The following is a 115343-nucleotide window of genomic DNA, read 5'->3' as shown; positions in this document are numbered from 1 at the left end:
GTCTGAAAATGACTGCCCTAACCAAAATAGAGTAATTGATTTTAATAGAAATCATCTCATGTTTGATGATTTACCCGATGATTATTCCAAATAAAAATAAAATGGGATGCCTTCACTTATAAGGCATCCTTAAAATATTACGGATAAACTGGCCAAACAATATCCGGTGCAGTTGAAGTGTCTACTCGATTTAATATTACCCGATATTTTTTCCAAGCGCTTAATTGTAATTTCTCACTTTCTAAAGCAATCCCTAAATCTAATGCATCTTGTAATGGTGCTATGATTTTATCTGCATGATTGATCAGTTTAGCTTTACATTTATTAGCTATGTAAACTTCTTTTTCTTTCAATTCAGCCGCTCCAAGTTCTTTCCATTCTGGGAGTCCGTTAAAGTTTTGTATAACTTTGAAACCTAACTTCTCGGTTTTTGTAAACTCATCATAAGTAGACTGGGGCACCCAAACGCCTTTTAAGTCACTTTCAATCTCAGCACTGAAAGTTTCAGATTCGCTAATAAAACCTGTACCATCAAAAAAATACTGATTCATTTTATTACTCCCATACATAGATACGGGTAGGATCGAAATAAACTCGCCCGTAAAATTTCAATTTTGTTCCGCTGGCAGATGCTTGTATCATTGTGGAGTTACCATCAACACTACTCACTACAAATTCAACACCATCAGCGGGAACAAGGGTTGGTAAACTCATTGAGTTTTTATGAACGTTATTAGTTATCGCAATAATTCGCCCAGTTAGAGATTCAGGTAGCGTTACGGTGAAATCACCACTCCAGTTTGTAATTGTATAAATGAGTCTTTGCTTATATTTATAAGTACCAATTCCCCCATTACCATTACCCGTTTTTTGCACATAACGACTATCACCCTGAGTCTGTGTTAATGCCCCAACATCCCCCGCTGTTAGCGAAATATCCGTGCTTAGAGGTTTATTGTTGACCTTTCGCCCACTAGGAACCCGCCCATTGGCATTGGTGTTAGCATCCGTACCTGCTTTTTTCGCATCGGCGACTTTGGTGTCGGTTTCGGTTTTCGTGTATGCACTGACATCGCCAGCTACTAAATTGATGTCTGTTGTTAATGGCTTTCCATTGACTTTGCGTGATGTGGGCACGCGCCCATTGGCATTATTGTTAGCATCCGTACCCGCTTTTTTCGCATCGGCGACTTTGGTATCGGCTTCAGTTTTTGTGTATGCCCCCACATCACCGGCTGTTAAACGAATTAGCTTGCCTGTTGGTTTGCTCATTTAGTTACCTCCACAGAAATAAAGTCTGTTGCCTTTAATGCTTCCGCTAGAAATAGGGTTGTTCCCTCAATGGTATAAGCGTGGCCTTGTGGCTGTGATAGGCCGTTTAATGTCACTGACAATACTTTGACATTACCAATGGGAAAATCAGTATTGGAGAGAGATTGCTTTTGATCCGTGAAAGCGAAAGGCTCTCAAGTAGACCGGAAGTTACTGAAATGCTTGGTATTCCTACTAATGCTTTGTGGTTTATTACAGGTAAGACCGCTCCAGAATCAGGACAAATAGCACCTGCACTTTATGACCCTAAAAATTATGAAACAGACGAGGAAAAACAAGCATGACCTTAAATGAAAAGCTTAACGAAATGCTAGATGTAGAAAAGATTAGAATGGCGGTACCGCAAAATATCAACTGGCTTTTTGTTGAACGTATTTTGAAGCACCGAAAACTAGAAAAGTATAGCTTATGGATTACGACCGGGAAGATACTTCCTGAAGCTGGTCAAATTTCACCGGCTATCGCGCACAGTGGGCATACTCTAATAATTTAGTTGTTTATACGTACAAAAATTGGTTGGAAATATACCAACATTATATTTGTAATGAAAATCTAGAATTACCCCGTTTAACCGGAGGGCGCAACAATGACTATTAAGGCGCTTGAAGGTGGACGTTACAAAGTGGATATCAGACCGCAGGGCAGATCAGGAAAGAGAGTTCAGCGGATATTTAAAAAGAAAGCCGATGCAATAGCTTATGAAAGAAGCGTCATGCTAACTGCAAATAATGACGAGTGGAACAGCGAATCAAGAGACTACAGATCATTACATGATATATGTGATATTTGGTGGAATTTTATTGGTCGTAACCTAAAGTATTCAAAAAAATACAAGGCTATTTTAACAAGAATAACTAAGGACATGGGTAACCCCTCTGTATACCAGATTACACCTAAGTTATTAGCTAGATACTGCTCTGATAGATTACAAAGTGGCGTGAAAGCATCAACTATCAATAGAGAGTTTAACTTGCTAATGAGCATTTTTACTTCATTGGCCGAAATTGGCGAGTGCTCTAAAAACAACCCGATTAAGTCTCTTGGTAAGTTGAAAGAAGAAAAACCAGAAATGGCCTATTTGACAAAAAGTGATATTGAAAAATTACTTAATGTCATGACCGATGATTACTTACGCATAACTATTTTATGTCTAAGTACGGGGGCAAGATGGGGAGAAGCCATTAGTTTAAAGGCTGAAAACTTATTACATGGGCGAGTTACATTTATGAAAACGAAAAATGGTAGACATAGAACTGTTCCCATTTCTGATGATGTAATGAGAACTGTAAAAGTAAAAGATTCTGGATTACTTTTCGATGTTGATTATGTGACCTACAGATCAATACTGAAAGAAGTTAAACCAGATTTGCCGCATGGTCAGGCCGTGCATGTTTTACGGCATTCTTTTGCAGCTCACTTTATGATGAACGGTGGCAATATTCTCACTCTTCAAAAAATCATGGGTCATGCGAGTATTCAGCAAACAATGACGTACGCACACTTTGCCCCTGACTATTTAAATGAGGCCATTTCATGCAACCCTTTAAGGGGAGGCATCCACATTCCATCCACCGATATGGGGTGTAATGATGCGAATTAACGTATCATAAAATTCGTAAGCTATTGAAAAATATTGCTAGCCCCGATGTTCTGGGGCTGGCAATGACCGCCTAGGCGGTCTTTTGTTTTTGGAAACTGTGATAGTAGTTGAGAGTTGATTAGACATCATAGGATTGCAATTTTAAATCGTGATTAATTAGAGCTTCTATGTAAATTTGTGCGTCACTATTTAATTTAAACTGAGAATCAGAAGGTAGATCTGATCTAGTGACCAAACTAGGTGCAAAACAAGTTGCTAAGTTATAAGCACCCATTTTATTTATTTCCTTATTTTTTGTGATTTCAGCGAATAGAGGAATGACTAATTGTAGTGTTAACGGTGTTTTTTCAAGAGATAAAAATGCATGTTGAGCATTTTTATCTAGTTCTTTCTGTTGCTCTCTTTTGTCCTGATTGGTTGAGTTTTGAGTGGAAATTTCCTTTAATAACGCAGATTTTTGTTGTATTGCATCGGCTAATTTATGAATGGATTCTGGAGGGGTTTCTAATGAATGAATATTTTTTTCTATTAGATTAGCAGCAATCCTTTTGTAAGCTGAAGTATAAATTTTAATATCAACAATATCTTTGTTTAAAAGATATTCTTTAAGTGGTTTGCCTGCGAGCAGGTGTGAGACTAACTTATCACGTTCAAGCGCATTTGCTGATGTGCGAAAAATACCAATTGTTTCATTGTAGTTTGGGTGAGTTAAAATGGCGCTACCCAGTTTATTAAGCTGAAGATAATTCATTTTTTCATCGCTAGTGAGCTCTTTACAGTAACCGATAGCCTTTATGTTTTCTTGCTCTATCTTTTTCGCAGCTAATTTGTTTTTTTCACAAATTGGTGAGGTTGGGGGCATTTCAGTAGAGAAGGTGGGATAGTGTTTGACCGTATTTGATTGAAACTTGTGTAAGATATAGTTTTTTATACTAGACAGAATATTGATTTTTCTGATTGAATTTATAAACCCTTTCTTCTTCTCACTAGAGGGACGCATATTTTCGTGAGGATTTGTTATCAGTGATGATTTGAGTGCATTGTTTCTAACTTTCATAGGTTTCCATAGAGATTATGTTAAAATTAAAAATTAATTTAAATCTATGGTGATAATATATCTTGCATAAAAAACGGTAATTTTCTAACTCAATAATAAATAAGTAAATATATATATGACTTATTCTTTGCTTGGATTACAAAAACAACAAAATAAATCAGACATACGTTTAATCGTGTTTTTGTTTTTCTCCCTTTTTATCATTGCAATATTATCGCTTAGTGCAGGGGAGATTTGGTATTGGCCTAGCCAATGGATGAATGACACAGCACAACTTTTTGTTTGGCAAATTCGTTTTCCTCGCACACTTACGGTCATTGTGATTGGTGCAGCTCTTGCTGTCACAGGGGCAATAATGCAAGCCTTATTTGAAAACCCATTAGCAGAACCTGGCTTATTAGGTGTGAGTAATGGCGCAGGTGTTGCTGTAGTATTGACTGTATTACTATCGTCAGGCATGACATATTACTGGCTATTAAGTGTTAGCGCGATTATAGGTGCTTTACTGTTTACCTCTATATTGCTTTACTTTGCTCGTCGTAAGGACATGAATAATTCCAGTTTATTGCTTGTTGGGGTTGCACTTGGTGTGATTAGTGGGGCTTGTATGACATGGATGGTGTATATGAGCAGTAATTTGGATTTACGCCAATTACTCTATTGGATGATGGGGAGTTTTAGTGGGGTTGATTGGCGCCAAATGGGCTTAGTGGCTGCATGTTTGCCCTTTTTATTTTGGGCTCTTTTTCAAGGGAATGTGTTGAATTATATTTCATTGGGGGCCGTTCAAGCTTATCAGTTAGGTATCTCAATACATAAATGGCGAATTATTTTAATTGTTATTAGCGGAGTCTTGATTGGGCTTAGTGTTGCCATTGCCGGTGCTATTAGTTTCATTGGTTTAGTTGTTCCACATATATTGCGGTTAAGTGGTATCACGGATAATCGTTTATTATTACTGGGTTGTGCGGTTGCCGGCGGGTTGGGCTTATTGGTTGCAGACTTACTTTCTCGCTTATTAATCGCGAATGCAGAAATACCAATTGGTGTGGTCACTGCCACATTGGGTGCACCAATATTTATCGTATTATTAATTCGTCATCAACAATGGCGGTAAATACGATGAATGATCAACCAATAATTGATATTAAAAATATTAACGTTAATAAACGGTTAATTAATATTTCAGCTCAGGCTTTTCCCGGTGAGCAAATTCATTTATTAGGCGCAAATGGCTCAGGGAAAAGTTCGTTATTAGGTGCGATAAGTGGTTATTTGCCTGTAGCGGGGGATATCCACATTAATGGTATTAATCTACAACAGTATCGTGTTTCTCAATTAGCTACCCAACGTGCGTATTTTCCTCAGTTCGTCAATACCATGCCTATCTTGAAAGTTTTTCAATATCTTGAGTTATTTTCACCTAAAAACTCGCGACTAATAGGTATTTTTGAACGTTTATGTACTGATTTTCAATTAATGCCCTTACTTCGAAAACGGATTACACAACTTTCTGGAGGTGAGTGGCAACGAGTTAGACTTACTGCAGCATTTTTACAGGTTTGGGATGAACAGTCATTGGCGGGAAAATTCATATTATTTGATGAACCAATGAGCAATTTAGACATTATCCAACAGGCAACGTTAGATAAATGGATTAAATATTTTTGTGATTGCCTAGGAACCGTTATAATGAGTGGACACGACCTCAACCATTCTTATAAAAATGCGTCTGGTATTTGGCTGATGAAACAAGGAAGGCTAATGGCGATAGGAAAACCTGATGAGGTGATGACCGAAAAAAATTTATCTGACATTTTTATGTCTGAAATTAAGCTAAGTCAAAACACATCGAATAGAATGTGGCAAATTATAAAATTAGCGGATTAATCGAAAAGTTGATTTAATCACTTATTTTTATGCGGGATAATACAGCAAGATTCGCAAGTGTTGAGGTTCGGTTAAAGTATAATTAACTAGAATATTCTATTCACAATGAAAACTAGGCTATAAACAATATGAGCAATTTCTTACCATTTTCAAAACCAGCAATTGGTGATGAAGAGGTCAAGGCAGTTGAAAAAGTTCTGCGTTCAGGCTGGATTACAACAGGCCCACAGAATCACCAGTTAGAAGAGGATTTCTGTAAACGCTATGGTTGTAAGCATGCGATAGCACTTTCATCTGCTACTGCGGGTATGCATGTTGTCTTAATGGCATTAGGTATCGGCCCAGGTGATGAGGTGATTACACCATCACAAACATGGGTTTCAACCATTAATATGATTGAATTACTGGGTGCTACACCTGTAATGATTGATGTTGACCGCGATACATTGATGATCCAACCCGAAGCGGTAGAAAAAGCGCTAACAACAAAAACTAAAGCAATTATTCCTGTACATTACGCAGGAGCTCCTTGTGATTTAGACGCGTTGCGTTTAATTGCGCAAAAAGCGGGCGTTGTATTGATTGAAGATGCTGCACATGCTGTTGGTACGCGTTATAAAAATGAGTGGATTGGCGAGAAAGGCACGTCTATTTTCTCATTCCATGCTATTAAAAATGTTACTTGTGCAGAAGGGGGGTTAGTCGCAACAGATGACGACGAACTTGCTCAGCGCGTACGCACACTTAAATTTCATGGTTTAGGGGTTGATGCGTTTGATAGGCAAATGCAAGGCCGCAAGCCACAAGCTGAAGTTGTAGAACCCGGTTTTAAATACAATTTATCGGATATCCATGCCGCAATAGCGGTAGTGCAGTTATCTCGTGTTGAGCAATTAAATCAACGTCGAGCTGAACTGACAGCACAGTATCGTGAATTGCTAAAAGACTCTCCATTACAGATGCTTAGTGTTCCTAATTATCCTCATTTGCATGCTAATCATTTATTTATGGTTCGTGTTGATAAAAACGAATGTGGTATTGACCGTGACACTTTCATGGAAAAATTGAAAGAGCACGATATTGGAACGGGGCTACATTTTCGCGCAGCCCATACACAAAAATATTACCGTGAAAAATATCCTGAATTAACGTTACCTGAATCGACATGGAATAGTGCAACATTATGTTCGTTACCGCTGTTTCCAGATATGACGGATGATGATGTTAAACGGGTTGTAAAAGCAGTAGAAGCAGTTCTTTTGGAGTCTAAATAGTGTCATACGCAGATGAATTTGATGAGATAAAAAAAGTCTCAGTGGTAATCCCTGTCTATAATGAAGAACAGAGCTTGCCACAATTATTAGAACGTACTATCAAATCATGTAAACAACTGACTCAATCTTATGAGTTAATTTTGGTCGATGATGGTAGTAGTGACCGCTCAGCACAAATGTTAACGGATGCAGCAGAAAACCCTGATAACCATGTGATTGCTATTATCCTTAATCGTAACTATGGTCAGCACTCTGCTATTATGGCGGGCTTTAATCAAGCAGATGGGGATTTAGTTATTACCTTGGATGCGGATTTACAAAATCCACCTGAGGAAATCCCACGTTTAGTGCAAACAGCGTCGCAAGGTTATGATGTAGTAGGCACGCGTCGTGCTAATCGCCAAGATTCTTGGTTCCGTAAAACGGCATCTAAGATGATTAATGCGATGATCACTCAAGCAACAGGGCGTTCAATGGGGGATTACGGTTGCATGTTACGTGCTTACCGCCGCCATATCATTCAAGCTATGTTGCAATGTCATGAAAGAAGTACATTTATTCCTATTCTTGCGAATACGTTTGCGCGTAGAACGATTGAAATTGATGTTGCGCATGCGGAACGTGAGTTTGGTGATTCTAAATACAGCTTTATGAAGCTGATTAACTTAATGTATGACTTGTTGACTTGCCTAACTACTGCGCCACTGCGTTTATTAAGCGTTGTGGGTAGTGTTATTGCTGTCGGTGGTTTCCTGCTGGCGGTTTTATTGATTGCACTACGTTTAATTTTTGGCGCAGAGTGGGCAGCAGATGGCGTATTTACCCTGTTTGCAGTACTCTTTATGTTTATTGGTGCGCAGTTTGTTGCTATGGGTTTATTAGGTGAATACATCGGTAGAATTTACAATGATGTGCGCGCGAGACCTCGTTATTTTATTCAAAAAGTCGTCGGAGCAGACCTTAAATCCGACAAAAATCAGGAAGAAGACTAATGAAAGCTATTGTTTTTGCCTATCATGATATTGGCTGCGTAGGGCTAAAAGCGCTTGAAAAAGCGGGTTTTGATATTCAAGCAGTGTTTACTCACACTGATGACCCAAATGAAAACCACTTTTACTCTTCAGTTGCACGCTTAAGCGCTGACATGGAGCTTCCTGTTTTCGCACCTGAAAACGTTAATCACCCACTGTGGATTGAGCGTATTCGCGAAATGAAACCTGATGTGATTTTCTCTTTTTATTACCGTGATATGCTAAGTGAAGAACTGCTGTCAATTGCACCTAAAGGGGCTTTTAACTTGCATGGTTCATTACTGCCTAAATATCGTGGTCGTGCGCCTATCAATTGGGCACTATTAAAAGGTGAAAATGAAACGGGTGTAACCTTGCACAAGATGGTGGCTAAAGCTGATGCTGGCGATATCATTGCGCAAGAAAAAGTGGTAATCACTGAAACTGATACGGGCTTAACCTTACATGCAAAAGTTCGTGAGGCGGCAGAAGTTTTATTAGATAAAACACTACCACTAATCGAAGCGGGTACCTATAAAGCGGTTGCTCAAGACGAAAGTCAAGCAACGTATTTTGGGCGTCGTACAGCGGAAGATGGTCAAATTGACTGGAACCGTAGCGCAAAAGAAATTGATTGTCTTATCCGTGCGGTGACTGAGCCATATCCAGGCGCGTTTACTTATTTAGGCGCACGCAAAATGGTTATTTGGCGTGCACGTGTTCTAGATGACAATCAAGGTAAAGCTGCGGGGACTGTACTTTCTAATGACCCTCTGCGTATTGCTTGTGGTCAAGGTGCGATTGAAGTTGTTAGTGGGCAAAGTGAAGCAGGTTTATATATGCAAGGTAACCGCCTTGCTACCGAAATGGGTATCGTGACTGATGTTCGTGTAGGTGCGAAACCAACTGCACAAGTTAAACGTCGTACTCGTGTTCTTATTTTGGGTGTAAATGGCTTTATTGGTAACCATTTAACTGAACGTTTATTAAAAGATGGAAATTACGATATCTATGGTATGGATATCGGTTCATCAGCAATTGAGCGTTTTATTGGTAACCCTCGTTTCCACTTTATTGAAGGTGATGTAAGCATCCATACTGAGTGGATTGAATATCACATTAAAAAATGTGACGTTATTCTGCCATTGGTTGCGATTGCAACACCAATCGAATACACCCGTAATCCGCTGCGTGTTTTCGAATTAGACTTTGAAGAAAACTTAAAAGTTGTTCGCTATTGCGTGAAATACAACAAGCGCATCATCTTCCCATCAACTTCTGAAGTTTATGGTATGTGTGATGATAAAGAGTTTGATGAAGACGAATCACGCTTGATCGTCGGTCCTATCAATAAGCAGCGTTGGATTTACTCTGTCTCTAAACAGTTACTTGACCGAGTAATTTGGGCATATGGTGCAAAAGAAGGTCTGAAATTTACCTTATTCCGTCCATTTAACTGGATGGGACCTCGTTTAGATAGCCTAAACTCTGCACGTATTGGTAGTTCACGCGCGATTACTCAGCTAATTTTAAACTTAGTTGAAGGTTCGCCAATCAAACTTGTTGATGGTGGTGCGCAGAAACGTTGCTTTACTGATATAAAAGATGGTATCGAAGCGTTATTCCGCATTATTGAAAACAAAGACGGTAAATGTGATGGCCAAATCATCAACATTGGTAACCCTACGAACGAAGCAAGTATTCGTGAACTGGCTGAAATGTTGTTAGAAAGCTTTGAAAATCACCCACAACGCGATAAGTTCCCTCCGTTTGCTGGCTTCCGTGAAATTGAAAGCAGTAGCTACTATGGTCAAGGCTATCAAGATGTCGAGCATCGTAAGCCAAGTGTTGAAAACGCACGCCGCTTATTAGATTGGGTTCCAACTATCGACATGAAAGATACTATTGAAGAAACATTAGATTTCTTCTTGCAAGGTGCAGTTGAAGAACTAGGTAATAAAGACTAATGAAAAAAGTTGGCTTGAGAATTGATGTGGATACCTACCAAGGTACATTAAAAGGGGTTCCACAATTACTCAAAGTGCTTAAACAGCACAACATTCAGGCCAGCTTTTTCTTCAGTGTAGGACCAGATAACATGGGGCGCCATTTATGGCGCCTTTTGCGTCCTAAATTTCTGTGGAAAATGCTCAGGTCGAATGCAGCGTCTCTTTATGGGTTAGATATTTTACTCGCAGGCACCGCTTGGCCGGGTAAAAAGATTGCTAAAGATTTAGGCTACTTGATGAAACAAACGTTGGATGAAGGCCATGAAGTTGGTCTACATGCATGGGATCATCAAGGTTGGCAAGCTAAAGTTGCAAAATGGAGTAAGTCACAACTTACCGAACAAGTGAAGTTAGGTGTTGATGCATTAGAATGTGCCATTGGTCAACGTGTAACATGCTCGGCTGTTGCTGGCTGGCGAGGTGATGAGCGAGTATTAGAAGTTAAACAAACGTTTAATTTTGACTACAATAGTGATTGTCGTGGCAAATATCCATTTCGACCGATTATGGCGGATGGTTCTCTTGGGACAGTTCAAATTCCTGTAACATTACCAACTTACGATGAAGTCGTAGGGACTGTCGTGAGTGATGAAGCATTTAATGATTTTATTCTTCAAGCAATTAAAGAAGATCAAGGCGTTCCAGTTTATACTATCCACACAGAAGTGGAAGGAATGTCAAAATCGGAACAATTTTTACAATTATTGGAACGAATCACACAAGAAGAAATCCAATTCTGTACATTGAGTGAATTACTGCCAGAGGATTTAAATTCATTGCCAAAAGGGCGTGTGGTCAGAGCACCATTCCCTGGGCGTGAAGGCTGGCTAGGCTGCCAAGAAGAGGTATAAGCAATCTATGTTGAATAACCGAGCGAGCAAAGTAGGAGCCTCTCTGCTGGCTCTTTTTTTTATCCTGACCTATTTATTGCCGTTGAACAGCCGTTTACTTTGGCAACCCGATGAAACACGCTATGCAGAAATCAGCCGCGAGATGCTACAGCGGGGGGACTGGATTGTCCCTTATATGTTGGATGTGCGTTATTTTGAAAAACCAGTTGCAGGTTATTGGATAAACAATATCAGCCAAATGATCTTTGGTGATACTAACTTTGCAGTTCGTTTCGGTTCTGTTTTTTGTATTCTTCTTAGTGCATTACTGGTTTATCGCATGGCAAAAATGATGTGGCGTAATAGCCACGTTGCTTATGTTGCAAGCCTGATTTACATCTCGATGTTTTTAGTTTTTTCCATCGGGACATACAGTGTACTTGACCCAATGTTATCTTTATGGATAGCGGCGAGTATGTTTTGTTGTTTATGGGCGATGAAAGCCAGAGAAGTCAAATCTAAACTTGGGGCATGGGTTTGCCTTGGGTTAGCTTGTGGTATGGCATTTATGACTAAGGGTTTTTTAGCCCTTGCTATACCCGTGATCGTCATGCTTCCAGTCACACTGTATCAAAGGCGTTTTCTTGAATTAGTAAAGTATGGGCCACTTGCGATAATTTCAGCGGTCATTATTAGCCTTCCATGGGCATTGGCGATTGCTAAACAAGAACCTGATTATTGGAATTATTTTTTCTGGATAGAGCATATTAAACGTTTTACTGCGGATGATGCTCAGCATATTGCACCTTTTTGGTATTATATCCCCATTATATTGCTCGGTGCCATCCCTTGGGCGGGTTTACTACCCGGCGCAATAATCAAAGGGTGGAAAGAACGTAAATCTAGCCCTGATATGTTCTTTTTACTGTGTTGGTTTATAGTGCCAGTTATCTTTTTTAGTATTTCTCGCGGTAAGTTACCAACCTATATGTTGCCGTTTATGGCGCCTTTAGCTCTCTTAATGGCAAAGTATGGGGTTGATTGCGTGCGTAATGGCACGATGAGAGCGCTAAAAGTTAATGGTATTATTAATATTGTATTGGGCATTGCTGCAGTGATTGCTGTGATTGTGATAAGCACAGTGATAAAGAAACCGTTATATGAGCCTGATGAATGGTCAAAAATGGTTTTAGGTGTCGTTGCTTTCTCTATCTGGGCGATCATCGGTTACCTTTGCACCGTGCTTAATGCCAAATATTGGCTTTGGGCTGCGTCATGTTCATTGGCGGTTAGCTTATGTATTGGTAGTGCCTTACCAAACAACACCATTGATTCGAAATTGCCGCAAAACTTTATTCATCAAAACCATGACTTGTTGATGAATAGCCGTTATTTAATGGCGAGTAATGTTGGTGTTGCGGCTGGTCTTGCTTGGGAAACTAAAAACTCAAATATTTATTTATATAATAGTAGTGGTGAGTTGACCTACGGTTTGAAATACCCTGACAGCCAACATCGGTTAGTTAAACCAGACCAATTTGCACAATGGTTAGCAAAATCACGTCAAGAAGGGCAGGTAACGGTGGTCTTTTTATTAGGTCGTAAAGAAGGGTTACCGGATATACCTAAACCAGATGAAGTCATTAAAAATTCGCGTATGGCGATTGTGGTTTATCATCAACAATGATAGCTCAACTATTACTATTATTACTTGTTAGCGTATTAACTTGCATGGGGCAAGTGGCTCAAAAACAAGCAGTGGTAAATTGGCAGAGTGAAAAAACCAATAAAACAGCATCAGCACTTCGGTGGCTGGTGCTGGCGGTTTTCATGTTGGGTCTTGGCATGTTGTTTTGGCTGAAGTTATTGGAAACCATGCCTCTCAGTATTGCTTACCCAATGCTAAGTATTAACTTTGTATTAATTACTTTGATTGGCCAGTTTATCTATAAAGAACAAACAGGGCTTAGTCATTGGCTAGGGGTCGCAGCGATCATGTTGGGTATTTTGCTAATGAGTATCAGTGTATGAATAAAGGATATTTATGGGTACTTGGCAGTGCACTACTAGTGACTGTGGCCCAACTGAGCTTGAAAGCCGGTGTGGTTGAGTTACCCTCATTTACACTTGGCTGGCACTGGTTACAAGCAGATTGGTTATTGGCAAATTTTGTTAGCCTAAGTATTATTTTTATAGGGTTAGTTTGCTACGCATTATCGATGCTATGTTGGTTATTTGCATTAAAATATATCGCATTAAATAAAGCCTACCCCCTTATCAGCCTTAGTTACGTATTCGTCTATATTCTCGCTGTTTTGTTACCTTGGTTTAATGAACCTGCGACATGGTTAAAAGCAGCGGGAATTGCCTTTATTTTATTAGGCGTTTGGTTGATTAGCCGACCAACAAAACAAATGAAAAGTAATAATAAGGGGGGTAAAATCTAAGTTGCTTATTTTTTATTCTTCACGCACTATAATCTCAGTTAAATATTGTAATAAGAACGATGAATAAGGTGCTTTATGCTTATAAAAATACAACACCTACCATTACTTTTGTGTCTAGTTTTAATCGGCTGTTCATCAACGACAGTTAAAAGGACACCGCCGCCGCCGCTAAAAACACAGTTGTCCGACCCAATAATGACAATAGCACAGTTAAAAGACCAATTAGAACAATGGTATGGGACGCCTTATCACTATGGTGGAATGAACCAAAGTGGTGTGGATTGTTCAGGTTTTGTTTATCGCACCTTTAACGATCGTTTTGCTATCCAGCTGCCCCGAACGACGGTGGACCAAACTCAGTTAGGGACGCGAATTGATAAATCGGATTTGATGCCAGGGGATTTGGTTTTCTTTAAGACTGGTTCAGGGGAAAATGGGTTACATGTGGGTATTTATGATACCGATAATACTTTTATTCATGCTTCAACCAGTAAAGGGGTGATCCGTTCCTCAATGGATAACGTTTATTGGCGAAAAGTGTTCTGGCAAGCAAGGCGCATCTAAACTCGCTATTTTTTTCAGTGATTATGCTATCTTAGAAGCAATTTTTGTTTTAAGGGTAGTTTTTAATGTCTAGGTTACGTTTACTTATCTCCGAATCTTTTGATCCTTGGTTTAACCTTGCGGTTGAAGAAACTATTTTTCGACAAATGTCAGCAGATCAACGTGTTATGTTTTTATGGCGTAATGCGGACACGGTGGTTATTGGTCGAGCTCAAAATCCTTGGAAAGAATGTAATACCAGAAGGATGGATGAGGACAATGTTCGCTTAGCACGTCGTAGTAGTGGCGGTGGCGCAGTATTCCATGATCTGGGAAATACATGTTTTACGTTTATGGCGGGGAAACCTGAATACGATAAAACAGTTTCTACACAAATTATCGTTGATGGTTTAGCTCAAGTGGGTATCGCTGCACAAATTTCTGGGCGTAATGATTTGGTTTTAGACACTGAAAATGGCCTAAGAAAAATCTCTGGCTCTGCATATCGTGAAACAAAAGACAGGGGTTTTCATCATGGAACCTTGTTAATAAATGCAGATTTAAGTCGTCTAGCAAACTATTTGAACCCAGACCCTAAAAAGTTGCAAGCAAAGGGGATCACCTCGGTACGCTCTCGGGTCGCAAATTTATCTGAATTAGTCCCTAATATTTCCCACGAAAAAGTATGCGAAGGCATTATTAAAAGCTTTTTCGAGCATTTCGGTGAGACGGTTGACCCCGAATATATTTCCCCTGAGAAGTTACCTGATCTACCCAATTTCAAGGAAACTTTTGCTAAACAAAGTAGCTGGGAATGGAATTTTGGGCAGGCGCCTGCCTTTTCACATTACTCTGATACTCGATTCCCGTGGGGGGGAATTGAATTTCATTTTGATATTGAAAAAGGTGTGATTAACCGCTGTCAATTTTTTACTGATAGCTTAGACCCTTCGCCATTAGAGTGGCTCAGTGAACAGCTAGTTGGTAAGGTCTATCAAACAGAGACTATTCGTTTATTAAGTAAACAAATGATGCAGAAATGGCCTCAATTACAGGAACAATTGGCTGATTTAGAAAACTGGTTGGTTTTAGAGTTAAGTTAAAAAAAGAGCCGACAGTTGTCGGCTCAGACATAGACATTAAAATAACGAATAGGAAAAGGGACTTATTGAATAAAATAATTAACTATGACAGTTACAAGTCATAAAGCTTTTACATTCCGGCATTTCACCAGTTTGGCGGAATTTTGCCGGCGTTGTATCAAAATGTTTTTTAAATATACGAGTAAATGTAGCTTGTGAGCTGAAGCCATATTGCAACGCAATATCAAGAATAGGTAAGTTGCCTTCACGTAATGATTTAGCGGCTTCTAACAAGCGGCGTTTACGCACATACTCGCCAAGCGTGCATCCTTTCATTTCTTTGAAAACACGCTGTAAATGCCATTTCGAATAACCACTTTTATCGGCTATTGTGTCGATTTTGATGCCTTCATTGCGTTGCAACTGGCTTTCTAGCCACTTAACAATATCATTGACTACACTTTCTGACATATTTACCTCCTACTCAAGTAGGCTATTGTTCATTAATAACTAATAATAACTCACGAAATTAGGATCTATTCTTCCTGTTTTTCCGATATATCGATAGGCTAAACGTGCGGTTTTTTAATGAGAATACCTATCACTACGATAGATGTTGATAAATTTAACATTTTAAACATACATCATTGTATGTTTAAATATATAAAAAATCAATGGGTTGTGTTTTAACTTTGATTTTTATGATAGGTTATTCTGGTGGATTTACTATATATTCAAATTAATTGTTCAAGCTGTTCGATTTTATTAACCAAGTAAATAATTGAAAAATTATCGCACTACATTTAAAGACAGTTCTATAACGATAAACAGGAAATTCCGAGTTGATTTTTTTAGAGAAAAACACTAAATGATTGGCAGTTATAGGGAGAATTATGGTGATTGGTTTTATTATCAACATAATACTCCGTTAATGAATTTTACCTCTTTTTTGCCAAAACGCTGTAGATGCTGGGTCTGTGACATAGCTTTTGGCGTATTTAACTAAACCTACTCCCACTGAGTTTTATGTTTTCATGAGGCTGTCACATCAAGGAAAATGGCGATTAGAAGCCAATGTTTCATGTTATTTACCCCTATTAAATATGAGGTAAAGCTAAAACTTGCTTACACCATTCATCTTGCTCAGGTGTGCCTTCAGTACGCTGACCATACATTTGTATAATCTGATTGCCTTGGGTATCAAAAACCTCCAAGCTTGTTACAAAGCCATCTTTAGTCGGTTTTCTTGTCACCCAACATTCAGCGATACCATTTTCAATAATGTGCAGTTTGCAATTAGGACCAATAATGTTTAACCAGTGAGTTTGGGTATTTTCTACGGTTAATGATGTTATTTCACTGATTTTACCAGTGAAAATTTGTACACAGCCACGATTACCAACGAAAAGCATAATTTCATTTTGTGCTTGGTGGGCGAGTGACAGTAAACCTGATAATGCACTGCGAGGGACTTGCCATGCTAGTTTACGGCTAACAACGCGGAAGACTTGCTGTCTGCTTAGATTATTATTTTTTAAGATGGTGAAAAATTGGTGGACATCTGTCATATTGCGCCATTCTTGTTCTAGTTTTTGTGCAAGTTCACGATCAATCGACCGTTCAGAAAACGGTTTGACTTCATGGATGGTGAGAGGGCGGTTTTCTGATGTAACATATTGTTTAATCAATGTTTGCCATGCATCGAGATTCGTCGACTTTGTGGTAAAAACTTTGTGTAAGGCATCACCATGTTTGTCAAAAAACTGAATGCTATGACGTAGGCCTTCAGTTGTTTCTTCTACTAATGAGAATGCTGAACGCCATTGAGCAAAGAACATTCTAAGGTCAAGAGCTCGAGGATTGAGAAATAAACCCGCATGTGAGCTGAGCCTTGCATTATCATATTGACCAATTTGAATATTAACGGCGTACTCATTACGGGTAACCCCTTTTGCCACCCCGATGGATGCTAAACTTTGCAAGATATCAGGCATTTTTCCAGATAACCTTTGCACGTTATCTTGACCAACGCGGCAATGAAGAAGCTGTGCTTCTGAAATATTTAGTTGTGCTGCTATTTCGCGCGCATATATACCCTTATGCTCTTTTCGTATTTTTTGGTAATCACTATAGCTATTTGAATTCAAAATAATTTCCTTAAGGTTAAGTAGAGTAAAGTGTTATCAACTAATTTCGTATAAGGACATAGTAATTTGCGCTATGAAATTAGCTGATAACATAACTTATTGGTTGTTAACTATTATTTGTTACTAAATTACCAGTTATAATTTACGTTAAAGTAAAAATTCCTACCTTCCTGTGGGACCCCCATGGAAGAGATATACTGTTTATCAAAGGCATTTTTCATAGTAAGCGTGGAACTTAGCCCTTTAATGAATTCATCAGCTTGATAATTCACATAAAAATCATGAACTCCATATCCTGCGTATTGAATGACTTCTTTATGATAGCGATCTAAGCCTTTATCAGATTTGTGATGGGGACGTTGATATTTAGCGTTGCCTTGGAACTTGGTTTTGGCTGAAAACTCACCAATCCAGCCAATTTGAATTCCTGTTGTTGCAACTGGAGCATTAATTCTGGCTGTCAACGTTTGGGGGCGAATAGATGATAAAGAATAATTTGTACCATCTTCTCTTCCCATCGTGTGATTATGGTTAACAGCGATATCAAACCAATGTGTTTTATAGTGAACAAAACTGTCAAATCCATGAATAGTTGCGGATGGAATATTTATAAAAAATATTTTCTTCGGGAAGTGTTCCATTCGACCAACTTTATTACCATCTCGAGCTCTTGGATTGAAGGATAAGGGGTACTCGCCATCGACAGTTATGTAATTTTTTGCTTTAGTGTGAAAATAAGTCGAACCAAATTGAAGGGAGTCATTTTTAAAATAAAGCTCGTCAAAACTGAGTTTCAAACCTGTCTCCCATGTTTTATTGGTTTCAGGCTGTAAATCTGGTGATGGACGGAAATCAGATTTAATAGAGGCGCCAAAAAAAAGTGGAATAGTGAAATGGTTTGAATTGTTATAAAGCTCCGACATTCTTGGAGTACGGTATGCTTCAGCGTATGATGAATGAAGATTTAACCAGCTAGTAGGGGTTGCACTTACAGCAAAGCGAGATGACCAGTTAGTATGCTTGTTTTCAGGGAAATTCTCTCTAGAAGCTTGGTACTGGGTGAAACGTGTCCCTGCGGAGAAAGTGATGGGTAAATGATGCAAAGTCATATCATTTACCAGCCAGCCAGACATGTTAGACAATTCTGATGGCGGATAGCTGATTGCATATTGATTTGATGTTTGTTTCTGTTGGTAATATTCAAAACCACTTTGAATATAGTGGTTTACCCAGTTATACATCGGTAAAGAGACGCTATTAGAAAATTTAGTCCCATAGGTGTATTGGTTGCGTTCCTCAGGGCCATATTCATCAGGCTTTTTGATAATTTTGATGGTATCAGTTTGGTCTAAATACAAGTCGGTATAATAAACGCTCCATTCAGCTTGCCAATTTAAGCTGTTTTGCGGCTTAAAATACTGATTAATTGCAATATCCCGCTGGTGGCTTTGCCTTTCATGGGGGGCGTTCGGATACTTAGTTTTTTCCGTGGGTTTTGCCGGTTGTTTTAAGCTCAGGCTATCGTTTCGATATTCTTTTAACTGTAATGTTAGGTTGTAAGATGGGTGTGGTAGCCAAGTAGTTTTGAGCATCCAGTTATGGATTTTTTCAACATTATGTGCCAGCTCAAATTCGGGAGAACCCATAATATGCTTTTTACGCTGACTGTAACTGAGCAATGTGTCAAATGACTCAGAACGACCTAATAAAGTTGCGCCTGCATAGTAACTATGGTCATTACGGTTAATGCCGCTAAACGCTCGCCCACCTAATTTTTGCCCCGGTTTTAAAATATCGGCGGCATTTAATGTTTTGAATGCGACCACCCCAGCGAGAGCACCTCCACCATGATGAACTGATGCGGAGCCTTTGTGGATATACACTTTGTTAATCAAAGTCGGGTCGATAAAAGTGGCATCATATAACCCTGAGTTAAAATCTTGAGTGATGTTATCTATTGTGACTTTTACCCCCCGAGAGTCATACCCTCGCATTTGAATGCCTTGGCCATAAGTGCTATTAGACCCAGAGACAAATACGCCGGGTTGGCCTTTTAGTAAATCCAAGGCAGAAGTTGCAGATTGTTGTTCAGGCGCTTGGGCGTCAATCACATCAACTTGCTCAGCCACGGCAATTTCTTCAAAACCGAAGGGGGAGGCTGAAACTTGGATAACATCTTGAGCTAATACGGAATGGCTCAACCCGGCTAAAGTAATAGCGATGGTGAGTGTTGAAATAGGGAATTTTTTTTCTTGAAATATAGATGCAGGCATCGGTTTAAACTGCATAGGAAGTCCTTTCCTTATATTTTAGGTTACGCTGGCTGCCTAGATAGATTATCTGGGTGGCATGCTAAAAGTATTTTATATAACGTTTTTATTTATTAGCGTTTATTATCAACCCCGCCTTTTGGTTGATAAATTTGATAGCGATATAAAACAATCCATTGTTATATTTGCTATTTATTGCCAATAAGCAAAGAGCTCCATTTCAATTTAGTAAGCACCTTAGATGAATACATACCCGAATTTTTATGGGGACTTAACCTATTGTTTATCGTCTTTTATAGTCATTAATAGGAATAATGGCGTTGTTTTACAGTGAGCTAATAGATAAAACGAGCTGTAGTGAGAATTATTATCGTTAAGGTTTGGGTGGTCAAGAGTTTTTTTTGATTTAATCTGTGTTTTTAATTTAAATAAACAGTTATTAATACAAATAAATTATATTTAATTGAGTATTATTGTTATTTTATATTAAAAAGCCCTTTAATTAGAATATAACTAAAGGGCGTGATGGAAATGTTTGATACTAAGCTAGGCTATTTGAAGCGAGAATCAACCGCTTGAGAAAGGATTTCAATGAGTTGTTCAGTATCTTCCCAGCCAAGGCATGGGTCAGTAATCGATTGACCATAAACTAAAGCTTGGTCAGCGATGACTTTCTGTGTGCCTTCAATTAAAAAGCTTTCAGCCATTACACCGCTTATCGCGGTAGAGCCATCCTTTATTTGCTCTGCAATATCCCGAGCGACTTCTAATTGACGGCGGTGAATTTTTTGGCAATTACCATGACTAAAGTCGACGACTAAATGCTCTGGCAGTTCAAATTTGCGAAGCTTATCGCAGGCTGCGGCTAAGTCCCCAGCAGAATAATTCGGTTGTTTCCCCCCGCGCATAATAATATGGCCATGTGGGTTACCGCTGGTTTGGTAGATGGTCATTTGACCGTTTTTATCTGGGGACAAAAACATATGTTGTGCTTTTGCGGCTCTAATTGCATCAATAGCAATATTAATATTGCCATCTGTACCATTTTTAAAACCAACAGGGCAGGAGAGCGCAGAAGCCATTTCGCGGTGAATTTGGCTTTCTGTCGTTCGCGCACCAATAGCCCCCCAACTAATAAGGTCAGCAATATATTGGCCCGTAACCATGTCGAGAAACTCAGTTGCTGTTGCTAAACCAAGCTGGTTAACTTCTATTAGTAATTTTCGCGCGAGGCGTATTCCTGTATTGACTTGGCAGGAGTTATCTAAATTTGGGTCAGAAATTAGTCCTTTCCAGCCAACAACGGTGCGCGGTTTTTCAAAATAAGTCCGCATAACAATTTCTAAGCGGTTTTGATGACGTTCCCTTAATACATTCAGCTTTGTCGCGTATTCAATTGCCGCGTCAATATCATGAATTGAGCAAGGACCGACGATAACAAGTAAACGCGGGTCTTCCCCCGATAAGATCTGTTCTATGCGCTTACGTGACGCTGTCACGTTATTGGCAACCTTTTGGGAAATAGGAAATTCATCAGCGAGAGTTTGTGGTGTAATTAAACTGTCCACTCTTGCAGTGCGTAATTCATCAGTTTTTTGCATTTTGGTTCTCAAAACTTTAATAGGCAGATGCCGTATCAGTGATAAAGATCACAATAAACGAAAATGGCTTAATTTCAACCTACAAAGTAATTTGTATCAATTATATTTTATATTTTTTATCAAAATATACGTCTCTGTAAACCCATTGTATCAATCACTTTTGCTGAAATTTCTTCCACTGAGTAGTTAGTTGTATTTAAGTAGTTGATTTTATTCTGCCTAAATAATGCTTCGACTTCAGCAATTTCAATACGGCACTGCCTTATCGATGCATAACGGCTATTTTCACGGCGTTCTTCACGGATAGCGGCTAAACGTTCAGGGCTAATCGTTAAGCCAAATAATTTGTGGGTATAAGGGCGAAGAGCCACGGGGAGCTTTAGATTGTCCATATCATCAGCAGTAAATGGATAATTGGCGGCTTGAATGCCAAATTGCATAGCTAAATATAAGCTGGTAGGGGTTTTGCCACAGCGAGAAACACCGATAAGAATGACTTGAGCTTGGTCTAAATTACGCAGAGAAATACCATCATCATGTGCGAGTGTATATTCAATGGCTGCAATACGAGCATCGTATTGGATCATATTTTGCATTGACAAGCCGTGCGTACGATTGAGCTTAGGTTCTGGTTCAAGGCCAACTTCTTTTTGGATTGGAGCAACTAAACTTTGGACAATATCTTGGCAAAAACCAGAACTTTGCGTGATGATTTGCCTAACTTCAGGGGAAATAATCGAATAGAACACTAATGGGCGAAGTTGTGTTTCTTCAAATATGGTATCAATTTTTTGTTTTATTTCTTGTGCGCGGGCCGGCGTGGTAACGAAAGGCAGGGTATAAGAAATAAAAGCTAGTGGAAATTGTGAAAGGACAGCATGCCCCAGAGTTTCAGCTGTGATAGCTGTACCATCTGAAATAAAGAAAACAGTTCTTTGTATTGGGTTGTTCATCGAATCTAATTTATTCATTGTTATTTATCTTTTATTGTATTTATCACTAGTTTTATAGAGATATTATCTTTGTTTAAAGTTTAAAAATTAGTTTATAAGGGAAAGTATAGCCATTATTTGAGCGATTTTTAGAACAAAACATTTTTCTTATTTGATGGAACGATTCACCAGTCCATCTTCTATTAATGTCTGTGCTAGTCTATTTCACGAGGCGAATTTTCGCCAATGAGATTTTTTACGATTTGTACTCTGTCACTAAATTGCTATAAAAGGATCACTTTCAATGTCCACAAATGGCCTTACTCCGTGTAATGTACTTTGGTATAACCAATTAGGGATGAATGATGTTGACCGGGTTGGCGGTAAAAATGCCTCCTTAGGTGAAATGATCACAAACTTATCTGATCTGGGTGTATCCGTACCTAACGGTTTCGCGACAACCGCACAGGCGTTTAATGATTTTCTGGAGCAGAGCGGTGTAAATCAACGCATTTATAACCTGCTAGATGAAACGGATATTGATGATGTGAACCAACTGGCTGTTGCAGGTGCTCAGATCCGTCAATGGGTGATTGATACGCCATTGACGAAGGAGTTGGAACAAGATATTCGTGACGCGTTCGCTCAACTTTCAGAAGGGGAAGCAGAAGCATCATTTGCTGTTCGCTCATCAGCAACCGCAGAGGATATGCCTGATGCTTCATTTGCGGGGCAACAGGAGACATTCCTTAATGTTCAAGGGATTGATGCTGTATTAGTGGCGATTAAACATGTTTTTGCTTCGTTGTTTAATGACCGCGCTATTTCGTATCGTGTTCACCAAGGTTACGATCACCGTGGAGTAGCTCTGTCGGCGGGTGTGCAAAGAATGGTACGCTCTGATTTAGCATCTTCGGGCGTGATGTTTACTATTGATACCGAATCTGGTTTTGATCAGGTAGTTTTCATTACCTCAGCTTATGGCCTAGGTGAAATGGTGGTACAAGGGGCGGTAAATCCGGATGAGTTTTATGTCCATAAACCAACCTTGAAAAATAACCGCCCTGCGATTGTACGCCGTACTCTAGGCTCTAAAAAACTACAAATGGTGTATGCCGATAGTAAAGAGCACGGTAAACAAGTTCAGATTGAAGATGTGCCAGAAACCCTACGCAATCGTTTCTCTCTGGCTGACCATGAAGTTGAAGAGCTCGCTCGTCAAGCTTTACAGATTGAAAAGCATTATGGTCGTCCAATGGATATTGAGTGGGCTAAAGATGGCCACAATGGGCGTTTATATATTGTCCAAGCAAGACCAGAAACAGTGCGTTCAAATCAACAAGTCATGGAACGCTATCAGCTCAAAGAGCAAGGACAGGTTTTAGTTGAAGGGCGTGCTATTGGTCACCGCATTGGTTCCGGTGTAGTAAAAGTGATTCATAATTTAAGTGAGATGGATCGCATTCAGGCTGGTGATGTCTTAGTTACAGACATGACAGACCTTGACTGGGAGCCAATCATGAAAAAAGCTGCTGCGATTGTCACTAATCGTGGTGGGCGTACTTGCCATGCCGCTATCATCGCTCGTGAGCTAGGGATACCTGCTGTCGTTGGTTGTGGTGATGCAACTGACCGTTTACAAGAAGGTCAAGAAGTCACTGTTTCCTGCTCGGAAGGTGATACTGGCTTTGTTTACCAAGGCAAGTTGGAATTTGAAATTCACAGTTCTGAAGTGAGTGAAATGCCAAGCCTTGGTGTCAAAATCATGATGAATGTGGGTAATCCTGACCGTGCATTTGATTTTGCTTGTTTGCCAAATGAAGGTGTTGGTTTAGCGAGACTGGAGTTTATCATCAATCGCATGATTGGTGTTCACCCAAGAGCATTGTTAGAATTTGATGAACAGTCTCCTGAATTACAAACTGAAATCCGCGAAATGATGGCCGGTTATGACGACCCAATCGAGTTCTATGTGGGCAAATTAACCGAGGGTATTTCAACGTTAGCAGCAGCCTTCTGGCCAAAACGCGTTATTGTGCGTTTCTCAGACTTCAAATCAAATGAATATGCCAATTTAGTCGGTGGGGATATTTATGAGCCTGAAGAAGAAAACCCTATGCTTGGTTTCCGTGGTGCAGGGCGTTATGTTTCTGATAGCTTCCGTGCATGTTTTGCGTTGGAATGCGAAGCCGTTAAGCGCGTGCGTAATACTATGGGGCTCACGAACGTTGAGGTAATGATCCCGTTTGTGCGTACTGTCGCACAAGCTGAGGCTGTCATTGCGGAGATGGCAAAACATGACCTTAAGCGCGGAGAGAACGGCTTAAAAGTGATTATGATGTGTGAAATACCATCGAATGCTTTGCTGGCTGACCAATTCCTTGAGCACTTTGATGGGTTCTCTATTGGTTCAAACGATATGACTCAATTAACATTAGGCCTTGATAGGGATTCTGGTGTTGTTTCTGAGCTATTCGATGAGCGAAACGACGCGGTTAAGGCAATGCTATCGATGGCAATACAAGCAGCTAAACGCCAAAATAAATATGTTGGTATTTGTGGGCAAGGTCCTTCAGATCACCAAGACTTCGCTCAGTGGTTAGTTGATGAAGGTATTGATAGTTTATCTTTAAACCCAGACACTGTCGTGCAAACTTGGTTAACGATCGCTGAAAATCAGTAATCATTACTAAGCTAATAATGAAAGTCGAGAGGTGAAAACCTTTCGGCTTTTTTTATTAATTTAAATTATCTATTATTACAATAGTTAATAGCTATTATTGAGTTATTTCATACTAAATAACTCGATTGAATGATTATGCAATTCTTTTTGCGTACATAAACATAATTATTCCAAATCAATTACACGTATGATGAGTAATTAAATGTACTTTAATTATAAAGCTCATGAAAGTAATAATAGTGCGGGTTATATATAACGCTAAAGGAGTATGTTTACTTATGTTTGGTACCAGAAGTTGATTCTTATCAATACTTATAAAACAGATGATTTAATTTTGATGTGAATAATTTTCATATTGAGGAACTAGATAAAAAAAAAGCCTATCATGGGCTGACAGGCAAAGACTACACACAGCAATTTGGTTAATAAAACCGTGCTTTAAGGGGTTAGCATGGCTTTTCATGTTTGTTTGATTCAATGGCTAGATAATAAAGTATTCATATTATACAAGCATTAAGAACACTCTCAATAATAAACTTACTTGTTGTTACTTAAGAGAATTATTCCAATAGAATTATGTTAACATAAATTAGGCTAAATACTAACATTAGAATGTTAAATATTGTTTCTAAATATTAATGAGAAATGAAATCATTAATGAAACAGACATGTATATCGACAACATGCCTGTTTCAATTAATTGCAACTATTTCTTAATCATGAACACATCTTCAAGAAATTTCTCTGTTTCAGCTAAGTTCTCATTAGGCATAGCTACCTCATTCATCCATGCTTTTAATAAACTATATGAAACAGCTAATACAACGGGACCGATAAATAGGCCTATCATCCCGAATGATAAGATACCCCCGATAACCCCAACTAAGATTAGTACCATCGGCAAATCGGCACCCATTTTAATCAGCCAAGGACGAAGAACACCGTCCATTGTTGCCACAACCGCAGCCCAAATGGCGAGAATAATTCCCCAAGTGGTATCACCAGTCCAAAATAACCATATAACAGATGGCACCATAATCAACAGCGGCCCTATTTGAGCAACACAGCAGATAAACAGTAAAACAGTGAGAATTGCAGCATAACCAATGCCAGAAAGTGCAAGGCCAATCCCACCGACAATAGCTTGGATTAACGCTGTCACGACGACGCCCAATGCTACCGCTCTTATTGATTGAGCTGCTAATAAAACAGCTGCATCACCACGCATGCCTGCAAGGCGCACAGCAAAGTGACGTATGCCTAACATGACAGATTCACCTTTAAGGTAAAGTAAGCCGCTAAACAGTAACATTAAGATTAAATGAAACACAAAGCGCCCTGCGCTGATCGCTTGTGTGGCGAACCACCCCGCGGCTTGACCAAAGTAAGGTTGGATTTTTGCGAGTAGGGCGTTACCACCACTCGCTACAAGGCTATGCCATGCGTAATAAATTTTTTCGCCTACCATCGGTATAGTATTTAGCCATTCTAGCTCTGGTAATGTCAGGCTTGAAGGGGACTTGGCTAAATCAATCAATGGAGTGCTATTATCAATAATACTTCCAATCAAAACCCCTAATGGGATAACAAACAACAGTAATATAAGAAGAACCATCACTAATGCAGCTAGCCAACGCTTACGCCATAAGCGCGCTTCTAGCCGTAATAATAGTGGCCATGTTGCAATAACCATCATCCCTGCCCATACAAAGCCAAGAATAAAGGGATTAAGTACCCAAAAACAGGCGGCTATCATTAAGATGATGGACAATAGGCCGAAAATAAGTTTGGGGAGATCCAAACGTTTTTGCGATTTTTCCATTAATGATTGATCCTTAATAAATGAAAATTCTGCTTATACGGCAAATTTTTAGGTGAAAATAACGAAATTATTTTTCACGATTAAAAAAAACAATATTGTGATATGGTTCATTATGACAATGTCATCAGCGGCTGTACCGTTTTTACTAGCTGTGAAGGTTATAAGTCATAAACCTGAGACGCTATTGTGCAACTTAAAGTAAAGATAGTACATAACGAGTAATGCGAACACTAAACAACAAGAGTCATCGTTAATAATGATCCCGCGTATATCAGAAGCTCCTCATCTTAGTCAATTAGTCATTGAGTTCTTGCATGAGCTACAAGAACAAGGTTTTACTGGTGATAACGGTACCAGCTACGCTGAACGGTTATCCATGGCGACAGACAACAGTATTTATCAACTATTGCCTCAAGCGGTTGTTTTCCCGCGTTCTAGTGCAGATGTACAAATTATTACACGCGTAGCCGGGCAATCCAAATATCGTGAACTTAGCTTTACGCCAAGAGGTGGTGGTACAGGGACTAACGGGCAATCCTTAACAGAAGGGATTGTCGTGGATATGTCCCGCTATATGAATCGTATTTTAGAAATAAACCCCGAGCAAGGTTGGGTCAAAGTTGAAGCTGGCGTAATCAAAGATCAGTTAAACCAATTTTTAAAACCTTATGGTTATTTCTTCTCTCCTGAGCTATCGACCAGTAACCGTGCAACCTTGGGGGGAATGATCAACACCGATGCATCAGGGCAAGGTTCATTAGTCTACGGTAAAACATCCGACCACGTTTTAGGTGTTAAAGCCATGGTATTAGGGGGGGAGTGCATTGATACTCGTGCTATGCCTATCGAACTCGCCCAATCGATTGCGTCCGAGGATTCTATTGTCGGGCGTATTTATAAAACGGTACTAGAACGCTGCTTAGAACAGCGGCCATTAATTGAAGAAAAATTCCCAAAGTTAAATCGTTTTCTGACAGGCTACGACTTACGTCATGTTTTTAATGATGAATTAACTGAATTTGACCTTACCCGCATTTTGACGGGTTCAGAGGGGTCTTTAGCGTTTATTACTGAAGCCACCCTTGATATCACGCCATTGCCAAAAGTACGCAGGCTGGTTAACGTAAAATATGACTCTTTTGAGTCAGCACTGCGTAATGCCCCTTTTATGGTTGATGCTAAAGCATTATCTGTTGAAACCGTCGATTCTAAAGTGCTGAATCTAGCCCGTGAAGATATCGTTTGGCACTCTGTAAAAGCATTAATTACTGATATTCCTAATAAAGAAATGTTAGGTCTTAATATCGTTGAATTTAGTGGCGATGATGAAAGTGAAATTAACCAGCTGACAGACAGTTTGTGCCAACGACTTGATGAGTTAATGGCAAATAATCAAGCGGGTGTGATTGGCTATCAAACTTGTCATGACCTTGATGATATAACTCGCATTTATAATATGCGTAAAAAGGCAGTTGGCTTGTTAGGTAATAGTAAAGGTGCGGCAAAACCAATTCCATTTGTAGAAGATACTTGTGTACCACCAGAGCATCTAGCTGATTATATTGTTGAGTTCCGAGCGCTACTCGATGGCCATAATCTGAATTATGGCATGTTTGGTCATGTCGATGCGGGGGTATTACATGTTCGGCCAGCTCTAGATATGTGTGATCCACAACAAGAAATATTGATGAAACAAATTTCTGATGAAATTGTTGCATTAACAGCTAAATATGGTGGGTTGCTGTGGGGAGAGCATGGTAAAGGTTTTCGCGCACAATATAGCCCTGAGTTTTTTGGGGACGTACTGTATAGCGAATTACGTAACATCAAAGCGGCATTTGACCCAGACAACCGTTTGAACCCTGGGAAGATTTGCCCTCCAGCAGGGCTTGATGCTCCAATGAAACAGGTCGATGATATCAAACGAGGCACTTATGATAGGCAAATCCCTGTTCAGGTTCGCGAGCAATTTCGGGGAGCCATGGAGTGTAATGGGAATGGGCTATGTTTTAATTTTGATGTTAAAAGCCCTATGTGCCCGTCGATGAAAGTGAGTGGTCAGCGCATTCATTCACCTAAAGGTCGTGCAACACTTGTTCGAGAATGGTTAAGGCTATTAGCAGATCAAGGAGTGACTCCGGACTACCTCGAAAAGGGCATTAAGCAAGACTCACCTTCCTTACGCGGTTTAATTGAGAAAACGCGTAATACTTGGCGGGCAAAGCAAGGAGATTACGATTTTTCTCACGAAGTAAAAGCATCAATGGCCGGGTGCCTTGCTTGCAAAGCCTGCTCAACACAGTGCCCAATCAAAATTGATGTACCTTCATTTAGAGCGAAATTTTTAGCCTTATATCACGGTCGCTACTTACGCCCTGTGCGTGATCATATTGTTGCTAACGTAGAGAGCAGTGCACCATTATTCTCTAAGGTACCAGGTGTATTTAATTTCTTTTTACGTCAGCCAATAGTGCAAAAGCTTAGCCAACACACGATAGGTATGGTTGATTTACCCTTATTTTCTCAGCCTACATTGAAACAAGAGCTTTTGGGGCATACTGCGGTGTCAGTAACACTCGAGCAACTAGAAGGTATGGGGGCTGCTCAGCGCGAAAAATACGTGTTGGTAGTACAAGACCCTTTCACCAGCTATTACGATGCGAAAGTGGTCGCAGATTTTGTGCGATTAATTGAAAAATTGGGCTATAAACCTGTTTTATTACCATTTTCACCGAATGGTAAGGCGCAGCATATTAAGGGTTTTTTGGCAAAATTTGCGAAAACAGCACGTAGAACCGCAGACTTTTTAAATCGCGTAGCAAAATTAAAGTTACCCATGGTTGGCGTCGACCCTGCATTAGTTTTATGTTATCGCGATGAATACCATGAAATTTTAGGAAAAGAACAGTGCCAGTTTACTGTAATGTTGGCTCATGAATGGTTAGTGAGTTTACCTGCACCACAAAATGCCAAAGTAAATGCAGCTGAGCCTTGGTACTTTTTTGGGCATTGTACGGAATCAACGGCTTTACCAAATAGTGCGAGCCAATGGGCAAGCTTATTTGCACGTTTTGGCCACAAACTGAATAATGTCAGTGTGGGTTGCTGTGGAATGGCGGGAACTTACGGTCATGAAGTGGCAAACCTTGAAAATTCCAAAGGAATTTATAACTTATCTTGGAAAGGAGCGATGGCCTCTTTACCAAAAGAGCGTTGCTTAAGCCCCGGTTATTCTTGCCGTAGCCAAGTGAAGCGTATGGAAAATACAGTTATAAAACACCCGATTCAAGCACTGTTGGAGATAGTTTAATGATTTGGAAACGTCAATTTAATTTGCAACAATTAGCTGAAATGTCAAAAACGTGCATGTTAGGGCATATTGGTATTGAGATCACAGCATTTGGTGATGATTATTTAGAGGGAACAATGCCTGTTGATGAGCGAACTAAACAACCGTTTGGTTTACTTCATGGTGGCGCTTCCGTGGTGCTTGCTGAGTCTTTAGGGTCAATAGCGGGTTATTTATGTACGGAAGGTGAGCAAAGAGTGGTTGGTCTAGAAATTAATGCAAACCATGTCCGTGCAGCGCGTTCGGGGGTTGTTAAAGGCATTTGCAAACCTATTCACTTAGGGCGTCGCCAGCAAGTTTGGAATATTGAAATATTCAATGAACAAGGAAAACTGTGTTGTACTTCCCGTCTAACGACTGCGGTATTATTTGAATAATCACAGCTATGTTTAGGTGGCTTGTAGGCTTTGAGTAGCTAAAAGCCACCAATAACCTTCCTATTAGTAGTGTTTTTATCTGCTGTTTTATCCGTAAATTCGTTTTTTATCGCATTAATAAAGTTGTATAATAAATATATCTTTATTAATTTGTGTCATTTAATTGTATTATTCAGTACAAAATCAAATAAAAAAATAGTTCTATTTTATTTTTCTTATTTCAATAAGTTAAGTGATAAGAAAGACATTATTGGTGATTCGATAAGCTCATAATGAATAAAAAAAGAACTAAAATAGCTATAACCTCTTAAAACAAATGGTTGAAGTAGAATAGCTAATCATTACCATAGGGTAGACAGAGTTAATCTCCTGATAACAGGCTGAAAAGCCATAAGAAATGTGGGGTCAATATGACTGACGGTGTAGAGACATTTTCATTTGATGAAAACAGTTGGCAGGGAGTTAGCCTGACACAAAGCGCTGCAAAACAAATCAAAAAATTGATGGTGCAAAACCCAAATACGAAAGGGCTTTCACTGGGCGTAAAACAGTCTGGCTGCGCAGGTTTCGGTTATGTATTTGAAATGATCGAAAACCCAACAGACCAACACCTGTTATTTGAACTCGATGGCGCACGTCTTTATGTGCCAAAAGAAGCAATGCCATTTATTGATGGTACAGTCGTTGATTTTGTCCAAGAAGGGCTGAATCAAATTTTCAAATTCAATAACCCGAAAGCACAACATGCCTGTGGGTGTGGTGAAAGCTTCGGCGTTTAACATGTGAAGTCAGATTATGTCACAGAGCAATGTAGAAGTTGGCGATGATGTTCAAAGCTGGCTTGATGACCAGCGTTATAAAGAAGGCTTCTTTACTGAAGTCGCAACGGATGAAATGGAAAAAGGGATCAACGAAGATGTGATCCGCGCCATTTCAGCAAAACGTAATGAACCAGAGTGGATGCTACAATTCCGCCTCGATGCTTTTAATCATTGGAAAGGCATGGAGGAGCCACATTGGCTTAAGGCGAATTATCCAAGCTTAGATTATCAAGATTATAGCTATTACTCTGCACCATCATGTGGTGCGTGTGATGATACGTGCGGTTCTCAATCAGGTGCAACTCAAGGTACTGGTGTTGCTGAAACCAATAGTTATTTAACGGCAGAAGTTGAAGAAGCGTTTAATCAACTAGGTGTTCCGGTTCGTGAAGGGAAAGCCGTCGCGGTTGATGCTATTTTTGACTCGGTTTCCGTTTCGACGACATATCGTGATGACCTTGCCAAACATGGCGTTATTTTTTGTTCGTTTAGTGAAGCGATCCAAGAATATCCAGAACTGGTACAAAAATACCTAGGTACTGTTGTATCAAGTCATGACAACTTTTTTGCGGCACTCAATGCTGCGGTTGCATCAGATGGTACGTTTGTTTATGTCCCGAAAGGGGTGCATTGTCCTATGGAGCTTTCAACCTATTTTAGGATTAATGCGGCGAAAACAGGCCAATTTGAACGTACTATCCTCATCGCTGATGAAGGGAGCTACGTGAGTTATATCGAAGGGTGTTCAGCGCCTGTCCGTGATAGCTACCAGCTCCATGCTGCTGTGGTTGAAGTGATTATTCACAAAGATGCAGAAGTGAAGTATTCAACGGTGCAAAATTGGTTTTCTGGTGGTGATAGCGAAACGGGTGGGATTTTAAACTTCGTGACTAAACGTGCATTATGCGAAGGTGAAAATTCTAAAATGTCATGGACACAGTCTGAGACCGGTTCTGCTATTACATGGAAATACCCAAGTGTTATTCTCAAAGGTGATAACTCAGTAGGTGAATTTTTCTCCGTTGCATTAACCAATGGTAATCAACAAGCTGATACTGGAACGAAAATGATCCATATTGGGAAAAATACGCGTTCTACAATTATTTCCAAGGGGATTTCAGCAGGTAAAAGTCAGAACAGTTATCGCGGATTAGTGAAAATTTTACCGAGTGCTCATAACGCGCGTAACTTTACCCAGTGTGACTCTATGTTAATAGGGACACAATGCGGAGCACATACTTTTCCCTATGTGGAAGTAAAAAATAATACGGCACAATTAGAACATGAAGCAACAACCTCACGTATAGGGGAAGACCAGCTGTTTTACTGTTTACAACGTGGCATTAGCGAAGATGATGCCATTTCAATGATTGTAAATGGTTTCTGTAAGGATGTGTTCTCGGAGCTTCCGTTGGAATTTGCCGTAGAAGCACAAAAATTGCTGGCGATCAGCTTAGAACACAGCGTTGGCTGATCCTAATATGAGTTTATTTGCGCTTAAGCGCTAAAGGCATGTGAATATGTTAAGTGTTAAAAACTTACACGTGAGTGTAGAAGGGAATGAGATTTTAAAAGGGTTATCTCTGGAAGTAAAACCAGGGGAAGTCCACGCCATCATGGGGCCGAATGGTTCTGGTAAAAGTACATTGTCAGCCACTCTCGCAGGCCGTGAAGAATATGAAGTTGATAGTGGTGAAGTGACATTTAAAGGTAAAGACCTGTTTGAGCTAGACCCTGAAGAGCGTGCAGGTGAGGGCGTCTTTTTAGCCTTTCAATATCCCGTTGAAATTCCTGGTGTAAGTAATCAGTTTTTCCTACAAACGGCGGTGAATGCGGTAAGAGAATATCGTCAGCAAGAAGCTTTAGATCGCTTTGATTTCCAAGACTTTATCGAAGATAAAATCAAACTATTGGAAATGCCCGAAGACTTACTGGCGCGTTCAGTGAATGTAGGCTTCTCTGGTGGTGAGAAAAAACGTAATGATATCTTGCAAATGGCAGCACTTGAGCCGCAACTGTGTATCCTAGATGAAACGGATTCAGGCTTGGATATCGATGCGTTGAAAATTGTGGCAAATGGGGTTAACTCTCTGCGTTCGCCTGATCGCTCATTCATAATTGTGACTCACTATCAGCGTATTTTGGATTATGTGAAGCCAGATTTTGTCCATGTGCTTTATCAAGGGAAAATCATCAAATCGGGTGATTTCAGTTTAGCGAAAAAACTTGAGGAGCAAGGTTATGGCTGGCTTATTGACCAACAGTGAGAAAGCAGAGAAACGTGCTCAAGTTGCTGCGCTCAATGAGCGCGCAATGTCACGTTTTGCGACATTATATGAACAGCGTCATGGGGCGAACTCACAACATGCTAAAACCCATTGGGAAATGGCAAAGCATGTCGGTTTACCTACATTTCGTCATGAAGACTGGCATTACACGCCATTAAATAGTGTATTAGAAACGGAGTATCGTTTTAGTGAAGCAGATGTTGCTGCAGCGGAATGCGAAGCCTTAGCTCTACACATTGATGCATACCGCATTGTGTTAGTTGATGGTCGTTATAGTTCTGCGTTAAGTTCTATCGATATGGGGCCATTCCAAGTCGCTTTACTCGATAACCAAGATTTGCTGCCATCTCCAGTTAATAGTGAAATTTTTTTACATTTAACAGAAAGTTTAGCGGTGCAACCGTTGGTAATTTCTTTATCGGCGAATAAAATTGCTGAAAAACCACTTTATTTATTGAATATCTCTAGTGGTAATCAGGGTACACAAGCAACAAATCTTAGCCAATATCGTTACCACTTAAGTTTAGAAGCCAATAGTAAAGCACAGGTAATTGAACATTTTGTAAGCTTAAATGGTCAAGCTCACATGACGGGAAGTCGTTTAACCGTTGAAGTGGGTGATAATGCTGATTTTAGCCATTTCAAATTGAATGTAGAAAATGAACAAGCCCAGCATTTTGCGCACAATGATATTATTGTTGGGCGCGATAGCAGAGTAAAAAGCAGTAGTTTTTTACTCGGTGCCTCATTAACCCGTAACCATACTAGCGCACGTCTTGATGGGGAAAATAGCGATTTCGAACTTAATAGTTTGCTATTGCCGAAGGGCAGTGAAATTGCAGATACTCGAACCTATCTTGAGCATAACAAAGGCTACTGTAACAGCCAGCAGTGGCATAAAGTCATTGCTATGGACAATAGCAAGGCCGTGTTTAATGGTATGATTAAAGTTGCGCCAAATGCGTTGAAAACAGACGGTCAAATGACTAACAATACATTATTGTTAGGGGAAAAAGCAGAAATTGATACTAAGCCACAACTTGAAATTTATGCTGATGATGTAAAATGCGGTCACGGTGCAACAGTTGGTCGAATCGATGATGAGCAATTATTTTATCTGCGTTCAAGGGGAATCGATGGCAAAGCAGCAAAACATATGATTATTATCGCATTTGCTGCTGAATTAACAGAATCTATTGAATCGGAAGAATTAAAACACGCTGTGATGGCAAACATCCGCCAGCGCTTAGCGGAGGTTTAATACCTATGCTGTTCAATGTAGCTTCAGTAAGGCAGGACTTTCCTGCCTTATCTCAACTAATCAATAATCATCCTTTGGTGTATTTAGATACTGCCGCTAGTGCACAGAAACCGCTGCAAGTTATTGAGAAAGAAAGTGAGTTCACGTTGCATCACTATGCTGCGGTACACCGTGGAATTCATACTCTCAGTGCTAATGCAACCACGATGATGGAAGAAGTGCGCCAAAAAGCGGCTAATTTTATCCATGCTGCATCAAATGAAGAAATTGTCTTTGTAAAAGGCACCACGGAAGGCATTAATCTTGTTGCAAATAGCTTTGGCCGCAAGTATTTCCATGAAGGGGATAATATAGTTATCACGGAAATGGAACATCATGCGAATATTGTTCCTTGGTATATGTTGGCTGAAGAAATCGGTTTCGAGATCCGTGTTATTCCGATTTCTGATGATGGAAGGTTGCAGCTAGATTCACTCAATGAATTTATTGATGCTCGCACTCGTTTATTGAGTTTTGCGCATATTTCCAATGTATTAGGAACGGTTAACCCTGTACAAGATATCATCAAACAAGCAAGGGCTATTGCGGCTTCGAAAGGGAGTGAGATTGCCATTCTTGTTGATGGTGCGCAGGGTGCTATGCATCAGCAAGTTGATGTACAAGCCTTAGACTGTGATTTTTACGTTTTTTCCGGCCATAAATTATATGGGCCGACAGGGATTGGGGTACTTTACGGTAAAAAAGCGGTCCTTGATAATATGCCACCATGGGAAGGCGGTGGGGCGATGATCCGCCAAGTCAGCTTGACCAAAGGTATCACATTTGCTGATGCCCCATGGCGTTTTGAAGCAGGTACCCCGAATGTTAGTGCCATTATAGGTTTAGGGGCGGCATTTGATTATTTGAATGCACTAAATTTGGCGGATGTATTTGCTCATGAAGCTCAAGTGATGGCATACGCATCGGAAAAACTGCAAGAAATACCGTCAGTCACATTATATGGTAATGATAAACGGGAAGGGGTACTGGCATTTAATTTAGGGCAACACCATGCTTATGATGTCGGGTCTTTTCTTGATAGATATGGAATAGCGATACGTACAGGGCACCATTGTGCTTTACCATTAATGGAACACTATCATGTTCCTGCTATGTGCCGAGCTTCTGTGGGGATTTACACGACCAAAGAAGAAATCGATTCTTTATTCAGTGCGTTACAGCGAATTAAAAAATTGTTAGGCTAGCACATAAAACAGATTGTTTTGGTAAAGGAAATCAGTATGCCCGCATTACCCGATGAACATAAGTTATTACGTAACTTTTCCCGTTGTCAGGATTGGGAAGAACGCTATTTATATATGATTGAACTTGGTGGACGTTTACCTGACTTAACTGAAGCACAAAGAAGTGATAATAATTTGATTGCAGGTTGCCAAAGTCAGGTTTGGATTGACATGCAAAAGCAATCGGACGGGGCTATTATGTTTGCTGGTGACAGCGATGCAGCAATAGTTAAAGGGCTAGTGGCAATTGTCATTATTCTTTTTCAAGGCAAAACCGCGCAACAAATATTAGGGCTCGATGTTAAGTCTTTTTTTGAGCAATTAGCATTGGAGCAGCATTTAACCCCTTCACGTACACAAGGCTTAAATGCCATGATCCGCTCAATTTTAGCTCGTGCAGGTCAATTAGCATAATAATATCAGGGGAGTACAGTTTGCTCCCTTTCTCCTCGCCAATCTTTTTTCTTTTCTATGCTACTCTAAACTCATGTATTTAATTAAGTTATTATTATTAGACTAATTATTATGGATTAGCTCAGTGCTAATTATTAACTAAAATATTTATTTAGTATTAAAGATATGCAAGATAGTTGCTATTATGAGCAATAATCATTGCATTATTGTAAGAACACCATTTTCCTTGGAGTAGGTATGAAAAGAGTTTTGACGGCGGCAAGTTTGTTTGTCATGAGTGCCTTGTTGGCTCCGGCTCAGGCAAAAGAGTATCCATTACCTGACAGTAATACACGCCTAATCGGGGAAAACCTGACGTATGTTGTACCAAATGATGGGCGCCCGTTAGAAGCTATCGCCAGTGATTACCAAATAGGCTTATTGGGTATGTTAGAAGCAAACCCTGGGACAGACCCTTACCTTCCTGAAGCGGGCAAGGAACTGATCATCCCCGCACAAATGCTATTACCCGCTACACCAAGAACGGGGATTGTCATTAACCTCGCTGAGCTTCGTTTATATTATTACCCTGCGAATAGTGAAAATGTTATTGTTTACCCAATAGGTATTGGTCAATTGGGGCGTGACACGCCTGAAATGGTGACATCTGTCAGCCAATCAATTAAAGACCCTACATGGACACCAACAGCAAACATTCGTAAAAATTATGCCAAAGAGGGGATAACTTTGCCTGCGGTAGTTCCTGCGGGACCAGAAAATCCGATGGGGCTATATGCGTTACGGTTATCTTATGGTCGAGGTGAATATTTAATTCATGGTACTAATGCAGACTTTGGTATTGGCATGAGAGTTAGTTCGGGATGCATTCGCTTACGGCCTGATGATATTGAAGCATTATTCAAAACGGTACCAAAAGGAACACGGGTCCAAGTTATTAACCAACCGGTGAAATATTCTAAAGAAGCGGATGGAAGCTATTATATTGAAGTACATCAACCGTTATCTCGGACAAGCAGTGATGACCCACAAACGATGCCAATCAAATTGTCTGACGATTTCAAGCGTTTTTTAGAAAATGAAGGGGTTGACAAGGGCTTAGTAGAAAAAGAACTGGCAAGGCGTTCTGGTATGCCTGTGAGGGTCAATAATGATCAAGGTAATAGTATTCCTGATACTGAAAGCCAAACACAGCAAGGTTTAGTTCCTATTGAACCCTTTAGTATCTCACAACCTGAACCTATCTATGATGGTAAAGTTGGTGCATTGCTACCGGCTAAGTACCGCTCTTCTGCAATAACGCAATAATTTCAATAAAATAAGGGCCTATTTTCATAGGCCCTCATAAATGCTACTAGCTTCAAAGAAGCGTCTTTTCGACTAAATAACGACCAAATCGAACTTATTTTTTGTAAGTGCGAACTTGGTTGTCCAAGCGCTGGTTAGCGCGAGCTGCTTCTTCTTGAGCTGTCTGTACGTCAGAACGCAGAGACTGAACGTCGTTGCTCAGTTGATCAACTTTACCATTCAGAGTTTGTACGTCTGAAGAGAGTTTTTGCACTTCAGTGCTGTTAGAACAACCCGCTAGTAATGCTGAAGCTAATACGATAGAGCCCAGTACAATTTTAGTACGAATCATTATTTTACCCTCTAGATTGATTTATCTTGAAAATATAAAAAAGCAAGTCACCAAACAATAGAGCCAAGACTGTTATCTTAAAGCTTGCTATATCCCTTTAAAACAACCTAATGAAAATTAGGGTATGGCACTTACTTAGTCTTATGCTAGTACTAAATATAAAGTTTTGCTAGAAATACTTTAATATTAGTACTAGGAAAAAGAAGAAAAATTTAAATCAAGAACAATGATGGCGGTTATTTGACCAATTTAAGGGCTTTTTTTGATTTTACACTAATAATGATAAGAGAATATTTACTTGGGGGTACAAAATAAGTAAATAGTTACTTCAGGACAGCACAAAATGTTAACTTTAAATAAGAAGGCCGATGGTTAAATTAATTACCATCGGCCTTTTTGCATACAACTTATGAGAGTTTATTTAGAGCACATGAACAGATGAAGTATTGGTCGTACCGCTTTGTACTAATGCGCCGGATACCATAACAACAGCATCACCTGAAACCGCTAAACCACTTTCTAACGCTGCACGTTTACCTTCACGATAGAAGTCGTCAGTAGAAGTAAACCCACCAACAATCATCGGGATCACGCCTTTGACTAATAATAACTGACGAGCAGTTTCTTCGTTAGTTGTTAATGCAAGAATAGGTGCGGTTGGGAAATATTTACGAACCGATTTTGCTGATTTACCGCCGTATGTTGCAACAACAATTAGAGGAACATCTAATTTTTCAGACATTTCTACTGCGCCACGGCATACCGCTTCAGTAACACGTAAACGCTGGCTTGGTTTTTGGTTATCGATGCGAGTTTGCATCACACTATCAGTGCGTTCACAAATCGTTGCCATAATAGTGACAGCTTCTACAGGATATTTACCTTTTGCACTTTCACCTGATAGCATCACTGCATCGGTACCATCTAAAATCGCGTTTGCAACATCCCCAGCTTCTGCACGAGTCGGGCGCGGGTTTTTGATCATTGAGTCTAACATTTGGGTCGCAGTAATAACCACTTTACGTGCTGCAACACATTTCTCAATCATCATTTTTTGCGCGAAAATAACTTCTTCAACAGGGATCTCTACCCCTAAATCACCACGTGCAACCATGATGCCATCAGATGCTTCTAAAATTTCATCAAAATTATTTAGACCTTCTTGATTTTCAATTTTAGAGATAATTTGAATGTTTTCGCCGCCGTGTTTTTTCAGGTGAGCACGAATTTCTTCTACATCAGAACGTTTACGGATAAAAGAGGCAGCTACAAAATCCACACCTTGTTGGCAACCAAAAACTAAGTCTTCTTTATCTTTTTCGGCTAATGCGGGTAAGCCAATTGAAACGCCGGGTAGATTAACCCCTTTTTTCTCACCGAGGTCACCGTTATTTAAGACTTCGCAAATAACTTCAGTAGCAGTGATGCTAGTGACTTTCATGCCAATTAAGCCATCATCGACTAATACAGTATTGCCTACTTCTAAATCAGAAGTTAACCCTGCATAAGTGACAGCAACTTTATCTTTATTGCCGATAACGGAAGTATCTGTCGTAAAAGTAAAGGTTTGACCGGCAACAAGAGAGACGTCGTTACCACCTTCTAATTTCATGGTACGAATTTCAGGACCTTTTGTGTCCAGCAGGATAGCTGCTTGTTTACCAGTTTTTGCGCACACAGAGCGAAGATTGTTGATACGTTGACCATGTTCTTCATAGTCACCGTGAGAGAAGTTGAGGCGCATAACGTTCATGCCAGCATCAAGGAGTTGGGTCAGTTTTTCTTCTGATTCGGTTTTTGGACCGATAGTACAAACAATTTTGGTTTTTTTCATGGCAGTCTATCTAAGGTTATAAAGGAAATCGGTATTGTCGCCGATGCTTAGTGCGCATGATAAAATGTGTTGCGCAACTCATTTATAAGAATAGGCGACAGTCTGGTGGTTAATTCATTTTACGCTAAAATTTATCTCATTTTGATTCTTATTATAGTGTAGATGACAAATTCAATTAAAGCTAACACACTGATTTATTGCTGTTGAAACCTTTCAGCCAGCATGAGTATTATAGACAACAAAAAACTGTGAGACAAATCAAATTTTCTTAAATTGAAAGAAGTCGTCACTCAGATCAAATACTCAGTAAATAGTTTGCGATTTATTTTGTTGCGCAACAAAGTAAGGGAAGATCGACAGACAATCAAGGAAAATATTAGAATCAATAGGAGGAGGTTAGCAAAATGGTGCGTCCGAGTAGACTCGAACTACCGACCCCCACCATGTCAAGGTGGTGCTCTAACCAACTGAGCTACGGACGCACTGAAAGAGTATGCTTTGAGTTAACTTGAAATGGTGCGTCCGAGTAGACTCGAACTACCGACCCCCACCATGTCAAGGTGGTGCTCTAACCAACTGAGCTACGGACGCATTGAAAATTAACAAGCTTTGATCACTAGAAATGGTGCGTCCGAGTAGACTCGAACTACCGACCCCCACCATGTCAAGGTGGTGCTCTAACCAACTGAGCTACGGACGCATTAAAAAATTATCTAGCTGACAACGGGAACGAATATTAACGTTATGATGCGCATCTGGCAAGGGGAAAATGTATTTTTGCGATAGTTTGCTCGTATTTAAAACTATCTGATGCGAAATACATCTTCCCGTACAGTTAAAAGCTTAAAAAACCGTCAATTAGCGAGTCGAACGAACTAAAATAAACTCTTCAGATTGTTTATGAAGCCACATAATCCGTGTTGCCATACCAATGGCTGCTGCGCTTAAGCCAATTATAAAACCAATCCAAAACCCTTTAGGCCCCATGGCTGGAGCAACAATATCGGTTAAGGCTAAGATATAGCCTGCAGGTAATCCTAGTAGCCAGTAAGCTGTAAAAGTAATAAAGAAAATAGAACGTGTATCTTTATAACCCCGTAGGATACCAGCACCAATAACTTGTACGGAATCTGATAATTGATAAATTGCGGCATATAGCATCAAACTAGACGCTAAAGCCACAACTTCCGGGTTTTTGTTATACATCATCGCAATTGGCTCACGGAATACGATAGTTAAAATAGCAGTAATACAAGCCACCATTAAGCCAACCGCTAAGCTAGTGTAAGATGAAACTTTAGCGGCCTCGGTAGATTTTTGCCCTAAATTATAACCAACCCGGATTGTTGCAGCGATCCCTAATGATAATGGGAACATAAACATCACTGAGCTGAAATTAAGAGCAACTTGGTGACCGGCAACGGCTATGACACCTAACGGTGCAACTAATAGTGCAACAACAGCAAATAATGTGACTTCAAAGAACAGAGCTAAACCAATAGGAGTACCCAATACAATGATGCGCTTTAAAATTAATGGATTTGGCGATGTAAAAACTAGAGTAGGGCGAATATCACGCTGAGAATGCGCTCGTTTCACATACCATCTCATCATTATGCACATAGCCCAATACACTGTAGCTGTCGCAACACCACAACCGACACCACCTAGTGCAGGTGCTCCAAAGTGCCCATAAATAAAGATATAATTGATAGGAATATTCACCATCAAACCAAGAAAACCAATAACCATCCCCGGTTTCGTTTTCGATAAACCTTCACATTGGCTACGATAGACTTGATAAAATAGGTATCCTGGCGCTCCCCACATGATTGCATGTAAGAATCGCACTGATTTATCGGCTAATTCAGCATCAATGTGCGGCATGTTATGAATGATTAACTGGCTATTATAGAGCAAACACATAATGCCCAACGCTAAGAACAATGCAAGCCATAGACCTTGCTGAACCTGATCGCCAATTAAATTTCGGCGACCTGACCCATTCATTTGAGCGACAATAGGCGTCAATGCCATCAATAGCCCTTGCCCAAAAAGAATAGCGGGCAGCCAGATTGAAACCCCAACTGCAACTGCGGACATCTCTATTTCACTAACGCTTCCAGCCATAATAGTATCCACAAACCCCATTGCAGTTTGTGAAAATTGAGCTAAAACAATAGGAATACCGAGTGCCAGCAAGCTACGCGCTTCTGTAAAATATTTCTGCACGCATACACCTTCATAATAAAACGAGTAATAGGAAAAAAACTAGAAAAATAAATGATTTACTTAAAGTATAAGCTTTAATAAAAACCGCTCATTCTATCCCTTTTCTAGAGAGAATCCAATAATGATATAATTGAATGTAATAAAAAAGCATTTTTAAACCTAGGTGCTGGTTATATCGCTAGTTTGCCAGTGAATTGGTCTGTCGCTTATCACTCAAATAAGATAGATCTCTAAGAATTCTTATGTAAACTGAAGTCATTAATTCACTACACTGAGATTTATTATGTTTACAGGCATTGTCCAAGCTACAGCTCCTATTATAGAAATCACTGAAAGAGCTAATTTTCGTACTCATGTAATGAAATTTACCCCTGAATTATTAGTCGGCTTAGAAACAGGGGCATCTGTTGCACATAACGGCTGTTGCCTTACAGTGACAAAAATTGATGGTGAAAAGGTTAGCTTTGATCTCATTAAAGAAACATTACGTTTAACCAACCTTGGCGCACTAAAAGAAGGGGATGTGGTTAATATTGAACGTGCTGCTAAATACGGTGATGAAATTGGGGGGCATGTTGTTTCTGGTCATATTATGACAACTGCAGAAATCAGTAAAATTTTCACCTCAGAAGATAACCATCAAATTTGGTTGGCGATTCACGATAAATCATTGATGAAATATATTTTACATAAAGGGTTTGTTGCCATAGATGGTATCAGCTTAACTGTAGGTGATGTCATCAATAATCGTTTTTGTGTGCATTTGATCCCAGAGACTTTGGAGCGAACTACATTAGGTCAAAAACGTTTAGGGGACAAAGTGAATATTGAAATCGATCCTCAGACTCAGGCAATCGTTGATACGGTTGAACGTGTTTTGAACCAAAAAGAACAAGAAAAGTTTTTACAACAAACTAATGAAACAATAGAAGCTAATGAGCCTTAGTAAATATTACCTTTAAGGGGTCTTAAGCTGTTAGTTAGGTTTGATTACTTTATCTAATTAGGCTATAGCAGCGGTTTATGGTGCTATAGCCAAGGTCAATTACGAAGGGGGAATTAATTTATCGGGCGTGTTTAATAATCTAATTCTACAATTCCGCTAATTACAATAAGTTAAAATTAATAAAAGAGGGTGAAATTTTTATTAATGGCTAACCTTAAACGTCAACTAGTTATTTTTCACTGAAGTTGACTGAAAAACTAGCGTTATCACGCTCAATTGCATCGACTAGACGTTTGAAATGTGGACTATTTTTATGCATCTCTAGCGCTTGAGTATTTTCCCACTCTTCGAAAACAATGTAACCATTTTCTTTAGCCATAAGATCATATTGAATGCATCCTTTCTCTCGGCGACTTAATTTTGCTAAGTCACGAACGATTTCTCGCGTCAAATACCCATCTGATTTTTCCGTCGTAATTTGGGCATACACAACAATACTCATTCCTTTCTCCTTATGTATTAAGAACTATCTTAATGGGTACTTAGTTTTTGTATTGTAAAAAAGCGAATACTCTGATTTTAAAAATGCCGACGGGGTCATAGTAAAGTATCTTTTAAAATCGCGATAAAAGTGGGACTGATCATAATAGCCTGTTTCAAACCATCGGTATGTATCTTGTTCTACTACCATACTCTTCAAAACATGCTCTAAGCGGCAATTGATCTGATAACGTTTTGGGGTAATGCCATACTCTTTTAAAAACTCTTTTTGAATAACCCGTACATGTAATCCTGTTTCTTCAGCAAGTTCTGTTATTTTTTTTGTAGGGTTGCGATACAGCAATTCTAAAATGTCATCGATAAAATGAGGCTTTTTATTGGCTTTAGTTCGATTGAAGCAATCTAAAAGTTCTTTAAATGATGAGTTGGCTAAGGACTCAAACCAGCGATCTTGCCATATTTCACTCAGAGCCATAGGCCTATCAGTGTAATTAAACGTACTAAGGGGAAGTAAAAAGCGCAGTGCATCATGGCGTATACGCAACACCATTACTTTTGAATGGTTAGGATTAGCCGTGAATGTATTGACTCTAGGAATAATTAATTGGAAAGAGTCTGTTGTTGAATGTTTTTCTGTTGACATGCAAAAAGAATCTGATGAAACCCAAATTTCAGCACCAGTTCCTGGAAAAATTTTAATTGTTCCTGAAAATTCTTTAATGATCAAAATTGAACTAACAAAGGATTTTAATTCATCTGGTGGATAATACTGTTTCAACATCATTCTTGAGCACTCATTATTTGATATGGCAATGATAACGCTTTCTAACAAGAAAATTAACTATAGAAAATCTATATCTTAGTAGATAAAAAAATAAAATCCCTCTATTTTAGTGAAATACGCTTTAAATATTAGAAATATATGAAGTAGATACAGTTTTTAGTCTTTGAGTATCTAAATAACAGATAAGATTATTTGTCATGAATAACTGAATATTCGCGGTGAGAAGTTGGGAGTATTTTTATTGGTTAATAAACGAAAACCATGCCGCTAAGCTTGCGGCATGGTTTAAAGTGAATCATATGTTGTTATCAATCGGCTTGGCAATCGGCATGTTTTAGCGCTTTTTCACTATTGCTGGAACAACGTTGCATAAAATAACCAATCGTCATTGGAATGATGGTTGCAGCCATTACCCCCGTTGTTGCCAGAAGTGGGTCGAAAGTAAGAGCAGAAACGAGCAAGCTGGCTAAAAAACATAACCCTAATTGCAAGGCATTTTGTAATGCCGCCGCTTTACCACTTGCACTCGGGAATGCATTTAATGCTTTCGAAACAGCGATTGGATAGGAGGCCCCATTCATCGCCGCCATAAAGCAAAATGGGATCAAAATCATAGTTAGTGACGGAGTACTGTAGATAGCTATAATGAATAAGATTGCCATGCTTACTGCATAACCCGTCAATAATAGAGGGAATAAAGTTTCAGCGCGAACTTTTGCTAATACAATACGACAGCCATAGCCACCAACAATGAAAGCTAAGGTTTGAGGGATATAACTTAAGCCTATATCTGCTGGGTTAAACCCCATATTCCGCAAAATAAATGGCGAGCCCGTTAACCAAGCGAAAAAGCCAGCACTACAAGAGGCATAAACAAGTACATTACCACTAAAAATAGGTGAACTTAACAAGTTAGCAAAAGAGACTTTAGTTTTGGGTTGTTTTTCATCCGTGATGTTTTTGACAGAAACATTCTTCAAAAATAACGTTGGTAATAAAAGTAATATACCTACGGCCATGAGGATCAGAAAAATGGCTTCCCAAGTTTGGTGTTCTAAAACCCAAGCACCTAATAAAGGCGCCAAAGCAGGGGATAAAGCGACTAATGGCATAATAGAAGCAAAAACTTTTTGCGTGCTTGCTTCATCATAGCGGTCAATAACGAGAGCTTGCCATAAAACGGCCGCAGAACAGACACCGACAGCTTGTAGAAAACGCAAAGTTAAGAGTTGTGTCGCAGTTTCAACCCAAAAAATAGCTAGGCTGCTTAAAATGAAAATAGCCAACCCAACGATAAGCACAGGTTTACGACCAAGTTTGTCTGATAATGGTCCCCATAGAAGCTGAGCAAAAGCAAAACCAGCTAAAAATATACTGAGAGAAGCGCTGATAGCCCCTTCTGTGGTATGCAGTGAGTTTTGCATTGCCCCAAAAGCAGGTAGATACATATCAATCGCTAAAAACCCCAGCATGCTTAACCCTGCAAGGTAAATCATAAACCCAGGGGAATTTTTTTTCACAGTATTCGTCATAATTATTACTTATTTGATATTTAAAAAAATGTTAACAGTAGTTCTATTGTATAGGCTATTTTTTTATGTTGTGAAACGGTAATATTTGGATCTTGCTATCAAAATTTTTGAAAGGAGATGTTATGTGGTCAGCTCATGCGCTCGAAGTCATTGATGCAGTGGCTCGTACGGGAAGTTTTAGTGGTGCTGCCGATGAGTTGCACCGTGTTCCATCTGCGATTAGCTATACGGTAAAACAAATTGAGGAATGGCTTGCTGTCCCTTTATTTGAACGTCGCCATCGTGATGTAGTTCTTACCGAGGCTGGGGCAATATTTATTAAACAAAGTCGTTCTGTTATCAAAAAAATGACAGATACCAGACATCAATGCCAACAAGTCGCAAATGGTTGGCGTGGTCAATTTAGTATCGCAGTTGACTGCATTGTCAAACCGCAGCGCACAGAACAACTCATTCTAGATTTCTATCGTCATTTTCCTGATATTGAACTGTATATTCACCCTGAAGTGTTTAATGGTGTTTGGGATGCTTTAGCTGATGGTCGTGTTGATGTGGCGATTGGCGCAACACGTGCTTCCCCCATTGGTGAAAGATATAGTTTTCGTGATATGGGTTTCATGTCTTGGATGTGTGTTGCGAGCCCTGAGCACCCATTAGCCAAAATAGAAGGTAAGTTGGTGGATGAACAAATGCGTGAATACCCCAGTTTATGCTTAGAAGATACCTCCCGTAATTTACCCAAAAGAGACACATGGGCCCTTGATAACCAGCGGCGTCTTGTTGTGCCTTATTGGGAAAATGGTTTGGCATGTTTAGTCAATGGGCTATGTGTGGGCATGGTGCCCGAACACCGTGCAACCCCTTTATGCGAGGAAGGGAAGTTAGTGGAATTGGCATTAGTACAACCATTTCCACCAAGCCCTTGCTGCCTAACTTGGGTTGAAAAAAACACATCTCCAGCGTTAAGTTGGTTATTAGATTACCTCGGTGATACTGAAACACTTAACGCGGAATGGCTTTCAACTTAGGTTGCTAAGTTATCGGCGGTAATCAATAAATGGCCCATCAGCAACAGAGCGGCGTTCAACCAGCCGTGGATGTACCTCGATAGTTTGCGCATCTTCGCGCTTATTCACAATTCTATCGAGTAACATTGTAAAGGCCATTTGCCCTAAACGCTCTTTTGGCTGGTGGATAGTCGTTAGAGCAGGGGTAAAATAGCGCGCATTACGCACATTATCATAGCCAATCACTGAAATATCTTGTGGTACACGCAGGCCCATCTCATCTGCGGCGCAAATCGCTCCCATTGCCATAATATCGCCACCACAGAAGACCGCGGTAGGGCGCTGTTTATGGCTAAGGATTTGCATCATTGCTTTGTAGCCTGATTCAGGCTCAAAATCCCCTTGGACGATCCACTCATCTTTTAACGTAATTTTGGCCTCTTCCATCGCTTTTTGGAAACCAGTTAAACGACCAATGCCTGTATTTCTTTCGAGTGAACCAGGAATGACACCGATATCACGGTGGCCACGGTCAATCAAATAACGCCCTGCAAGGTAGCCGCCATGGAATGAGTTGTCGATAATACTGTCAGTAAAATCACCTCGTGACGTACCCCAATCCATAACGACCATTGGAATATTACGATAATCTTCTAACATACTGATTAAAGTATCTGGGTATTCAGAGCACATAACGAGTAAACCATCCACGCGTTTTTGCGCAAGCATTTGTAGATAGGCTTTTTGTTTACCCAAATTATTATGGGAATTACAGAGGATTAGTGTATAGCCTTTTTCATAGCAGCTATTTTCAACTGATTCTATTACCTCAGCAAAATAGGGTGCTTCACTGGAGGTTGCCAGCAAACCAATCGACTTAGTGTGATTAACTTTTAGACTACGGGCAACCGCACTTGGTGAATAATTGAGCTCTTTAATTGCAGCCCAGACCGCAGCCTTAGTATCATCAGCCACAAAGCGCGTTTTATTAATAACATGGGATACGGTTGTGGTAGATACGCCAGCGCGTTTCGCCACATCTTTAATCGTTGCCATGGGGGAAAAAAACTCCTGACCAACAATAGGTCTCTATAAGCATTCTTGTTAAAAAATTACCAGCATATTGATGCATTGATCCTTTGCTGGCAATAATTTAGCGATTTGTTGTCGATTTTGTCTGATCTAGCGCAAAAACGAAAGAAATAATTGATGTTATAACATGTGATATAGGCACGAGTTTTGTTTTTTTGGATATATATACTTAATAACCTTTGTGTTAATATGGTTATTCGCTAATTCAATTACGTTTAGATGAGAGGAACTCATGGATACAGATGTTAAATATGGATTACTGGCTGCGTTGGGTTCATTAGCAATGATTATTTTTATTGCTGCACATATTTTTTGATTTTATTTTTACTCATAGCAATGTGCGTAAAAAATAAGGGCGAGATATCTCGCCCTTAGCTATTTAGAAATCAACAGATATCACTACGCTAAATTTTCTTCAACAAACTTCCAATTGACTAGCGCCCAGAAGTTTTCTAAGTATTTAGGACGCGCGTTACGATAATCGATATAGTAAGCATGCTCCCAAATATCAACTGTTAATACAGGCTTATCTTCACCAGAAATTGGCGTTGCAGCATTAGATGTATTAACGATAGCTAAGCTACCATCGGTTTTTTTCACTAGCCATGTCCAACCTGCGCCAAAGTTTTTGGTCGCAGCGTCAGTAAATTGCGCTTTAAACTCAGCGAAAGAACCGAATGCTTTATTAATCGCATCAGCAACTTTGCCTGTTGGTTCTCCACCTGCATTTGGCGCTAAACAATGCCAATAGAATGTGTGGTTCCAAACTTGAGCAGCATTGTTAAAAACCCCAGCGTCAGAAGTTTTGATGATCTCTTCTAGAGATTTACCTTCGAAGTTAGTGCCTTTGATGAGGTTGTTTAAGTTAACAACATAAGTGTTGTGGTGCTTGCCATAGTGATATTCTAAGGTTTCAGCAGAGATATATGGTTCTAAAGCATCTTTAGCATACGGTAGAGCGGGTAGTTCAAAAGACATTGCGTACTCCTTGATTGCTTTTGTATAAAATACTTCGGGTGTTTGCTCTTAAAATGAGCTAATTAAAAGATGGCAATTTGTTATCAACATTTCGCTCATTGGCGAGATGGTATTTAATATATTAATGATAACACGATAAACCTTACAAAGGGTAACGGTAATCATGTTACTTATATGTTAGCAAAAAACAAAATCATTAACTATTTATATTGTATGGGTATTTGTGAGGAAGAACGCCAGTTTTTCGAATTTAAACAATAGCGAGTTATTTGTTTGACTTAGGTGAGCAGAAGATAGAAAAGGTGCCTTTTTGGTTTTTTGGATGTTATAGTAATGCCCCTGTAAAACTGGCATATTGTATGAAACAATTAAGTTTCACATTATAATGGTCAATGCATTCTATTAAGTCGCAGTAAATCATGCTTGTCGGCTGACTGCAAAACCAGCATCTTTGTTCTAAGGAAGTAAAAATGACGACAATTGAAAGAATCGAGCGCCAAATCAAAGAAAACCCAATTTTATTATACATGAAAGGCTCTCCAAAACTTCCGAGCTGTGGTTTTTCTGCTCAAGCAGTCCAAGCTCTGTCTTCTTGTGGTGAACGCTTTGCTTATGTTGATATCCTACAAAACCCAGATATTCGTGCAGAACTGCCAAAATATGCAAATTGGCCAACTTTTCCTCAACTGTGGGTTGATGGGGAGCTGGTTGGGGGCTGTGATATTATCATGGAAATGTTCCAGCGCGGTGAACTTCAATCATTGATTAAAGAAACTGCGGATAAATATCGCCCAACAGACGAAACTAGCGCAGAATAATATTGCGATAGATAACAAAAAACCGTATTTAGCTAACGTAGTGGTATTTTAGCAAATACGGTTTTTTTATATGTAATTCAATTACTCTTCGTTCTCAACGATAGGCCAGCCACCAAGCTTTTTCCATTTGTTGACAATCTCACAAAACAATAGGGCAGTACGGTTAGTATCATACAGAGCACCGTGGGCTTGTTTCCCATCAAATGGAATACCTGCAGCGACACATGCTTTTGCTAAAATAGTTTGGCCATACACTAAACCACTTAATGCTGCAGTATCGAAGGTTGCAAATGGGTGGAATGGGTTACGTTTTAAACTCGCGCGTTCTGCGGCATTCATAACAAAGCTGTGATCAAAATTTGCATTATGAGCAACAATAATTGCGCGGTTACAATCCGTGTTCTTCATTCCTTTGCGGATCACTTTAAATATTGCGTGTAATGCTTCGTATTCACTTACGGCCCCACGTAATGGATTAGTAGGGTCAATGCCAGTAAAGGCGAGCGCAGATGGCTCAAGGTTTGCACCCTCAAATGGCTCTATATGAAAATGCAATGTTTCATCCATAGACAGCCAGCCGTCTTTATCCATTTTTAAGGTAATCGCGGCGATTTCTAACAGCCCGTCAGTTTTGGCATTAAACCCACCAGTTTCAACATCAATAACAACAGGGTAATAACCCCTGAAACGGTTAACCAGGGCATTAGGATTATTTTTTTCAGACATTAGGACTTTCGATTATAAGTTTCTGATTGGCTCGTATTATGCCAAAACCAGTAAAAATTTGTAGGTAAACATAGAAGAAAATTAAGGCAGCCAATTGGCAGCCTTAATTTTGTAATTGAAAGGTCAATTAGTGACCTAAGCCTTTACTTGCACTTTTGTTTTCAATTAATTCAATTTTATAGCCATCAGGGTCTTCAACAAATGCGATAACAGTTGTTCCCCCTTTTACAGGGCCGGCTTCACGAGTAACATTACCACCTGCATTGCGGATATCATCACAAGTTTTTGCAACGTCATCGACACCTAGTGCAATATGACCATAAGCATTCCCCATATCGTAGTGATCAACACCCCAATTATAGGTTAGCTCAATGACTGCGCCTTCGCTTTCATCACTATAACCAACAAAAGCAAGAGAATATTTATACTCAGTATTTTCACTGGTTCTTAACAGGCGCATGCCCAGTACTTTGGTGTAAAAATCGATTGAACGCTGCATATCTGTAACACGCAACATAGTATGAAGTAAGCGCATATTATAAACCTCTTAAAATTTCCAGAAAAAACCTGAATCGTTGTATTTATTAATATAACGTGTCTATATTGATAAATACAATGGTTGTAGTATATTTTTTAATCGAACGGCAGTGATGCTTATTTTCATAGTATATCATACATTTATTGTGTTTTTTCTTTTAAGGGGATACCTATATGGCTGAGCAACTCGAGTTCTTTGATATTCCAAGCCCTTGCCGTGGTATTTGCCAAGTAAATGAACAAGGTTACTGCCGAGGTTGTTATCGTACACGAGATGAGCGTTTTAACTGGTTAAAATTTTCTGATCCTGAAAAACGAAATATTATTCGATTATGCCGTCAACGGTACTTAAGGTCACTGAGTAAACAGGCGACTGCAAAAGATTTACCCGATCCCCAACAACAGCTTTTTTAAAGTGTTATACAAATGAATCTATTTTTATAATTCAATCAATTGTTTTGTTAATTAAAGTAACTAGTTCTTTTTTAATTATTTTATTTTAATTAATTTCGTTGTTTATCTTTCAATAAAATTTTATTTATTCAAAATAGCTATAGATTCTATAAAAACAACCATAAATAACATATTTTTAAGATTAACTATATACTTTTGTTTTTAAACCATTTATTTGGTATTGCTTTTTTTATTGTTAGTTGTAATTACTATAAGGGTTAAAATAGATAGATCCGAAAGGAGAGTAAGGCTATTCTTATTAATAAGATAATTGATAGGTTGCTTTATTAAGCCTACTAATTTGAAAAGGCATGAGTCGCAAGGTATTAGTTAGAGGTACATCGTCTCATGAAGAGTTTGTCATCACTATAAATAGGTATTTGTTGTCCTATGCATCAATAAAAAGTTGTAAATATAAAAGGAAATTAATATATAATTTAAAAAATAATATGAGTCTGGTATATTTTTTAGACATTATAATTATATAAAGGAGGGTAAATTGGAATCACAAATTGGAACAGAATTATCACGTGTAGTCCGTATGTGGAGAGCATTAATCGATCATCGTTTAAAACCCCTTAAACTTACGCAAACACATTGGGTTACATTACATAATATTAGCCAGTTACCACCGGAACAATCGCAAATACAACTGGCAAAGGCAATAGGAATAGAACAACCATCACTAGTGAGAACCCTTGACCAATTAGAGGAAAAAAAACTCATTTCTAGGCATATATGTGCAAATGATAGGAGGGCTAAAAGAATAAAATTGACAGAAGAGTCTGAACCATTTATTAAGACAGTAGACCAAGTAATTAATAATACACGGCTAGAAATATTGAATAATATTAGTGAAGAAGAGCTTGAGCAACTGTCTCAGTTACTTCTTAAACTTGAAAGAAACATTATACAGTTACAGAATGACTCTTGAATTTGGTATAATTTAGCATGTGAATAAATATAACACCAACTATTATTATGGTGATTATTATAAAGACAATAATTATTCAAATTGATTTTAAATAAAATGATCTTTATAGATGGCAAATTATTTCTGTGAAATATATATTGTATTGCAGTTATTTTTGTAGTGTATGGTTTGAGTTAAAATAATTTCTTTAACATTATTCTGCAATCATTAGTTAGTGATGATACACGGCTTGTAGAATACTCAGCAATAAAACCTTCACTAAAAAATGATAACTTAAATAACTATTTCACATTGAATAATGAAATATCTATATGTATAACTAGAGGGATGACTAACTAGAATACTACACATGATATTAAAGATAAAAATATAGGAAAATAATTAATTAATAGAGGTTATTAATAACTAAATATTAGTTAATTAACACTAAGTATGTTCACCGACCATGAGCCGGTGAACATATTTTAATTTAGAATAGTAAAGTTAGCGAGGAGATACAGTGACTGTATTGCCGCTATTTGCAATCATAACGCGTTGACCGTTACGGAAAGTGCTTGGGTCTTGTTTTTGAACAACCACGATATTTTTGCCGCTATCTAAGCGAATTTCTAACTGAACCCCTTGGCTTTTATTCAATGCGCCTTGTGCTTGCTGACCTGCTAAGCCACCTGCTATTGCGCCTGCTGCAGTTGCTAGTGTATTACCAGTACCACCACCAATAGTGTTACCTAATAAACCACCGAGCACAGCACCACCAATTGCGCCAATAACGTTACCATCTTCACCAGCTTGAATTGTCACAGGGCGGGCATTCAAAACGGTACCATAGGTTACAGTCTGTACCTGTTTCGCATCCTTGGCTGAAATAGTATCACCAGAAAGCGTACTGGTATTGACACAGCCTGATAACGCTGCAACTGCAACAACACCTACAAAAACTTTCTTAAGCATAATAACTCCTATGAGATTTGCTGTCTGTGGCACTAACATAGCATCGTATATTTGTTTTCACCATAAACACAACAATTATCAAAATAATGGTATTAAAAAGCGAAGGTTAGATTACTTATTTTGGTTTAAATAGAGTGTAAACACTAGGTAAAATATCTCAAATTCAGGATTATTTCACTGACAAAGGCACTGTTTGTTAAAGGGATGTCAAGTTATGAGTATGATTTCGCATCTATAGCTAAATAGGACGCCTTATCATCTTAGTCAAGACCCTGTAACTAGTGCTTGGTTTATAATTTTATTATGAACCATTGTAAACAAAAAGAGAAATCGTGATATTAAAAAGTGTCTTTTTTATTTAGTTTGTCTAGTTATTTTTAACTTAAAGGTGATTATTTATTATTCCTGCGAAGCTGCCCGAGAAATTGCATCGAATTGTTGACAAAAATCTTCATCAAAGCACAATCTTTTATAGTGATATTTAGTCAAGTTAATGTGCACACTGAAGGAACAAGCATAATGATTAAGTCCGGTCGTTACATAGGTGTCATGTCGGGAACGAGTTTAGACGGTGTTGATGTGGTGCTTGCAGCAATCAGTGATAAGTTTGTTGCTGAACAATCTAGTTTGAGTGTCACATTCCCAATTGAATTAAAGAAAAAAATTTTAAATATTTGCCAAGGGCAAACAACAACATTGTCAGAGGTTGGCAAAATTGATCGGCAGTTAGGGTCATTGTATGCAGATGCTATTAATCAGCTGTTGGTACAAACCAGTTTGACGTCTGAAGATATCATCGCTATTGGCTGCCATGGTCAAACTGTTTGGCATGAACCTGATGGCGAACAGCCTTTTACCATGCAATTAGGTGATAACAACAGAGTTGCCGCTTTAACGGGGATTACCACTGTTGGGGATTTTCGTCGTAGGGACATGGCATATGGCGGGCAAGGTGCACCATTGGTGCCTGCATTTCACCTTGCTGTATTAGGGCATCCTACTGAGAAACGCATTGTATTAAATATTGGTGGAATTGCGAATGTGACAGCTTTATTACCTGGTGCTTATGTTAAAGGCTACGATACAGGTCCTGGGAATATGTTAATGGATACATGGACTTGGCGTAATAAACAGAAAGCATATGATAAAGACGGTCAATGGGCGAGTAGTGGCAAGGTCGATAACACATTATTAAAATCCATGCTAAGCGACCCATATTTTAGACGCTCATCCCCTAAAAGCACAGGGCGTGAATATTTTAATATGCAATGGTTAGAGAAACACTTAGATAAGTTTCCATTAATTTCTGCTGAGGATGTTCAAGCAACGCTTTGTGAGCTGACGGCAACATCGATTACTGACCAAGTTTTATTATGTGGCGGCTGTGAGCGCTTAATTGTTTGTGGTGGTGGCGCAAAGAATCACTTTCTAATGCAGCGTTTAGCGGCTTTGTTACCGGGGATTGAGGTCGCTCCCAGTGATAAATTTGGGTTAAGTGGTGACGATATGGAAGCGTTAGCTTTTGCGTGGTTAGCGGCTCGAACTGTAGCCGGTTTATCAGGAAATCTTGCTTCTGTAACAGGGGCAAGTGAAGAAACTGTTCTCGGTGCGATATACCCTAAAAATATCGCTAAAAAATAACCGTATTAAGGATATAAAAATGAACGAGCTAGATGAAATAGACCTCGCATCGGTACGTCGTGAATACACAAAAGGTGGTTTAAGACGTAATGATTTAACACCAAACCCATTAACACTGTTTGAATTGTGGATGAAGCAAGCGTGCGAGGCTCGTTTAAGTGACCCAACAGCAATGTCGGTTGCTACAGTTGATGAAACAGGGCAGCCTTATCAACGTATTGTATTGTTAAAGCATTTTGATGATAACGGTTTAATTTTTTATACCAATTTAGGTAGTAGAAAGGCGCAACATTTAGAAAAAAATAACAAAATAAGTTTGCACTTTCCATGGTACCCGCTAGAGCGCCAAGTCAATTTTACGGGTGTCGCTGAGCGATTAAATCCAATTGAAGTTGTTAAGTATTTTCATAGTAGGCCTAAAGACAGCCAAATTGCTGCGTGGGCCTCTGCGCAATCATCTAAAATCTCTGCTCGAGGGATTTTAGAAGGCAAGTTTTTAGAGCTAAAACAAAAATTCAAAAATGGCGAGGTTCCATTACCCAGTTTTTGGGGTGGGTTCCGAGTGGTTTTTAATAGCGTTGAGTTTTGGCAAGGGGGCGCTCACCGCCTTCATGACCGCTTTTTATATCAACGCGAAGGGGATGGCTGGAAAATTGACAGATTAGCCCCTTAATTATAGTTTTTTAACTGGCACTTAATTGATATGCGCTTTATGCTATAGACTCATTTAATAAAATTGACAAATTAAACTGACGAGCTTTTGATATGAGTCTCAAAATCGTTGGTTTTTTAACCCTAAATAGATAGACAAAATTCAACCGATGGAGTCATTGATGTCTAGCAATAACCTGATTAAACAATTGCAAGAGCGGGGCCTCGTTGCCCAGGTAACGGATGAGGATGCGTTAGCAGAGAGACTGGCGCAAGGGCCTATCTCCCTCTATTGCGGCTTCGACCCTACCGCTGACAGCTTGCACTTGGGACATCTGGTTCCTTTGCTGTGTTTAAAACGATTCCAACTAGCCGGGCACAAGCCTGTGGCGTTGGTGGGTGGCGCAACGGGCCTAATTGGCGATCCGAGCTTTAAAGCTACTGAACGTAAATTAAACACCACAGAAACCGTTCAAGAGTGGGTAGAAAAAATACGCAACCAAGTATCACCATTTTTAAGTTTTGATTGTGGTGATAACAGCGCACGCCTTGCTAACAATTATGATTGGTTTGGTAAAATGGATGTGCTGACATTCTTACGTGATATTGGTAAACATTTCTCTGTTAACCAAATGATCAACCGTGAATCTGTTAAGCAACGTTTAAACCGTGATGATGTAGGGATCTCGTTCACCGAGTTTGCTTATAACCTGCTACAGGGTTATGACTTTGCCAATATGAATAAAGAGATGGGTGTTGAACTGCAAATTGGGGGTTCAGACCAATGGGGTAACATTACCTCCGGTATCGACTTAACTCGTCGCTTACATCAAAATCAAGTGTTTGGTATGACAGTTCCTCTAATTACAAAAGCGGACGGTACTAAGTTTGGTAAAACCGAGGGTGGTGCAGTATGGTTAGATTCTAAGAAAACTAGCCAATATAAATTCTATCAATTCTGGATTAACACCGCTGATGCTGACGTTTATCGTTTCTTAAAATTCTTCACTTTTATGGAATTAGAAGAAATTCAAGCATTGGAAGAAGAAGATAAAAATAGCGGTAAAGCACCTCGTGCTCAATATGTTTTAGCTGAGTTAGTGACTAAACTGGTGCATGGTGAAAGCGGGTTAGCCGCAGCAAAACGTATTACTGATAGTTTGTTCTCAGGTGCGGTATCTGATTTAACAGAAGCTGATTTTGAGCAATTAGCACAAGACGGCATGCCTTGTATTACACTAGATGCGGGAGCTGACTTACAACAAGCTCTAGTTGATTCAGAATTAACGCCATCTCGTGGACAAGCAAGAACTGCAATCAGTTCTAATGCAGTATCCATTAACGGTCAAAAACAAACAGACCCTATGTATGTATTTAGTGATGCAGACCGTTTATTTGGTCGTTATACTTTAATCCGTCGTGGTAAGAAAAACGACTGTTTAATTAATTGGAAATAGCTCTGACTAACCTTTGTAATATTAGCCTGGGGTTCCCCAGGCTATACTCGTCATATTTCAATTTGCATAGGTGTTGATTGTGTCCAGTTAGCCGAGTATAGAGTCAAGTATACTCATAGGACTCTCTTCTCTTGTCGCCTCCATGCAACTCGAATTATTTGGAGTATATTCATATTAGCAATGGCGAATCACTGATTTCTCTTCATTCGACATAACAATTCTTTGGGTTCTTAATGAAAAGCGTATTATCAATTCAATCCCATGTTGTTTTCGGCCATGCAGGAAACAGTGCCGCTGCATTTCCTATGTGCCGAATGGGCGTAGATGTGTGGCCACTTAATACCGTACAATTTTCGAATCACACGCAATATCCACAGTGGACAGGGAATGTTTTTTCAGCTCAGCACTTAACCGATATCGTTGAAGGCTTAGCAAAAATCCATAAATTAGAAGTTTGTGATGCGGTTTTAAGTGGTTATATCGGTTCCGCAGAGCAAGGGGATGATATCCTTGCGATTGTACAAAAAGTTAAAGCGGCAAATCCACAAGCACTTTATTTTTGTGACCCTGTCATGGGGCATCCTGAAAAAGGCTGTATCGTTGCACCAGGTGTTGCGGAGTTTCTTTGTCACCGTGCATTAGCAGTAAGCGATGTCATCGCCCCAAATCTACTTGAGTTAGAAACTTTAGTTGGTAGAAGTATTAAAACAGTAGATAAAGCAGCACAAGCCGCTCGTGAATTATGTCACAAAGGGCCGAAAATTGTGCTGGTGAAGCATTTAAGCCGAGCAGGCTATCGGGCTGATCGTTTTGAAATGATCTTAGTGACGGCAGAGCATAGCTGGCATGTGAGTCGTCCACTTGTAGATTTTGGTGAAAAACAACCAGTAGGCGTCGGTGACTTAACGAGTGGTTTAATGTTAGTCAATTTATTGAAAGGGGAGCCTCTTGATAAAGGGCTTGAGCATGTTGCAGCCGCAGTATACGAAGTGATGATTAAAACCAAAGAAATGGGTGAATACGAATTACAACTGGTTGCAGCCCAAGACAAAATGGTCAATCCTGAACATAAATTCTGTGCGACGCAGTTAGATTAAATTTAATGAGTTAATAAAATAGATAGCGCCCGTTGGTTGAGCGCTATCTTACGGATTAAATCAGTCCTTCAGCTTTTAATGCATCTTGGACATTAGGGCGTTTGGCAATTTTAGCCATGTAATCTTGTAGGTGGGTTAGGCTAGCTAAATCCAGCCCGACATGTTTTGCCCAACCACTAACGGTAAATAAATAAGCATCGGCAACACTAAAGCTATCACCAGCAAAGAAAGCCTGTTTTGATAGTACGTTGTCGACATATTTAAACTTATTAAATAATATGCCACGAGCGGTGTCTTTATATTCTTCTGGTGTACCGGGGGTAAATAACGGCGAGAAATTTTTATGTAATTCTGTCGAAATAAAATTAAGGGCTTCGAGTTGGTGATAACGTTTCATCGACCCTGGTAGTGCGATTAGGTTACGATCAGGTTTTTGATCAGCAATATATTGAACAATAACAGCACCTTCTGTTAACTGCTCACCATTATCTAGCACTAAAGTTGGAACTTGTCCTTTAGGGTTTATTGCTAAATAATCCTCGCCTTTCTCTGTTTTTTTCTCTTTGATATTAACTCGTTCAATACTGAAGTCTAATCCAGTCTCACGCAGAATAATATGAGGGGACAGCGAGCAAGCACCGGGAGCGTAATACAATTTCATGATAAAACTCCTAAGTTATTAAGTGGGCATTCATATAGCAAATAAACACATATCACTTAAGTATATCATTACTTTCTGTTAACGAATTGCCATCAGGTGCGAGATACATACAAAAATTAAAATTTAAACAAAAATAGGGCCCAAGAGTAAAAATGAGAATGTTAAGGTAAAAGAAAAAAGCCATAAAATTAAGATAGTTGCCTTAGGTGTATTCGCTATGCTTTGCTAAAATCTACAGCTTACTTTGTATATAAAAATACAGTCGCACAATTGAAATTAGCGAGTAAATAAATGACCAACGGGTGTCAAAAATTAAATATCTTAGGGAAGCTAGATAAAATTTTGATGGCGCACACGCCAAATAATAGCCAAGGGATTAAACGTTTTATTTTAGAGTTCTGGTTCTTTGGTATCATCAATGCACGTTCTTGTTTATTTGCTGGTTTTTTCTTTTTGGCCTTATTTTTAGTGCCAGCGAAAGGGGTAATGGGGCTTCCTCGCTATGATGCCCTATTAATTTTTGCCGTCACATTTCAAGCTTTATTGGTATGGTCAAAACTAGAAACATGGGATGAATTAAAAGCAATCTGTGTTTTTCATTTAGTCGGTTTTATGATGGAGTTATTTAAAACCTCTGCAACTATTGGTTCATGGCAATACCCCGATGAGGCTTATTCCAAGCTTTGGGGCGTTCCTTTGTTTACTGGTTTTATGTATGCGGCGGTAGGGAGCTATATCATTCAGTCTTGGCGATTTTTTAACGTTAGAATTGAACATTACCCACCTTATTGGATGGCGACACTTGTTGCTCTTGCCATTTATGTGAATTTTTTTAGCCACCATTATATTGATGATTACCGTTGGTATTTGACAGCTTTTATTTTTGGCTTGTATGCACGTAGTGTCGTTTTTTATACCCCATTAGATAAAGAACGCAGAATGCCTTTATTACTAGCTTTTATGTTGATTGGTTTTTTTATTTGGTTAGCTGAAAACTTTGGGACATTTTTTGGTGTTTGGCAATACCCAAACCAAATTGGTGCTTGGTCAATGGTGCATGCGGGCAAATGGGGAGCATGGTCACTGTTAGTGATTGTTACCTTCACAATTGTTGTACATCTCAAACATATTAAGGCAAATGTGACAATCTCACGCTAATAGCACAAATAGCGGCATTAATTATGATAAATCTTGCCGCCATGCATCGATAGATAAAGGCTCACCAAAATGGCTTTCAATTAGGCGGCGAGTGACATCATGCAGAGGGGCGGCTAAAACTTCAGCAGTATTGCCTCGCTCGACAACTTCTCCTTTATCCATCACTAGCATTTTATCGCTAATATGTTTCATCATGCCTAAATGTTGGGTGACATAAATAAAAGCAATATCTTGCTTTGCTTGTAAATCCAACATTAGATTAATGATTTGCGAACGCATCGACATATCTAAAGAAGCCAATGCTTCATCCGCAACAATAATTTCCGGCTGTAGGATAAGTGCTCTAGCCAATGCGATGCGTTGTTTCTGCCCTGATGCTAACATATGAGGGTAATATTCTGCATGGTCAGCAAGTAAACCTACTTGGCGAAGTGTTTGAATTATACGCCTTTCACGCTCAATTCCTGTTAAATCAGTGTTTAGCTTTAAAGGAAGCTCAAGGGTCTGGCCAATACGCTGCCTTGGGTTTAATGAGGTGCTGGGGTCTTGGAATATCATGCGAACCCGTTGACAACGGTAACTGTAATCACCAAATTTGAGGTGCTGCCCACGGATAAAAATATCGCCACTAGTGGGCTCGATAACACCTGATAACATACGTGCAAGTGTCGACTTCCCTGAACCGTTGGCGCCAATAATGGCTAAGGTTTGGCCCGCTTGTAAGTTAAAACTGACAGGTTTTACGGCTTGTAACTCATGGCGATGAAATAGCCCTTCACGGAAACGGAAAGTCTTAGTGAGGTTACGTACTTCAAGTAAGGTTTCCATTATGGCTGTTCCTCGGTGTTTAACGGATAGTGACAAGCAACGAGATGGCCTTTAATACTGCGTAATTGAGGCGCAATGATACAAGTACGCTGCGCATAAGGGCAACGTGGACCAAGGCGGCAACCAATAGGCAAATGTTCCAGTGAAGGAATTGCACCGGGTAAGGTATTCAACCGCCCTTTGTGAGGAATTGGGCTTTCAAAATCAGGAATTGAACGAATTAGGGCTTGTGTATATGGGTGCCGTGGGCGCTGTAACATATCTTCAGGAGTCGCACTTTCAACGGTTTGACCACAATAAAGTACATTAATACGGTCAACTAATTTTGACATCATTTCCAAATCATGGCTAATCAGTAGAATACCCATGTTATTGTTTTGATTTAACTTATCAAGTAAACGAAATATTTGAGCTTGCGTGGTGGACTCCATTGCGTTGGTCGGCTCATCCGCAATCAATAAACGGGGTTGGTTAGCAATGGCGATAGCTATCATCACTTTTTGGCATTCACCGTCAGTGAGTTCATAGGGATAGCTACGCATAATATCTTTATGGTCTTTAATACCAACCCGGTGTAATAACTCTATCGCTCGGCGTTTTCGCCAATTAAAGCGTTGCCACCAACGGCCCTTATAGGTCCAACTGGGAATAGATTGAATTAGCTGTTTACCAATATCTGCCGCAGGGTCGAGACAAGACTGGGGCTCTTGAAATATCATTGAAATATTATGGCCAATTAACCGGCGGCGTTTACGAGGACTGAGTTTTAATAAGTCGATATCTTGAAAACGAAAGCGGTCGGCTGTTACCCTAATATTATCTTTAGTTACCCCACAAATTGCTTTGGCGATTAGGCTCTTACCTGAACCTGATTCGCCGACTAAACCGCGTATTTCACCTTCAGATAGAGTCATGGATACACGGTCAACCGCTTTAACAGGGCCATTCGCCGTCATAAATTCGATGGTTAAATTGCGGATGTCTAATAGTGGCATTATTCAACTCCCGCATTAATCGCTCGGTGTAACCCATCGCCTAAAAGGTTAACAAAGAGCACGCTTATCATGATAGCAATACCAGGAAGGATCACGGTCCAAGGTGCGACATAGATAAGTTCTAAAGTATCACCAAGCATTGCCCCCCATTCAGAGGAAGGGAGTTGTGCACCTAAATCAAGAAAGCCTAAAGCGGCAATGTCTAATATGGCAATTGATAGCGCGCGAGTCAGCTCAGTAACCAAAATTGGTGTGATGTTAGGAAGTACGGTATACCATAAAATAAAAATATTTGACGCCCCATCAAGGCGTGCGGCGACAATATATTCTTTATCTAATTCATCATGCACTGCAACATAAATAGTTCTCACCATTCGAGGAATCAATGCAAGACAAATAGCTAGCATAGCATTTTGCAAACTAGCCCCCATAAATGCCACAACAATAATGGCTAATAATAATGAGGGAATAGACAATAGGGTATCAAGTATATGGTTAAACACTGCGGATTTTAACCCACGAGTCATTCCGGCTAAACAACCTAAAACCAACCCGATAATTGTCGCAATGAAGGTCACTAAAATAGCAGAGCCAAAAGTTGATTTAGTACCGATTAATAGCCGGCTAAGAATATCGCGACCAAGATCGTCAGTCCCGAAGAAGAATGCGACCTCACCGTAGTGCGACCAAGAGGGTGGTGTTAATTGATAACCTAAAAACTGTTGATCTAATGCGTAAGGAGCAAGATAAGAACCTGTAAAGCATAGAGCCAACAAAATTAGGACGCCAATAAACCCCACCATTGAAATAACATCTGATGAAAATAAATTCCATACCACACGTGTTGGGGATGGCATTTTTTGTTCACGATAAAAATTATCTGAGGACATACCAATCCTTATGCTTTAATGGGTCCATCATAGCGCCTAAAATATCAGAAAGTACATTTACTGTAATGACTAATGCACCGATTAGCATTACCCCGGCTGAAATCGCCGAATAGTCTTCTTGACGGATCGCAGTGACTAACCAACGGCCAAGCCCCGGCCAGTTAAAGACTAGCTCGGTTACCATTGTGAGAGTTAGCATTGTTGAGAACTGTAACCCAAGTTTAGGGATGATAGGTGGAATAGCATTGTGAAAAATATGGCGCTGAATAATTTTAATCCTTGAGAGGCCGCGGATAGCTGCGGCTTTTATATAGTTTTCACTAGCAATTTCTTCGGTACTGTTCCTCACCAAACGTATAACTTCTGTCGTGGGAGCGAGTGCTAGGGTTAGCACTGGCAGCATCATATGCTCAAGTACGTTAATTATCATATCCTTACGATAGGGCGAATCTGAAAGCCATGCATCAATTAAAGCAAACCCTGTCACCGGTTTAAGATTATATAAAAGGTCAATACGACCAGAGACGGGGAGCCACCCAAGATGTAATGAGAAGAATAAAGTTAAAACAAGCGCTAGTACAAAGACAGGCACAGAAAAGCCCAATAAAGCAAAAATACTGATAACAATATCGGCAGGTTTGTTACGCCAAAAAGCCGCTATAATTCCAAGCGGGATCCCTGTGGTTAATGCAAAGATAAAGGCTAAAATACACAGCTCCATTGTTGCAGGGAAGGTATCTTTTAGCTGTTCGGTTATGGGCTCACCATTGATACTAGAAACACCAAAATCAAAATGAAGTAAACCATCGAAATAGAAAATATAAGCATCAATGAGTGACGCACCACTTAACGGCGCGTTAGGTGTAAAATAACTTAAGCTAAAGCTCACTAATGATAAAAAGAATACGGTAACTAGTAGCAATAAAAAACGACGCAGAGAATAAATTATCATGGTTGCGAACTCGGCTTTTTAGGTGCAACTTTAATTTTTTGCTCCATTTCACGATACACCCCAGCAAAGGATGTGTTACCAAAGGCACTGATCATTAAGCCCTTAATATCATAACGATATGCTTGTAAACGTAAAGAATAGGCTAGGGGTAAAACGGGAAGTTCTTCCCCTAAAATTTGCTGCGCTTGATGGTAATAATCGATACGAGCAGCGAGTTGTTGTGTCAGCAATGCTTTATGCAAAATCTCATCAAATGAAGGGTTGCACCAGTGGCTCAAGTTGGTCTGTGAACCTATTGCTGCACAGCTAAGCAAAGGACGAAAGAAACTGTCAGGGTCATTACTGTCTGTTGTCCATCCTGCGAGTGTCATATCATGAGACCTATCCATTAATTGGTTTTCTTGAAAGCGGCCTTCAACAGAACGGATATTCATAATAACTCCGACTTGTGCTAAATCAGCTTGGATAAGCTCAGCCATTTTCAATGGGCTGGGGTTGTATGATTGTGAAGCAATTGGCACCCATAAGTCTAACTTGAGGTTTTCTAACCCCATTTCTTGTAGCATTTGCTTTGAGAGTTCTGGATTGTAATCTGTTATTTTGGCTTGGTTATCATATGCCCACGAAGCCCTAGGTAGGATTGATGCCGCTGTTTCAGCGGTACCATAATAAATAGACTGCATTAGCCTTTCATTATTGATCGCATAAGCAATAGCTTGGCGTACTTTTAGCTTATCTAATGGCGGTTTACTGGTATTAAATGATAAATAAGCGATATTCATACCCGAGCGCATGGAAATCCGTAAGCGTGGGTCATCACGTAACACTTTTAGTTGGCTTGCCGCGGGGTAAGCTAAAACGTCGCATTCCCCTGTGAGTAATTTTGAAATACGCCCAGTTCCACCGGCACCCATATCGACGACGACTTCTTCCATACGAGGTTGACCTTTCCAATATTGGTCATTTCTAAGTAAACGAACAAATTGCCCAGCTTGGTAGTCATCTAAATTAAATGGCCCTGTGCCAACAGGACGCCAGTCAATCAACTCTTGGCGGTTAATACTCGAAAGGTAGTCTGCATATTCAGCCGACAGGATAGGGGCATAGTGAGTCGCTAAGTGCCATAAGAAGGAGGCATCCGGTGAGTTCAAACGGAACTCAACCGTATAGTTATTAATTTTTTGTATACTTTGTACGCTACTCGCAAATTGCAAACTATCAAAATAAGGGTAACGGCCACCATTAATATAATGGTAAGGATGATTTACCTCAAACATACGGGCGAAGCTAAACACAACGTCATTTGCATTCATGTTGCGGGTCGGTGAAAACCAAGGCGTATTTTGGAATTTTACGTCTTTACGTAGGTGTAAACGGTAAGTTGCGCCGTTATCAAGAACCTCCCAACGTGATGCAAGTTCGGGAATTAAACGATAGGTAAAAGGGTCGACATCTAATAGGCGGTCATAAATTTGTGCGCCAAGAGGGTCGACAATGAGCCCACTGCTGACCAACTGAGGGTTAAATGTTGTGACGATGCCATTTACACAATAAATAAAACCTTTTTGGCGTATATCAGCTGGGACCTCGTTTGCCACGATGTCTGGGTAATGCCCTTGGTTAGCAAGTGCACGGGCAGATAAAGAAATGATAAGTAAAAACCAAAAAGTTAGTTGGCGCATAACACTGATATCGTTAACCTGAATGAGCCTATTGTAGCGTAAAAATAGGGGCTCTGGGTATAAGCAAAATTTTAATCAAAAAAATAGGAATGAATAGGCGTAATTAATGGAGTAAACCTAATAATCTAACTTTAAATTATTAGGTTTATCATTGAACTATGTCTTAATGAGAAAAAATCTCATTAAAAAGCTTTACAAACGATATTGATAACGATTATCATTCGTTTTGTCGATTAAGCAAACGCTTATGTAGACAAGGCATGACATTGCTCACATTGCTTCCAGTGTTTTATTTGATAGCCAGCATGGGTGCTGGCTTTTTTTTATCCAAACATAAGCAGTCAATTGGCACAGACGGCAGTAATAAAAAGCGAATTTATTCTAAACCAACATATTTTAAATCATCTTTTGTCACTTTGCCTTGAAGGGTACACAAAAAGCGAACGACACCTCTTTGCTCATCCTTTTCAATAATCAGCATTTTTTCAGCGGCATTCTTGTCAAGGTTGTAACGTTGAGCTGCATTTTCGTTAAATACCCAGTGATCTTGTAAATTATGCCTAATCATGGGGGAATATATATAACTATTACCAATCTTGATAATGCTAATCCTTGATGTAGTATGGCGGATCACTTCTTCAAGGCTTTGTGTTGTTTCGAATCCCCAAAAATAATACTGTCCACGCATTCCCATATAAGAAAAGTCATCATATTTGTCAAAATCACTATGACTAGCAATAAAACGGTTAAAAGTGACTTTATTTGTCGGGGAAAAATTGATATTGACAGAAATTTGCTTACCATCACTAAGCTGTGATTTATTTAAAATGTCAGAGACATCTTGTAAGGCAGGGCTTTCTTTAATTTTCTCAAAAAAGGATGAGTCACAATAAGAAAAAGTTCTCATTAATGACTCAGCATTGGTGATAGGAGATAAAGCTAGAATAAAAAATGTTACAGCTAAAATGTTTATATTTTTCATAATAGTCTCCTTTTAGTAAATAAAGTTATGGTCTAGAGATATCACATAAATACATTTCGCACAGTAGATAAATATGACAATTTGTAAAATAAAGAAATAATTTAATTTATTAAAGAGTGTTCTGAGAATAGTAAAAAATTATAATGATAAGAATGCAGGGTATAACATTGGCATAATCATTATGTTAATAATTAACTTATTGTGCGAGAAGATTTACCCAATAAAATTGTATAAAATACTTAGTTAAGATAACCTTAATTTTTTATCTCATTGAAAATAATTGCAGATTAATTAATTTAAGGCAAGTTGATAAAAATTGAACCTTATCTAATTGATATGCGTGAATTTAAACTCGGGGTTTGGTTTTTTGCTTTTATTTAGAAAAAATAATATATATGTATTTAAAATTTAAATATTATTAGGTGTTATCGCGTATTAGGTAATAAAGGTTGAGGCCAATTTTTTGAAATATTTGGCAATAAAAATACAGTTAATAAGGAAGATAATAATGTCTAAATTTAAAGCCGTGTTCAAATAACCATAATGTCACTTGAACACTATTTATTATTAGGGCTCTAATTTAATCTGATGTTTTTTAATCAAACCACGTAGTTGGTCATAACTTAATGAAAGTAATTTTGCAGCTTTACGTTGGTTAAAATGGCTTATTTCAAGTGCTTGCTCTAACAACCTTTTCTCAGATGTTTGTTGCCATTGGCGCAAGTCACAAGGTAACGAGGGCAATGTTGAGGAAGAAGGAGACACAGATTGTTGAGCAGGTAATGACTCATGTAATTCTGTGAGTCGCTCTCCAAAGGGGTTAAAAATAATATTGTTGACAGGCTCTGCACGGTCACCATGACGGTATACGGAGCGCTCTATGACATTTTTCAATTCACGTACATTACCAGGCCAAGGGTATTGTTGTAGTGTTTGTTGGGCATCATGAGTAAAACCAGTAAAATGTGAACGTTTTAGTTCTCCACACATTAAAATGGCGAAATGCTCTGCTAGTAGTAAAATATCTGGTTGGCGTTCACGCAAAGGTGGTATGCGGATTACATCAAAAGCAAGTCTGTCTAAGAGGTCTGCTCGAAATCTACCTTGTTTCGCCAGTTCTGGCAAATTCGCATTAGTAGCACAAATTAAACGAACATCAACATGTAATGATTGGCTTCCTCCCACTCGTTCTAATTCACCATATTCAATTACTCGTAATAATTTTTCTTGTACTGACATTGGGGCTGTGGCTAATTCGTCCAGAAAAAGTGACCCTTTATCAGCGCGTTCAAAGCGGCCTTGATGGCGTTTTTGTGCGCCTGTAAAAGACCCTGCCTCATGTCCGAATAATTCAGAATCCAGTAAATTCTCATTGAGTCCACTGCAATTGAGAGAGATAAAAGCTTCTTGCCATCGAGGGGATAAGTAATGAAGCCTATCGGCGATAAGCTCTTTACCTGTACCTCGTTCACCAATAACCAGTATAGGTTTACTCAGTTGAGCGAGCTCGGAAGTTTGTTCTAGTACGTCTAAAAAATTACTTGAAATACCAAGGATCGGGTCATTAGTCTCTTTCATGGTTATTTTTACCAATAGTTGGTTTAAAATGCCTATTTTTTACTATAGGCTAAAATGAAATAAAAGGGAAAGCATATAATTATTTACTTAAAAATCATTTGGATATAAATAAATTTTAAAGTTGGCACGCTAGTTGCAATATTTTCTTCGCAAATAGTTTGGTATAACGAATTAATTGTATGACTTACGGAGCGTCAGGTATTGGTTGGAAGCCAAATCAGGTCGAGGCGCTACAGAATGATAAAATCCATCAAGAGGAAATAAATAATGGGTATTTTTTCACGTTTTGCCGATATCATTAATGCAAACATCGCTTCTTTGTTAGACAAAGCTGAAGATCCGCAAAAAATGATCCGCCTGATGATTCAGGAAATGGAAGATATGTTGGTTGAAATTCGCTCAACATCTGCACGTACTCTAGCAGAAAAAAAAGGGCTAGAACGCCGTATTGAAATGGGTGAAAAGCAAGTTGCTGATTGGCAAGAAAAAGCAGAATTAGCACTCGTTAAAGATAAAGAAGATTTAGCGCGTGCTGCATTGATTGAAAAACAAAAAGTTAGTGACATGGTAGATACATTAAAACATGAGCTAATTATTGTTGGTGAAACATTAGCCCGTTTGAAAGGCGAAATTACTGAATTGGAAAATAAACTGCAGGAAACACGTGCTAAGCAGCAGTCCATGGTAGTTCGTATGGAAGCTGCGCAATCAAGCCGTAATGTTCGCCGTCAGTTGGATAGCGGCAAGCTTGATGAAGCTATGGCGCGTTTCGAACAGTTTGAACGTCGTATCGACCATATGGAAGGCGAAGCCCAAAGTTATGGTATTGGCAAACAAAAATCACTGGACCAACAGTTTGCTGAATTGAAAGCAGACGATGAAATTAGTGCGCAATTAGCTGCACTTAAAGCTAAAATAAACAAAGAGCAATAACAGTATTTTTGATGCACTGATGCGTTGGTAACATCGTATCAGTGCTGTAGACAAGCAAACCATATGTATAAGGAAATGTGATGGGCTACGTTTTTCTGTCTCTCGGATTAATAATTTTTCTCATTTTTATTTTGCCTATTTGGCTGTGGTTACACTACAGCAAAAAGAATAATGGGCAAGGGAGTCAGCTAACCGAAAATGAAATACAGCGTTTAATGCAATTGGCTGAACAGGCATCACACATGCAGCAACGTATTAAAACGCTTGAAGACATTTTGGATGCAGAGCACCCAAATTGGAGGCAAAAATAATGACTCAATTTCGCGGCCGTAAGCTGTACCGTTTAACGGATAGACGAGTGTTCGGTGGTGTATGTTCGGGTATTGCAGAATACTTGGAACTTCCGGTTGCTTTGGTTAGGGCATTGGCTGTACTGGCTTTATTTGTCAGTTTCGGAATTACATTAATTTTGTATATTGTTATGTGCTTTGTTGTTGAAACCGCGCCAAGTGGTTATCGCTCAGAGCAAGATATTGGGCCTGAAGTGAGTAGCCTAATAAACCAAATAGATACACAGTTAAAATCAGGTGAAATGAAGCTACGCCAGATTGAAAGATATGTAACTTCAGATACTTATACTGTTAATAGTAAATTTCGTGATCTATAACATTTCGCATTGTCATCACACGATAAGGGGTTAGGTATTGATGCCGAATCCCTTTTGTTTTCAACGTGTCAGTGAGCGCAGTATGTCAAATCAAACCAATCCTCGATTAAAAAAATTCGCTAAACAACTAATATTGAAGAGAGGAGTTAAATTTATTTTATTGTTACTGATGACTTATGGCCCTGCGGGTGTCATCGGGAAAATAATTAAGCTGTTGAGCAGTAAGTGGCTAATAAATGCGTTAATTAAGCGGTTAACCTAATTCAATTTGTTGTTTTATGCTAAATTAATAAGGGTATTATCTATCTAACCACCAGTGTTGTTGGTGAAATTGATTTATATTTAAAGGATAAGTCTTCGGAGGAGCATGAAACGGCTGCAAAATGAATTAACTGATTTGATGAACCGGAGTGTTGACCGTCATGTCAGGCTAGCAGTAACCGGGCTTAGCCGTAGTGGTAAGACGGCATTTATCACCTCGTTAGTTAATCAATTATTGAATGTTAATACTGGTGCCCGGTTACCATTATTTTCCGCTGCAAGGGACAAACGATTATTGGGTGTTAAACGCGTTCCTCACCGTGATTTATCGGTACCACGTTTTGCGTACGATGAAGGGATCGCTTCACTCTATGGTCAACCTCCACAATGGCCAACGCCGACTCGAGGCGTGAGTGAAATCCGCTTAAAATTACATTATCGTTCAGAAGATTCTTTCCTTCGCCATTTTGTTGATAATTCTTCGCTATATTTGGAAATAGTTGATTACCCAGGTGAATGGCTATTGGATCTTCCTATGCTGGATTTGCATTATTTGGCTTGGTCAGAGCAAATGCATACTTTAGTCAAAGGGGAACGAGCTCATTTAGCGCAATCATGGCTGACTTTGTGTGAGAAATGTGACCCATTAGCGCCTGTCGATGAGAATTTATTGGCTGAAATTTCAGAAGCGTATACACAATATTTATTAGAATGTAAGGCCCAAGGGCAACATTTTATTCAGCCTGGTCGTTTTGTATTACCTGCGGAATTGGCTGGGGCTCCAGCGTTGCAATTTTTCCCTTGGTCAAATGTTGCAAAATATGGGGAGAAAAAGCTCGCCCAAGCAGGTAAGAATACGAATATTGGCGCGTTACAACAGCGTTATCAATATTATTGTGAGCACGTAGTAAAAGGGTTTTATCGGGAGCATTTTCAACGCTTTGATCGGCAAATTGTTTTAGTTGATTGCTTGCAACCGTTAAACAGTGGGGCTGATGCATTTAATGATATGAGAATGGCGCTGACCCAATTGATGCGCAGCTTTCAATATGGGAAACGGACATTATTAAGACGCTTATTTTCTCCTTGTATTGATAAATTACTGTTTGCTGCCAGTAAGTCCGATCATGTTACCCCTGATCAACATGCAAATTTAGTGGCGCTTTTACAACAATTGGTTCAAGAAGCTTGGCAACACGCCGCATTTGAAGGGATAAGCATGGATTGTGTTGGGTTAGCGTCGATACAGGCCACAGAAAGCGGTCTTGTGGATTATAAAGGCGAGAAACTACCCGCTTTAAAAGGCGAGCGCTTAAGTGATGGTTTGCCGTTGACTTTTTATCCAGGGGAAGTGCCAAAACGGCTGCCAAATGAGCAATTCTGGCAACGGCAAGGTTTCCAGTTTGAAAACTTTAGGCCACGATTTACACCTATTGACCAACCATTGCCCCATATCCGTATGGATAGCGCGCTAGAATTTCTGTTGGGAGATAAACTAAAATGAATGAACCTCTAAAACAACGTCTTGATTTTGCTGATAGCCTTGAAAAAGAAAATGAAGAAAAGCTGAAAAAGGCACATTTTTTTGATGAGCAAGAGCTTGAAAAATTTACGCCTATCTCTTTGGAATTAGAACAAGATAACCAAGAAGGTGAGGTAGAAAGCCTAATTAACGAAGCATTAAAACCTAAAAGAAGTTTTTGGCGTAAGTTAGTCGGAACCGCAGTGGGGGTTTTTGCTGTCAGTGTGGTCGCTCAATTAGGTATTTGGATACACCAGTCATGGGTTACTCAGGATTGGACGGCCCTAGGTACTGCGGCAGCAGGGGGCTTGATTATTATTGCCGGTGTAGGGTCAATTGCGGGAGAATGGCGGCGCTTGTACCGCTTAAGAGAGCGGGCGCAAGAACGGGATTTTGCGCGAGAACTTTTACACAGCCATGGCATGGGGCAAGGGAAGCCTTTTTGTGAAAAACTGGCCAAACAATCGGCATTATCGGCACAACACCCCGCACTGCAACGTTGGCAGGCAACTATCCATGATTCTCATAATGACCGAGAAATCGTAGAATTATACAGCAGAATGGTTCAACCTATTTTGGATGAACAAGCACGCAAAGAAATTAGTCGTTGCTCGGCAGAGTCGGCAATCATGATCGCGGTTAGCCCATTAGCGATTGTCGATATGGCTTTCATTGCATGGCGTAACATTCGTTTAATCAACCGAATCGCTGCAATTTATGGCATAGAATTGGGCTATTATAGCCGTATTAGGTTGTTTCGTATGGTGTTAATCAATATTGCATTCGCTGGAGCATCTGAATTGATCCGTGAGGTCGGTATGGATTGGCTGTCACAGGATATCACCGCGCGTTTATCGACACGTGCCGCACAAGGTATCGGTGCAGGCTTGCTAACCGCTCGCCTTGGTATCAAAGCGATGGAGCTATGCCGGCCATTGCCTTGGATTGAAGACAAACCAAGGTTAGCTGATTTTCGTCATCAACTTATTGGTCAATTAAAGAATGTTATTCCCAGTAAGAAAAATAAATCATAAATAGAGAATAATTGGCAGGGGGAGTTGACAGTTTTGACTCACCCTGCAGCATTATTTGTCAATTAATAGTTTTATTGCTATTCCAACACACAAAAAAAAGCCTAAAATAGTGATATTGTCTGAGTATTCACGTTAACATTACAGACTGTCAACAATATGTGACACAAACACTGTATTCCCCTAGTATTTAACGCTAAAATACCTTTATTCAATCGACTTTTCTGATAAAGGTTTCTATCCATGCGCCTCGAAGTGACCTGCCAAGACCGAATCGGTTTAACACGTGAATTACTTGATCTTTTAGTCCTGCAAAATATTGACTTGAAAGGGATTGAGATTTCACCACAACGTAAAATTTACCTTAACTTCACACCTGTAGATTTTCAGGTATTTAGTACATTGATGGCAGAGATTCGCCGTATTAATGGTGTCATTGATGTACGTCGAATTTACTTTATGCCTTCAGAACGAGAGCATAAAGCTGTTTGGGCGTTATTAAATTCATTTCCAGAGCCCGTTTTGTCTATTGATAATAAATTAAATATCGAATTGGTTAACCCAATGACATTACAGTTATTTGGCTACGATGAAACCAAGATTCGTGAGAAAACATTTTCTCAACTCGTTGGTAGCCAAGGTTTATTGCGTTGGTTTGAACGTGAATCACCAGAGCCTTATACAGAAAAAGTCGTTATTAAAGGCCGAGACTATTTAATGCAAGTCACGCCAATTATCTTGGCTGATGAAAATGGTAAATCCCATTGTACAGGTGCAGTGTTATTGCTGAAATCGGCTGAAATTTTAGACCAACAGCGTAAACAAGTGGTTGAAATTGATAAAAGCGGCTTTGAACAAATTATTGCTGTTAGCCCTGTGATGGTAAATGTGGTTGAACGGGCAAAACGTATAGCGATGCTTGATGAACCCTTGTTACTTGTGGGTGAAACAGGAACAGGGAAAGATATTTTAGCGAAAGCTTGCCATTTACATAGCGCGAGGGGGAAAGAACCTTTCTTAGGGTTAAATTGTGCTTCGATGCCTGATGATGTGGTGGAAAGTGAATTATTTGGTTATGCCGCAGGGGCGTATCCAAATGCAGTTGAAGGTAAAAAAGGTTTTTTTGAACAAGCAAATGGTGGCACTGTTTTACTTGATGAAATTGCAGAAATGTCGCCTCAAATGCAAATTAAATTATTACGTTTTCTAAATGATGGGACATTCAGGCGTGTTGGCGAAGAGCGGGAAGTGAAAGTGAATGTTCGCGTGATTTGCGCTACGCAGAAAAATTTACCTCAGCTAGTCGCAGAGAAGAAATTTAGGGAAGACCTTTACTACCGTTTAAATGTGTTAACACTAGCTATACCGCCATTACGTGAACGCAAAGAAGATATTTTACCGTTGACTAAAGCATTTGTTGCGAGTTTCTCGAAAGAATTACATATGGCTGAACCTAAATTAACGCCTTCATTAATTGAGTATTTGGGAAGTTATGACTGGCCGGGCAATGTAAGGCAGTTAAGAAATGCACTTTATCAAAGTTTAACGCAATTAGATGGCCATATTTTAGATGCAGATAACGTCCAACTGCCAACTGTTGCGAACACACCTGCTCTGGCGTTAGATTCACTTAATGGTTCTCTAGATGAAATAACGAAGCGTTATGAAGCTTCTGTGTTGTCACGTTTATACCGTGATTATCCAAGTACGCGCAAATTAGCAAAACGTTTGGATATTTCTCATACAGCAATTGCCAATAAGCTGAGAGAATATGGCCTCAATACCAAAAAAGAGCAAGATTAAATACAATGAGTAAAAGATTAACATTCATATTAGCTGCAATATTGGTTGGAGTGAGTACACCAATGATGGCGGAAACATCGATACCAAATAATGAGCTAAACCAATATTGCCAAGATACTGTGCAAACTATGGATGAAATCTATGAAAATGGTGCGTTGACTAAATGCTATTTTACGGGTGATTCAATCCTAGAAGCCTATCAACACTACCGAGTAGGGTTGGTTGATGGGCAACAATTCTTAACTAAAAAGCTAATGATAAAAACAGATATGGATATGCCATGTCCATCTGAAGGGTGTGTTGCTATTCGCTACCGTTGGAATGGTGGTCAGAACTTAAAAATTGAACAGGAATTCGAAGGTGGGGAAACTCACTTACAATTTAGGCAAAATAGTGATGGGACATCGCTAGAAATTACTAAACACCTTGATTAATTCATTTCTTTATTAACCATTCGGCGGGGAGGCGATAAAACGCGCTTGTCTTGCTGAATGCTTATTTTTCTGTTTAACCACTCATATTTAGATTTCAAACGGGCAAAACCCGACTAATACTATTGCTAATTGGTGATTTTTCCTGCTATATAATAAATATAGCAGCTGTTTATGGGTACCTAATCTCATTCAATAGGTTAAAGCCTACAAGGAGTCGCCATGGATCAATTCACCATTAATTTTGTTGTAAACCTTAAGTTGCGTGAATACATGAGTCAGTCTCATTATAAAAATGATATGTTTGAGTCTGCGGCATCGGCTGCTGAATTGTATTTAATGAATAAAGCGGCTGTGAAATATTTAACCAAAAAAAACCGTTTTACGTGGGAAGCCTTAGTAAAAAATGGTTATAAACCCCGCGATTTAATTATCGATATTTTGACATCGTGTTGCCCTGTGACACAGGAGCAAGCATTAAAAGTATTAAGCACGTTATCGCACACATTGATTTCACTCATGAGCGGTAATAAATTGTTTGCGAATGTCGTTAATGCGAAGAACCATCACCCACTCTATTGGGCACATGTTGATTGACTTGATATTTTGTTGCAGCAAGGTGAAAGCGGGAAATAAACCTTCCCGCTTGGTGGTGACCTAAATAATATTAAATCACTTATTTTAAACTGTTTAAAGCATCGTCATAGTCAGGTTCTTCAGTGATTTCTGGTACTAGTTGACTATAAATAACATTGTCATTTTCATCTAAAACGACAACAGAGCGAGCGGTGAGGCCTTTTAAAGGGCCACTTGCGAGAGCAACACCATAATCATCAGCGAAAGAATCACTACGAAAAGCGGATAGCATAACAACATTGTCTATACCTTCTGCACCACAAAAACGAGCTTGTGCAAATGGTAAATCGGCTGAAATGCATAGAACCACTGTGTTATCTAAAGCACTAGCCAGTTGATTGAACTTGCGAACTGATGCCGCACAAACACCGGTATCAACACTTGGAAAAATATTTAAGATTTTACGTTTGCCTGCATACGTTTCTAAAGTTGCTTCACTGAGATCTTTCGTAACAAGGGTAAAAGGCTTTGCTTTTGTTCCTGCTTGTAAAAATACGCCATTAACTGCAACATCATTGCCTTTTAGTTTAACTGTTTGCGACATGAATATTCTCCCGTTTATAAATTGAGTCACTGGTTACTTAATCTGTTTTTTAAAGAAAAGTCTTCGCGATTAAAGGCTTTCATAGATAAAGTGACACAGTGTTGAGTTTTATACTCTATTAATGACCAAAATTTATACTGCTGCCTACATTGACTTACTGTATACCTTAAGTTGTGTGTGGGGCAAGTGACTCATTAACACGGCGACATAACGATAAATTAAGTTTCTTATTAAGGTATCACGTCGGATGATTATATAACTGTTAAGCCTTGTTAATGCCCACATTTTTTATCATACCTTTTTCAAAGTACTCTGTTGAGTGTAACAAAAGCTCGTTAGCCTGTATCCATTTCTTTAGCAACCTATAATTTATAGGATAAAATATCATGATCTTTAATGTTATTTTATTGGACGCAGCGACTCATAAAATTTTGGGATAGCGACGCGCTCCAAGGCTCAGATCTATTTAAGCTTACAATACGCTAAAGAAAACCTAGGATATGGATTTTTTAAAGCTCAAAGCATATGCTGCATAAAGGAAAAATTGTGAATAAAGAGGGGGCTCAACAGATTAATATTGTTCATACTCTGTCTCTATTCAAATCACTTAGCTAAATCTGATTTTTAGTTAAATTTACATATTAACCAGATAGAAAATAAAATGCATAAACGTCCATTCACACCTTTAACTATTTTATTTGCTTCAGTTTTTTTTACTACACCTGCTATTAGTGCAGTTATTCCTGCGGGGACTGTTTTAGCTGAAAATCAGGAAGTGACTCGCCACCTTAAAGATGAACCAGCTTCTTTGGACCCAGTGAAATCCGTAGGGTTAACAGAAGCACAAGTCATGCGAGATCTTTTTGAAGGTCTAGTTAACCAAGATAAGCATGGCAAACCTATTCCTGGAACTGCGCTTAATTGGAGTACATCGGATAACCGAGTTTGGATATTTAATCTTCGTCCTGATGCACGCTGGTCTAATGGTGAACCGGTGACAGCACAAGATTTTGTTTATAGCTGGCAACGGCTTGTTTCGCCTAATACGACGTCCCCTTTTGCTTGGTTTGCTGCATTAGCTGGTATCAACAATGCACAAGATATTATTGATGGGAAATTGCCTGTCGAGCAACTTGGTGTGGAGGCAGTTGATCAACACACGTTAAAAATTGTGTTAAATAAACCAGTCCCGTATTTTCCATCTCTTACTGCTAATTTTAGTTTATTTCCAGTACATCGCGAAACCGTTGAGAAATTTGGTGCTAATTGGATAAAAGTAGGAAATCTCGTTGGTAATGGTGCATTTGTATTATCTGACCGTGTTGTAAATGAAAAAATTGTTTTAACGCCAAATACAAATTATTGGGATCATAAAAATACGGTGGTTACTAAGGTGACTTTTGTACCTATTAATCAAGAATCTCATGCAACAAACCGTTATCTAGCTGGGGATTTAGACATTACAGAATCATTCCCCAAGCAACGCTATCAAAAATTGTTAAGGGATATTCCTAATGAGGTTTTTACACCAGATCAATTAGGGACTTATTATTACGCTTTTAATACACAACGTGCGCCAACGAGTGATGTTAGGGTCAGAAAAGCGTTGTCTATGGCGATTGACCGCCAATTAATTGCGAGCAAGGTATTAGGGACAGGAGAAAAGCCGGCTTATTATTTTACTCCAGATGTTACTGACGGGTTTAAACCAGAGAAAGGCTTATATAACAGCTACTCGCAAAAAGAATTAGACCAGCAAGCGAAAGTTTTGTTGCAAGAAGCTGGGTTTGGTACAAATCGCCCGTTGAAATTAACATTATTGTATAATAGTTCAGAAAACCATCAAAAAATAGCCATTGCTATTGCTTCTATGTGGAAGAAAAAATTAGGTGCTGAAGTTAAGTTAGTTAATCAGGAGTGGAAAACATATATTGATAGCCGTAATACTGGGAACTTTGATGTTATCAGGGCATCATGGATTGGGGATTTTAATGAGCCGTCGACATTTTTGTCTTTATTAACATCACAACATAGTGGCAATATTCCAAAGTTTAATAGCCAGCAATATGATGACGTTATGGGGTCCGCCAGTATTGAGACCAATGAGCGATTACGTAACCAATATTATAATAACGCGGAAAAAATTATTGCTAAAGAGGCACCTATTGCTCCTATCTATCAATATACTAATGCACGTTTAATTAAGCCTTGGTTAAAGGGGTATCCGATTGAAAACCCAGAGGATGTGGCCTATAGCCATAGTTTTTATATCATAAAACACTAACGTAACATATTAAATATTTACTTAGCCTGTACTAGGTATAGGCTAATTTTTTAAGTTAGTATCTAAAAAAACTCCTTCCTCTGGAGAAAGGGAAGGAGGACCAAAAAGGAATAAACACTACCTTTTTATAATAAAAAATTTATAAGTTATTTTATTGCTCGTTTGTGTCAACGATGTGTCTTTTTTTAGCAAAAATGGCGATATTTTACTATTTATCATGGTCTATTTGTCTTCTATGGGTTTTTATTGTTCTGCGCTTTTGATTTCAAACATCGCCTTGAAATAATTGCAATACTTCATTTATTCGATTAAAAATAACATATTGTTAATAAAAGGGAGAAATTGCATGGGGCTGATTTATGGTTCATTATTTCAAAACTCAAATCCTGTACATGCGTTTCAGTTAAATGGGGACGGTGGGCTGCTGCCACTTGATGTTAATGCGAGTGCCAGTCAGCAATCGCCATTTTGGCTTCATTACGATTATAAAGACCCACAAAGTTTTAATTGGATCCAACAATCGGGTTTATTTAATGACCAAGTAAAATCAGCGCTATCAGGTCATTCTGGTCGTTGGCGGTTGATCCGGGTTGGTGATGGTATTTTATTAACACTGCAAACCTTAAATACTAATGTCGGTCAGCGCCCTGAGCAGTTAATTGCTTTTCGTGTATTCATTAACAACCGGATGATAATTTCAAGCCGCCACCGAAAAGTTAATTCACTTGATCCTGTTATCGATGATTTAAAACAAAGCGTGGGCGCACAAAGTACGGGGGATTGGTTAGTTGAGGTTGCTGATTCGATTACGGATGAAATAAGTGATTTTACTGATTCTCTGCATGAACGCCTAATTGATATGGAAGATTTTATATTAAATGGCCAAATTCCGGAAAGAGGGGAGCTTGCTTTACTTCGCAAGCAGATCATTGTAGTTCGCCGTTACATGGCTCCTCAGCGGGATATGTTTTCACGTTTAACGACTGAAAAATTACTGTGGTTAGATGATACCGACCGTCGTCGAATTCAAGAAATATCAGATAGATTAGGGCGCTGTATTGAAGATCTCGATGGTTTTATTGCTCGTACCGCGATTATTTCTGATGAGATAACTAATATGATGACAGAGATGATGAATCGTCGTATCTATACAATGTCATTAATGGCGATGATATTTTTACCCACTACTTTTTTGACAGGGTTGTTTGGTGTTAATTTAGGCGGGATACCAGGAAATGAGTTCCGTTTTGCTTTTAGCGCCTTTTGTGTTTTATTGGCGATCTTAATTGGAACGGTCTTATGGTGGTTGAGAAAAAGCCGTTGGCTCTAAAATTGATGACTTATTATTTATAACCCAACCTAGTTTGAGATAAATCAATAAAACCAATGGGGTTTTAGGGCAGTATAAGTCCTGCAGGTGAATGCAACGTTGAGCGATGAACGTTGTGCTCCATAATTGTAGTTTTTCTCATATTGAGTTCTTATACAGAATAATTGACCACTGTAATGCCGATGTTGATTACATCGGCTTTTTTTTGCTTAAAATCCGACAAAAAATAACCTCCGTTATGGAGGCTATAGGTTAATTATTTCACTTCTACGATATCAAGACGTTGTGTAATAAAATCTGGGGTATCATCTTCATCAGTAAAAGCTTGCAGTGGGATTTCTTCTCGATCAAATGCTAAATCTCCACCATCGATGATGTCATCGCCGTGAGAAATATTTTTGAAATCAAAAAGCTCGGTATCACATAAATGAGATGGAACAACATTTTGGGTGGCACGGAACATGGTTTCAATTCTACCAGGGTAGCGTTTATCCCAATCACGTAACATTTCTTTGATCACTTGCCGTTGCAGGTTTGGCTGTGAACCGCAAAGGTTACAAGGAATGATGGGAAATTGTTTAGCTTGTGCGAAACGCTCAATGTCTTTTTCACGGCAATAAGCCAGAGGGCGAATAACGATATGTTTTCCGTCATCGCTCATTAGTTTAGGTGGCATACCCTTTAATTTACCACCGTAAAACATATTTAAGAACATGGTTTGCAAAATATCATCACGATGATGACCAAGCGCTATTTTTGTCGCGCCTAATTCTGTGGCTGTGCGGTATAAGATCCCACGACGTAAACGGGAGCATAGGGAGCAGGTTGTTTTGCCTTCCGGAATTTTTTCTTTAACAATGCCATAGGTATTTTCTTCAACAATTTTGTATTCAACGCCAAGGTTGTCAAGATAGGCGGGTAAAATATGTTCAGGAAAACCCGGTTGCTTTTGGTCTAAGTTTACAGCCACCAATGAAAATTGGATTGGTGCACTTTTTTGCAAGCTTTGTAGAATGGAAAGTAAGGTATAACTGTCCTTGCCACCGGATAAACAAACCATTATCCGGTCACCATCTTCAATCATATTGAAATCAGCGATCGCTTGGCCGACATCACGGCGGATCCTTTTTTGCAGCTTGTTTAAGTTGTATTGTTCTTTATTGTTTGTCATTCTAAATTGTTCTTCATTGTTGCTGGTTGTTACGCAATTAGCTGTAAATTAATTGTTTTTTAGCTTTGTGATGTTCATGGTTGGGTGTCACTTTTCGGTTATTTTTGCCTGAAAAAATCAAAAAAACCAAGTCCCAAGATTAGAAATAAATAGCTAACAGACACAAAACTAAAAAACATTCCTAGCATAGAAATTTCTTAGCCTGTAATGATAGCAGATGGTTGGGGGCTTTCGATACTAATTAGTAAAAAAGCTTTATTATGTGTCTTGCTTCTTGACTAGTGTGATAGTTTGGCAAGCAACTTGAGAAGGTACATTAACTTGAAAAATAATGGGTAAGCTCTAATTGATGAGTCGAAGTCCAATCTAAAATGGTAGAGCTAAAAATGTAGGGTTAATACTATCGTACAGCTAGTTAACTTTGTTTAATTTTTTGAGTTCATTATATTAAATGAGCGATTTTTTCTAAAAATATTTGAGTTATGTAAACAGAGTCCAAATTAGCTTATATTAGATTTGAGTTATTAAATATACCGCTATTAATATTTCTATTTTTATAGAGAGGTGACAAAAAATGCCCTGTAGTTTTAATTAATAACGCGTGATTAATATTATGATTTTAATTTGGTGATTAATTTTGTTTTTTATAAAGTTACCGTTATATTTGTAAATATAATGAGTAATAGTGTAAGTTTATGATTGTTTTTGATTTTGTTTTTTTGTTATTTATCAATTAGTTGCGGTATTTTTTCTGGTAAATAAAAAGTTGATAAACCTAATTTTAATATTGATACTTTAATCTATTTACTTGAAAGTTTCGACTTATATATTATATTTAATATATGTAGGTGTTGTTATTAACTGAATTAGGAGATAGATATGAAAATTAAAAAGTTATTTACCATTTTTATATTCGCCTCTATATCAGTGATGGGTATCGCAGGGTGTTCATCAAATCAAAAAATAGAGACTGTTGACGGCCGAGCTATTATTTCAGATGGAAAACCTGAAGTGGATAGCGAAACAGGACTGGTTTCCTATAAAAATGCTGAAACGGGTGAGATTGAGCAGATAAACAGAGACCAAATAAAAAATATGAATGAGTTACAAAATTAATTAAGTTCATATATTGTTTTGGTGTTAATTTAATCGCATTCATCGATGTACTTTAGCTAGGTCATTGATGTGATAAAAAACCTCTTTATGTAGAGGTTTTTTATTTGTTCGGATAGGTAATTGAAACCTCCAAAGTACAATAATGTCGCTAGAAGGGATATGATGGTACAACTAAGATAGAAGTTGGTGTGGTTAAGTAAAAATGGAATAGAAAAATTTATAGTTTTTATCTGATTGAATACTAATAAACAAGTGATTAACCTAGATAAAAATGGAGGAAACATGCCTACAATAAACCCGATGGAGTTGATTTCATATACTATAGCAAATACCATAAAAATGGTGGTCACCCCAGTAGAATATATCGTTCAAAGTGGGGCTATAGGTGATGTGGTATTTATCAGTTGGCTATTTATAGGGTAAAAATTCTGCACTATATTAATAGTTATCGCCTGTGTTTATCTGGAAAGAAGGAAGGTTTAACTTCCTTCTGACTGGTTAAATAGAACTAAATAGTGAATTCATCACACAGTTTTTGTAATCTCATGAGAAACCTACCAACATGAAAACCATCACAGACAGCATGATGTACTTGTACTGCTAGTGGAAGTAATAATGTATCGTTCTCACTGTAAAATTTCCCTATAGTAAAAATTGGGGCGAAATTTTTTGTTATATCAGAGATATTCAAATTAAAGCTATCAAATTCTACCCATGGCAAAGATGATATATAAAAGAGATTGTCAGCTTGTATTGGCTGAGGAGATAATTTGGGGTTATCTTTGTACAATATCAACTGTTGATGATAATTCTCCATAAATTGGCAAATATCATCAGAATACTCGCACCATAAAGCAGAAAATGTTTCAGTTTCTTGGTGGAAAATTGTAAAGCTTGGGTTAATTTTATCCCATAAAATGAGCTCACCATTTTTTTTGGCTAATTTAAACTCATCATAGGTATTTGCCACTTGTGATAGCAAATAAATAATAACTGGGTAAAAACTATAATTTGTTGAATCTATTTGCTTTTTTAAATTGGTGATATTTATCTTCGTTGTTAAACTAAAACCACAGTTTATAAGTTGGTCGTATACATGGAAGTGCTCTTTACGTTGCCATGTATCAACGTTAAATTTTATGTAATTCACTTTTAAACCCTTCTAATAATAAATGGAAATTTTTTATTAGAAGGGGAGTTTTTCTGCTTTTGGTAACATTATGATAGCCCCCTGTATAATGGTTATAATAGATTAATATTTTACTGAATAGTTACATCTTGTCGAGTTAAATGTGACATAATCTAAATAAGAGCGTCCTTAGTGTACAGTCATAAAGGTAATACTATAATTTAGAAGATGGTTCTGCATCAATATAAATATCAAACAGCACCTTAAGATCAACCTTGAATATCTTAGAAAGTAATACAAGGTGGTCTATAAATATAGATAGGGAACCATCCTCATATTTTATATAGACGCGTTCAGAAACAGAAATCAGTTCTGCTACTTGCTTTGTCGTTAATTGACTTTCTAGACGTTTTTCCTTAATAAAATTACCTAATACGATGTTACCAACTTTGTTTTTCTTCATAATAGCCATTTTTTCAGTGAGTTTTTTAGTGATTATCGTAGATGAAAATTAATATTCAATGGGTAATAATCTGTAAAATGAAAGATTAAAGTTATTAATAAGCAATGTTAATTTAAACTAATTTAATTTGAATAGTTTAGCTATCAAAATTTAATGATATTTTATATGTGCTATATGTTTGAAATTAGTAGGATGTATCATGATGAATGATAAATTATGCTTATTACACTAATAAGCATGCTGAATAGATTAGATTTAATTAGTAGATACTACCTTCTAATGGTATTGAAGGCAGTATCTATTGTTACCCTGATAATCAAATAGATAATGCGATTTCCACCGCTTTTTGAGCATGGATAGCTGTCGTATCAAATACTTTGGCTGTGGTATCTTTTTCATTAACTAATAATGTAATTTCAGTACATCCGAAAATAATCCCTTCGGCTCCTTGTTGTACTAATGATGACATAACCCGTTGGTATTCTTTTTTTGATGCTTGGTTTATTTTCCCTAAACAAAGCTCATTATAAATAATCTCATGAATAATTTTTCTATCATCAAGATTAGGCGTTAATACGTCTAAATTAAATTTATTTGTTAGCCTATCTTTATAGAAAGGTTGCTCCATAGTAAACGAAGTTCCCAGTAACCCTATTTTTTTTAAACCATATTGTACTATCCGCTCACCTGTTGCATCAGCAATATGTAGTAGAGGGAGGTTAGTTTCCATTTCAATTGCCGTGGCAACTTTATGCATTGTATTCGTACATAGAACAAGGAAATCAGCGCCTGCAAGCTTTAAACGATTCCCTGCCTCAGCTAAGCATTGAGCTGCCAAATCCCATTGACCATTGGCTTGGTAGTGTTCTATCTCGGCGAAATCTACACTATATAAAATAATTTTTGCAGAATGTAAGCCACCTAAATGTTGTTTAATGCCTTCATTAAGTTGTTGATAATAAAGCAGAGTAGATTCCCAGCTCATACCACCAATAAGTCCAATTGTTTTCATCGTGGGGCTCCGTATAACTGACAGTTTTAGTTTTAACTATACTAATATTTTATCAATAATCACAATGCGATAGCATTATAAAGATGACTGTTTTTTACTTATATAAAAATATGCATGGTCTTAAACCTAAGTTTAATCTGTTTTTATATTTGGCTTATGTATGGTATTAATTTCATTTAAACATTACTTATTGCATGGTCTTTGGCTGTTGATGTAATAAAAATCAAATAAAATGAGCTAAGTTAACAATATTTACGTTTTAAAGATGGATTTTAAATGATATACAGTTATTATCATAAATGAAATCACATGCATAATATTGGTAAGGTAATGGCGACCATCAAATGAATTTTTTTAAAATAATCATTGCGATACTTATTTTTGGTGCTGCTTTTCTATTAGGGGCACTATATATGAAGCCAACCCAATTAAGTTTAGTTGAGCAAGTCAAAAAGAATGTTAATGATGTTTTGGCATACCCGCAAGCCGCTGAGTTTAGAAATATAGAATATCACTTCGCTCGTTATACTGCCGATAAAGGTAAGGTTGGTTATGTATGTGGGGAAGTTTATCGGTATAAAAATGATAAGCCTGACGGATTTAAACGTTTTATCGTTAAAGCGTATACGAATGATGAAGGTCGAATGGATATTTCCATTCCATTTGTTGATGGCGGTCATGAAATACTGTTGCCAGAACAGGTCAACCAAATTTGGCATGACAAATGTTCTAGCCCAGCATCTCCGTTAGAGTCGTTATCGTAGCTATTTGTATTTATTGCTGTCAGTAGCTTGTTATAAGGCAATGCTAGGCGGTGCTTGGGTCGATACATTTTAATGCTGCTGGGCGGTTTATCATTCTATGATAATAATCGATTAAAAATGGAGTGTTCAGCCGATTTAAAGGTGTTAGTAGCCAACGCTGAATAGACAGTGTTACAACAATATCTGCTAGGGTAAAATACTCCCCGCATAGGTAGTCGTAGTGGTTTTTTGTGGTCTTATTTTGTGCTAAAACAGAATCCAGTATTAGCATCTTTTCGTTCCATAAAACAATACTGGATTCTACTAGCTCATAGTGTTGTAAATAGAAGGGGTCTCTTCTAATTAGGGCCATGAAAGCGGCTCGCCAAGCAGGGTTTAGTTCAGCGCTTTGCCAATCCATCCATTTTTCAACTTCGGCTCTAGCAAGAGGGTCTGTTGGTAATATATTTTCATGTTGGGTTGTTGCTGCTAAATAGCGACATATTGTATTGCTTTCCCATAATGCTCCTTGGTCATGAATTAATACTGGAATGAGTGCATTAGGGTTTAGTTTTAAGTAGTTTAGTTGTTTTAGAGATTCTGTATTTCCCCATTGGTCTTCATGAATAAATTCAAGGTTCAGTTCGTGTGCTGTCCATAACACTTTACGAACATTAATTGAGGATGTTCGACCTAATATCTTTAACATTTTATCTAGCCCCTTAAAAATAACAATATTCAAATAACATAGATAGTTATGTTATGCAATTGTATTTTTATAGTTATTGCGATAACCCCGCCTACGGTGATTGAAATAAAACTCAGCTGTAGTTGCGGGTGTAAACTAATAAGAATAACTGGATTATATATATTTATATTAATGGTATACTAATTGAGTTGTAGTTGGTTTTGTTATTGATACAAAACAAAAAAAACCTTTGTGGTCAACGATGACTATATTTGTTGATATTCATTTTTTTAATGAATTTTAATTTAGTAGTTTAAGGAGTCGATAATGGTTAGTAATAATAGCGCACGTCGTTTATTAGGTATGCCTTACAAATTGAGCCGTTCTAAGAAGAATATTCGAGTGTCTATTGGTTCTAAAGATAATATTGCTGTAGCAGTCCAAAAAAACAAAGCAACAGAAAAGAAAACATATCATTCAATTACCGTTTTTTACCCTGAATATGTAGTCGGTTAATTATTATTTTTAACCCTCTAGTACCCTCTAGGGGGTTAAAATAACACTCTTCACTTAGTTTTTAATAAAAAACTCATTTCTTATCCTATTTTTAATACGAAATAAATTAATCATATTTAGCTGAATATGATTTTTTATAACAATAATTGTAGTCAGAAATATAATTAAACGTTAAGATTCCATCCATTGTATAAAATGAAAAATAATGATTACGATTAGGCGCTTTTGGATGAAATCTTACTGTTGGTTGTTGTTTTTGTGTTATATGTTTTTAACAGGGTGTTCTACTCAATTTAAATCAGATGAAAAAACAAATCGTTTAAAATTCAGTATCCAACATGCCAATACTATTCCTATTAAAGATTCCGTTGAACCACTTGCTGTTTCCGACATGTTGCCTGGCGATATTCTTTTGTCTTCAGCGACAGGGTTAAACTCGTGGGGAATTAGGCTATTTAGTATTAGTGGTGTAAGTCATGCATCTATTTATTTGGGACTTGGTGAGGTTGCTGAATCTGTTGGCAGTGGTGTGAGAGTTATTTCATTGAACCAAGCCGTAAGGGATTCGAATAATATGGTGGTATTGCGACAGTCGGGTCTTACATCACTACACGCAGATAAATTACGTGAATTTTCGATGCGTAATGATGGGCGTAAATATAATTATAAAGGTATTGTGATGATAGCCCCTTGGATGGTGACAAAAAGAATATGTGAACTACCATTAATTGGTGAAACAATACGCAATTTTTGTCTACAGACGTTAGCTAAAGTCCAGTTAGGTGATGACGTAGACCAAGCAAATGGTTTCTTTTGTTCTCAGTTCGTTATTGATGCATACAAATATGCAGGTATTCCTTTATTTGAAGGAAATTCATCATGGATAACCCCAGCAGATATATTACATATGCGTACAGGGGATGTGCCAACGTTTATGCCAACTCAGCGCTTAGTTTATGTTGGCCATTTGAAATCGTGGAGCTTCAGTAACGCTATCTTTAAAAAATAGCGCATTGTTTTACAAACAAAAAAAAGGCCAACGTATTAAGTTGGCCTGCTAAACTGGAAGCAATGTGAGCAATGTCGTTTGTGATAAACTTGAGTAATTTACTCAAGTATTCACGAGGTAAAAGATAACCATTCTCATTTAATAAATCAACCCCTTTTTTTGTATTGCTACTCATTCTTTATTTCTACTGATTTATTTTATTTATGCATGAAAAACAACTAGTTAATGCTAATTAAGCTGTTTTTTTTGTATTTTTACTAATAATTTTGTTTAAAAAAAATCGTTTAATGCGATTATTTCAGCCTAGATAATCGACTAAAGAGTGTATTCAGTATGAGAAAACTAAAAATTGGTGTCGTAGGTTTAGGCTCAATTGCGCAAAAGGCGTACTTACCCATCTTAACCAAGGAAGATAATTGGGAATTAATAGGCGCATTTTCGCCGAATCAATCGAAAGCCAGATTAGTTTGTGACAGATATCGAATAGAGCTATTTAGTCGTCTTGATTCTCTCGCTCAGCAGTGTGATGCGGTTTTTGTACATAGTGCTACTGCAAGCCACTATGAGGTCATAAAAAGGTTATTAGATTTAAATGTGCATGTTTATGTCGATAAACCATTAACTGAGCAGATTGAACAGTCTGAGCAATTAATTGAATTAGCAGACCTTCGACAGAAAGGGTTAATGGTTGGTTTTAATCGCCGGTTTTCACCTTTCTACATGGCTTTAAAATATGACTTACAAAATATTTCTTCACTTCGTATGGAAAAACATCGAACGAACAGTGTTGGACCAAAAGATGTTAGGTTCACATTATTAGATGATTACTTGCATGTGGTCGACACCGTAATTTGGATGGCGGGGGCTGACTCAGAGGCGAAATTAATCAGTGGAAATATTCAAGCAACATCACAAGGTGAACTTTTTTACGCGGAACACCATATACAAGCAGGGCTATGTTGGCTAACGACATCTATGCATCGAAAAGCTGGGAGCCAACAAGAGAAACTGATTGCTGTGGCAGAAGATAGCATACACCAAATAACCAATATGAATCATTGGCGAAGTGAAGACGGCACTGGTATTCATGAGGCAAATCCCGGAAGTTGGGATTCAACCTTACTACAACGTGGTTTCGATGGGGCAATTCGTCACTTTATTGACTCGGTTTCAAACCAGTCTCAACCATTGATCAGTGGTGAGCAGGCGATTATGGCTCAAAGGCTGGTTGAAAAAATGATTTTAGAATCAAAGCAAATGGCGAATACTTAATTAAATAGTTAGAGTTAAATATAAAGTCGATTATCATTTTTTATTTCAGCAGCCATGATAGTGAGATCCCCATATGCTAAACTTAACAAATAGTTCAGAGGTGTTATTTATTGCGGGTTTTGGCCCCATTGTTGTTGATCACTCAATGAGTCAGCATTTTTATTTGGATGTACTAAAACTGCCCTTAAAACCAATAGAAGAGGGGAGTCAGTATTTGACTTGTGAGCAAGATGCTCTCAATGGAACTAAACATTTTGCACTTTGGCCGATTGAGCAAGCAGCATTGTCTTGTTTTAAAGAACGACAATGGCCAGTTGAAATTCCTATCCCCCAAAGTTGGATGGAATTTGAAGTTTCAGATATTGATAAAATCACTCAAACTTGCCTCGAACATGGCTATAAATTATTAGTCTCTAATCAAATTGAGCCTTGGGGACAAACGGTAACTCGTTTGTTAAGTCCTGAAGGTATTCTTATTGGATTAACAGTTACACCTTGGTTAAGAGAATAGCTTTAAATTATCGCTAGAGATCTCATTTATCTTTGTGAATGAGAGACATTCTTAGCTAATTGTTTATAATTTTATGGTAAATCTTAATTTTAACTATTTTGTGGAGGGGTTATGTATAAAACGATTCTGGTCCCTATTGATTTAACTGAAGATGAATTAACCAGTAAAGCGGTTCGTCATGCTGTCAATCTTGCAAAACAATCGGGTGCTAACATTCATCTTATTCACGTTTTGCCTATATCATCTGCAATTATTAATGCCTATGCTTTGGGTTACATGGAAATAAAAGACCGTGCAACAGTTAAAGCAGAAGAGGATATGAAAATGCTAATGGATTCTATAGATCTACCTCATGATCATGTTAGCTACACCATTACATTTGGTTCCCCTCGTGATGAAGTGATTAATACTGCAAAGGATATCAATGCTGATATTATTGTCATTGGTTCACGCCGCCCGAATATCACGACTCATCTTTTAGGCTCTACAGCTGCGGGTATTGTTCGTTACGCAGAAACTTCAGTGCTTGTTGTTCGTTAATTTACAGATAAGAACCTACCTATAAATGTAGGTTCTTTCTAAATAGGATTTCTTTAGTTATAAATTTAGTGGGTAAAGTTTAGAATCTATTTTATTTATAGTAAGGAATTTTTGAATCCCTATGGAAAAATTTTCAAAAGAATTATTACGTATTGAGTATTTCTTGCTTCGAGTTTTGCGTTTTTATTTGTTATCGCTTTTGGTGTTTTTCCTCGGGTTATTGCCCGGTATTATCGGTTTCTATTGTATAGAAGGTCACTCACTGATTGAGTCAATGCTAAATGCATTATCAATGCTAAGTGGGCAACCAATAGAGCCTGCACCGATTACGCGTGCTGGTCGCTTTTTTATTGCTATTTATGGTTTATTTCTACAAAGTGTTTTTATTATCAGTATTGGCTTGATTGTAACACCCTTTATTCATCGTATTTTGCATAAATGGCATTTAGAGGAATAGGTCTATTTTTTGTCGTAATGTTAGGGAAGTTCACAGCTTTTTTACAATAGAAATACTATACTTTTATCGATGAAATAGTAAATATTCACCCGCACTTCCTAACGATTAAATCGTAAAAATTAACTAAAATACGGTTTAAAAGAGGATAAACACAATTAAAGAGGGCATCATATGTATAAGACAATTTTGGTTCCCGTGGATATATCTGAAGATGTACTAACAGATAACGCATTAAAACATGCTGTTTACTTGGCTAAAATGACTAATGCGACAATTCACTTATTTCACTCAGTACCTGATGTTTCAAGGTTCTCTATGAGCTATAGCTATCATTATGATTTACTGTCTTCTTTCGCTAAAAAAGCAGTAGAACGTTCTGAAGAGCAATTAAAAGAAATTATTGAAAAAATTGATTACCCTTCAGACAAAATCACTTATAAGGTTGAATTTGGTTCACCAAGAGATAAAGTGTTATCAGAAGCTGAAAGTATTAATGCTGATTTAATTGTAATCGGTTCTCGTAATCCGAGTATTTCAACCCATTTATTAGGTTCTAATGCTTCAGGTATTGTTTCTTACGCTAAAATATCAGTACTTGTTGTTCGCTAGAAAGAATTGCAAGTAAGAATAAAAATACAGCCTAATTTTAGGCTGTATTTTTTTAGGTGATATACATGAACGAAACTACTTCGTTTTGACCGCTTCTTTCGCTTGTTCAATAGCTTTAAGGGCTTGGCTACAGGCTTGCTCTTGGGCATCATCGGGGTAGCTTGCTAATGCCTTTTTCGCCTCTTCTAATTGGGATTTCATTAAGGCAATTTGCTCTCCCGCATTAGCTTCGTCTTTGTATTGTTCTTCTGCTTGTTTAACCAGATCATTCATTTCTTTAAAATAGGTATCACATGTTGGCCCTGCACTTGCATTAAAAGCGGTTAGAGCCACAAATAGACTACAGATTAACGGAAGAGTTCTTTTCATCATAATTTCGCTTTTAAAAGTCATAATATAATCAGGATAACATTCCATATAAAAAAACGCACCACTCAAAGGTTGCTAATGTTTTTAAGATATAAAAATTACATACATATTAAGACTATTCCTTTCCATAACTTGGCGTTATAGCATATTTTGCAAAATAGAAATGATAATCATTCTTGACTTAGTGCAGTGAAAAAGTGTACATTCAAGTACACTTTATTGGTATGAGAGAATAACTATGGCAAATAAAATTATAGTCAGCACAGAGAACTGGCCTGTCTGTGTAATGAATACCTTTCCTACATCAATGGATGAAACACGCTTATGGGTAGAGGAAATGGATTTACTATTAGCGAGAAGAGAGCAATTTGTGTTGGTTTATCCGCCAATTGCCGTGCAAGAAAAACCATCGAGGGAAGATATGGAAGGGATGAAATATGTACGCCGTTGGCTAAAATATGCAAAAGAACCTATGGAACAACATTGCCGTGCCATGGTTGTGACGTTGCAACCAGATGGCAGCGATAAAGAAGAAAAAGAACGTATGGCACCTATGTTATCAGAATTGTATGGTCCTGAAGTTTTGTTAGCCGTTGATGTTAAAACAGCCAAAGAGCAAGCTGAGTTAGCTTTAATTTAGTTATATTGCAGTGGAACTTATTTTGCGTATATAGCTGGCAATGATATCAACAGAAAGGGTGATTTGTTGTTCAATAAATTCATCGCTAGGTTTGAAATCAGCGACACAAAAAGTTGTAATGAATACATCCGCTTTTAACATTTCTAGGAAACGGGAAGAAATACTTAGGAGTGTTGTTTCATCCACTTTAACATCAGGTAATTGACTGAGTTTTTGTGTGAGTGAACGGTAGCTTTTTACAGGGCCTTGTTCAAAAAAGGCCTGACTGATTTCGGGGAATCGGTTATATTCGCCAAGAATTAGCCGATATAAACCAATGGATTGTGGCTTAAGGACATTCAAGAGAAAGCGGGAACCGTAAAATGATAAAACCATTTCAATGGTATCGAGTTTTGGAGCTTTTTCATTTGGCTCAATAAAGATGTCATCTATCATAGCGGCAACCACGGCTGCAAATAACCCTTCTTTATCACCAAAGTTTTTGTACAGGGTAGAACGAGAACCACCCGCCCGCTCAATAATCATATCCAAAGTCGCCCCTTCAAAACCATACTGAAGAAAAATATCAGCAGCGGCAGTGATTAATGCTTGATTACGGCGTTTCCCTTTTGGGGTTTTAGCCACTAATGGGTTATTCATAAATGATTAATCTTCCCCTTTTTACTCAACAACAAAATAATGTTATCAATTTTACCAAAATAGTTTGAATCAAGTCACCTTATTCGCGCTTTTACCTGAAAGAGATCATAAATTCAACGTATGTTTAGCTCTATGATATTTTAGAGGTTAACATGTTTAAGTCGATATCTGAATGGATGTCATTAGGGGGGACGAGATGGTAGGGTGTGCAACAGAGCAAAACGTCAGCGAGAATGAATCAATTAATAAGCAGAGAGAAATAACCAGGCTGTGTATCGAGTGTGGTTTACTTCTCTTACAGCATGGTGCCGAAAGTATGTTAGTTGAACAACTTACGACACGTGTTGGTATTGCTCTTGGGGCAAGTCAGGTTGATAGTGCAATTTCATCGAATTCACTGGTATTGACCACAATTATTGATGGGCGTTGTTTAACATCCACTCGTCGTATTATTGATCGTGGGATTAACATGCATGTTGTTACTGAGGTTCAACATGCGGTGATCCTTGTAGAGCATCATTTATTAGACAGTAAACAATTGCAGAAAAAACTGTCGTTAATTAAACCGTTACGTTACCCCCGATGGTTAATGGTATTCATGGTGGCATTATCTTGTGCTTGTTTTAGTACCTTAAATGGCGGGGGCTGGGAAAGTGCATTGATTACATTTATAGCCAGTGGATGTGCGATGTATATTCGCCAAGTCTTAACGTCTCACCAAATGAACCCGTTGATTAATTTCTGTATGACTGCGTTTGTTGCCACCTCCGTTTCAGGCCTATTGTTGAAGATCCCATATTTGGCGGTTACAGAAACCATCTCGATGGCAGCAAGCGTATTGCTGTTAGTGCCTGGTTTTCCGTTGATCAATGCGGTTGCTGATATGTTCAAAGGGCATGTCAATACAGGGGTTGCACGTTGGACCATGGCAAGTTTGCTGACATTAGCGACATGTATTGGTGTGGTAGTTGCTATGACAATATGGGATTTAAGAGAATGGGCATAAGTTTTCTACTTGAATTAGCTGAAAAGATGGCGTTAGCTGCAATCCCTGCGGTAGGTTTTGCTATGGTATTTAATGTTCCTGCTAGAGCATTAAAATATTGTGCATTATTAGGCGCGATTGGTTATGGCTCTAGAATTGTATTAATTGAATTTGGTTTACAAATAGAATGGGCCAGTTTTGTATCCGCTATACTCGTTGGGGTGATTGGTATTCAGTGGTCTCGCTGGTGGTTAGCACACCCTAAGGTTTTTACTGTCGCTGCGGTGATACCGATGTTTCCGGGAATTAGTGCTTATATTGCGATGATTTCGGTCGTGAAAATCTCTCAATTTGGTTATAACCCTGAGTTAATTGAGGTTTTAGTCACTAATTTTCTCAAAGCATCTTTTATCGTTGGGGCATTATCTATTGGTATCTCGTTACCTGGCTTATGGCTTTACCGCAAAAGGCCGAGTGTTTAATGATAAATTAAAAGTAACAGTTTCTACTAACTTTGCATAAATTCTCATCATGGTTTTAATAGATAAAATTGAGTGACTCCTGATACCATTTGTGTTTTTATTTGATTAGAATAGATGTATATTTTCTTATATACTTTAAGGTGTTAGCGTTAATCCTATCACCTTATTCTTATTTTTTGCTGCTATTCTAGTCATCGGTGCTATTTTGAAACAATCCAGTGTATTTAAATACGTTAAACGTTTTATTCCTTTTATAATTATTCTTTTTTCCATTCCTGCATTTTCATCACCAAATTCGTTTACAGAAGCTAAAGTTCTCAGTAAAAATCAGGTGTATAAAGACCAAAATAAACAGGGCGAAGGGACCCTATATTGTGGTTGTCAGTGGGAATGGTCTGGCAAAAGCGGTGGACAAGTTGATTTAGCCTCCTGCGGCTACCAAGTGCGTAAACAGCAAACACGTGCTCAACGAATTGAATGGGAGCATATTGTTCCGGCGTGGGTCTTTGGGCATCAACGACAATGTTGGCAAAAAGGCGGCAGAAAAAATTGTGTTTCAACTGACCCAGTATTTGGGATGATGGAGGCTGATTTGCATAATTTGGCTCCATCCATAGGGGAAGTTAATGGTGACCGAAGCAATTACCGTTTTGGGCAATTGGGCAATGATGTAGCTTATCCGTATGGAATGTGCCAGAGCCGTGTAGACTTTGCACAGAGGGTATTTGAGCCCCGTAATGAAGTCAAAGGCCAAGTTGCTCGTGTCTATTTTTATATGCATGACCGTTATAATTTATCGATGTCACGCCAACAGCAACAATTATTAATGGCTTGGGATGAAAAATATCCGCCTAGTCAGTGGGAAATGCAACGAGATGAGCGAATAGCAAAAGTCATGGGGCATCATAATCCATTTGTGACAGGGGAAAAAAAATGGCGTTTAAATCATAAAAATACAGGGGAAGGGTTGCGTGTTTCACAACCGTCATCATCCACTTATAGTCACAATCAGCAACGAGTGACAAATAGACCTGAATCCTATGAAATCAAAGGCAACATTAACTCAAAAAAATACCATTTTTCACACTGTTCAGGCTTTAAAACCACCGCAGATAAAAATGCTAAAATGTTTGCAACAGAGGCCGAGGCTAAAGCAGCTGGTTTTATATTAGCGGGAAATTGTAAACCACGTTGACGATATGTTTATTTCACCTAACTAGGTAATTATTTGATTAGCTTATTTTATTTTTTAGCTATGACACCAAATGTTTTTTTATCACAAAACCATTAAAAAATGTTAGAAAAATGTTGCTTTTCGAAAAAAAATAACGCTATATTTAATGTAAATAAAAAACTGTAGCAAAAACATGAGCTCATCGGGTTTCAAAAAATGTTGCAGTTTGTCATATTAATGTCATACAGATTCATTAGTTTAAAGGTATCGCTGTCACAGGAGAAACTAATGGGAAATAATTGTTTATTTAGGTGTATGCAAAACCGGTTACCACTCCATCATGGAACTGTCATGGTGAGATTGGTAACCGGTTTTTTTATTGGTGACTTTTCTGAAATGAAATTATATCGCCAAGCACAAGTTCCACCATTAACTATGAGCTTGAAGGGAGCTCCTCTCTGTTTTGAATAGTCCGTCATTTGAATTGACATCACTGATACCTGGAAGGGTTAATACTATGAGTAGACAGAAAGCTGCAACAAAGGCACGTCGTGAAATGAAACGTTCATCACGTAAAGACCGTTCTGGTCGGTTTGATATGAATAATGTTGCGTCTTTTGCTGAATTTACAGGCATTGAGCCTATTGGTATGGCAAAAGAACGTCGTGATGAATCTCCTATCTTGCCAAGAAATGACGCTCAAAAGCTCTATATTAATTCCATTAAGCATAAGCAATTAGTTTTTGCTAATGGTGAAGCGGGGTGTGGGAAAACCTACATAAGTACTGCACTTGCTGCGGACGCGTTAATTCATAAAGATATCAATAAGATTATTGTGACAAGACCTGTTCTTCAAGCGGAGGAAGATCTCGGTTTCTTACCGGGGGATATGTCGGAAAAATTTGCACCTTACTTTCGTCCTGTCTATGACGTTTTGCTGAAAAGGTTAGGAGCCTCTTTTTTACAATATTGTTTACGTCCTGAAATTGCTAAGGTGGAAATAGCGCCATTTGCCTATATGCGTGGTAGAACCTTTGAAAATGCGATTGTAATTTTAGACGAAGCGCAGAATGTCACAGTCACACAAATGAAGATGTTCTTAACCCGATTAGGTGAGAATGTGACGGTAATTGTTAATGGTGACGTCACACAATGTGATTTACCTGAGAATGTGCCATCAGGGTTGGCAGATGCATTACAACGTTTTAGTAGTGATGAAATGGTCTCAATGGTGAATTTCACGATTGAAGATTGTGTTCGGTCACAATTGTGTCATAAGGCATTGTTGGCTTATAACCATTAATATCGTCATTATTGCTGATGCCCCGTGGTTAATTACGGGGCATCTTGTTTAATCTGAAAGCGGTTGATTAGTGATATAACATTTCGTGTACAATTTGTTCATCGGTTAAAGTATAAGGGTAGTAGGTTGGCCAATTTTCTAGTTGCCCTAATAATTTTTCTTGCGAATCATTACCCATATATAAATGGAAGTGGCCCGAGGTTTGCGGCTCAATGATATGGTCGCTAAATTGAATATATTTTGGTGCTTTCGAGTTTGCGTCTTGGCACTCAAATAAATAGCGAACACCTTTTTTTCCCGAAACGTAATTCAGTATTTTATAACCAGAATATGTGTAGTGGCAGCTATTTACGACACCATTTTGGGTAAATTCGATAATGTCATTTTCAATACCGATGCTATCAACATCCGTTGCATAGCCTTTTTTATAATACTCTCGGTACTCTTCAACGGTTTTATCTTTATTTTTTTTCGCTTTATTTTCGAGCACTTCATCAAGTTTTCCATTTAATAATAATGGGTTGACGGATACCCAAATACCTTGCCAATCACTCAGTGACCTATTTTTGACATCAGCATCATCAAAAACCCCTTTGGAAGCTTGAAGTGCTTTTTCTGATTGGGGATGAGCGTGACTGTGTGAACCATGAGAAATTGCAGTAAAGCTGGTTACAGCAAGAACAGTGCATAAGCTCGCTTTTAGAATTGCCATTTTGTACACAATAATTTTCCCTATTTTATCGAGTGGATAAGAAAATAATGGATATGTTATAACATAACATCAATGGCAATGAAAAGTGTTTTAACGTCATTTTTAAGCGATGCAATAAAATGGTGGCGTTTGTGAATGACAGTTTGGTGGGGTAGATAAACTCGCTTATTAGCCCTAATAAGCGAGTAGAGGGGGTTTTAATCGTCTGGGTTATCCATTACGGCGTGGCGTTCATGATGGTAACCTTCTTCATCATAGCCATGACGCCAGTATGGGATAGCATAAATATCTTCACGGCCAAAACCCTTTTCACGACGAATAAAACGGCGTAAATCACGAATTATTTGGTCTTCTCCGGCAATCCAAAAAGCAGTATCACTGGTTGGAATGTCCCATGATTTAAAAGTAGAGATTAACGCATCCGTTTTAGTGATATCACCACAAATCCAAATAATTTCAACATGTTGTGGTTTTTCTAATTCACGAATATCTTCTTGGCTATCTAACCGTAAAACAACTTTACCTTGTGCATCTTTAGGCATTTTTTCTAGTAATGCGGCAATGGCTGGTAATGAGCTAGAATCCCCAGCCATAAAATAGTGTTTTCTAATAGGTAAGAGTGGGTCTGGACCACCAGGATTGGTGATCCCCATCCAATTACCCGGCTTTGCATCCCGAGCGAAAAGATAAGCGGGGCCTGTCACGCCATCATGCATTGCAAATTCAATATCAATTTCTTTTATTTCAGGTCGAATAGCACGCACACTATAGGTTCTCACAAATGGGCGGGGCTCATTTTCTGGCCAACTACGACCTTTTTCTGTTAATACAGGTAATGCTGGCTGGCTTTTTAAATCAGGAGCGAGAAAAATTTTCAGATGCCCACCTTCACAACCTGTAGGATAAGCACTGAGTTTTTCTCCGGTGAAGGTAATGCAACGGATAGAAGGGCTGACATCCCTAATCGATTTAACTTGGATAAGCTGTGGTGGAGCCGGGCGGTAGATATTTTTTTCAACGGGTTGTTCGGTAGCCACGGACAATCTCCTATGTTAATGATAATTTTATTATATGGTAATTATTATCATTATCATGAATATGCCGAAAAGTTGCAATACATAGTCTATGATTGTGGGGAGGATTTTTGTGTTTTATTAACCGGTAGTCAATTGAGTGATTGATCTGTACTGATAGCCGTCACTTAAGGAATAGCGATGGGATGACTATTCAGCAGGGGTTAATCGATAAATCAGTAAAATAAAGCGGTATAGTATGGTCGTAAGAATACATTTGAAGGCATGAAAAATTGACTGAATATGTAAAAAGGTACTTTGTTACGTTGTAACGTTTAGGCAATGAACTCTTTTGACTCACTGAATGCACTCAGCGTATTTATAAAATATGCCGTATATAAACTATACGGCATTCAATAGGTTAACTACTTCACTTTCATTCCGGCGGCGGTCATCATTAACTTAAATAGATAAGAGAATGCGAATAACGCGAATACACTCCCTAGCCAAATGACCGCCATCCAACCAAGTTTTTTCCACCAAGGTGAGGCTATCACGTTATCAGTGGTAGCCTTGGTCTGGGGTAATTTTTCCTCTGAAGACATAGTAACTCCAATAGGTATAAACCAAAATAACGGGAATAATGAATAATGCACCAACGAGCATAAAGCCTAAGCTTTCCGGTGGACCAGCGGCTTCACGGAAGCTAATTACTGGCGGAATGAGCGTTGGCCAAATACTGATCCCTAGGCCAGTAAAACCAAGGAAAATCAGTAAAAGTGCCGCCAAGAATGGCACGCTATCATGTTGCTGGCGTTTAGCACTCTTTAAGATCAACCAAGTGCAGCCTAATACTAGTAATGGAACAGGTAAAAAGAAGAATAGGTTAGGGAGTGAGAACCAACGGTCAAACACAGCTTCATTTAACATTGGCGTCCATAAGCTAATGATTGCAATAACAGCTAACATCAGTAAGGTTAATGGGCGCAGGATACGATACATGGTACGGCGTAGGTGGCCTTCAGTTTTCATGATTAACCAGCCACAAGCGAGCAACGCATATGCCACGACTAAGCCAAAACCACAAAATAGTGGGAACGGCGCAAACCAATCAAAATAGCCCCCCATGTAAACGCGGTTTTCAACATGGAAGCCTTGAATAAATGCCCCGACAACCACACCCTGCACAAATGTGGCGAAAATAGACCCCCAAATAAAGGCATGATCCCAATGTCGACGATGCGATTCGTCTGCTCTAAAGCGGAACTCAAAAGCAACACCTCGGAAAATCAACGCTAATAACATGAAGGTTAAAGGGATAGAAAGAGCATCTAATACAATTGCATAGGCGAGTGGGAATGCACCAAATAAGGCGGCACCACCTAAAACCAGCCAAGTTTCATTGCCATCCCATACGGGGGCAACGCTATTCATCATCAAATCGCGGTCTTGGCTATCTTTCAGGGCTGGATACAAGATCCCTATACCTAAATCGAAGCCATCCATTACGATATACATCAACATACTAAATACAATGATGACAAACCAAATGAGAGGTAAATCAATGCCCATGAGTTGCGTCCTCCGCGATACCTTTACGAATTAATTTCATCATATACATGTAACCGATACCGAATACACTGCCATAGACGACAAAGAAAGCGATTAGGCTAATACTCATGTGCATTTCACCGTGTGCACTAACAGCATCAGCGGTTCGCTGTAACCCATAGACAACCCATGGTTGGCGGCCTATTTCTGTGGTAAACCACCCTGCAAGAATAGCGATTAAACCAGAAGGTGCCATGAAGAAAATAAAACGTAAAAATGCTTTTGACTCGTAAAGGTTTTTACGATAACGCAGCCATAGCCCCCACACGCCAGCAACTATCATTAACAAGCCTAGCCCGACCATGACGCGGAATGACCAAAACACCATAAACACATTTGGCCTATCTTCTGGTGCATATTCTTTTAACGCTGGCACTTGTTTATCAATGCTGTGTGTTAAAATTAAACTTGCCAGATAAGGGATTTCGATAGCGTATTCCGTTTTTTCTTTTTCTTGGTTGGGGATACCAAATAAAATAAGTGGCGTCGCTTCACCGGGTTTGTTTTCCCAATGGCCCTCCATTGCAGCAACTTTAACTGGTTGATGTTTCAATGTATTTAAGCCGTGTGCATCACCAATCAAAGCTTGAACGGGGGCTAATACCAAAATTAGCCACAGTGACATGGAAAACATCTTTTTCATGGCACTGGACTTGTTACCTTTTAGTAGGTGCCATGCAGCAGAAGCACCGACAAAGAAAGCTGCCGCAAGGAATGCTGCGGTTGTCATGTGCAGTAGGCGATAAGGGAAGGATGGATTGAAAATAACGGCCAACCAGTCAACGGGTACAATACGACCATCAATGATTTCAAAGCCTTGTGGTGTTTGCATGAAGCTGTTAGATGCTAAGATCCAGAATGTTGAGATAATGGTTCCGAGTGCGACCATGCAAGTCGCAAAAAAGTGAAGTTTTTCACCCACACGGTTCATACCAAACAGCATTACACCAAGGAAACCCGCTTCTAAGAAAAATGCAGTGAGGACTTCATAAGTTAGTAATGGCCCAGTAATACCGCCTGCAAAATCAGAGAAGAAGCTCCAGTTAGTCCCAAATTGATAAGCCATTACTAACCCAGAAACGACACCCATTCCGAAATTAACCGCAAAAACTTTTGACCAAAAATGGAACAGCTTTATATAGTCTTCATCACGAGTTTTAAGCCATAAACCTTGAAGCACAGCGAGGTAACTCGCTAGCCCAATCGTAATGGCGGGAAAAATAATATGGAACGAGACCGTAAACGCAAATTGAATACGGGCGAGTTCCAACGCACTTAGTCCAAACATATTGACCCCTGAATGGAAATGTTAATGGCACGCCCATTTAAAGCTTTGGTGATAACAATCGAAGCGCTTATCCCTAGCAAAAAATCGTTAACGCCGGAATACAGCTAAAAATGTTTTGTGCTTATAGTTAAAAAAAGTCAGGTGAATGTGTGGATAAGTAGAACATGAGACGATAAACTATAATAGTAACAATTATTGAGAAATTAACTATAACAGTTGAGGCGGCTATGACGAGATATGAACAGTTAGCAGCGCAAATTCGTCAACAAATTGAAGACCATATCTGGCAAGTTGGTGACAGATTACCTTCACTTAGGGAAAGCGTTAAGCAATCAGGTCTGAGTTTAATGACCGTGGTACAAGCCTACCAATTACTCGAAAGCCAAGGTTGGGTCGTTGCTCGCCCGCAATCAGGCTACTATGTGGCTAACCGTAATAATTCATTTGCTGCGGCAAAGGGAGGAAAAGGGCTACATTTAAATGAGAATGTAGAGATTAACGCCTCTATTTTTGGTGTGCTACAAGCTTGTAAGGACCCTGATATTATCCCATTTGGCTCCGCATTTCCAGAACCCGCCCTGTTAGATGAACCAAAGCTTGCTAAATCGCTAGCTTCAGTGGCAAGGCGCTTATCAAAATTTAATACGCCAGCGAACCTTCCTCCGGGGAATGAGCAATTACGGCGTAATATTGCCCAACGTTATGCCACTCAAGGGATCCACGTTGCACCCGATGAAATTGTCATTACAGCTGGGGCGATGGAGTCCTTAGTTCTTAGCTTACAATCAGTTACGCAACCAGGGGACTGGGTTGTTATCGAGTCTCCAGCATTTTATGGTTCTTTACAGGCGATAGAACGTTTAAAACTCAAAGCAATAGCTATCAAAACTGACCCTATCTTTGGTATCGACCTAGATGCACTTGAAGAGATAGCGAATAAATACCCAATTAAAGCCTGTTGGTTAATGACTCACTATCAAAACCCCCTTGGCGGCACGATGCCACAGGCTAACAAAAAGCGCTTAGTTGATATTCTCAATAAACACCAAATTGCGTTAATTGAAGATGATGTTTACGGTGAACTCTATTTTGGCAATAAACAACCCATCCCTGCTAAGGCTTTAGATACCAAAGGTAATTTCTTCCATTGCTCTTCATTTTCCAAATGTTTAGCGCCGGGTTATCGGGTTGGCTGGGTTGCGGCTGGTCACCACGCGACAAAAATTCAACATTTACAAATGATGAGCACAGTTTCTGCCAGTGTACCGACTCAATTGGCGATTGCTGAGTATCTTTCTCTGGGCGGTTATGACAATCATTTGCGTAAACTGCGGCAAACTATGGAGCAACGTCAACATCAGATGCTCGGGGCCATAGCAAAATATATGCCGGCTTCAGTAAAAGTTAATATGCCTAAAGGCGGGTATTTTTTGTGGTTAGAATTTGAAGCACCTTTTAATGCTATTCGTCTTTATCAATTGGCTCTTAAAGAAGGGATCAGTATTGCGCCTGGTAGTATGTTTTCAACGAGCGAGCAGTTCAACCATGCATTTCGTCTGAATGCTTCATTTACATGGAACGAGCAAGTAGAAGAGGCCATGAAAACTTTAGGTCGTTTATGTCACTATTTAATTAATGAGAGGCGCGAATAGTCACATTATTGTTGTTAATTCATTGCCTTGAGAGACTAACTTTGCCAATCTAAGCTAAAACCACAAGTACCAATGGCAGCATAGGGGGTAATGTGAAAATAAAATGTTTTGATATGACGGAGTTACCTATCCTTGATTGGAATGATGGCGGGGGGTTTAGCCAAGAGGTTTTTTGCTGGCCTGTCGCATCGGATTACTCTTTACGTGCAAGTATTGCAACGATTAATAAAGATAGCTACTTAAAACGCTATGCCGAAGGCGAAAGGCTAGCTATCTTGCTTAATAAACAGCCGCTTTCATTAACCGATAACAAGGGTGTTGAATATCCACTAGGGCAAGTGGGTGACAGTATTCAGTTTTCTGCTCAGCAGTATTGTGCAGTTAATATAAAGCAACCCTCAACTCAATTATTGAATTTTATTTTTCGACAAGATAGGTGGAGCGTTAAAAATTATTTAGTGACTGAAAAACGTAGGTTACCGGCAAACCAAGCAGGCCTTGTTTATGTACTTGAGGGCCAGTGGGAGGTTTTTGGTGGAAATTGTAACATAATGGCAAAAGGGCAAGGGGGCTGGTGGCTTCCTGATATCGGTGAAGGGGAGGTTAAGCCACTTAGCACCGATAGCAAATTAATTTGGATTGAGTTGTTGCCTCACTAGCTGGTTGCTAAGCCAATTGCAGCAAAAGTCAGCATTCCCCCTGCAACACCTTCGGTTATGCGGCGTTTTTTATCATTATAAGTTTGCTTGTTATGCATGGACGCAAATAATGCTCCGATCACACCGTAAATAACAATACAAGAAAAAATAAAAGTGGCAGACAAGATCAACGATTGAATAGCAACACTTTCATTTAATTGGATAAAATTAGGTAAGATGGCGAAGTAAACTAAGAGACCTTTAGGGTTGAGAAAGCTGGTCAAAAAGGCTTTGCCGATGATTGATTTTGTCGAGGCTGTTTTAATGCATATTTCACGTGTTCTGATGGCTGATAGCAGCATACAAACCGCGAGATAAGCCACATACGCGACACCTACCCATTTAATTGTATGGAAAATGGCTGGTGAGGCAGCAACAATCGCTGATAACCCTAATGCGGCAAGTATAGCATGGGTCATATAGCCCATAATAATTCCTAAATTAGCTTTCCAAGCAGCAATGGCCCCGCCGGAAAGACCTTGAGCAGAAATAAACAGCAGATCAGGTCCTGGTGTACATACCAGAGGGATCACAGTTGCGCTAAATAACAGCAAAGTTTGTAACTCCATTTGAATACCTCATGTTGATTATTTTTATTTAACACAACTGGCCAGTCGCAATAAAATTATAACTATGTATCGATAGTGTTGGGTTTTTTTATTGCTTGTAAAGCGTTAATTTTTGATATTAAATATCAAAAATTAACTTAAAAATAGCACTCAGATTCAATAGGTGAAAATATGGTAAAACTTGATGCCATAGATAAACATATTTTACGGGTTTTACAACGAGACGGTAAAATTCAAAATATTGAATTAGCTAAAGAAGTTGGGCTTTCCCCTTCTCCTTGTTTACGCAGAGTTAAATTATTGGAAGAAGCTGGGGTGATAAAACGTTACGTTGCGGTGCTTGATGGCGCTAAGATTGGGGCGGGGTTATCTTTATTTGCGCGTATTTGGTTTAAAACGCAGGATGCTCACACCATCAATCAATTTATCCAAGAGATAAAGCAAATGCCAGAGGTTGTTGAATGCCACTTAATGGCAGGGGAATGTGATGCGCTAATCCGTATTGTGACACATGATCTTGCATCATATCGCCGTTTCCATGCCGACCATCTGACACAAATTAATAGTATTCAAAGTATTAAGACTGAAGTGCCAATGGAAACAGTTAAAGTGACTTATGCATTACCATTATGACAGTATCGCTAATCGTTTATTGTTGTTTTATCAATTTTGTTGGGGCACATTCAGTTAGCTCTACAGTGTTATCAGGTAAGTAAAAATAGCCTGATTTCCCCATTTTTTTGATTTAACAATTAAAATAGTGGGCATAATATGCCTTGTATCAGGCATTATGGCGGTTGTGACGAATCAATAATAGTAACCGATATATTATTTAGTATTTTAAGAAAAGACAATAAGTAAAATATAAAATAAAATTTTTATTTATTAAATATTGTTTAACTATGGGTAGGTGATATTTAATTATATTTTGAAAATTAATTTTACAAATTGAAATATAATTATTGATTTTAATATATAGAGAGAAAAGTTATGGTGAAATAGTAGCGTTGTTGTTTAGTGTGAGAATGTGAAATGTACTTATTTATATATCGGTTCGTTTTTTGATTAGGTATTTGGCTCAATAATAGTAACTGTTGGGTTTATAAATCAATACTACTGATAGCGTAATCTAATTGCTTGATATGTCAGTAATGAAATGGTTTTTTTTTGATCCTGCGCAACATCATTTTATATCCCTTCCTTATACTAGTATTAATCAAAAAAATATAATGCGAATATTTCTTATTTAATGAAGTTAGTAACTCTCAGTTTATTTCAATAACACGAATGTAATTATTGGCACGGCTTTGTTCTGTTATCAGTTTGCCAGTGAATTAGATGGTTATTATATTTCTTTATTCGAATTATGAAGCTCAAATTTTAAAGAAACTATTCGTCAGTAAATTGAAGGAAAACTATGATTTATCCGATTACTGATAGGCTGTTGCCTACCATCAATAACGCTGAGTTTAAGCGTTATGCTATGCGTTATTTGGATATTGAGAGACAAACACAGCAAGCTATTACTCAATATGGGCTTAGTTTTGAACCTGCTTTTTCACAGCAAAGTGAGATAAACCAGCTTAAACAGGATATTAAAGCACTAGGTGCATGTTTTGCGAATAATGGAAAGAGTATACATAGTCATTGGCTATCGAGTGCTTGTGTGCAGTGCCGCACAGGGGAAGGGAGTTACACCACATTTTTATCATTAAAATGCCACCGCGACTGCTATTTTTGTTTCAATCCTAACCAAGAGAACTACCAAGGTTTTCAACATGAGATGAGGGACGCTGTTGGCGAAGTTGCTGCAATTGCAGAGCAAGAATACCCGCTAACACATATTGCTTTAACGGGAGGTGAACCATTACTTTTCCGCCAAGAGAGCATTGCGTTTTTCGCAGCAGTTCAACAGAAATTACCTCAGGTTCATAGCCGCTTATATACAGCTGGTGACCCATTAGACCGTAGCACAGCGGTAGCCTTAGCAAATGCAGGCCTTAAAGAAATTCGCTTTAGCATCAAAATTGATGATGCAGAAGAACGGATTGAGAAAGTTTTACACCGCATTGAATTAGCAAGAGAAATTTTCCCGACGGTGATGGTGGAGATGCCGGTTATCCCAGGCACTGAACCGCAAATGTACAAGTTACTCATGCGGTTAGATGATATTGGTATAGATGGGATTAACTTATTGGAATTTTGTTTTCCTTTAACAAATAGTGACGCTTACCAATCACGGGGCTTTCAACTTAAAAACCCCCCTTATGAAGTGTATTACAATTATTGGTATGCAGGTGGGCTTGCTGTCTCCCAAAGTGAATTAGCTTGTTTGCGTGTGGTTAAATTTGCATTAGAACAACAGCTATCACTTGGTGTGCATTATTGTTCCTTGGAGAATAAACACACAGGTCAAGTATACCAAAGTAACGCATTTTTTCGGCAACATGCTCAGCTTATTGGGCAACATTATCTATTTTCATCTCGCGATTATTTTTATAAAAGCGCCAAAGTATTTGGTGATGACCGCCCACAAGTAGCAAGACTATTAAAACAAGCGGGAATTTCTTATCACGAAGAGTTATTGCACGGCTTTTTGCAGTTTAATCCCGAATCTATTTTGTATTTAACTTCCCTCGTTGATTTACCCATCGCACTCACCTCACACATCATTGAGCCTGATGAGCAGGGCAACCCTTTAATTAAAGAAGTGAAGGTTGAATTAACGACACCAACTCAATTTTTATTGGCCGATTTGCATGAAGGTTCCTGTAATGAATAACATCCCAACATTTGATTATCTCTATGCGCGTCAATTTGCTTATGACGTATTAAGACGCTTATTAATAGAAGAACCTACCCCTGAGTTATTAAATTATTTGGATAATACGGGGTTGGCATTATTCCCTTGTGATGAAGCATTACCCGCGATGAAAAATGCAATTGAGGAAATGGGAAAAGATTTACAGTCACGGACGTTACAAGCAAACGCGGATAGTTTTGAAGATTTACATTGGGATTTTACCCGCTTATTTATTGGCCCAGAAGCGCCTCCGGCGGCACCATGGGAGTCTACTTATGTCTCCCGTGACAAATTGTTGTTTCAAGAAAACACATTAGCTGTAAAAACCTTTTATCAAAAATATGGGTTCCAATTACCTGAGGGTGACATGGAGGCAGCCGATCATATTGGGTTTGAGTTAGATTTTATGTGGAATTTAAGTCAACGCATTGTTGCGATTGTCGATATTGGAAATGAGCTAGGCGAAGACGCAAAAAAATTATTGTTAGGGTCATCTGCATTCTTAGATACGCATCTTTTAGCATTTATTACCCCGTTTTGCCGTGCAATGCATAACCATGCAGAAACCTTATTTTATCGCCAATTAAGCTCACTTTTAGAGCTTTTTTTGCGCAACGACCTTAAAAGAATCAATGAATTAGTTAATTAATAATAATAAAGCAAAGTGAAGAGGTAAGAGCAATGTCAGAAAGACAGAAAGTAGCCTTAAGTCGTCGTTCATTTTTAGCATGGACATCGGCGGCATCAGTGATGGCTACGTTGCCGCTAAGTAAACGACTTTATGCTGCAACACCAGAAGAGGAAAAAGCCGTTGCCCAAGCAACCGACGCTGTCACTCAAGGGACATGGAAGCCCGTGGCATGTTGGCATAACTGCGGTGGTCGTTGTGTCAATAAAGCCCTCGTCGTTGAAGGTGTCGTTGTTAGGCAAAAAACAGATGATGTGGTAGCGGACTCACCTGACTTTCCACAACAACGAGGCTGTTTACGTGGGCGTTCTCAACGTAAACAGGTGTTCGGTGCCGATCGATTAAAATACCCAATGAAACGTAAAGGTTGGGCTCCCGGAGGGGGAGATAAAAGCTTGCGTGGGCGTGACCAGTGGGTACGTATTAGCTGGGATGAAGCACTTGATATTGTTGCGTCAGAAAGCAAACGCATCAAAGAAAAATATGGTAATGAATCCATTTGGATCACAGGCGGCAATGGTGTTGATATCCAAAATGTTTATGCGAAAGCGGGTGGATTTGTTGGCGACTGGGGAACAACGTCATGGGGAGCATGGTTTGAAACACCAGCCCATTTAGGGTTGTTAGAAGGTTTTTATACCTTTGGTACCAATGATCGCTTTGATATGCGTAATTCACAATTGATTGTTATGTGGGGGGCAAACCCTGCGTGGAGTAGCCCTGGTAGCCCAACCTATAACTACTATCAAGCAAAAAAAGCAGGAGCTCGGTTTATTTGTATCGACCCAAGCTATACTGCGACAGCGGAATTAATGGATGCTGATTGGTACCCTATTAACCCGGGTACTGACCACGCTTTAGCGTTGGGCATCATGTATGCTCTATTGGAAATGGACAGCCAAGATAACCCATTAATTGATTGGGATTTCTTGCGCCGTTGTACGGTTGGTTTTGATGAAACTAATATGCCAGCAGGGGCTGATCCAAAAGGTAATTTTAAAGATTATTTATTAGGTACGTATACAGGGGAGCCGAAAACACCTGAATGGGCATCTAACATTTGTGGGCTATCCGCTACAGATATCCGTAAATTGGCCCGTGAAATTGGTGGGACAAACCGAGTGGCACTACTTACTGGCTGGGCTCCAGCTCGTGTTCATAATGGAGAAGGTTGGGTACAAGCATTCTCAACCTTAGGTTTTATGACAGGGCATATGGGTAAACCGGGGCGTATGACAGGGGTAAGCTGCCATTTTGCGGCAGGGAATAACGGTACTCGCTTAGTGATGGCTGGCGACAGTGGTTTACCGGCGGTGCCAAACCCAATTAGCCTGAAAATTAACCATAATGAACTCAACCGTGCATTATTAGAGAAAAAATTCCGTCAACGCGGTGTGGGTGATGTAAACGCTAACATTCAAATGATTATCCACCCATTTAATGCCACATTGCAAACACGCGCCAATATTTCGCAGAGTATTGAAGCCTACCGTAAAGATGTGGAATTAGTGGTAACAGCAGCTTATGTTCCACACACTTGCGCTAAATACTCCGATATTGTACTGCCAGTAACTACCGAATGGGAGCGTGAAGGGACCATATTAAATCCAAGCAACCGCGAAGTTATTATTGCCGCGGTTAATGTGACCCCACCTCTTTATGAAGCGAAAAGTGACCAATGGATTGCCAAAGAAATCGGAAAACGCCTTGGCATTAATGTCGATGAAGTATTCCCTGTTTCTGAGAAACAGCAGTTCTTCAATAAGCTTAATGGTGCAACAATTATTGGTGAAGATGGTAAAACCACTGAGCCATTGCTGACAATTACCCAAGCAGACATTGATGAATGGCAAGTGACAGGCAAACCTCAGCAAGGTCGCATTACATTGAATGAGTTTCTTACCGTTGGGAAATATCAAGTTAAACGAACTAAAGGTGATAACTATGGTTATATCGCCTATGAAGACTTTATTCGAGACCCTGAAGGGAATCCGCGCCCAACGCCAAGTGGTAAATTTGAAATTTATTGCCAAACATTGGTAGAAAAAGCGGATGAATGTGGTTGGACAAAATTACCTCCGATCCCTGAGTACATTCCTTCAGCAAATGGCTATGAAGCTAGCTTTAAGGATTTCTCTAAAAAAGAAAAAGGGGATTATCCATTCCAAATCTATAACCCTCATTATTTACGCCGTTCACACAGTACCCTTGATAATGTGCCTTGGTTACGCGAGCAGTGGCCTAGCCCAATTTACATCAATGCGTCGGATGCAAAGCGCCTAGGAATTAAGCATGGTGAAACGGTGTTAGTTACAAGCCCACAAGGGAAAATTGTACGTCCAGCATTGGTTACCCAAACGATGAAACCAGGAGTGGTTGCATTACCTCATGGTAGTTGGACGAATGTGGATGAAAAAACAGGGATAGATATGGCAGGGGCTGATAATACGCTAACGATCCAAGTACCAACGGGTCTTGGCACATCAGGTTGGAACACCATGCTGTGTAATATCGAGAAATGGCATGGTGATCAATTAGTTCCAGATGCTGCTATTCCACAGCGTATTATTTTTTAGGGGGCAATAAGAAATGGATAAACAAGTCGGATTTTATATAAACGTTGCTGCCTGTATTGGGTGTAAAACCTGTGTAGTAGCTTGTAAAGACAAGAACGACCTTGAGGTTGGGCGTAATTTTCGCCGAGTATATGACGTTGAAGTTGGGGAATACCCGCGGCCTCGTCTCTGGCATTTGTCAATAGCTTGTAATCACTGTGATGACCCTCAGTGCGTCAGTCATTGCCCAACAACGGCAATGCATAAACGTGAAGAAGATGGGGTTGTGTTGGTCGATCACAATAAATGTGTTGGATGCCGCTATTGTACTTGGGCTTGCCCATATGAAGCACCACAATTTGATGCGAGTATTGGTATGATGACCAAATGTGATACCTGCATCGACCTGCGTGAGAAAGGGGGAAACCCTATGTGTGTGGATTCTTGCCCAATGCGTGCCATTGAATTTGGCTTAATCAGTGAATTGCGCAAAAAATATGGCACAAATGCGGATATTGATGGGTTACCAAGCTCATCAATCACGAAGCCGAACCTTGTTGTCGGCACGAAAGGATAAGGAAAACTATCATGCATGAATTTCCATTGGTGATTTTCACCTTATTTATGCAGGCCTCAGTGGGCTGCTTGGTTGTTGCATTAATCTGTTATTTCCGGGTACTTGGCGGGGGAAATGATATTCAGAATGTTCAGTTTATCAAACGACCTGTTTTAGCCAGTTTTGTTTTAGGCTGCGTTGGGTTACTCGGTTCGTTATTTCACATGGGGAACCCTCTGCACATGTTTTACACTATGCTGCACGTGTCGACCTCATGGATGAGCCGTGAAGTTTGGGCGACTGCAATTTACATGGGGTTACTATTTTTTAGTGTCGCTTTACTTTTACTGAAACAAAAAGCGAATGCTGCATTACTGGTACTGAGTGCGATTGCTGGCTTGATGTATATGTATGCGATGTCAGCGTTATATGCCAATACATTATTTAACTTATGGAATGGTTTATTTACTTACGCGAGTTTCTTCGGCGCGGTATTACTGGTAGGCGGTGTTGTTGCTGCACTTTTGCTGGTGGGGTCTTTGCGCCGAAGTGCAAAAGAAGAGCAGGTACAACGAGTGGTTAAAATTACCTTAGGGCTAGGTATTATGGGGATACTACTTATGTTATTAGGGGCTTTATCGCTGCTTGGTAATATAGGTGAGCCGATTTACCTCGGTATGACCCAGCGTGAAATGCCAGAAGGGCTACTGAGTTTAAGCCTTGTTCGTGTAGTGCTAATCGCATTAGGCATACTATTTGTTGGCCGCTTGCTGTGCCAAAAGACGGGGCAAAATACCAACGCTACGGTTGTGATGTCTTTGGCCACGCTGTGTATTTTTGCCGGTGAGGGTGTTGGACGAGTGGTATTTTTCTCACTTGGTGGTTAATTTATCATCATATTAATCTAAAATCCGAAGGTGAGCTCCTTCGGATTTTTTTTATATGCTTATGTGCATTTTAGTACAGCAAAAACTAAATTATGATTGTAAAAGTGGGTTATTGACAAATTAATTACCAAAAGTGAGTAAATTATGTTGATTGTTATTAATGATTATAATTATCATTATCGCTCTTAATTCTCTTTTAGCTCATCGGTTATGAAATTAAAAACTCGCAAATTACTTACCCCCCTCGCAATTTCTACTGCTCTGATATCTCATTACGCTGTTGCGGCTGATAATACAAAGAGTGACCAAATCACAGTTACGGGCAATTGGCTCGAAAATACACAAGACAGTGAAGTGGTATTTAATCATCCCGGCGCTAGAACGGTAAAAACACAACAACAAATAAAAGAAACTGGCAGTGAAACAATCGCAGATGCATTAAAAGGGATCCCAGGTGTACAAGTTCGTGAAAGTAATGGAACCGGTGGCAGTGATGTTTCTTTGAATGTGGGAGTCCGTGGGTTAACTTCGCGTCTTTCACCACGCTCAACTATTTTGCTTGATGGGATGCCATTAGCCGCAGCACCTTATGGCCAGCCGCAGCTTTCTATGTCCCCATTATCTTTGGGAAGTATTGAATCTATTGATGTCATACGCGGAGGGGCTTCGGTACGTTATGGGCCACAAAATGTAGGGGGAGTGATTAATTTTGTGACTAAGCCTATCCCTAAAGATTTTGGTGGCGGTGTATCAGTACAGACGCAGGGTGCCAAAACAGGCGGGTTAAAAACATTAGTGGATGCCTCGCTAGGGGGCTCTAAAGCGGATGATTCTGCTGGGGCAATTTTGCTTTATTCGGGTTTACACGGGCAAGGTTACCGTAAAAGCAATGATAACACGGATATTGATGACCTCATGCTGAAAACGCGTTATGCCTTAACAGATAACGATGAATTATTAGCTAATTTTCATTATTACCGTGCAATGTCGGGTATGCCCGGAGGCTTGACCCAAGCTGAATATAATGCTGACCCATTCCAATCAACACGGCCTTATGACCGTTTTGAAGGTAATCGGCAGGATCTGTCATTGAAATACAAGCACGAAGTAGATGACAAACAATTTGAATTGATGACTTGGTTTAGCAAAAGTTACCGGGGGAGTTATATAGAAAGTGACCATAAAGAAAAAGCGAATGAAAGGCGCTTAGTGTCTTACCCTCGTCATTATACTGCTTATGCGATTGAACCAAGTTACTCGCAATTATTCCGTTTTAATGATATTTCCCATGAGGTTACCATTGGTTATCGTTATTTAAATGAAACGGCAGATGAAAAAGCGTACCGCTCAAATTGGTATCAAGCGGGGAGCCAAAGCACTCGCCCTGATACCAATAATTATTATCAGCACACGTCTGGGGGAACAGAAGCCCATGCGATTTATTTGGATGACACTATCGATGTTGGTAATTGGACGCTTATTCCCGGAATTAGATACGAAAATATTAACATTCATTTAGACGATAGCTTTAAAGAACAACATCGCAGTAAACGTTATAGTGAACCACTTCCTGCACTAGCTGTGATCTACCATATTGATGATGAATGGAAGTTATTTGCCAATGCCAGCACATCATTTGGGAGTTTGCAATATTTCCAATTGAATACTAAAGGGGTCGGTAACTCGCCTGCGAATGGGTTAAGTGCAGAAAAAGCGCATAATTATGAAGTAGGTACTAAATACGACAATACCGCCTTGTCCCTTGAAGCAACATTATTTTATATCGATTTTGATGACCAATTATTATACGTTGAAAATACAACGGGTTGGACGAACCTAGGTGCAACAACACACCAAGGTGTCGAGTTAGCCGCGAGGTACAACTTATCTGACCTTACTGATGTACTTGAAGGCGCGAGTGTTTACAGTACCTATACCTACACTAAGGCGGTGAGTAAGAAAGGGAACTTTGCTCATAAAGATTTACCTTTTTATTCACGCCAAGTATTCACTGCAGGTGGCCGTTACGAAACGGGGAATTGGGTTTGGAACTTGAATACTTATGCGCAATCAACCCAAGAGTCACCAGGCACAACAGACCAATATGTTACTAAACCAAGCGTGGATGGCCGTTATGGGACTATCCCAGGTTATATGGTATGGGACGCTCGCGGTGAATACCATTTTGGGAGAAGTTTGTCTGATTTAACGCTATCCGCTGGTATTAAAAATTTATTTGATCAAACCTATTTCACACGCTCTACGGATAACAATTATGGCATTTATGTTGGGCAGCCGAGAACTTACTACGTTCAAGCGTCTGTGAAATTTTAATGAATATAAGGCAAAACAATGACTGGTAGACAAACTATCAAAAAATTGGGTGTAATTCTTAGCGTCATTAGCCTATTTTTTGCGGCTACAAGCATGGCTGCACCTACTGTGGTCACGGATATTGCAGGTCGGGAAGTCACGGTGAATGTGCCAGTATCCCGTGTAATGTTAGCGGATAGCCGTGTCTTGGTAGCACTGAATATACTACACCCAAAAACGCCATTAAAAGGGGTTATTGCTTGGGATGACGCGTTAATAAAAAAAGCACCTGACCTAAGTGTTGCATATAGCAAAAAATTCCCAGAACTCAAAAAGATCCCTGTGTTTCCTAACCCATACACTACTGATTTCAGCGTAGAAAAAGCGCTAGTTGCTCAACCCGATTTATTGATTTTTGATATTGGCTTGAAAAGCAAGCTAACAGAAAGCGGGACGTTATCATTATTGGAAAAAAGCGGTTTACCTGTCATTTTTATCGATTTTAGACAATACCCACTTAAAAATACTATGCCGAGTATGACGATACTCGGGCAAGTATTTGGTGAGGAGCAGCAGGCGAAGGAATTTAACCAGTTTTATCAACAAAAATTGGGGTTAATTCGTTCAAGGGTCTCCTCGATTGATAAAGATAAACGTCCAAGTGTATTTATTGAAAGGGCCGCTGGTATTTCAGGGGTTGATTACTGTTGTAAAACCTTTGGTAATGGTAATTTTGGTGAGTTTGTTGAAACAGCAGGGGGAAATAACCTCGGTTCACAATGGTTTAGCATTGGCATGGGTGGGGAAATTAGTGAGGAGCAATTAATCCACAGCAACCCAGATTACTATTTGATGACAGCCGCTGATTGGGATAGTACCCGTAAAGGCAGCGCTTCAGTACCATTGGGTTATACAGGGGATAAACAAAAGTCTCTAGCGCGACTGAACAAGCTGATGGAACGCCCTAAGTTTCGTTCGTTAGCGGCATTTCAAAACAAACAAGTATTAGCACTATATCAACAATATTATGATACTCCATTTAATATTATTGCAGTGGAGGCGATTGCGAAGTTTATCCATCCGGAGCTATTTGCGGATCTTGATCCCCAAGCCGATAGCGACTATTTACACCAAACTTTTACCGCGCTAGATGGTGACGGTGTATTTTGGGTACAAGCACAATAGGCGATGACCATGTTTTACCTGCTTTAGTGTTATCAAATAACTAAAGCAGGTAACGGAATACATTAACTATTATTGAAAACGATTAACGTGGTTTAATAACAGGTAATACAATTTTTGATGGGTGTTCGCTCGAAATATGTATGTTATTGCGGGCTACTTGTAATTTCCTATCACCTGCAATCATTTCCCCCGTATTGGTATTGAAATCATATTTGGGGAAATTACTGCTTGAGATATCTAACCGGATACGGTGGCCCTTGGTAAAGCGGTTAGCACAAGCAAATGGTTTTATCTTCACTTCAACAATTTGCTCCGGTATGAGTAACTGTTTTTGTTCATAGCCATTACGAAAGCGGCAACGTATGATGCCATCGGTGATATTCATTGCATACCCTTGTGGGTAATCATCACTTGGTGGGTAAACATCGATCAGCTTTGCTGTAAAGTCGGTATCCAGGGCATCACTACTGATCCATAATGAGACTTCAATATCCCCAGCTAAGCATACCTCTTCTTGTAATTCTTCCGTTTCAAATACCAGTACATCAGAACGAGATGCAAGGGGGAGGTTATTTCCTTTGCTACCAAAAAACTGCGGTAATTCACGCTGATCAAATGCACCGCCCCAAAATATGGGTTGCCCAGATGTTAAAGCCCCTCCAATTGTCGGGACGGGGTGTTTAGGGTC

At 39.0% G+C, this 115343-nt stretch carries 115 protein-coding genes and 3 tRNA genes (2 of these 118 cut by a window edge); 71 read left to right on the top strand and 47 right to left on the bottom strand.

What is annotated here, in order from left to right; genetic code table 11:
* On the top strand, positions 1-94 hold the 3' end of the coding sequence (locus tag ABE954_RS12825; RefSeq protein WP_166687184.1) for a phosphoethanolamine transferase. It extends 1418 nt beyond the left edge of the window; 94 of the gene's 1512 nt are visible here — the last part of the coding sequence; the start codon falls outside the window, past its left edge; the stop codon is at positions 92-94.
* 43 nt (positions 95-137) lie between these two features.
* Here ABE954_RS12825 and ABE954_RS12820 read toward each other — a convergent pair whose 3' ends face one another.
* Positions 138-551, bottom strand: coding sequence for a tail fiber assembly protein (locus tag ABE954_RS12820; RefSeq protein ID WP_226618960.1), 414 nt, complete (start codon positions 549-551; stop codon positions 138-140).
* Positions 552-555: 4 nt separating this feature from the next.
* Entirely contained in the window at positions 556-1272 is a 717-nt protein-coding gene (locus tag ABE954_RS12815; RefSeq protein WP_226618962.1) for a hypothetical protein, read from the bottom strand.
* Between the two features lie 164 nt (positions 1273-1436).
* On the opposite strand from ABE954_RS12815, the gene ABE954_RS12810 reads away from it, so the two are divergent.
* From ABE954_RS12810 to ABE954_RS12800, 3 genes are all read left to right on the top strand, one after another.
* Positions 1437-1616, top strand: a complete 180-nt coding sequence (locus tag ABE954_RS12810; RefSeq protein ID WP_371025475.1) for a hypothetical protein — start codon at positions 1437-1439, stop codon at positions 1614-1616.
* Positions 1613-1825, top strand: coding sequence for a hypothetical protein (locus ABE954_RS12805; protein WP_131679954.1), 213 nt, complete (start codon positions 1613-1615; stop codon positions 1823-1825). Before ABE954_RS12810 ends, ABE954_RS12805 begins: the two co-directional genes overlap by 4 nt.
* Before the next feature lie 93 nt (positions 1826-1918).
* Positions 1919-2932, top strand: coding sequence for a tyrosine-type recombinase/integrase (locus ABE954_RS12800; RefSeq protein WP_166687185.1), 1014 nt, complete (start codon positions 1919-1921; stop codon positions 2930-2932).
* 118 nt (positions 2933-3050) lie between these two features.
* Here the strand turns inward: ABE954_RS12800 and ABE954_RS12795 are convergent, their stop codons facing one another.
* Positions 3051-3989 carry a RhoGAP domain-containing protein gene (locus ABE954_RS12795; RefSeq protein ID WP_210814206.1) on the bottom strand — a complete coding sequence of 313 codons (939 nt, stop codon included), beginning with the start codon at positions 3987-3989 and terminating at the stop codon, positions 3051-3053.
* Between the two features lie 115 nt (positions 3990-4104).
* Between ABE954_RS12795 and btuC the strand changes: the two genes are divergently transcribed.
* From btuC to ABE954_RS12740, 11 genes are all read left to right on the top strand, one after another.
* Complete coding sequence (gene btuC / locus ABE954_RS12790; protein WP_210786949.1) at positions 4105-5106, top strand: vitamin B12 ABC transporter permease BtuC; 1002 nt, start codon at positions 4105-4107, stop codon at positions 5104-5106.
* A gap of 5 nt (positions 5107-5111) precedes the next feature.
* On the top strand, positions 5112-5879 hold the full coding sequence (locus ABE954_RS12785) for an ATP-binding cassette domain-containing protein (protein ID WP_042844062.1): 768 nt from the start codon (positions 5112-5114) through the stop codon (positions 5877-5879).
* Between the two features lie 128 nt (positions 5880-6007).
* On the top strand, positions 6008-7153 hold the full coding sequence (arnB, locus tag ABE954_RS12780; protein WP_042844061.1) for a UDP-4-amino-4-deoxy-L-arabinose aminotransferase: 1146 nt from the start codon (positions 6008-6010) through the stop codon (positions 7151-7153).
* Positions 7153-8145, top strand: coding sequence for an undecaprenyl-phosphate 4-deoxy-4-formamido-L-arabinose transferase (gene arnC, locus ABE954_RS12775; RefSeq protein ID WP_042844059.1), 993 nt, complete (start codon positions 7153-7155; stop codon positions 8143-8145). Before arnB ends, arnC begins: the two co-directional genes overlap by 1 nt.
* Positions 8145-10130, top strand: a complete 1986-nt coding sequence (gene arnA, locus ABE954_RS12770) for a bifunctional UDP-4-amino-4-deoxy-L-arabinose formyltransferase/UDP-glucuronic acid oxidase ArnA (protein WP_042844058.1) — start codon at positions 8145-8147, stop codon at positions 10128-10130. The genes arnC and arnA overlap by 1 nt, the downstream gene beginning before the upstream one ends.
* Positions 10130-11023 carry a 4-deoxy-4-formamido-L-arabinose-phosphoundecaprenol deformylase gene (gene arnD / locus ABE954_RS12765; RefSeq protein ID WP_129465833.1) on the top strand — a complete coding sequence of 298 codons (894 nt, stop codon included), beginning with the start codon at positions 10130-10132 and terminating at the stop codon, positions 11021-11023. The genes arnA and arnD overlap by 1 nt, the downstream gene beginning before the upstream one ends.
* Before the next feature lie 7 nt (positions 11024-11030).
* Positions 11031-12689 (top strand): lipid IV(A) 4-amino-4-deoxy-L-arabinosyltransferase, encoded by a 1659-nt coding sequence (arnT, locus tag ABE954_RS12760; RefSeq protein ID WP_210786947.1) that lies wholly within the window; start codon positions 11031-11033, stop codon positions 12687-12689.
* Positions 12686-13033: a 4-amino-4-deoxy-L-arabinose-phosphoundecaprenol flippase subunit ArnE gene (gene arnE / locus ABE954_RS12755; protein ID WP_129465834.1), complete on the top strand. Its 348-nt coding sequence runs from the start codon at positions 12686-12688 to the stop codon at positions 13031-13033. Before arnT ends, arnE begins: the two co-directional genes overlap by 4 nt.
* Positions 13030-13449, top strand: a complete 420-nt coding sequence (arnF, locus tag ABE954_RS12750) for a 4-amino-4-deoxy-L-arabinose-phosphoundecaprenol flippase subunit ArnF (protein WP_210786944.1) — start codon at positions 13030-13032, stop codon at positions 13447-13449. The genes arnE and arnF overlap by 4 nt, the downstream gene beginning before the upstream one ends.
* 75 nt (positions 13450-13524) lie before the next feature.
* Positions 13525-14013, top strand: a complete 489-nt coding sequence (locus ABE954_RS12745) for a C40 family peptidase (RefSeq protein ID WP_042844053.1) — start codon at positions 13525-13527, stop codon at positions 14011-14013.
* Positions 14014-14078: 65 nt separating this feature from the next.
* Positions 14079-15095 (top strand): lipoate--protein ligase, encoded by a 1017-nt coding sequence (locus ABE954_RS12740; RefSeq protein ID WP_042844052.1) that lies wholly within the window; start codon positions 14079-14081, stop codon positions 15093-15095.
* Between the two features lie 78 nt (positions 15096-15173).
* Here ABE954_RS12740 and ABE954_RS12735 read toward each other — a convergent pair whose 3' ends face one another.
* The 5 genes from ABE954_RS12735 to ABE954_RS12715 all read right to left on the bottom strand — a co-directional run bounded on the left by ABE954_RS12735 (position 15174) and on the right by ABE954_RS12715 (position 22033).
* Complete coding sequence (locus tag ABE954_RS12735) at positions 15174-15545, bottom strand: helix-turn-helix domain-containing protein (protein WP_042844051.1); 372 nt, start codon at positions 15543-15545, stop codon at positions 15174-15176.
* A 626-nt stretch (positions 15546-16171) separates the two neighbouring features.
* Positions 16172-17221: a hemin-degrading factor gene (locus tag ABE954_RS12730; protein WP_129465835.1), complete on the bottom strand. Its 1050-nt coding sequence runs from the start codon at positions 17219-17221 to the stop codon at positions 16172-16174.
* A 128-nt stretch (positions 17222-17349) separates the two neighbouring features.
* Positions 17350-19509 carry a TonB-dependent receptor domain-containing protein gene (locus ABE954_RS12725; RefSeq protein WP_131679957.1) on the bottom strand — a complete coding sequence of 720 codons (2160 nt, stop codon included), beginning with the start codon at positions 19507-19509 and terminating at the stop codon, positions 17350-17352.
* A gap of 533 nt (positions 19510-20042) precedes the next feature.
* Complete coding sequence (locus ABE954_RS12720) at positions 20043-21092, bottom strand: 3-deoxy-7-phosphoheptulonate synthase (protein ID WP_042844048.1); 1050 nt, start codon at positions 21090-21092, stop codon at positions 20043-20045.
* Positions 21093-21211: 119 nt separating this feature from the next.
* Positions 21212-22033, bottom strand: coding sequence for a pyruvate, water dikinase regulatory protein (locus ABE954_RS12715; RefSeq protein ID WP_269466240.1), 822 nt, complete (start codon positions 22031-22033; stop codon positions 21212-21214).
* Positions 22034-22328: 295 nt separating this feature from the next.
* Here ABE954_RS12715 and ppsA point away from each other — a divergent pair, with 295 nt between their 5' ends.
* Positions 22329-24707, top strand: coding sequence for a phosphoenolpyruvate synthase (gene ppsA, locus ABE954_RS12710; protein ID WP_371025474.1), 2379 nt, complete (start codon positions 22329-22331; stop codon positions 24705-24707).
* A 706-nt stretch (positions 24708-25413) separates the two neighbouring features.
* On the opposite strand, the gene ydiK is transcribed toward ppsA, so the two are convergent.
* Positions 25414-26529 (bottom strand): AI-2E family transporter YdiK, encoded by a 1116-nt coding sequence (gene ydiK, locus ABE954_RS12705; RefSeq protein ID WP_042844045.1) that lies wholly within the window; start codon positions 26527-26529, stop codon positions 25414-25416.
* Positions 26530-26785: 256 nt separating this feature from the next.
* Between ydiK and ABE954_RS12700 the strand changes: the two genes are divergently transcribed.
* From ABE954_RS12700 to ABE954_RS12660, 9 genes are all read left to right on the top strand, one after another.
* Entirely contained in the window at positions 26786-29839 is a 3054-nt protein-coding gene (locus ABE954_RS12700; RefSeq protein ID WP_042844044.1) for an FAD-binding and (Fe-S)-binding domain-containing protein, read from the top strand.
* Entirely contained in the window at positions 29839-30255 is a 417-nt protein-coding gene (gene menI / locus ABE954_RS12695) for a 1,4-dihydroxy-2-naphthoyl-CoA hydrolase (RefSeq protein WP_042844043.1), read from the top strand. Before ABE954_RS12700 ends, menI begins: the two co-directional genes overlap by 1 nt.
* A gap of 410 nt (positions 30256-30665) precedes the next feature.
* Positions 30666-31034 (top strand): Fe-S cluster assembly scaffold SufA, encoded by a 369-nt coding sequence (gene sufA / locus ABE954_RS12690; protein WP_042844042.1) that lies wholly within the window; start codon positions 30666-30668, stop codon positions 31032-31034.
* Positions 31035-31050: 16 nt separating this feature from the next.
* Positions 31051-32550: a Fe-S cluster assembly protein SufB gene (gene sufB / locus ABE954_RS12685; protein WP_042844041.1), complete on the top strand. Its 1500-nt coding sequence runs from the start codon at positions 31051-31053 to the stop codon at positions 32548-32550.
* 46 nt (positions 32551-32596) lie between these two features.
* Positions 32597-33343, top strand: a complete 747-nt coding sequence (gene sufC, locus ABE954_RS12680; RefSeq protein ID WP_042844040.1) for a Fe-S cluster assembly ATPase SufC — start codon at positions 32597-32599, stop codon at positions 33341-33343.
* The gene (gene sufD / locus ABE954_RS12675) at positions 33318-34625 is read left to right on the top strand and encodes a Fe-S cluster assembly protein SufD (RefSeq protein WP_042844039.1); all 1308 of its coding nucleotides are present in this window, start codon (positions 33318-33320) and stop codon (positions 34623-34625) included. Before sufC ends, sufD begins: the two co-directional genes overlap by 26 nt.
* Before the next feature lie 5 nt (positions 34626-34630).
* Complete coding sequence (sufS, locus tag ABE954_RS12670; RefSeq protein WP_042844038.1) at positions 34631-35869, top strand: cysteine desulfurase SufS; 1239 nt, start codon at positions 34631-34633, stop codon at positions 35867-35869.
* Positions 35870-35905: 36 nt separating this feature from the next.
* Positions 35906-36322 (top strand): cysteine desulfuration protein SufE, encoded by a 417-nt coding sequence (gene sufE, locus ABE954_RS12665; protein ID WP_042844037.1) that lies wholly within the window; start codon positions 35906-35908, stop codon positions 36320-36322.
* A 237-nt stretch (positions 36323-36559) separates the two neighbouring features.
* Complete coding sequence (locus tag ABE954_RS12660) at positions 36560-37627, top strand: L,D-transpeptidase family protein (protein ID WP_371025473.1); 1068 nt, start codon at positions 36560-36562, stop codon at positions 37625-37627.
* Between the two features lie 94 nt (positions 37628-37721).
* On the opposite strand, the gene ABE954_RS12655 is transcribed toward ABE954_RS12660, so the two are convergent.
* The 6 genes from ABE954_RS12655 to ABE954_RS12630 form a co-directional block, all read right to left on the bottom strand.
* Positions 37722-37958: a major outer membrane lipoprotein gene (locus ABE954_RS12655; RefSeq protein WP_004263789.1), complete on the bottom strand. Its 237-nt coding sequence runs from the start codon at positions 37956-37958 to the stop codon at positions 37722-37724.
* A gap of 421 nt (positions 37959-38379) precedes the next feature.
* Positions 38380-39792, bottom strand: a complete 1413-nt coding sequence (gene pykF, locus ABE954_RS12650; RefSeq protein ID WP_042844034.1) for a pyruvate kinase PykF — start codon at positions 39790-39792, stop codon at positions 38380-38382.
* A gap of 405 nt (positions 39793-40197) precedes the next feature.
* Positions 40198-40274 (bottom strand) — tRNA-Val (locus ABE954_RS12645).
* A gap of 32 nt (positions 40275-40306) precedes the next feature.
* A tRNA-Val gene (locus ABE954_RS12640) sits at positions 40307-40383 on the bottom strand.
* A 32-nt stretch (positions 40384-40415) separates the two neighbouring features.
* Positions 40416-40492, bottom strand: a tRNA-Val gene (locus tag ABE954_RS12635).
* 158 nt (positions 40493-40650) lie between these two features.
* A complete protein-coding gene (locus ABE954_RS12630; RefSeq protein ID WP_048607015.1) occupies positions 40651-42024 on the bottom strand; it encodes an MATE family efflux transporter in 1374 nt (457 codons plus the stop codon).
* A 283-nt stretch (positions 42025-42307) separates the two neighbouring features.
* Between ABE954_RS12630 and ABE954_RS12625 the strand changes: the two genes are divergently transcribed.
* A complete protein-coding gene (locus tag ABE954_RS12625) occupies positions 42308-42970 on the top strand; it encodes a riboflavin synthase (protein WP_042844031.1) in 663 nt (220 codons plus the stop codon).
* Between the two features lie 229 nt (positions 42971-43199).
* Here ABE954_RS12625 and ABE954_RS12620 read toward each other — a convergent pair whose 3' ends face one another.
* From ABE954_RS12620 to punC, 3 genes are all read right to left on the bottom strand, one after another.
* On the bottom strand, positions 43200-43472 hold the full coding sequence (locus ABE954_RS12620; protein WP_048607016.1) for a putative quinol monooxygenase: 273 nt from the start codon (positions 43470-43472) through the stop codon (positions 43200-43202).
* A 24-nt stretch (positions 43473-43496) separates the two neighbouring features.
* Entirely contained in the window at positions 43497-44255 is a 759-nt protein-coding gene (locus ABE954_RS12615) for a helix-turn-helix transcriptional regulator (RefSeq protein WP_225832903.1), read from the bottom strand.
* A gap of 308 nt (positions 44256-44563) precedes the next feature.
* Positions 44564-45787, bottom strand: a complete 1224-nt coding sequence (punC, locus tag ABE954_RS12610; protein WP_048607018.1) for a purine nucleoside transporter PunC — start codon at positions 45785-45787, stop codon at positions 44564-44566.
* A 122-nt stretch (positions 45788-45909) separates the two neighbouring features.
* Here punC and punR point away from each other — a divergent pair, with 122 nt between their 5' ends.
* Positions 45910-46815: a DNA-binding transcriptional activator PunR gene (gene punR / locus ABE954_RS12605; RefSeq protein ID WP_042844028.1), complete on the top strand. Its 906-nt coding sequence runs from the start codon at positions 45910-45912 to the stop codon at positions 46813-46815.
* Between the two features lie 9 nt (positions 46816-46824).
* Here the strand turns inward: punR and purR are convergent, their stop codons facing one another.
* Both purR and sodB read right to left on the bottom strand, forming a co-directional pair.
* Positions 46825-47850 carry an HTH-type transcriptional repressor PurR gene (gene purR / locus ABE954_RS12600; protein WP_042844027.1) on the bottom strand — a complete coding sequence of 342 codons (1026 nt, stop codon included), beginning with the start codon at positions 47848-47850 and terminating at the stop codon, positions 46825-46827.
* A 435-nt stretch (positions 47851-48285) separates the two neighbouring features.
* The gene (gene sodB, locus ABE954_RS12595) at positions 48286-48864 is read right to left on the bottom strand and encodes a superoxide dismutase [Fe] (protein WP_042844026.1); all 579 of its coding nucleotides are present in this window, start codon (positions 48862-48864) and stop codon (positions 48286-48288) included.
* 470 nt (positions 48865-49334) lie between these two features.
* On the opposite strand from sodB, the gene ABE954_RS12590 reads away from it, so the two are divergent.
* Positions 49335-49682 carry a Grx4 family monothiol glutaredoxin gene (locus ABE954_RS12590; RefSeq protein ID WP_042844025.1) on the top strand — a complete coding sequence of 116 codons (348 nt, stop codon included), beginning with the start codon at positions 49335-49337 and terminating at the stop codon, positions 49680-49682.
* Positions 49683-49763: 81 nt separating this feature from the next.
* On the opposite strand, the gene rnt is transcribed toward ABE954_RS12590, so the two are convergent.
* Both rnt and gloA read right to left on the bottom strand, forming a co-directional pair.
* Entirely contained in the window at positions 49764-50408 is a 645-nt protein-coding gene (rnt, locus tag ABE954_RS12585) for a ribonuclease T (protein WP_042844024.1), read from the bottom strand.
* 127 nt (positions 50409-50535) lie between these two features.
* Positions 50536-50943: a lactoylglutathione lyase gene (gene gloA, locus ABE954_RS12580; RefSeq protein ID WP_129465838.1), complete on the bottom strand. Its 408-nt coding sequence runs from the start codon at positions 50941-50943 to the stop codon at positions 50536-50538.
* Between the two features lie 176 nt (positions 50944-51119).
* Between gloA and ABE954_RS12575 the strand changes: the two genes are divergently transcribed.
* Positions 51120-51359: a DUF1289 domain-containing protein gene (locus ABE954_RS12575; protein WP_042844023.1), complete on the top strand. Its 240-nt coding sequence runs from the start codon at positions 51120-51122 to the stop codon at positions 51357-51359.
* A gap of 538 nt (positions 51360-51897) precedes the next feature.
* The gene (slyA, locus tag ABE954_RS12570; RefSeq protein WP_042844021.1) at positions 51898-52332 is read left to right on the top strand and encodes a transcriptional regulator SlyA; all 435 of its coding nucleotides are present in this window, start codon (positions 51898-51900) and stop codon (positions 52330-52332) included.
* A gap of 483 nt (positions 52333-52815) precedes the next feature.
* Here the strand turns inward: slyA and ABE954_RS12565 are convergent, their stop codons facing one another.
* The gene (locus ABE954_RS12565; protein ID WP_042844020.1) at positions 52816-53283 is read right to left on the bottom strand and encodes a glycine zipper 2TM domain-containing protein; all 468 of its coding nucleotides are present in this window, start codon (positions 53281-53283) and stop codon (positions 52816-52818) included.
* 519 nt (positions 53284-53802) lie between these two features.
* On the opposite strand from ABE954_RS12565, the gene anmK reads away from it, so the two are divergent.
* From anmK to pdxY, 4 genes are all read left to right on the top strand, one after another.
* Positions 53803-54924: an anhydro-N-acetylmuramic acid kinase gene (gene anmK, locus ABE954_RS12560; protein ID WP_042844019.1), complete on the top strand. Its 1122-nt coding sequence runs from the start codon at positions 53803-53805 to the stop codon at positions 54922-54924.
* Between the two features lie 19 nt (positions 54925-54943).
* Entirely contained in the window at positions 54944-55597 is a 654-nt protein-coding gene (gene pdxH, locus ABE954_RS12555) for a pyridoxamine 5'-phosphate oxidase (RefSeq protein ID WP_042844017.1), read from the top strand.
* A 160-nt stretch (positions 55598-55757) separates the two neighbouring features.
* Positions 55758-57032: a tyrosine--tRNA ligase gene (tyrS, locus tag ABE954_RS12550; protein WP_042844016.1), complete on the top strand. Its 1275-nt coding sequence runs from the start codon at positions 55758-55760 to the stop codon at positions 57030-57032.
* A gap of 233 nt (positions 57033-57265) precedes the next feature.
* Complete coding sequence (gene pdxY, locus ABE954_RS12545; protein ID WP_187550414.1) at positions 57266-58129, top strand: pyridoxal kinase PdxY; 864 nt, start codon at positions 57266-57268, stop codon at positions 58127-58129.
* A 55-nt stretch (positions 58130-58184) separates the two neighbouring features.
* On the opposite strand, the gene gstA is transcribed toward pdxY, so the two are convergent.
* The gene (gene gstA, locus ABE954_RS12540) at positions 58185-58790 is read right to left on the bottom strand and encodes a glutathione transferase GstA (protein ID WP_042844014.1); all 606 of its coding nucleotides are present in this window, start codon (positions 58788-58790) and stop codon (positions 58185-58187) included.
* A 291-nt stretch (positions 58791-59081) separates the two neighbouring features.
* Here gstA and ABE954_RS12535 point away from each other — a divergent pair, with 291 nt between their 5' ends.
* Positions 59082-59948 (top strand): DUF817 domain-containing protein, encoded by an 867-nt coding sequence (locus ABE954_RS12535; protein ID WP_048607024.1) that lies wholly within the window; start codon positions 59082-59084, stop codon positions 59946-59948.
* A 21-nt stretch (positions 59949-59969) separates the two neighbouring features.
* Here the strand turns inward: ABE954_RS12535 and sapF are convergent, their stop codons facing one another.
* The 7 genes from sapF to pspF all read right to left on the bottom strand — a co-directional run bounded on the left by sapF (position 59970) and on the right by pspF (position 67855).
* On the bottom strand, positions 59970-60776 hold the full coding sequence (gene sapF, locus ABE954_RS12530; protein ID WP_247603799.1) for a putrescine export ABC transporter ATP-binding protein SapF: 807 nt from the start codon (positions 60774-60776) through the stop codon (positions 59970-59972).
* Entirely contained in the window at positions 60776-61771 is a 996-nt protein-coding gene (sapD, locus tag ABE954_RS12525) for a putrescine export ABC transporter ATP-binding protein SapD (protein ID WP_042844011.1), read from the bottom strand. The genes sapF and sapD overlap by 1 nt, the downstream gene beginning before the upstream one ends.
* Positions 61771-62661: a putrescine export ABC transporter permease SapC gene (gene sapC / locus ABE954_RS12520; protein WP_042844010.1), complete on the bottom strand. Its 891-nt coding sequence runs from the start codon at positions 62659-62661 to the stop codon at positions 61771-61773. The genes sapD and sapC overlap by 1 nt, the downstream gene beginning before the upstream one ends.
* Entirely contained in the window at positions 62648-63613 is a 966-nt protein-coding gene (sapB, locus tag ABE954_RS12515) for a putrescine export ABC transporter permease SapB (protein WP_042844008.1), read from the bottom strand. Before sapB ends, sapC begins: the two co-directional genes overlap by 14 nt.
* The gene (sapA, locus tag ABE954_RS12510) at positions 63610-65295 is read right to left on the bottom strand and encodes an ABC transporter substrate-binding protein SapA (RefSeq protein ID WP_048607026.1); all 1686 of its coding nucleotides are present in this window, start codon (positions 65293-65295) and stop codon (positions 63610-63612) included. The genes sapB and sapA overlap by 4 nt, the downstream gene beginning before the upstream one ends.
* A 376-nt stretch (positions 65296-65671) precedes the next feature.
* Positions 65672-66277 carry a hypothetical protein gene (locus ABE954_RS12505; protein WP_042844006.1) on the bottom strand — a complete coding sequence of 202 codons (606 nt, stop codon included), beginning with the start codon at positions 66275-66277 and terminating at the stop codon, positions 65672-65674.
* Positions 66278-66844: 567 nt separating this feature from the next.
* Complete coding sequence (gene pspF, locus ABE954_RS12500) at positions 66845-67855, bottom strand: phage shock protein operon transcriptional activator (protein ID WP_048607030.1); 1011 nt, start codon at positions 67853-67855, stop codon at positions 66845-66847.
* 267 nt (positions 67856-68122) lie between these two features.
* Here pspF and pspA point away from each other — a divergent pair, with 267 nt between their 5' ends.
* The 8 genes from pspA to ABE954_RS12460 all read left to right on the top strand — a co-directional run bounded on the left by pspA (position 68123) and on the right by ABE954_RS12460 (position 75100).
* On the top strand, positions 68123-68788 hold the full coding sequence (gene pspA, locus ABE954_RS12495) for a phage shock protein PspA (protein WP_042844004.1): 666 nt from the start codon (positions 68123-68125) through the stop codon (positions 68786-68788).
* 80 nt (positions 68789-68868) lie between these two features.
* Positions 68869-69099 carry an envelope stress response membrane protein PspB gene (gene pspB / locus ABE954_RS12490; RefSeq protein ID WP_042844003.1) on the top strand — a complete coding sequence of 77 codons (231 nt, stop codon included), beginning with the start codon at positions 68869-68871 and terminating at the stop codon, positions 69097-69099.
* Positions 69099-69455, top strand: coding sequence for an envelope stress response membrane protein PspC (gene pspC / locus ABE954_RS12485; protein ID WP_042844002.1), 357 nt, complete (start codon positions 69099-69101; stop codon positions 69453-69455). Before pspB ends, pspC begins: the two co-directional genes overlap by 1 nt.
* A gap of 367 nt (positions 69456-69822) precedes the next feature.
* A complete protein-coding gene (locus ABE954_RS12480; RefSeq protein ID WP_371025472.1) occupies positions 69823-71220 on the top strand; it encodes a YcjX family protein in 1398 nt (465 codons plus the stop codon).
* The gene (locus ABE954_RS12475) at positions 71217-72272 is read left to right on the top strand and encodes a YcjF family protein (RefSeq protein ID WP_042843999.1); all 1056 of its coding nucleotides are present in this window, start codon (positions 71217-71219) and stop codon (positions 72270-72272) included. Before ABE954_RS12480 ends, ABE954_RS12475 begins: the two co-directional genes overlap by 4 nt.
* A 240-nt stretch (positions 72273-72512) precedes the next feature.
* Complete coding sequence (tyrR, locus tag ABE954_RS12470; protein WP_042843998.1) at positions 72513-74072, top strand: transcriptional regulator TyrR; 1560 nt, start codon at positions 72513-72515, stop codon at positions 74070-74072.
* A gap of 5 nt (positions 74073-74077) precedes the next feature.
* Positions 74078-74506 carry a hypothetical protein gene (locus tag ABE954_RS12465; protein ID WP_042843997.1) on the top strand — a complete coding sequence of 143 codons (429 nt, stop codon included), beginning with the start codon at positions 74078-74080 and terminating at the stop codon, positions 74504-74506.
* A gap of 219 nt (positions 74507-74725) precedes the next feature.
* Positions 74726-75100 (top strand): hypothetical protein, encoded by a 375-nt coding sequence (locus ABE954_RS12460; RefSeq protein WP_042843996.1) that lies wholly within the window; start codon positions 74726-74728, stop codon positions 75098-75100.
* A gap of 79 nt (positions 75101-75179) precedes the next feature.
* Here ABE954_RS12460 and tpx read toward each other — a convergent pair whose 3' ends face one another.
* Positions 75180-75683 carry a thiol peroxidase gene (tpx, locus tag ABE954_RS12455; RefSeq protein WP_042843995.1) on the bottom strand — a complete coding sequence of 168 codons (504 nt, stop codon included), beginning with the start codon at positions 75681-75683 and terminating at the stop codon, positions 75180-75182.
* Between the two features lie 661 nt (positions 75684-76344).
* On the opposite strand from tpx, the gene ABE954_RS12450 reads away from it, so the two are divergent.
* Both ABE954_RS12450 and zntB read left to right on the top strand, forming a co-directional pair.
* Positions 76345-77967 carry an ABC transporter substrate-binding protein gene (locus ABE954_RS12450; RefSeq protein ID WP_042843994.1) on the top strand — a complete coding sequence of 541 codons (1623 nt, stop codon included), beginning with the start codon at positions 76345-76347 and terminating at the stop codon, positions 77965-77967.
* Positions 77968-78313: 346 nt separating this feature from the next.
* Entirely contained in the window at positions 78314-79297 is a 984-nt protein-coding gene (gene zntB, locus ABE954_RS12445) for a zinc transporter ZntB (RefSeq protein WP_042843993.1), read from the top strand.
* A gap of 256 nt (positions 79298-79553) precedes the next feature.
* Here zntB and ttcA read toward each other — a convergent pair whose 3' ends face one another.
* Positions 79554-80468, bottom strand: coding sequence for a tRNA 2-thiocytidine(32) synthetase TtcA (ttcA, locus tag ABE954_RS12440; protein ID WP_042843992.1), 915 nt, complete (start codon positions 80466-80468; stop codon positions 79554-79556).
* An 879-nt stretch (positions 80469-81347) separates the two neighbouring features.
* Here ttcA and ABE954_RS12435 point away from each other — a divergent pair.
* The gene (locus tag ABE954_RS12435) at positions 81348-81584 is read left to right on the top strand and encodes a YgdI/YgdR family lipoprotein (protein ID WP_166686473.1); all 237 of its coding nucleotides are present in this window, start codon (positions 81348-81350) and stop codon (positions 81582-81584) included.
* 282 nt (positions 81585-81866) lie between these two features.
* Complete coding sequence (locus ABE954_RS12430) at positions 81867-82007, top strand: hypothetical protein (RefSeq protein WP_164975491.1); 141 nt, start codon at positions 81867-81869, stop codon at positions 82005-82007.
* Positions 82008-82092: 85 nt separating this feature from the next.
* On the opposite strand, the gene catA is transcribed toward ABE954_RS12430, so the two are convergent.
* The 3 genes from catA to ABE954_RS12415 all read right to left on the bottom strand — a co-directional run bounded on the left by catA (position 82093) and on the right by ABE954_RS12415 (position 84188).
* Entirely contained in the window at positions 82093-82734 is a 642-nt protein-coding gene (gene catA / locus ABE954_RS12425; RefSeq protein WP_129465843.1) for a type A chloramphenicol O-acetyltransferase, read from the bottom strand.
* Between the two features lie 193 nt (positions 82735-82927).
* Positions 82928-83176 (bottom strand): helix-turn-helix transcriptional regulator, encoded by a 249-nt coding sequence (locus ABE954_RS12420; protein WP_042843989.1) that lies wholly within the window; start codon positions 83174-83176, stop codon positions 82928-82930.
* 316 nt (positions 83177-83492) lie between these two features.
* On the bottom strand, positions 83493-84188 hold the full coding sequence (locus ABE954_RS12415) for an aspartate/glutamate racemase family protein (protein ID WP_129465844.1): 696 nt from the start codon (positions 84186-84188) through the stop codon (positions 83493-83495).
* Between the two features lie 413 nt (positions 84189-84601).
* Between ABE954_RS12415 and ABE954_RS12410 the strand changes: the two genes are divergently transcribed.
* A complete protein-coding gene (locus ABE954_RS12410) occupies positions 84602-84952 on the top strand; it encodes a hypothetical protein (protein WP_181469237.1) in 351 nt (116 codons plus the stop codon).
* Between the two features lie 43 nt (positions 84953-84995).
* Here ABE954_RS12410 and ABE954_RS12405 read toward each other — a convergent pair whose 3' ends face one another.
* Positions 84996-85640 carry a glutathione S-transferase family protein gene (locus ABE954_RS12405; protein ID WP_371025471.1) on the bottom strand — a complete coding sequence of 215 codons (645 nt, stop codon included), beginning with the start codon at positions 85638-85640 and terminating at the stop codon, positions 84996-84998.
* A gap of 306 nt (positions 85641-85946) precedes the next feature.
* On the opposite strand from ABE954_RS12405, the gene sra reads away from it, so the two are divergent.
* Positions 85947-86135, top strand: coding sequence for a stationary-phase-induced ribosome-associated protein (gene sra, locus ABE954_RS12400; RefSeq protein WP_048607043.1), 189 nt, complete (start codon positions 85947-85949; stop codon positions 86133-86135).
* A gap of 229 nt (positions 86136-86364) precedes the next feature.
* On the top strand, positions 86365-87144 hold the full coding sequence (locus tag ABE954_RS12395) for a YaeF family permuted papain-like enzyme (RefSeq protein WP_042843984.1): 780 nt from the start codon (positions 86365-86367) through the stop codon (positions 87142-87144).
* On the opposite strand, the gene ABE954_RS12390 is transcribed toward ABE954_RS12395, so the two are convergent.
* The gene (locus ABE954_RS12390; protein WP_166686476.1) at positions 87134-87319 is read right to left on the bottom strand and encodes a hypothetical protein; all 186 of its coding nucleotides are present in this window, start codon (positions 87317-87319) and stop codon (positions 87134-87136) included. The genes ABE954_RS12395 and ABE954_RS12390 overlap by 11 nt on opposite strands.
* Before the next feature lie 158 nt (positions 87320-87477).
* Between ABE954_RS12390 and ABE954_RS12385 the strand changes: the two genes are divergently transcribed.
* The 5 genes from ABE954_RS12385 (at position 87478) to ABE954_RS12365 (ending at position 90533) form a co-directional block, all read left to right on the top strand.
* Entirely contained in the window at positions 87478-88416 is a 939-nt protein-coding gene (locus ABE954_RS12385) for a Gfo/Idh/MocA family protein (protein WP_042843981.1), read from the top strand.
* Positions 88417-88489: 73 nt separating this feature from the next.
* Positions 88490-88927 carry a glyoxalase gene (locus ABE954_RS12380; protein WP_131679967.1) on the top strand — a complete coding sequence of 146 codons (438 nt, stop codon included), beginning with the start codon at positions 88490-88492 and terminating at the stop codon, positions 88925-88927.
* 111 nt (positions 88928-89038) lie between these two features.
* On the top strand, positions 89039-89467 hold the full coding sequence (locus ABE954_RS12375; RefSeq protein WP_042843978.1) for a universal stress protein: 429 nt from the start codon (positions 89039-89041) through the stop codon (positions 89465-89467).
* A gap of 121 nt (positions 89468-89588) precedes the next feature.
* Complete coding sequence (locus tag ABE954_RS12370; protein ID WP_042843976.1) at positions 89589-89924, top strand: hypothetical protein; 336 nt, start codon at positions 89589-89591, stop codon at positions 89922-89924.
* A gap of 171 nt (positions 89925-90095) precedes the next feature.
* Complete coding sequence (locus ABE954_RS12365) at positions 90096-90533, top strand: universal stress protein (RefSeq protein ID WP_042843975.1); 438 nt, start codon at positions 90096-90098, stop codon at positions 90531-90533.
* A 75-nt stretch (positions 90534-90608) separates the two neighbouring features.
* Here ABE954_RS12365 and ABE954_RS12360 read toward each other — a convergent pair whose 3' ends face one another.
* Positions 90609-90902: a DUF5339 domain-containing protein gene (locus ABE954_RS12360; protein ID WP_166686560.1), complete on the bottom strand. Its 294-nt coding sequence runs from the start codon at positions 90900-90902 to the stop codon at positions 90609-90611.
* A gap of 238 nt (positions 90903-91140) precedes the next feature.
* Between ABE954_RS12360 and ABE954_RS12355 the strand changes: the two genes are divergently transcribed.
* On the top strand, positions 91141-91542 hold the full coding sequence (locus ABE954_RS12355) for a hypothetical protein (RefSeq protein WP_129465846.1): 402 nt from the start codon (positions 91141-91143) through the stop codon (positions 91540-91542).
* On the opposite strand, the gene ABE954_RS12350 is transcribed toward ABE954_RS12355, so the two are convergent.
* A complete protein-coding gene (locus tag ABE954_RS12350) occupies positions 91543-92181 on the bottom strand; it encodes a TetR/AcrR family transcriptional regulator (protein WP_042843973.1) in 639 nt (212 codons plus the stop codon).
* A gap of 196 nt (positions 92182-92377) precedes the next feature.
* On the opposite strand from ABE954_RS12350, the gene ABE954_RS12345 reads away from it, so the two are divergent.
* The 5 genes from ABE954_RS12345 (at position 92378) to phoH (ending at position 96125) form a co-directional block, all read left to right on the top strand.
* Positions 92378-93187, top strand: a complete 810-nt coding sequence (locus tag ABE954_RS12345; RefSeq protein WP_042843972.1) for a threonine/serine exporter ThrE family protein — start codon at positions 92378-92380, stop codon at positions 93185-93187.
* Entirely contained in the window at positions 93178-93648 is a 471-nt protein-coding gene (locus tag ABE954_RS12340; protein WP_042843971.1) for a threonine/serine exporter, read from the top strand. Before ABE954_RS12345 ends, ABE954_RS12340 begins: the two co-directional genes overlap by 10 nt.
* A gap of 244 nt (positions 93649-93892) precedes the next feature.
* The gene (locus ABE954_RS12335) at positions 93893-94843 is read left to right on the top strand and encodes an endonuclease (RefSeq protein WP_164975511.1); all 951 of its coding nucleotides are present in this window, start codon (positions 93893-93895) and stop codon (positions 94841-94843) included.
* A gap of 267 nt (positions 94844-95110) precedes the next feature.
* Positions 95111-95293, top strand: a complete 183-nt coding sequence (locus ABE954_RS12330; RefSeq protein WP_042843970.1) for a hypothetical protein — start codon at positions 95111-95113, stop codon at positions 95291-95293.
* Between the two features lie 46 nt (positions 95294-95339).
* Positions 95340-96125 carry a phosphate starvation-inducible protein PhoH gene (phoH, locus tag ABE954_RS12325; protein WP_131679968.1) on the top strand — a complete coding sequence of 262 codons (786 nt, stop codon included), beginning with the start codon at positions 95340-95342 and terminating at the stop codon, positions 96123-96125.
* 67 nt (positions 96126-96192) lie between these two features.
* On the opposite strand, the gene zinT is transcribed toward phoH, so the two are convergent.
* The 5 genes from zinT to ABE954_RS12300 all read right to left on the bottom strand — a co-directional run bounded on the left by zinT (position 96193) and on the right by ABE954_RS12300 (position 100749).
* Positions 96193-96837 (bottom strand): metal-binding protein ZinT, encoded by a 645-nt coding sequence (zinT, locus tag ABE954_RS12320; protein ID WP_166686561.1) that lies wholly within the window; start codon positions 96835-96837, stop codon positions 96193-96195.
* Positions 96838-97034: 197 nt separating this feature from the next.
* Entirely contained in the window at positions 97035-97874 is an 840-nt protein-coding gene (locus ABE954_RS12315; protein WP_048607054.1) for a siderophore-interacting protein, read from the bottom strand.
* 401 nt (positions 97875-98275) lie between these two features.
* Complete coding sequence (locus ABE954_RS12310) at positions 98276-98455, bottom strand: DUF2474 domain-containing protein (RefSeq protein ID WP_048607056.1); 180 nt, start codon at positions 98453-98455, stop codon at positions 98276-98278.
* Positions 98412-99422, bottom strand: coding sequence for a cytochrome d ubiquinol oxidase subunit II (cydB, locus tag ABE954_RS12305; protein WP_042843966.1), 1011 nt, complete (start codon positions 99420-99422; stop codon positions 98412-98414). Before cydB ends, ABE954_RS12310 begins: the two co-directional genes overlap by 44 nt.
* Positions 99412-100749, bottom strand: a complete 1338-nt coding sequence (locus tag ABE954_RS12300; RefSeq protein ID WP_042843965.1) for a cytochrome ubiquinol oxidase subunit I — start codon at positions 100747-100749, stop codon at positions 99412-99414. The genes cydB and ABE954_RS12300 overlap by 11 nt, the downstream gene beginning before the upstream one ends.
* Before the next feature lie 227 nt (positions 100750-100976).
* Here ABE954_RS12300 and ABE954_RS12295 point away from each other — a divergent pair, with 227 nt between their 5' ends.
* Together ABE954_RS12295 and ABE954_RS12290 are read left to right on the top strand one after the other, a co-directional pair.
* Positions 100977-102401 (top strand): PLP-dependent aminotransferase family protein, encoded by a 1425-nt coding sequence (locus ABE954_RS12295; protein WP_048607059.1) that lies wholly within the window; start codon positions 100977-100979, stop codon positions 102399-102401.
* Positions 102402-102493: 92 nt separating this feature from the next.
* Entirely contained in the window at positions 102494-103060 is a 567-nt protein-coding gene (locus ABE954_RS12290; protein WP_042843962.1) for a HutD family protein, read from the top strand.
* Here the strand turns inward: ABE954_RS12290 and ABE954_RS12285 are convergent.
* Positions 103057-103668 (bottom strand): LysE family translocator, encoded by a 612-nt coding sequence (locus ABE954_RS12285; protein ID WP_048607063.1) that lies wholly within the window; start codon positions 103666-103668, stop codon positions 103057-103059. The two genes, ABE954_RS12290 and ABE954_RS12285, sit on opposite strands and share 4 nt — an antisense overlap.
* Positions 103669-103839: 171 nt before the next feature.
* On the opposite strand from ABE954_RS12285, the gene ABE954_RS12280 reads away from it, so the two are divergent.
* The 8 genes from ABE954_RS12280 (at position 103840) to ABE954_RS12245 (ending at position 114655) form a co-directional block, all read left to right on the top strand.
* Positions 103840-104301, top strand: a complete 462-nt coding sequence (locus ABE954_RS12280; protein WP_206227183.1) for an Lrp/AsnC family transcriptional regulator — start codon at positions 103840-103842, stop codon at positions 104299-104301.
* A gap of 784 nt (positions 104302-105085) precedes the next feature.
* Positions 105086-106450: a radical SAM protein gene (locus ABE954_RS12275; protein WP_166684881.1), complete on the top strand. Its 1365-nt coding sequence runs from the start codon at positions 105086-105088 to the stop codon at positions 106448-106450.
* Positions 106443-107120 (top strand): molecular chaperone, encoded by a 678-nt coding sequence (locus ABE954_RS12270; RefSeq protein WP_264402823.1) that lies wholly within the window; start codon positions 106443-106445, stop codon positions 107118-107120. Before ABE954_RS12275 ends, ABE954_RS12270 begins: the two co-directional genes overlap by 8 nt.
* A gap of 32 nt (positions 107121-107152) precedes the next feature.
* Entirely contained in the window at positions 107153-109735 is a 2583-nt protein-coding gene (locus ABE954_RS12265; protein ID WP_048607069.1) for a molybdopterin-dependent oxidoreductase, read from the top strand.
* A 13-nt stretch (positions 109736-109748) separates the two neighbouring features.
* A complete protein-coding gene (locus tag ABE954_RS12260; protein ID WP_042843955.1) occupies positions 109749-110291 on the top strand; it encodes a DMSO/selenate family reductase complex B subunit in 543 nt (180 codons plus the stop codon).
* A gap of 11 nt (positions 110292-110302) precedes the next feature.
* Positions 110303-111157, top strand: a complete 855-nt coding sequence (locus ABE954_RS12255; RefSeq protein ID WP_181469238.1) for a DmsC/YnfH family molybdoenzyme membrane anchor subunit — start codon at positions 110303-110305, stop codon at positions 111155-111157.
* 210 nt (positions 111158-111367) lie between these two features.
* Entirely contained in the window at positions 111368-113491 is a 2124-nt protein-coding gene (locus ABE954_RS12250) for a TonB-dependent siderophore receptor (RefSeq protein ID WP_129465853.1), read from the top strand.
* 18 nt (positions 113492-113509) lie between these two features.
* Positions 113510-114655: an ABC transporter substrate-binding protein gene (locus ABE954_RS12245; RefSeq protein ID WP_210846814.1), complete on the top strand. Its 1146-nt coding sequence runs from the start codon at positions 113510-113512 to the stop codon at positions 114653-114655.
* Positions 114656-114737: 82 nt separating this feature from the next.
* On the opposite strand, the gene ABE954_RS12240 is transcribed toward ABE954_RS12245, so the two are convergent.
* On the bottom strand, positions 114738-115343 hold the end of the coding sequence (locus ABE954_RS12240; RefSeq protein ID WP_166686481.1) for a CocE/NonD family hydrolase. It continues 1209 nt past the right edge of the window; 606 of the gene's 1815 nt are visible here — the last part of the coding sequence; the start codon falls outside the window, past its right edge; the stop codon is at positions 114738-114740.

This window comes from Providencia sp. TYF-12, from assembly GCF_041344805.1.
In the GTDB taxonomy this organism is placed as follows: domain Bacteria; phylum Pseudomonadota; class Gammaproteobacteria; order Enterobacterales; family Enterobacteriaceae; genus Providencia; species Providencia huashanensis.
The sequence above is the reverse complement of the archived record's forward strand: the minus strand, read 5'-3'. Positions and strand labels throughout refer to the sequence as shown.

Bases quoted from the DNA above. Each gene is read 5' to 3' on its own strand.
- ABE954_RS12820 (WP_226618960.1), bottom strand. From the start codon at position 551: ATGAATCAGTATTTTTTTGATGGTACAGGTTTTATTAGCGAATCTGAA.
- ABE954_RS12815 (WP_226618962.1), bottom strand. From the start codon at position 1,272: ATGAGCAAACCAACAGGCAAGCTAATTCGTTTAACAGCCGGTGATGTG.
- ABE954_RS12805 (WP_131679954.1), top strand. From the start codon at position 1,613: ATGACCTTAAATGAAAAGCTTAACGAAATGCTAGATGTAGAAAAGATT.
- ABE954_RS12800 (WP_166687185.1), top strand. From the start codon at position 1,919: ATGACTATTAAGGCGCTTGAAGGTGGACGTTACAAAGTGGATATCAGA.
- ABE954_RS12795 (WP_210814206.1), bottom strand. From the start codon at position 3,989: ATGAAAGTTAGAAACAATGCACTCAAATCATCACTGATAACAAATCCT.
- btuC (WP_210786949.1), top strand. From the start codon at position 4,105: ATGACTTATTCTTTGCTTGGATTACAAAAACAACAAAATAAATCAGAC.
- ABE954_RS12785 (WP_042844062.1), top strand. From the start codon at position 5,112: ATGAATGATCAACCAATAATTGATATTAAAAATATTAACGTTAATAAA.
- arnB (WP_042844061.1), top strand. From the start codon at position 6,008: ATGAGCAATTTCTTACCATTTTCAAAACCAGCAATTGGTGATGAAGAG.
- arnA (WP_042844058.1), top strand. From the start codon at position 8,145: ATGAAAGCTATTGTTTTTGCCTATCATGATATTGGCTGCGTAGGGCTA.
- arnD (WP_129465833.1), top strand. From the start codon at position 10,130: ATGAAAAAAGTTGGCTTGAGAATTGATGTGGATACCTACCAAGGTACA.
- arnT (WP_210786947.1), top strand. From the start codon at position 11,031: ATGTTGAATAACCGAGCGAGCAAAGTAGGAGCCTCTCTGCTGGCTCTT.
- arnE (WP_129465834.1), top strand. From the start codon at position 12,686: ATGATAGCTCAACTATTACTATTATTACTTGTTAGCGTATTAACTTGC.
- arnF (WP_210786944.1), top strand. From the start codon at position 13,030: ATGAATAAAGGATATTTATGGGTACTTGGCAGTGCACTACTAGTGACT.
- ABE954_RS12745 (WP_042844053.1), top strand. From the start codon at position 13,525: ATGCTTATAAAAATACAACACCTACCATTACTTTTGTGTCTAGTTTTA.
- ABE954_RS12740 (WP_042844052.1), top strand. From the start codon at position 14,079: ATGTCTAGGTTACGTTTACTTATCTCCGAATCTTTTGATCCTTGGTTT.
- ABE954_RS12735 (WP_042844051.1), bottom strand. From the start codon at position 15,545: ATGTCAGAAAGTGTAGTCAATGATATTGTTAAGTGGCTAGAAAGCCAG.
- ABE954_RS12725 (WP_131679957.1), bottom strand. From the start codon at position 19,509: ATGCAGTTTAAACCGATGCCTGCATCTATATTTCAAGAAAAAAAATTC.
- ABE954_RS12720 (WP_042844048.1), bottom strand. From the start codon at position 21,092: ATGCAAAAAACTGATGAATTACGCACTGCAAGAGTGGACAGTTTAATT.
- ppsA (WP_371025474.1), top strand. From the start codon at position 22,329: ATGTCCACAAATGGCCTTACTCCGTGTAATGTACTTTGGTATAACCAA.
- ydiK (WP_042844045.1), bottom strand. From the start codon at position 26,529: ATGGAAAAATCGCAAAAACGTTTGGATCTCCCCAAACTTATTTTCGGC.
- ABE954_RS12700 (WP_042844044.1), top strand. From the start codon at position 26,786: ATGATCCCGCGTATATCAGAAGCTCCTCATCTTAGTCAATTAGTCATT.
- menI (WP_042844043.1), top strand. From the start codon at position 29,839: ATGATTTGGAAACGTCAATTTAATTTGCAACAATTAGCTGAAATGTCA.
- sufA (WP_042844042.1), top strand. From the start codon at position 30,666: ATGACTGACGGTGTAGAGACATTTTCATTTGATGAAAACAGTTGGCAG.
- sufB (WP_042844041.1), top strand. From the start codon at position 31,051: ATGTCACAGAGCAATGTAGAAGTTGGCGATGATGTTCAAAGCTGGCTT.
- sufC (WP_042844040.1), top strand. From the start codon at position 32,597: ATGTTAAGTGTTAAAAACTTACACGTGAGTGTAGAAGGGAATGAGATT.
- sufD (WP_042844039.1), top strand. From the start codon at position 33,318: ATGGCTGGCTTATTGACCAACAGTGAGAAAGCAGAGAAACGTGCTCAA.
- sufS (WP_042844038.1), top strand. From the start codon at position 34,631: ATGCTGTTCAATGTAGCTTCAGTAAGGCAGGACTTTCCTGCCTTATCT.
- sufE (WP_042844037.1), top strand. From the start codon at position 35,906: ATGCCCGCATTACCCGATGAACATAAGTTATTACGTAACTTTTCCCGT.
- ABE954_RS12660 (WP_371025473.1), top strand. From the start codon at position 36,560: ATGAAAAGAGTTTTGACGGCGGCAAGTTTGTTTGTCATGAGTGCCTTG.
- ABE954_RS12655 (WP_004263789.1), bottom strand. From the start codon at position 37,958: ATGATTCGTACTAAAATTGTACTGGGCTCTATCGTATTAGCTTCAGCA.
- pykF (WP_042844034.1), bottom strand. From the start codon at position 39,792: ATGAAAAAAACCAAAATTGTTTGTACTATCGGTCCAAAAACCGAATCA.
- ABE954_RS12625 (WP_042844031.1), top strand. From the start codon at position 42,308: ATGTTTACAGGCATTGTCCAAGCTACAGCTCCTATTATAGAAATCACT.
- ABE954_RS12620 (WP_048607016.1), bottom strand. From the start codon at position 43,472: ATGAGTATTGTTGTGTATGCCCAAATTACGACGGAAAAATCAGATGGG.
- ABE954_RS12615 (WP_225832903.1), bottom strand. From the start codon at position 44,255: ATGATGTTGAAACAGTATTATCCACCAGATGAATTAAAATCCTTTGTT.
- punC (WP_048607018.1), bottom strand. From the start codon at position 45,787: ATGACGAATACTGTGAAAAAAAATTCCCCTGGGTTTATGATTTACCTT.
- punR (WP_042844028.1), top strand. From the start codon at position 45,910: ATGTGGTCAGCTCATGCGCTCGAAGTCATTGATGCAGTGGCTCGTACG.
- purR (WP_042844027.1), bottom strand. From the start codon at position 47,850: ATGGCAACGATTAAAGATGTGGCGAAACGCGCTGGCGTATCTACCACA.
- sodB (WP_042844026.1), bottom strand. From the start codon at position 48,864: ATGTCTTTTGAACTACCCGCTCTACCGTATGCTAAAGATGCTTTAGAA.
- ABE954_RS12590 (WP_042844025.1), top strand. From the start codon at position 49,335: ATGACGACAATTGAAAGAATCGAGCGCCAAATCAAAGAAAACCCAATT.
- rnt (WP_042844024.1), bottom strand. From the start codon at position 50,408: ATGTCTGAAAAAAATAATCCTAATGCCCTGGTTAACCGTTTCAGGGGT.
- gloA (WP_129465838.1), bottom strand. From the start codon at position 50,943: ATGCGCTTACTTCATACTATGTTGCGTGTTACAGATATGCAGCGTTCA.
- ABE954_RS12575 (WP_042844023.1), top strand. From the start codon at position 51,120: ATGGCTGAGCAACTCGAGTTCTTTGATATTCCAAGCCCTTGCCGTGGT.
- ABE954_RS12565 (WP_042844020.1), bottom strand. From the start codon at position 53,283: ATGCTTAAGAAAGTTTTTGTAGGTGTTGTTGCAGTTGCAGCGTTATCA.
- anmK (WP_042844019.1), top strand. From the start codon at position 53,803: ATGATTAAGTCCGGTCGTTACATAGGTGTCATGTCGGGAACGAGTTTA.
- pdxH (WP_042844017.1), top strand. From the start codon at position 54,944: ATGAACGAGCTAGATGAAATAGACCTCGCATCGGTACGTCGTGAATAC.
- tyrS (WP_042844016.1), top strand. From the start codon at position 55,758: ATGTCTAGCAATAACCTGATTAAACAATTGCAAGAGCGGGGCCTCGTT.
- pdxY (WP_187550414.1), top strand. From the start codon at position 57,266: ATGAAAAGCGTATTATCAATTCAATCCCATGTTGTTTTCGGCCATGCA.
- gstA (WP_042844014.1), bottom strand. From the start codon at position 58,790: ATGAAATTGTATTACGCTCCCGGTGCTTGCTCGCTGTCCCCTCATATT.
- ABE954_RS12535 (WP_048607024.1), top strand. From the start codon at position 59,082: ATGACCAACGGGTGTCAAAAATTAAATATCTTAGGGAAGCTAGATAAA.
- sapF (WP_247603799.1), bottom strand. From the start codon at position 60,776: ATGGAAACCTTACTTGAAGTACGTAACCTCACTAAGACTTTCCGTTTC.
- sapD (WP_042844011.1), bottom strand. From the start codon at position 61,771: ATGCCACTATTAGACATCCGCAATTTAACCATCGAATTTATGACGGCG.
- sapC (WP_042844010.1), bottom strand. From the start codon at position 62,661: ATGTCCTCAGATAATTTTTATCGTGAACAAAAAATGCCATCCCCAACA.
- sapB (WP_042844008.1), bottom strand. From the start codon at position 63,613: ATGATAATTTATTCTCTGCGTCGTTTTTTATTGCTACTAGTTACCGTA.
- sapA (WP_048607026.1), bottom strand. From the start codon at position 65,295: ATGCGCCAACTAACTTTTTGGTTTTTACTTATCATTTCTTTATCTGCC.
- ABE954_RS12505 (WP_042844006.1), bottom strand. From the start codon at position 66,277: ATGAAAAATATAAACATTTTAGCTGTAACATTTTTTATTCTAGCTTTA.
- pspF (WP_048607030.1), bottom strand. From the start codon at position 67,855: ATGAAAGAGACTAATGACCCGATCCTTGGTATTTCAAGTAATTTTTTA.
- pspA (WP_042844004.1), top strand. From the start codon at position 68,123: ATGGGTATTTTTTCACGTTTTGCCGATATCATTAATGCAAACATCGCT.
- pspB (WP_042844003.1), top strand. From the start codon at position 68,869: ATGGGCTACGTTTTTCTGTCTCTCGGATTAATAATTTTTCTCATTTTT.
- pspC (WP_042844002.1), top strand. From the start codon at position 69,099: ATGACTCAATTTCGCGGCCGTAAGCTGTACCGTTTAACGGATAGACGA.
- ABE954_RS12480 (WP_371025472.1), top strand. From the start codon at position 69,823: ATGAAACGGCTGCAAAATGAATTAACTGATTTGATGAACCGGAGTGTT.
- ABE954_RS12475 (WP_042843999.1), top strand. From the start codon at position 71,217: ATGAATGAACCTCTAAAACAACGTCTTGATTTTGCTGATAGCCTTGAA.
- tyrR (WP_042843998.1), top strand. From the start codon at position 72,513: ATGCGCCTCGAAGTGACCTGCCAAGACCGAATCGGTTTAACACGTGAA.
- ABE954_RS12465 (WP_042843997.1), top strand. From the start codon at position 74,078: ATGAGTAAAAGATTAACATTCATATTAGCTGCAATATTGGTTGGAGTG.
- ABE954_RS12460 (WP_042843996.1), top strand. From the start codon at position 74,726: ATGGATCAATTCACCATTAATTTTGTTGTAAACCTTAAGTTGCGTGAA.
- tpx (WP_042843995.1), bottom strand. From the start codon at position 75,683: ATGTCGCAAACAGTTAAACTAAAAGGCAATGATGTTGCAGTTAATGGC.
- ABE954_RS12450 (WP_042843994.1), top strand. From the start codon at position 76,345: ATGCATAAACGTCCATTCACACCTTTAACTATTTTATTTGCTTCAGTT.
- zntB (WP_042843993.1), top strand. From the start codon at position 78,314: ATGGGGCTGATTTATGGTTCATTATTTCAAAACTCAAATCCTGTACAT.
- ttcA (WP_042843992.1), bottom strand. From the start codon at position 80,468: ATGACAAACAATAAAGAACAATACAACTTAAACAAGCTGCAAAAAAGG.
- ABE954_RS12435 (WP_166686473.1), top strand. From the start codon at position 81,348: ATGAAAATTAAAAAGTTATTTACCATTTTTATATTCGCCTCTATATCA.
- ABE954_RS12430 (WP_164975491.1), top strand. From the start codon at position 81,867: ATGCCTACAATAAACCCGATGGAGTTGATTTCATATACTATAGCAAAT.
- ABE954_RS12420 (WP_042843989.1), bottom strand. From the start codon at position 83,176: ATGAAGAAAAACAAAGTTGGTAACATCGTATTAGGTAATTTTATTAAG.
- ABE954_RS12415 (WP_129465844.1), bottom strand. From the start codon at position 84,188: ATGAAAACAATTGGACTTATTGGTGGTATGAGCTGGGAATCTACTCTG.
- ABE954_RS12410 (WP_181469237.1), top strand. From the start codon at position 84,602: ATGAAGCCAACCCAATTAAGTTTAGTTGAGCAAGTCAAAAAGAATGTT.
- ABE954_RS12405 (WP_371025471.1), bottom strand. From the start codon at position 85,640: ATGTTAAAGATATTAGGTCGAACATCCTCAATTAATGTTCGTAAAGTG.
- sra (WP_048607043.1), top strand. From the start codon at position 85,947: ATGGTTAGTAATAATAGCGCACGTCGTTTATTAGGTATGCCTTACAAA.
- ABE954_RS12395 (WP_042843984.1), top strand. From the start codon at position 86,365: ATGAAATCTTACTGTTGGTTGTTGTTTTTGTGTTATATGTTTTTAACA.
- ABE954_RS12390 (WP_166686476.1), bottom strand. From the start codon at position 87,319: ATGAGTAGCAATACAAAAAAAGGGGTTGATTTATTAAATGAGAATGGT.
- ABE954_RS12385 (WP_042843981.1), top strand. From the start codon at position 87,478: ATGAGAAAACTAAAAATTGGTGTCGTAGGTTTAGGCTCAATTGCGCAA.
- ABE954_RS12380 (WP_131679967.1), top strand. From the start codon at position 88,490: ATGCTAAACTTAACAAATAGTTCAGAGGTGTTATTTATTGCGGGTTTT.
- ABE954_RS12375 (WP_042843978.1), top strand. From the start codon at position 89,039: ATGTATAAAACGATTCTGGTCCCTATTGATTTAACTGAAGATGAATTA.
- ABE954_RS12370 (WP_042843976.1), top strand. From the start codon at position 89,589: ATGGAAAAATTTTCAAAAGAATTATTACGTATTGAGTATTTCTTGCTT.
- ABE954_RS12365 (WP_042843975.1), top strand. From the start codon at position 90,096: ATGTATAAGACAATTTTGGTTCCCGTGGATATATCTGAAGATGTACTA.
- ABE954_RS12360 (WP_166686560.1), bottom strand. From the start codon at position 90,902: ATGAAAAGAACTCTTCCGTTAATCTGTAGTCTATTTGTGGCTCTAACC.
- ABE954_RS12355 (WP_129465846.1), top strand. From the start codon at position 91,141: ATGGCAAATAAAATTATAGTCAGCACAGAGAACTGGCCTGTCTGTGTA.
- ABE954_RS12350 (WP_042843973.1), bottom strand. From the start codon at position 92,181: ATGAATAACCCATTAGTGGCTAAAACCCCAAAAGGGAAACGCCGTAAT.
- ABE954_RS12345 (WP_042843972.1), top strand. From the start codon at position 92,378: ATGGTAGGGTGTGCAACAGAGCAAAACGTCAGCGAGAATGAATCAATT.
- ABE954_RS12340 (WP_042843971.1), top strand. From the start codon at position 93,178: ATGGGCATAAGTTTTCTACTTGAATTAGCTGAAAAGATGGCGTTAGCT.
- ABE954_RS12330 (WP_042843970.1), top strand. From the start codon at position 95,111: ATGGGAAATAATTGTTTATTTAGGTGTATGCAAAACCGGTTACCACTC.
- phoH (WP_131679968.1), top strand. From the start codon at position 95,340: ATGAGTAGACAGAAAGCTGCAACAAAGGCACGTCGTGAAATGAAACGT.
- zinT (WP_166686561.1), bottom strand. From the start codon at position 96,837: ATGGCAATTCTAAAAGCGAGCTTATGCACTGTTCTTGCTGTAACCAGC.
- ABE954_RS12310 (WP_048607056.1), bottom strand. From the start codon at position 98,455: ATGTCTTCAGAGGAAAAATTACCCCAGACCAAGGCTACCACTGATAAC.
- cydB (WP_042843966.1), bottom strand. From the start codon at position 99,422: ATGGGCATTGATTTACCTCTCATTTGGTTTGTCATCATTGTATTTAGT.
- ABE954_RS12300 (WP_042843965.1), bottom strand. From the start codon at position 100,749: ATGTTTGGACTAAGTGCGTTGGAACTCGCCCGTATTCAATTTGCGTTT.
- ABE954_RS12295 (WP_048607059.1), top strand. From the start codon at position 100,977: ATGACGAGATATGAACAGTTAGCAGCGCAAATTCGTCAACAAATTGAA.
- ABE954_RS12285 (WP_048607063.1), bottom strand. From the start codon at position 103,668: ATGGAGTTACAAACTTTGCTGTTATTTAGCGCAACTGTGATCCCTCTG.
- ABE954_RS12280 (WP_206227183.1), top strand. From the start codon at position 103,840: ATGGTAAAACTTGATGCCATAGATAAACATATTTTACGGGTTTTACAA.
- ABE954_RS12275 (WP_166684881.1), top strand. From the start codon at position 105,086: ATGATTTATCCGATTACTGATAGGCTGTTGCCTACCATCAATAACGCT.
- ABE954_RS12270 (WP_264402823.1), top strand. From the start codon at position 106,443: ATGAATAACATCCCAACATTTGATTATCTCTATGCGCGTCAATTTGCT.
- ABE954_RS12265 (WP_048607069.1), top strand. From the start codon at position 107,153: ATGTCAGAAAGACAGAAAGTAGCCTTAAGTCGTCGTTCATTTTTAGCA.
- ABE954_RS12260 (WP_042843955.1), top strand. From the start codon at position 109,749: ATGGATAAACAAGTCGGATTTTATATAAACGTTGCTGCCTGTATTGGG.
- ABE954_RS12255 (WP_181469238.1), top strand. From the start codon at position 110,303: ATGCATGAATTTCCATTGGTGATTTTCACCTTATTTATGCAGGCCTCA.
- ABE954_RS12250 (WP_129465853.1), top strand. From the start codon at position 111,368: ATGAAATTAAAAACTCGCAAATTACTTACCCCCCTCGCAATTTCTACT.
- ABE954_RS12245 (WP_210846814.1), top strand. From the start codon at position 113,510: ATGACTGGTAGACAAACTATCAAAAAATTGGGTGTAATTCTTAGCGTC.